This window comes from Serratia sp. SA088, assembly GCF_049065515.1.
Classification (GTDB): domain Bacteria; phylum Pseudomonadota; class Gammaproteobacteria; order Enterobacterales; family Enterobacteriaceae; genus Serratia; species Serratia nematodiphila.
In genome coordinates this window covers 1-114,602 of sequence record NZ_JBAKGW010000010.1, presented here as the reverse complement: position 1 = coordinate 114,602, position 114,602 = coordinate 1, and the positions used below count along the sequence as shown (strand labels likewise).

General features: G+C 60.2%; 104 protein-coding genes and 2 pseudogenes (1 of these 106 running past the window's edge). 65 read left to right on the top strand and 41 right to left on the bottom strand.

Annotated elements, in window-relative coordinates:
- The 4 genes in view from iolD to iolE are tightly spaced (at most 59 nt apart) and all read left to right on the top strand, a layout consistent with a single transcriptional unit that may run on beyond the window.
- Positions 1-1,290, top strand: partial view of a 3D-(3,5/4)-trihydroxycyclohexane-1,2-dione acylhydrolase (decyclizing) gene (gene iolD / locus ACOWVD_RS21825; RefSeq protein WP_015379331.1) — the 3' portion only. It extends 651 nt beyond the left edge of the window; 1,290 of the gene's 1,941 nt are visible here — the last part of the coding sequence; its start codon lies off the left edge, out of view; it ends in the stop codon at positions 1,288-1,290.
- 35 nt (positions 1,291-1,325) lie between these two features.
- The gene (locus tag ACOWVD_RS21820) at positions 1,326-2,339 is read left to right on the top strand and encodes a Gfo/Idh/MocA family protein (RefSeq protein ID WP_004930848.1); all 1,014 of its coding nucleotides are present in this window, start codon (positions 1,326-1,328) and stop codon (positions 2,337-2,339) included.
- A gap of 39 nt (positions 2,340-2,378) precedes the next feature.
- Positions 2,379-3,263: a sugar phosphate isomerase/epimerase family protein gene (locus ACOWVD_RS21815; RefSeq protein ID WP_004930845.1), complete on the top strand. Its 885-nt coding sequence runs from the start codon at positions 2,379-2,381 to the stop codon at positions 3,261-3,263.
- Positions 3,264-3,322: 59 nt separating this feature from the next.
- Complete coding sequence (gene iolE / locus ACOWVD_RS21810) at positions 3,323-4,219, top strand: myo-inosose-2 dehydratase (protein WP_004930840.1); 897 nt, start codon at positions 3,323-3,325, stop codon at positions 4,217-4,219.
- A 223-nt stretch (positions 4,220-4,442) separates the two neighbouring features.
- Here iolE and ACOWVD_RS21805 read toward each other — a convergent pair whose 3' ends face one another.
- Both ACOWVD_RS21805 and ACOWVD_RS21800 read right to left on the bottom strand, forming a co-directional pair.
- Entirely contained in the window at positions 4,443-6,362 is a 1,920-nt protein-coding gene (locus ACOWVD_RS21805; RefSeq protein WP_049240498.1) for an acyltransferase family protein, read from the bottom strand.
- A 741-nt stretch (positions 6,363-7,103) separates the two neighbouring features.
- Positions 7,104-7,613, bottom strand: coding sequence for a GNAT family N-acetyltransferase (locus ACOWVD_RS21800; protein WP_049240499.1), 510 nt, complete (start codon positions 7,611-7,613; stop codon positions 7,104-7,106).
- 390 nt (positions 7,614-8,003) lie between these two features.
- Between ACOWVD_RS21800 and ACOWVD_RS21795 the strand changes: the two genes are divergently transcribed.
- The 4 genes from ACOWVD_RS21795 (at position 8,004) to gntK (ending at position 12,273) form a co-directional block, all read left to right on the top strand.
- Positions 8,004-8,699, top strand: a complete 696-nt coding sequence (locus ACOWVD_RS21795) for a pirin family protein (protein WP_004930835.1) — start codon at positions 8,004-8,006, stop codon at positions 8,697-8,699.
- 292 nt (positions 8,700-8,991) lie between these two features.
- On the top strand, positions 8,992-9,987 hold the full coding sequence (gntR, locus tag ACOWVD_RS21790) for a gluconate operon transcriptional repressor GntR (protein ID WP_004930833.1): 996 nt from the start codon (positions 8,992-8,994) through the stop codon (positions 9,985-9,987).
- Positions 9,988-10,327: 340 nt separating this feature from the next.
- On the top strand, positions 10,328-11,644 hold the full coding sequence (gene gntT / locus ACOWVD_RS21785) for a gluconate transporter (protein WP_421105778.1): 1,317 nt from the start codon (positions 10,328-10,330) through the stop codon (positions 11,642-11,644).
- Between the two features lie 101 nt (positions 11,645-11,745).
- Complete coding sequence (gntK, locus tag ACOWVD_RS21780) at positions 11,746-12,273, top strand: gluconokinase (protein WP_015379326.1); 528 nt, start codon at positions 11,746-11,748, stop codon at positions 12,271-12,273.
- A 30-nt stretch (positions 12,274-12,303) separates the two neighbouring features.
- On the opposite strand, the gene ACOWVD_RS21775 is transcribed toward gntK, so the two are convergent.
- On the bottom strand, positions 12,304-12,897 hold the full coding sequence (locus ACOWVD_RS21775) for a YhgN family NAAT transporter (protein WP_025159894.1): 594 nt from the start codon (positions 12,895-12,897) through the stop codon (positions 12,304-12,306).
- Between the two features lie 192 nt (positions 12,898-13,089).
- Between ACOWVD_RS21775 and asd the strand changes: the two genes are divergently transcribed.
- The 6 genes from asd (at position 13,090) to glgP (ending at position 24,250) form a co-directional block, all read left to right on the top strand.
- Positions 13,090-14,193 (top strand): aspartate-semialdehyde dehydrogenase, encoded by a 1,104-nt coding sequence (asd, locus tag ACOWVD_RS21770; protein WP_004930820.1) that lies wholly within the window; start codon positions 13,090-13,092, stop codon positions 14,191-14,193.
- Positions 14,194-14,636: 443 nt separating this feature from the next.
- On the top strand, positions 14,637-16,823 hold the full coding sequence (gene glgB / locus ACOWVD_RS21765) for a 1,4-alpha-glucan branching enzyme (RefSeq protein ID WP_164095737.1): 2,187 nt from the start codon (positions 14,637-14,639) through the stop codon (positions 16,821-16,823).
- Entirely contained in the window at positions 16,820-18,802 is a 1,983-nt protein-coding gene (glgX, locus tag ACOWVD_RS21760) for a glycogen debranching protein GlgX (RefSeq protein ID WP_049240502.1), read from the top strand. The genes glgB and glgX overlap by 4 nt, the downstream gene beginning before the upstream one ends.
- A 15-nt stretch (positions 18,803-18,817) precedes the next feature.
- Complete coding sequence (gene glgC / locus ACOWVD_RS21755) at positions 18,818-20,095, top strand: glucose-1-phosphate adenylyltransferase (protein ID WP_004930810.1); 1,278 nt, start codon at positions 18,818-18,820, stop codon at positions 20,093-20,095.
- Between the two features lie 135 nt (positions 20,096-20,230).
- Entirely contained in the window at positions 20,231-21,661 is a 1,431-nt protein-coding gene (glgA, locus tag ACOWVD_RS21750) for a glycogen synthase GlgA (RefSeq protein ID WP_421105777.1), read from the top strand.
- Positions 21,662-21,802: 141 nt separating this feature from the next.
- Positions 21,803-24,250, top strand: coding sequence for a glycogen phosphorylase (glgP, locus tag ACOWVD_RS21745; protein WP_004930804.1), 2,448 nt, complete (start codon positions 21,803-21,805; stop codon positions 24,248-24,250).
- Positions 24,251-24,309: 59 nt separating this feature from the next.
- Here the strand turns inward: glgP and glpD are convergent, their stop codons facing one another.
- From glpD to malT, 5 genes are all read right to left on the bottom strand, one after another.
- Complete coding sequence (gene glpD, locus ACOWVD_RS21740; protein WP_004930801.1) at positions 24,310-25,818, bottom strand: glycerol-3-phosphate dehydrogenase; 1,509 nt, start codon at positions 25,816-25,818, stop codon at positions 24,310-24,312.
- Positions 25,819-26,065: 247 nt separating this feature from the next.
- Positions 26,066-26,824, bottom strand: a complete 759-nt coding sequence (locus ACOWVD_RS21735; protein WP_004930797.1) for a DeoR/GlpR family transcriptional regulator — start codon at positions 26,822-26,824, stop codon at positions 26,066-26,068.
- Positions 26,825-26,875: 51 nt separating this feature from the next.
- Positions 26,876-27,712 (bottom strand): rhomboid family intramembrane serine protease GlpG, encoded by an 837-nt coding sequence (gene glpG / locus ACOWVD_RS21730; RefSeq protein WP_015379321.1) that lies wholly within the window; start codon positions 27,710-27,712, stop codon positions 26,876-26,878.
- 172 nt (positions 27,713-27,884) lie between these two features.
- On the bottom strand, positions 27,885-28,211 hold the full coding sequence (glpE, locus tag ACOWVD_RS21725; protein WP_004930790.1) for a thiosulfate sulfurtransferase GlpE: 327 nt from the start codon (positions 28,209-28,211) through the stop codon (positions 27,885-27,887).
- Between the two features lie 82 nt (positions 28,212-28,293).
- Positions 28,294-31,008: an HTH-type transcriptional regulator MalT gene (gene malT, locus ACOWVD_RS21720; protein ID WP_049240504.1), complete on the bottom strand. Its 2,715-nt coding sequence runs from the start codon at positions 31,006-31,008 to the stop codon at positions 28,294-28,296.
- A 460-nt stretch (positions 31,009-31,468) separates the two neighbouring features.
- On the opposite strand from malT, the gene malP reads away from it, so the two are divergent.
- The gene (malP, locus tag ACOWVD_RS21715; protein WP_049240506.1) at positions 31,469-33,874 is read left to right on the top strand and encodes a maltodextrin phosphorylase; all 2,406 of its coding nucleotides are present in this window, start codon (positions 31,469-31,471) and stop codon (positions 33,872-33,874) included.
- A gap of 9 nt (positions 33,875-33,883) precedes the next feature.
- Positions 33,884-35,974, top strand: a complete 2,091-nt coding sequence (gene malQ / locus ACOWVD_RS21710) for a 4-alpha-glucanotransferase (protein WP_164095734.1) — start codon at positions 33,884-33,886, stop codon at positions 35,972-35,974.
- Positions 35,975-36,043: 69 nt separating this feature from the next.
- Here malQ and nfuA read toward each other — a convergent pair whose 3' ends face one another.
- Both nfuA and gntX read right to left on the bottom strand, forming a co-directional pair.
- A complete protein-coding gene (gene nfuA / locus ACOWVD_RS21705) occupies positions 36,044-36,619 on the bottom strand; it encodes a Fe-S biogenesis protein NfuA (RefSeq protein WP_004930777.1) in 576 nt (191 codons plus the stop codon).
- Between the two features lie 58 nt (positions 36,620-36,677).
- Positions 36,678-37,361 (bottom strand): DNA utilization protein GntX, encoded by a 684-nt coding sequence (gntX, locus tag ACOWVD_RS21700; protein WP_103086222.1) that lies wholly within the window; start codon positions 37,359-37,361, stop codon positions 36,678-36,680.
- A gap of 40 nt (positions 37,362-37,401) precedes the next feature.
- On the opposite strand from gntX, the gene bioH reads away from it, so the two are divergent.
- Together bioH and ACOWVD_RS21690 are read left to right on the top strand one after the other, a co-directional pair.
- Positions 37,402-38,172: a pimeloyl-ACP methyl ester esterase BioH gene (gene bioH, locus ACOWVD_RS21695; protein ID WP_004930771.1), complete on the top strand. Its 771-nt coding sequence runs from the start codon at positions 37,402-37,404 to the stop codon at positions 38,170-38,172.
- 270 nt (positions 38,173-38,442) lie between these two features.
- Positions 38,443-38,727 (top strand): YdgH/BhsA/McbA-like domain containing protein, encoded by a 285-nt coding sequence (locus ACOWVD_RS21690; protein ID WP_004930765.1) that lies wholly within the window; start codon positions 38,443-38,445, stop codon positions 38,725-38,727.
- A gap of 44 nt (positions 38,728-38,771) precedes the next feature.
- Here ACOWVD_RS21690 and ACOWVD_RS21685 read toward each other — a convergent pair whose 3' ends face one another.
- The 5 genes from ACOWVD_RS21685 to greB form a co-directional block, all read right to left on the bottom strand.
- Entirely contained in the window at positions 38,772-39,011 is a 240-nt protein-coding gene (locus tag ACOWVD_RS21685) for a FeoC-like transcriptional regulator (protein ID WP_004930758.1), read from the bottom strand.
- Complete coding sequence (gene feoB, locus ACOWVD_RS21680; protein WP_004930755.1) at positions 39,011-41,326, bottom strand: Fe(2+) transporter permease subunit FeoB; 2,316 nt, start codon at positions 41,324-41,326, stop codon at positions 39,011-39,013. Before feoB ends, ACOWVD_RS21685 begins: the two co-directional genes overlap by 1 nt.
- A 71-nt stretch (positions 41,327-41,397) precedes the next feature.
- Positions 41,398-41,622, bottom strand: a complete 225-nt coding sequence (gene feoA / locus ACOWVD_RS21675) for a ferrous iron transporter A (protein WP_004930752.1) — start codon at positions 41,620-41,622, stop codon at positions 41,398-41,400.
- Positions 41,623-42,229: 607 nt separating this feature from the next.
- Positions 42,230-44,563, bottom strand: a complete 2,334-nt coding sequence (locus ACOWVD_RS21670; RefSeq protein ID WP_049240509.1) for a Tex family protein — start codon at positions 44,561-44,563, stop codon at positions 42,230-42,232.
- Positions 44,564-44,720: 157 nt separating this feature from the next.
- The gene (greB, locus tag ACOWVD_RS21665; RefSeq protein ID WP_004930745.1) at positions 44,721-45,194 is read right to left on the bottom strand and encodes a transcription elongation factor GreB; all 474 of its coding nucleotides are present in this window, start codon (positions 45,192-45,194) and stop codon (positions 44,721-44,723) included.
- 229 nt (positions 45,195-45,423) lie between these two features.
- Here greB and cbpA point away from each other — a divergent pair, with 229 nt between their 5' ends.
- From cbpA to envZ, 4 genes are all read left to right on the top strand, one after another.
- Positions 45,424-46,386: a curved DNA-binding protein gene (gene cbpA, locus ACOWVD_RS21660; protein WP_015379312.1), complete on the top strand. Its 963-nt coding sequence runs from the start codon at positions 45,424-45,426 to the stop codon at positions 46,384-46,386.
- A 5-nt stretch (positions 46,387-46,391) separates the two neighbouring features.
- Positions 46,392-46,697, top strand: coding sequence for a chaperone modulator CbpM (locus tag ACOWVD_RS21655; RefSeq protein ID WP_004930739.1), 306 nt, complete (start codon positions 46,392-46,394; stop codon positions 46,695-46,697).
- 256 nt (positions 46,698-46,953) lie between these two features.
- Positions 46,954-47,673, top strand: coding sequence for a two-component system response regulator OmpR (gene ompR / locus ACOWVD_RS21650; protein WP_004709363.1), 720 nt, complete (start codon positions 46,954-46,956; stop codon positions 47,671-47,673).
- A complete protein-coding gene (envZ, locus tag ACOWVD_RS21645) occupies positions 47,670-49,040 on the top strand; it encodes a two-component system sensor histidine kinase EnvZ (protein ID WP_015379311.1) in 1,371 nt (456 codons plus the stop codon). Before ompR ends, envZ begins: the two co-directional genes overlap by 4 nt.
- A 32-nt stretch (positions 49,041-49,072) precedes the next feature.
- Here envZ and ACOWVD_RS21640 read toward each other — a convergent pair whose 3' ends face one another.
- The 7 genes from ACOWVD_RS21640 to ACOWVD_RS21610 all read right to left on the bottom strand — a co-directional run bounded on the left by ACOWVD_RS21640 (position 49,073) and on the right by ACOWVD_RS21610 (position 55,975).
- Positions 49,073-49,552, bottom strand: coding sequence for a type II toxin-antitoxin system VapC family toxin (locus ACOWVD_RS21640; RefSeq protein ID WP_004930733.1), 480 nt, complete (start codon positions 49,550-49,552; stop codon positions 49,073-49,075).
- On the bottom strand, positions 49,549-49,812 hold the full coding sequence (locus ACOWVD_RS21635; RefSeq protein ID WP_004930730.1) for a FitA-like ribbon-helix-helix domain-containing protein: 264 nt from the start codon (positions 49,810-49,812) through the stop codon (positions 49,549-49,551). The genes ACOWVD_RS21640 and ACOWVD_RS21635 overlap by 4 nt, the downstream gene beginning before the upstream one ends.
- 126 nt (positions 49,813-49,938) lie before the next feature.
- On the bottom strand, positions 49,939-51,558 hold the full coding sequence (pckA, locus tag ACOWVD_RS21630; RefSeq protein ID WP_015379308.1) for a phosphoenolpyruvate carboxykinase (ATP): 1,620 nt from the start codon (positions 51,556-51,558) through the stop codon (positions 49,939-49,941).
- 194 nt (positions 51,559-51,752) lie between these two features.
- Positions 51,753-52,631: an Hsp33 family molecular chaperone HslO gene (gene hslO / locus ACOWVD_RS21625; RefSeq protein ID WP_015379307.1), complete on the bottom strand. Its 879-nt coding sequence runs from the start codon at positions 52,629-52,631 to the stop codon at positions 51,753-51,755.
- 25 nt (positions 52,632-52,656) lie between these two features.
- Positions 52,657-53,064 (bottom strand): ribosome-associated heat shock protein Hsp15, encoded by a 408-nt coding sequence (gene hslR / locus ACOWVD_RS21620; protein ID WP_015379306.1) that lies wholly within the window; start codon positions 53,062-53,064, stop codon positions 52,657-52,659.
- Entirely contained in the window at positions 53,061-53,741 is a 681-nt protein-coding gene (gene yrfG / locus ACOWVD_RS21615) for a GMP/IMP nucleotidase (protein WP_004930298.1), read from the bottom strand. The genes hslR and yrfG overlap by 4 nt, the downstream gene beginning before the upstream one ends.
- 98 nt (positions 53,742-53,839) lie before the next feature.
- On the bottom strand, positions 53,840-55,975 hold the full coding sequence (locus ACOWVD_RS21610) for an intracellular growth attenuator family protein (RefSeq protein WP_421105776.1): 2,136 nt from the start codon (positions 55,973-55,975) through the stop codon (positions 53,840-53,842).
- Between the two features lie 445 nt (positions 55,976-56,420).
- On the opposite strand from ACOWVD_RS21610, the gene nudE reads away from it, so the two are divergent.
- On the top strand, positions 56,421-56,975 hold the full coding sequence (gene nudE, locus ACOWVD_RS21605; RefSeq protein ID WP_015379304.1) for an ADP compounds hydrolase NudE: 555 nt from the start codon (positions 56,421-56,423) through the stop codon (positions 56,973-56,975).
- A gap of 50 nt (positions 56,976-57,025) precedes the next feature.
- Here the strand turns inward: nudE and mrcA are convergent, their stop codons facing one another.
- Positions 57,026-59,584 (bottom strand): peptidoglycan glycosyltransferase/peptidoglycan DD-transpeptidase MrcA, encoded by a 2,559-nt coding sequence (mrcA, locus tag ACOWVD_RS21600; protein ID WP_031300057.1) that lies wholly within the window; start codon positions 59,582-59,584, stop codon positions 57,026-57,028.
- 121 nt (positions 59,585-59,705) lie between these two features.
- Here mrcA and pilM point away from each other — a divergent pair, with 121 nt between their 5' ends.
- The 12 genes from pilM (at position 59,706) to trpS (ending at position 69,730) form a co-directional block, all read left to right on the top strand.
- Positions 59,706-60,539: a pilus assembly protein PilM gene (gene pilM, locus ACOWVD_RS21595; protein ID WP_033631912.1), complete on the top strand. Its 834-nt coding sequence runs from the start codon at positions 59,706-59,708 to the stop codon at positions 60,537-60,539.
- On the top strand, positions 60,539-61,078 hold the full coding sequence (locus ACOWVD_RS21590) for a PilN domain-containing protein (protein ID WP_033631913.1): 540 nt from the start codon (positions 60,539-60,541) through the stop codon (positions 61,076-61,078). The genes pilM and ACOWVD_RS21590 overlap by 1 nt, the downstream gene beginning before the upstream one ends.
- A complete protein-coding gene (locus ACOWVD_RS21585) occupies positions 61,071-61,562 on the top strand; it encodes a hypothetical protein (protein ID WP_421105775.1) in 492 nt (163 codons plus the stop codon). The genes ACOWVD_RS21590 and ACOWVD_RS21585 overlap by 8 nt, the downstream gene beginning before the upstream one ends.
- Positions 61,555-61,914, top strand: coding sequence for a HofP DNA utilization family protein (locus tag ACOWVD_RS21580; RefSeq protein ID WP_033645613.1), 360 nt, complete (start codon positions 61,555-61,557; stop codon positions 61,912-61,914). The genes ACOWVD_RS21585 and ACOWVD_RS21580 overlap by 8 nt, the downstream gene beginning before the upstream one ends.
- Positions 61,911-63,155 (top strand): DNA uptake porin HofQ, encoded by a 1,245-nt coding sequence (hofQ, locus tag ACOWVD_RS21575; RefSeq protein ID WP_075201882.1) that lies wholly within the window; start codon positions 61,911-61,913, stop codon positions 63,153-63,155. Before ACOWVD_RS21580 ends, hofQ begins: the two co-directional genes overlap by 4 nt.
- Positions 63,156-63,504: 349 nt before the next feature.
- Entirely contained in the window at positions 63,505-64,026 is a 522-nt protein-coding gene (aroK, locus tag ACOWVD_RS21570) for a shikimate kinase AroK (RefSeq protein ID WP_004391482.1), read from the top strand.
- A gap of 106 nt (positions 64,027-64,132) precedes the next feature.
- A complete protein-coding gene (gene aroB / locus ACOWVD_RS21565) occupies positions 64,133-65,233 on the top strand; it encodes a 3-dehydroquinate synthase (RefSeq protein WP_048326338.1) in 1,101 nt (366 codons plus the stop codon).
- 156 nt (positions 65,234-65,389) lie between these two features.
- On the top strand, positions 65,390-66,403 hold the full coding sequence (locus tag ACOWVD_RS21560; protein ID WP_021504768.1) for an SPOR domain-containing protein: 1,014 nt from the start codon (positions 65,390-65,392) through the stop codon (positions 66,401-66,403).
- Between the two features lie 84 nt (positions 66,404-66,487).
- The gene (gene dam, locus ACOWVD_RS21555; protein WP_004930319.1) at positions 66,488-67,300 is read left to right on the top strand and encodes an adenine-specific DNA-methyltransferase; all 813 of its coding nucleotides are present in this window, start codon (positions 66,488-66,490) and stop codon (positions 67,298-67,300) included.
- 51 nt (positions 67,301-67,351) lie between these two features.
- Positions 67,352-68,029, top strand: coding sequence for a ribulose-phosphate 3-epimerase (gene rpe / locus ACOWVD_RS21550; RefSeq protein ID WP_004930320.1), 678 nt, complete (start codon positions 67,352-67,354; stop codon positions 68,027-68,029).
- A complete protein-coding gene (locus ACOWVD_RS21545; protein WP_021504769.1) occupies positions 68,022-68,720 on the top strand; it encodes a phosphoglycolate phosphatase in 699 nt (232 codons plus the stop codon). Before rpe ends, ACOWVD_RS21545 begins: the two co-directional genes overlap by 8 nt.
- Positions 68,721-68,722: 2 nt before the next feature.
- On the top strand, positions 68,723-69,730 hold the full coding sequence (trpS, locus tag ACOWVD_RS21540) for a tryptophan--tRNA ligase (RefSeq protein ID WP_004930324.1): 1,008 nt from the start codon (positions 68,723-68,725) through the stop codon (positions 69,728-69,730).
- 51 nt (positions 69,731-69,781) lie between these two features.
- On the opposite strand, the gene cysG is transcribed toward trpS, so the two are convergent.
- Genes cysG through nirB form a run of 4 tightly spaced genes read right to left on the bottom strand, consistent with a single transcriptional unit; the run spans position 69,782 to position 74,925 of the window.
- The gene (cysG, locus tag ACOWVD_RS21535; protein WP_085058887.1) at positions 69,782-71,185 is read right to left on the bottom strand and encodes a siroheme synthase CysG; all 1,404 of its coding nucleotides are present in this window, start codon (positions 71,183-71,185) and stop codon (positions 69,782-69,784) included.
- Positions 71,186-71,235: 50 nt separating this feature from the next.
- Complete coding sequence (gene nirC, locus ACOWVD_RS21530) at positions 71,236-72,036, bottom strand: nitrite transporter NirC (protein WP_049240518.1); 801 nt, start codon at positions 72,034-72,036, stop codon at positions 71,236-71,238.
- 16 nt (positions 72,037-72,052) lie between these two features.
- Positions 72,053-72,379 (bottom strand): nitrite reductase small subunit NirD, encoded by a 327-nt coding sequence (gene nirD / locus ACOWVD_RS21525; protein ID WP_015379293.1) that lies wholly within the window; start codon positions 72,377-72,379, stop codon positions 72,053-72,055.
- Positions 72,376-74,925, bottom strand: coding sequence for a nitrite reductase large subunit NirB (gene nirB, locus ACOWVD_RS21520; protein WP_015379292.1), 2,550 nt, complete (start codon positions 74,923-74,925; stop codon positions 72,376-72,378). Before nirB ends, nirD begins: the two co-directional genes overlap by 4 nt.
- A gap of 303 nt (positions 74,926-75,228) precedes the next feature.
- On the opposite strand from nirB, the gene ACOWVD_RS21515 reads away from it, so the two are divergent.
- A complete protein-coding gene (locus tag ACOWVD_RS21515) occupies positions 75,229-76,497 on the top strand; it encodes a cytosine deaminase (protein WP_033631922.1) in 1,269 nt (422 codons plus the stop codon).
- A 54-nt stretch (positions 76,498-76,551) separates the two neighbouring features.
- Here the strand turns inward: ACOWVD_RS21515 and tsgA are convergent, their stop codons facing one another.
- From tsgA to ACOWVD_RS21490, 5 genes are all read right to left on the bottom strand, one after another.
- On the bottom strand, positions 76,552-77,736 hold the full coding sequence (gene tsgA, locus ACOWVD_RS21510) for an MFS transporter TsgA (RefSeq protein ID WP_004930336.1): 1,185 nt from the start codon (positions 77,734-77,736) through the stop codon (positions 76,552-76,554).
- 191 nt (positions 77,737-77,927) lie between these two features.
- A complete protein-coding gene (locus ACOWVD_RS21505; protein WP_076741268.1) occupies positions 77,928-78,908 on the bottom strand; it encodes a LacI family DNA-binding transcriptional regulator in 981 nt (326 codons plus the stop codon).
- A gap of 72 nt (positions 78,909-78,980) precedes the next feature.
- Positions 78,981-80,288: a 6-phospho-beta-glucosidase gene (locus ACOWVD_RS21500; protein ID WP_197800650.1), complete on the bottom strand. Its 1,308-nt coding sequence runs from the start codon at positions 80,286-80,288 to the stop codon at positions 78,981-78,983.
- Positions 80,285-80,623 (bottom strand): PTS lactose/cellobiose transporter subunit IIA, encoded by a 339-nt coding sequence (locus tag ACOWVD_RS21495; RefSeq protein ID WP_197800667.1) that lies wholly within the window; start codon positions 80,621-80,623, stop codon positions 80,285-80,287. The genes ACOWVD_RS21500 and ACOWVD_RS21495 overlap by 4 nt, the downstream gene beginning before the upstream one ends.
- Before the next feature lie 13 nt (positions 80,624-80,636).
- Positions 80,637-80,834, bottom strand: coding sequence for a hypothetical protein (locus ACOWVD_RS21490; protein ID WP_197800652.1), 198 nt, complete (start codon positions 80,832-80,834; stop codon positions 80,637-80,639).
- 142 nt (positions 80,835-80,976) lie between these two features.
- On the opposite strand from ACOWVD_RS21490, the gene ppiA reads away from it, so the two are divergent.
- From ppiA to btsR, 3 genes are all read left to right on the top strand, one after another.
- Positions 80,977-81,546, top strand: a complete 570-nt coding sequence (ppiA, locus tag ACOWVD_RS21485) for a peptidylprolyl isomerase A (protein ID WP_015379288.1) — start codon at positions 80,977-80,979, stop codon at positions 81,544-81,546.
- A 155-nt stretch (positions 81,547-81,701) separates the two neighbouring features.
- A complete protein-coding gene (locus ACOWVD_RS21480; RefSeq protein WP_004930349.1) occupies positions 81,702-83,387 on the top strand; it encodes a sensor histidine kinase in 1,686 nt (561 codons plus the stop codon).
- A complete protein-coding gene (gene btsR / locus ACOWVD_RS21475; RefSeq protein WP_004930351.1) occupies positions 83,387-84,112 on the top strand; it encodes a two-component system response regulator BtsR in 726 nt (241 codons plus the stop codon). Before ACOWVD_RS21480 ends, btsR begins: the two co-directional genes overlap by 1 nt.
- Here btsR and ACOWVD_RS21470 read toward each other — a convergent pair whose 3' ends face one another.
- Together ACOWVD_RS21470 and ACOWVD_RS21465 are read right to left on the bottom strand one after the other, a co-directional pair.
- A complete protein-coding gene (locus ACOWVD_RS21470; protein WP_021504776.1) occupies positions 84,113-84,391 on the bottom strand; it encodes a type II toxin-antitoxin system RelE/ParE family toxin in 279 nt (92 codons plus the stop codon).
- Positions 84,392-84,408: 17 nt separating this feature from the next.
- Entirely contained in the window at positions 84,409-84,678 is a 270-nt protein-coding gene (locus tag ACOWVD_RS21465) for a hypothetical protein (protein WP_004930356.1), read from the bottom strand.
- A 210-nt stretch (positions 84,679-84,888) separates the two neighbouring features.
- Between ACOWVD_RS21465 and ACOWVD_RS21460 the strand changes: the two genes are divergently transcribed.
- From ACOWVD_RS21460 to argD, 3 genes are all read left to right on the top strand, one after another.
- Positions 84,889-86,415, top strand: a complete 1,527-nt coding sequence (locus ACOWVD_RS21460; protein WP_004930359.1) for a helicase HerA-like domain-containing protein — start codon at positions 84,889-84,891, stop codon at positions 86,413-86,415.
- Between the two features lie 72 nt (positions 86,416-86,487).
- Positions 86,488-87,063 carry an aminodeoxychorismate synthase component II gene (locus ACOWVD_RS21455; RefSeq protein WP_015379285.1) on the top strand — a complete coding sequence of 192 codons (576 nt, stop codon included), beginning with the start codon at positions 86,488-86,490 and terminating at the stop codon, positions 87,061-87,063.
- Positions 87,064-87,196: 133 nt separating this feature from the next.
- On the top strand, positions 87,197-88,414 hold the full coding sequence (gene argD / locus ACOWVD_RS21450; protein WP_031300065.1) for a bifunctional acetylornithine/succinyldiaminopimelate transaminase: 1,218 nt from the start codon (positions 87,197-87,199) through the stop codon (positions 88,412-88,414).
- Positions 88,415-88,454: 40 nt separating this feature from the next.
- Here argD and ACOWVD_RS21445 read toward each other — a convergent pair whose 3' ends face one another.
- Complete coding sequence (locus tag ACOWVD_RS21445) at positions 88,455-90,533, bottom strand: YccS/YhfK family putative transporter (protein ID WP_021504779.1); 2,079 nt, start codon at positions 90,531-90,533, stop codon at positions 88,455-88,457.
- Between the two features lie 50 nt (positions 90,534-90,583).
- On the bottom strand, positions 90,584-91,216 hold the full coding sequence (gene crp / locus ACOWVD_RS21440) for a cAMP-activated global transcriptional regulator CRP (protein ID WP_004090925.1): 633 nt from the start codon (positions 91,214-91,216) through the stop codon (positions 90,584-90,586).
- A gap of 382 nt (positions 91,217-91,598) precedes the next feature.
- Between crp and ACOWVD_RS21435 the strand changes: the two genes are divergently transcribed.
- A complete protein-coding gene (locus ACOWVD_RS21435; RefSeq protein WP_004930372.1) occupies positions 91,599-92,006 on the top strand; it encodes an OsmC family protein in 408 nt (135 codons plus the stop codon).
- Positions 92,007-92,043: 37 nt separating this feature from the next.
- On the opposite strand, the gene ACOWVD_RS21430 is transcribed toward ACOWVD_RS21435, so the two are convergent.
- The 3 genes from ACOWVD_RS21430 to ACOWVD_RS21420 all read right to left on the bottom strand — a co-directional run bounded on the left by ACOWVD_RS21430 (position 92,044) and on the right by ACOWVD_RS21420 (position 94,274).
- Positions 92,044-92,913 (bottom strand): phosphoribulokinase, encoded by an 870-nt coding sequence (locus ACOWVD_RS21430; RefSeq protein WP_004930374.1) that lies wholly within the window; start codon positions 92,911-92,913, stop codon positions 92,044-92,046.
- Between the two features lie 150 nt (positions 92,914-93,063).
- On the bottom strand, positions 93,064-93,297 hold the full coding sequence (locus tag ACOWVD_RS21425; protein WP_004930376.1) for a YheU family protein: 234 nt from the start codon (positions 93,295-93,297) through the stop codon (positions 93,064-93,066).
- Entirely contained in the window at positions 93,294-94,274 is a 981-nt protein-coding gene (locus ACOWVD_RS21420; protein WP_015379282.1) for a hydrolase, read from the bottom strand. The genes ACOWVD_RS21425 and ACOWVD_RS21420 overlap by 4 nt, the downstream gene beginning before the upstream one ends.
- 118 nt (positions 94,275-94,392) lie before the next feature.
- On the opposite strand from ACOWVD_RS21420, the gene ACOWVD_RS21415 reads away from it, so the two are divergent.
- The 6 genes from ACOWVD_RS21415 (at position 94,393) to tauD (ending at position 99,354) form a co-directional block, all read left to right on the top strand.
- Positions 94,393-94,995 carry a LysE family translocator gene (locus ACOWVD_RS21415; RefSeq protein WP_015379281.1) on the top strand — a complete coding sequence of 201 codons (603 nt, stop codon included), beginning with the start codon at positions 94,393-94,395 and terminating at the stop codon, positions 94,993-94,995.
- Positions 94,996-95,006: 11 nt separating this feature from the next.
- The gene (locus ACOWVD_RS21410; protein WP_049240525.1) at positions 95,007-95,789 is read left to right on the top strand and encodes a PhzF family phenazine biosynthesis protein; all 783 of its coding nucleotides are present in this window, start codon (positions 95,007-95,009) and stop codon (positions 95,787-95,789) included.
- Positions 95,790-95,903: 114 nt separating this feature from the next.
- Positions 95,904-96,899 (top strand): taurine ABC transporter substrate-binding protein, encoded by a 996-nt coding sequence (gene tauA, locus ACOWVD_RS21405; protein WP_421105774.1) that lies wholly within the window; start codon positions 95,904-95,906, stop codon positions 96,897-96,899.
- A 9-nt stretch (positions 96,900-96,908) separates the two neighbouring features.
- Positions 96,909-97,676 carry a taurine ABC transporter ATP-binding subunit gene (gene tauB, locus ACOWVD_RS21400; protein ID WP_004930385.1) on the top strand — a complete coding sequence of 256 codons (768 nt, stop codon included), beginning with the start codon at positions 96,909-96,911 and terminating at the stop codon, positions 97,674-97,676.
- Entirely contained in the window at positions 97,673-98,509 is an 837-nt protein-coding gene (gene tauC, locus ACOWVD_RS21395; protein ID WP_033631937.1) for a taurine ABC transporter permease TauC, read from the top strand. Before tauB ends, tauC begins: the two co-directional genes overlap by 4 nt.
- Positions 98,506-99,354, top strand: coding sequence for a taurine dioxygenase (gene tauD / locus ACOWVD_RS21390; RefSeq protein WP_004930389.1), 849 nt, complete (start codon positions 98,506-98,508; stop codon positions 99,352-99,354). The genes tauC and tauD overlap by 4 nt, the downstream gene beginning before the upstream one ends.
- 3 nt (positions 99,355-99,357) lie before the next feature.
- Here tauD and ACOWVD_RS21385 read toward each other — a convergent pair whose 3' ends face one another.
- Positions 99,358-101,271, bottom strand: a complete 1,914-nt coding sequence (locus ACOWVD_RS21385; protein ID WP_015379276.1) for an ABC transporter ATP-binding protein — start codon at positions 101,269-101,271, stop codon at positions 99,358-99,360.
- A 129-nt stretch (positions 101,272-101,400) separates the two neighbouring features.
- Between ACOWVD_RS21385 and kefG the strand changes: the two genes are divergently transcribed.
- The 7 genes and pseudogenes from kefG to ACOWVD_RS21350 all read left to right on the top strand — a co-directional run bounded on the left by kefG (position 101,401) and on the right by ACOWVD_RS21350 (position 107,398).
- Positions 101,401-101,952: a glutathione-regulated potassium-efflux system ancillary protein KefG gene (kefG, locus tag ACOWVD_RS21380; protein ID WP_004930395.1), complete on the top strand. Its 552-nt coding sequence runs from the start codon at positions 101,401-101,403 to the stop codon at positions 101,950-101,952.
- Between the two features lie 2 nt (positions 101,953-101,954).
- Entirely contained in the window at positions 101,955-103,763 is a 1,809-nt protein-coding gene (gene kefB, locus ACOWVD_RS21375; protein ID WP_015379275.1) for a glutathione-regulated potassium-efflux system protein KefB, read from the top strand.
- Between the two features lie 14 nt (positions 103,764-103,777).
- Positions 103,778-103,981 (top strand): YheV family putative zinc ribbon protein, encoded by a 204-nt coding sequence (locus tag ACOWVD_RS21370; protein ID WP_015379274.1) that lies wholly within the window; start codon positions 103,778-103,780, stop codon positions 103,979-103,981.
- A gap of 112 nt (positions 103,982-104,093) precedes the next feature.
- Positions 104,094-104,681, top strand: a complete 588-nt coding sequence (gene slyD, locus ACOWVD_RS21365) for a peptidylprolyl isomerase (protein WP_004930407.1) — start codon at positions 104,094-104,096, stop codon at positions 104,679-104,681.
- A 92-nt stretch (positions 104,682-104,773) separates the two neighbouring features.
- A pseudogene (locus ACOWVD_RS21360) lies at positions 104,774-104,905 on the top strand (LacI family DNA-binding transcriptional regulator); the annotation flags it as partial.
- Positions 104,906-104,917: 12 nt separating this feature from the next.
- Positions 104,918-106,219 (top strand): annotated as a pseudogene (nhaC, locus tag ACOWVD_RS21355) (Na+/H+ antiporter NhaC); the annotation flags it as partial.
- Positions 106,220-106,225: 6 nt separating this feature from the next.
- A complete protein-coding gene (locus ACOWVD_RS21350; protein WP_197843149.1) occupies positions 106,226-107,398 on the top strand; it encodes a MalY/PatB family protein in 1,173 nt (390 codons plus the stop codon).
- A 15-nt stretch (positions 107,399-107,413) separates the two neighbouring features.
- On the opposite strand, the gene ACOWVD_RS21345 is transcribed toward ACOWVD_RS21350, so the two are convergent.
- The gene (locus ACOWVD_RS21345; protein WP_004930414.1) at positions 107,414-107,641 is read right to left on the bottom strand and encodes a SlyX family protein; all 228 of its coding nucleotides are present in this window, start codon (positions 107,639-107,641) and stop codon (positions 107,414-107,416) included.
- A gap of 356 nt (positions 107,642-107,997) precedes the next feature.
- On the opposite strand from ACOWVD_RS21345, the gene fkpA reads away from it, so the two are divergent.
- From fkpA to ACOWVD_RS21300, 9 genes are all read left to right on the top strand, one after another.
- The gene (gene fkpA, locus ACOWVD_RS21340; RefSeq protein WP_015379270.1) at positions 107,998-108,837 is read left to right on the top strand and encodes an FKBP-type peptidyl-prolyl cis-trans isomerase; all 840 of its coding nucleotides are present in this window, start codon (positions 107,998-108,000) and stop codon (positions 108,835-108,837) included.
- 372 nt (positions 108,838-109,209) lie between these two features.
- On the top strand, positions 109,210-109,932 hold the full coding sequence (locus ACOWVD_RS21335; RefSeq protein ID WP_004930418.1) for a helix-turn-helix transcriptional regulator: 723 nt from the start codon (positions 109,210-109,212) through the stop codon (positions 109,930-109,932).
- The gene (gene tusD, locus ACOWVD_RS21330) at positions 109,932-110,321 is read left to right on the top strand and encodes a sulfurtransferase complex subunit TusD (RefSeq protein ID WP_049240533.1); all 390 of its coding nucleotides are present in this window, start codon (positions 109,932-109,934) and stop codon (positions 110,319-110,321) included. The genes ACOWVD_RS21335 and tusD overlap by 1 nt, the downstream gene beginning before the upstream one ends.
- Before the next feature lie 7 nt (positions 110,322-110,328).
- Positions 110,329-110,688 (top strand): sulfurtransferase complex subunit TusC, encoded by a 360-nt coding sequence (gene tusC / locus ACOWVD_RS21325; protein ID WP_044029960.1) that lies wholly within the window; start codon positions 110,329-110,331, stop codon positions 110,686-110,688.
- A 9-nt stretch (positions 110,689-110,697) separates the two neighbouring features.
- Positions 110,698-110,985: a sulfurtransferase complex subunit TusB gene (tusB, locus tag ACOWVD_RS21320; RefSeq protein WP_164095720.1), complete on the top strand. Its 288-nt coding sequence runs from the start codon at positions 110,698-110,700 to the stop codon at positions 110,983-110,985.
- A 143-nt stretch (positions 110,986-111,128) separates the two neighbouring features.
- Positions 111,129-111,503 (top strand): 30S ribosomal protein S12, encoded by a 375-nt coding sequence (rpsL, locus tag ACOWVD_RS21315; protein WP_004930426.1) that lies wholly within the window; start codon positions 111,129-111,131, stop codon positions 111,501-111,503.
- A gap of 96 nt (positions 111,504-111,599) precedes the next feature.
- Positions 111,600-112,070 carry a 30S ribosomal protein S7 gene (gene rpsG / locus ACOWVD_RS21310; protein WP_004956203.1) on the top strand — a complete coding sequence of 157 codons (471 nt, stop codon included), beginning with the start codon at positions 111,600-111,602 and terminating at the stop codon, positions 112,068-112,070.
- A 93-nt stretch (positions 112,071-112,163) separates the two neighbouring features.
- Positions 112,164-114,278: an elongation factor G gene (gene fusA / locus ACOWVD_RS21305; RefSeq protein WP_004930429.1), complete on the top strand. Its 2,115-nt coding sequence runs from the start codon at positions 112,164-112,166 to the stop codon at positions 114,276-114,278.
- Between the two features lie 70 nt (positions 114,279-114,348).
- The coding region (locus ACOWVD_RS21300; RefSeq protein WP_032983140.1) for a GTP-binding protein at positions 114,349-114,602 on the top strand (254 nt) is incomplete at its 3' end.

Here is a 114,602-nt window from a genome sequence, read left to right as displayed (position 1 = left end):
ATGTTGGCGGACGCCTTGGCGCTGCTGACGGCCAAACGCAAACCGCTGCTGGTGTGCGGTGGCGGCGTGAAGTACTCGCAGGCCGGGCGAGCGCTGCGCGAATTCGCCGAGCGCTTCGGCATTCCGTTCGCCGAGACCCAGGCTGGTAAAGGCACGGTATCGAGTGACCATGAATTCAACCTCGGCGGCATCGGCGAAACCGGCTGCCTGGCGGCCAACACGCTGGCCCGGCAGGCCGATCTGGTGATTGGCGTCGGCACCCGTTACACCGATTTCACCACCTCGTCCAAATGGCTGTTCCAACACCCGGACGTCAGCTTCCTCAATATCAACGTCAGCGCCTTCGACGCCGGCAAGCTCGACGGCGTGCAGGTGCTGGCGGACGCCCGCGAGGCCCTGAACGCACTGGGCGCGCTGCTGGCGCAGGCCGATTATCGCGCCGGCTGGGGCGACGCCATCGCCGCGGCGCGCGGTGCCCAGCGTGAAGAGACCGAGCGTGTTTACTCGGTGGAATACAGCGGCGCAGACTTTGTGCCGGAGATAGACGATCACCTCGACCGCGAGCAGGTGTTCGACGAATTTATCGCCCAGACCGGCTCGGCGATGACGCAAAGCCGGGTGCTGGGGGTGCTGAACCGCGAGCTGCCGCCGGACAGCGTGATCGTCGCCGCCGCCGGCAGCCTGCCGGGCGATCTGCAGCGGGTGTGGCACAACCGCGGCGAGCACGGTTACCACGTGGAATACGGCTACTCCTGCATGGGGTACGAGGTGAACGCCGCGCTGGGGGTCAAGCTGGCCGAGCCCCAGCGCGAGGTGTACGCGATGGTGGGCGACGGCGCCTTCATGATGCTGCATTCCGAACTGGTCACCTCGATTCAGGAAGGCTGCAAGATCAACGTGGTGCTGTTCGACAACATGACCAACGGCTGCATCAACAACCTGCAGATGGAACACGGCATGGACAGCTACACCACCGAATTCCGCTTCCGCAATCCACAGGGCGGCAAGCTCGACGGCAAACTGGTGCCGGTCGATTTCGCCATGCTGGCGGCGGCTTACGGCTGTAAAACCTATCGCGTCACCACCGAGCAGCAGCTGCTCGACGCGCTGGCCGACGCTCGCAGGCAAACCGTGTCCACGCTGCTGGACATCAAGGTGCTGCCGAAGACCATGGTGCACAAGTATCTCAGTTGGTGGCGCGTGGGCGGCGCTCAGGTGGCCGACAGCGAAAAAATCGTCGCAGTGGCGCGCAAGCTGCAGGAAAACATCGATAAGGCGCGCGATTACTGATTCGTTTTCATACATTAATCTCGAGGGTAGCGAAAATGACATTGAACATTGGGGTTATCGGCACCGGCGCCATCGGCCGCGATCATATCCGTCGCTGCAGCAAAGTGTTGCAGGGCGCCCGCGTGGTGGCGGTCAACGACATCAACCGCGACAACGCCGCCAAGGTGGTGAGCGATCTGCAGCTGGATGCGCGGGTGTATGACAACGGCCACGATCTGATCAAGGCCGCCGACGTGCAGGCGGTGTTGGTCACCTCCTGGGGACCGAGTCATGAAGAGTTCGTGCTGGCGGCCATCGCCGCCGGCAAACCGGTATTCTGCGAGAAGCCGCTGGCGGTGACCGCGCAGGGTTGCAAAAACATTGTCGACGCCGAAGCGAAGCACGGCAAACGGCTGGTGCAGGTCGGCTTCATGCGCCCCTATGATCAGGGCTATCGCGCGCTGAAACAGGTACTGACCAGCGGCCAGATCGGCGAGCCGCTGATGCTGCACTGCGCGCACCGCAACCCGACGGTCGGCGAGGCCTACACCACCGATATGGCGATCACCGACACCCTGATCCACGAAATCGACGTGCTGCGCTGGCTGCTCGACGACGACTATGTGTCGGTGCAGGTGGTGTTCCCACGCAAGAGCCCGAAGGCGTTCCCGCACCTGAAAGATCCGCAAATTGTGCTGTTTGAAACCGCCAAAGGGACGCGCATCGACGTCGAAATCTTCGTCAACTGCCAGTACGGCTACGACATTCAGTGCGAAGTGGTGGGGGAAACCGGCATCGCCAAACTGCCGGAACCGTCCTCGGTGCAGATGCGCAGCGGCGCCCGCCTGTCGACCGAAATCCTGACCGACTGGAAGGATCGCTTTATCGATGCCTATGACGTCGAGCTGCAGGGCTTCATCAACGACGTAGCCGCGGGCAAGTTGACCGGGCCTTCCGCCTGGGACGGCTACGCCGCCGCGGTAACCGCCGACGCCTGCGTGGCGGCCCAGCTCAGCGGCGAGATCGTGCCGGTGACCCTGCCGGCGCGCCCGGCGTTTTACGGTAAATAACCGCTCGCAGCGCGTAACCACGATTGCAGAGGAGTGACCATGAAGATCGCTTTTGATGTCGACGTTATCCGGGATTTGGGCGTCACCAAAATGGTTCAGCAGGTGGCGGACTGGGGCTACAAATACATCGAGCAGTCGCCGCACCCGCAGATCAACCCGTTTTACAAGCATCCGAAAGCCAGCCGCGAAATCATGGCGGAGTATAAAAACGCCCTAAAAGCGACCGGCGTGGAGATCTCCTCATTTATCGTGGTGTATCGCTGGTCCGGTCCGGGGGAAGATCGCCGCCAGGCGGCGGTCAAAAACTGGCGGCGGATGATCGAAATTGCGGTGGAAATGGGCGTGCAGGTGATCAACACCGAACTGGCCGGCAATCCCAACGAACCGGAGATCTGCGAGGAGCTGTGGTATCGCTCGATGGAGGAGCTGCTGCCGATCGTTGAGCGCGAGGGTATTCGTATGGAGATCCAGTCGCACCCGTGGGACTTCTGCGAGCTGAGCAACGAAACCGCCGATCTGGTGAAGTCGCTGCGCAGCGACCACGTCAAATATCTCTACAGCGTGCCGCACACCTTCTACTACGACAAGGGGCAGGGTGACGTAGCCGGCATGCTGCAGTACGCCGGAGACGATCTGTCCCACGTGCTGATCGCCGACACCATGAATCACACCAAGCATTGCCGTTATATCGTCAACCCGCCGGGCGTTGACGCCGCGGTGCACCAGCACGTCGGCATCGGCGAAGGCGAGGTGAATTTCGACGCCCTGTTCCAGACGCTGCGCGATATGGAATTTGCCAACCGCAGCTTCAAGGTCGGCGGCGAATCGATCATCTGCACCTCGCTGTTCGGCTACCCGGAAAAGATGCCGAGCCAGGCGGTGGCGACCAGAGAACGCATCGAAAGAGAGCTGTTGGGCAAATAATCTGATTCGGCTCGCCGGCGGCGTTTGTACCGGCGGCCCTGCAAGGACCGAGGCAAACCATGAATAAAGACAACGTGAAATTGGCCATTGCGCCGATCGGCTGGACCAACGACGACATGCCCGATCTGGGCAAGGAAAACACCTTCCAGCAGTGCGTTAGTGAAATGGCGCTGGCCGGTTTCACCGGCAGCGAAGTGGGCAGCAAATACCCGCGCGATCCGGCGGTGCTGAAACCGATGCTGGATATTCGCGGCATCCAGATCTGCAACGCCTGGTTCAGCACCTTTTTCGCCGACGGCCAGAAAGACAAAACCATTGATGAATTTATCAACCACATGAATTTCCTGCATGCCATGGGCGCCAGGGTGATTGGCTGCTCCGAGCAGAGCAAGAGCATTCAGGGCACCACCAAAGGCGTGTTCGAAGAGAAGCCGTACTTCAGCGATGAAGAGTGGCAGCGCGTGGCCGACGGTTACAACGAGCTGGCGAAGATCGCCGCCGGCAATGGCATGCAGGTATGTCTGCACCACCACATGGGCACCGGCATTCAGACCACGGCCGAAATCGATCGCTACATGAGCATGGTCAACGACGACGTCTACCTGCTGTTCGATACCGGCCATGCCTACTATTCGGAAGGCAGTCAGCAGGCGATGATGGCGATCCTGGAGAAGTATCTGCCGCGCATCAACCATGTCCACCTGAAGGACGTGCGCGATGAGGTGGTGGCGGAAGTGAAGGCCAACAAGCTGAGCTTCCTCGACGGCGTGAAGAAGGGCACCTTCACCGTGCCGGGTGATGGCGTGATCGACTTCAGACCAGTGTTCAAGCTGCTGGACGAGCGCGGTTACAAAGGGTGGATGGTGGTGGAGGCCGAGCAGGATCCGGCGCTGGCCAACCCGTTCGAGTATGCGGTGAAGGCGCGCCGTTATATTCGGGAAACCGCCGGCATTTGACGTAATTTATCTTTTGGGAGGATGGTAGCCACTTTCGGTTTTCATCTTCCCAATTTTAAATAAATTTAATCTATTAAATACTACCAACTCATCTAAAAAAATTACATGGTGCATTCGGACATTATACTTCTGAGCTCCGTTGTAGGGGGCGTCTGAGCGTTAATAAAAATTGCCTAAGGCAAAAAAAAGCCACCAGGATGGTGGCTTTTCGTAGCATGAAAGCTTAGGACTTAAGTATTCCCAGTTTCGATACTATTTCATTTGAGAAGAGAACTGCTCCACTTTTCGTAAAGTGCGTTTCGTCACCATATGTTATATGATTCTTATCATCGACTATTCGACAGAGTTTTTTTCCCGGGCAAACGACATTCATTAGATCTAAAAATTCAACACGTTTAGGCAAGGATGATGCGATACTCTCATTTATTTTCAATATATCATCGCTGATATATTTTGCAGCAAAGGAATCTACATCTTCACTCTGGTTGCTCTTATTGAAGATAAAAATCCCATTTGCCTTCAAGCTCTTTCTTCCAATAACAACAACCTGAGCGTTAGATTGTGTCTCTTTTATTTTATCCAACGTCTCATTGATGTATTTAACGTTGAAATCCTTCCAGTTCATGGCAATCAAGATGAAATCAGCGGCTTTCATGTTTCTTTGGTTGAATTCATTAAATGTATCGAGAATGTTTCGTTTACACATCTCCTGAAGACCGTTTGATGATATAACCGCAAGGTTAACAGTTTTAAGATAGTTCTCTATTTCTGTCGGGTTAATATAAGGAATGCCACATTTGACGTCTACTTGTATAGACGCTATATCAAGCTTATTATTATACTTAGACTCCATAAGCGTATTGATAACATCAGCTGCCTGTGAGTCACCTATTACGACTATTTTTATCTTTTCAGAATGGGTTATATCTTTCCTTTGAAAACCATTGCTGTTAGCCCACACATATCTATCTGATGCTTTTTTATCAAATGCATAGTTTGTCTTTTGCAAATCCGCAGGTAATCGCCATATCCACCCGCTGAAAACCGCGGTAGCGGAGATAACAACCGTTAATGCAAGAGTAAATACATATTTTACGACTAGCTTGTTCTTGCTTTCATTTTTCCATGCGGTTCGATAGCGCTGCTCTACGTAGTAGTACATAAGCAGAGCGATGAAATAGCTAATAGGAATGGATATTAACCCACCAATTAAGTTTTTTTCTCCTAAAACAAAGGTCACCATAACAATAGTTGGCCAGTGAGTTAAATATAAAGAATAGCTTATCTCACCTATATGGATGATCGGTTTTCGCTCTAACCATGTTGCTATATTAGAGTTTTCACCAAAAATTAGCATTAAACCGGTACACACCGTTGGTATTAATGCATAATAACCAGGGAATACTATTTTCTCATCCAAATGTACTATGAAAAAGATGATGGCGGCTAAGCTCAATGCGTAAATAATGTTGCTTAATGCCTTGCTATCTTTTATTTTTTTTAGTTTAATTACATAAAATAAGCCGCCAATTGATAACTCCCAAAGACGAAATGGAGTCAACAGGTATGCTGCGGTTAGGTTCCTGTTTACTGCATACAGGGAAGACAAGAAGAAAATAATGGTAAATAAAGTTATGGTAATTTTAGCCGGGATTTTTCTGGACATGGTTACCATAAGTACCAATGGCCATATAAAATAAAACTGACTTTCTACAGATAAAGACCATGTGTGCAATAACGGCTTGGTAATTGGAAATGCATCAAAATAGCCGCCAGTTAAATAAAAATATAGGTTGGATATGAAAAATAACGATGATATGGATGCTCTGGCGTTATTCTTAAACTCTATAGGCTGAAGAATAAAATACCCTGCAATAAAGGTCAGTATAACTATTGCCAGAAGTGCAGGTAGTAATCTAAATGCTCTTTTTACCAAAAAGTCAAAAAGACTAAGTTTATTCTTTTCTATGTCTCTAATTAAAATGCCACTTATCAAATAACCACTGATAACAAAAAAGATATCAACGCCTATAAATCCGCCACTAAATCCTGGGATTCCGAAGTGAAAACCTAAAACAGAAATAACGGCTATCGCTCTAAGAGCTGTTATGTCATCTCTCATTTTGACAGGGTTTAGTGCCATTTTGACTCCATGTTTATCCGCATCATAATAGTAAAACTTATTTATATAGACTAAAGTAGGTGTTAAGTCTCTTTCATTTACATCGTCATTTCATTTATCAAAATTTCAGTTGGATTAAAATAGATAAAAATACTTTGCCAAGTATAACATAATGGTTGAGCTAACGACTATAAGCTTACTCTCAAAATGCATGCTCATAAACGACGACGGCTGGCGTGTCGCCAGGTATCCGCATAGGATGGGAGAGGCTTCTTTATCTCTAACACATTGATTATGCAGCTATGGTGTGGCGGGGGCTTTATACCAGCATCAAAAAGCCGTTATAACACCATTAACAGTACGCCTTCTTTATCTAAATGCTAGGAAATTTCTTAAATCCATTAAAGGAAGAGGTTTGCAGAACATATCGATATCGTTGAAAGTAGAACGTGCGATACAAATACTAATAGTACCTATCATGAGAGTAACGGCGCGCCTCCGTACAACGAAGATGCTTGGGTTGTAGTTTGTAAGGGATAACGGAGACCATCAGGTATTAGGAGAAGCCGAGGTAACAAGTGAATGTATTTCAGCTGTTGCCCTTATTACTGGCAAAGACTGCTTACTGGGCTGCTGGATTTCATGGTATGCGGCCTGGCGAACCCGATTACAACGGGAAATTTAAATAGACTATAAGCGCCTTAATTTTAAAAATTGGCGGACAGCTGCCCGCCAGATCAAGAAGTTACAAATCACTATCCTTTATATCTCTATCTGTGCACGGCGAAAACGCGCCATATGGTAGGCATCGACCAGCACGCCGTCGCGAATGGCGAAAGCGCGGCTGGTGCCTTCAATCTCAAAACCGAACTTGCGATACAGCGCGATGGCCGCCGGGTTGTCGGTAAACACCGTCAGTTCGATGCGCTCGATGGCCGCCCAGTTGTCGCACAGGTCGATCATCGCTTGCATCAGGCGGCTGCCGACGCCTTTACCGTGGTAGCGCGGATCGACGCCGATGCCGAAGGTGGCCACGTGGCGGCGGCGAACGCGCTGATTCAGCATCACGGCTAACTGACCGACAAGCTGCCCGTCAACGAAGGCCGCCAGGTTATGCGTGCCCGGTTCGGGGTTGGCGAGACGTTTCTGCCAGGACTCGACGGACGGTAGCGGGAGCTGCAGCGTATCGCGGTAGACGGGCGTCTGAGAATAAAGATGATGCAGAGCCTGCGCATCCGATGTTTCCACGTGGCGTATCACGATCTCGCTCATCTCGCTGATCCTTTTGCTTACCGGTTGAATAACCTCTGAATTTATCCGTTTACTGCCTTGAGTCAATATTATTTCAACGGGTCAAAAAAAACGCTTTACAGGTGCGAATGATAATGATTATTATTGCGATGCGTTCCGGGGAGGGCATCAATCCTTGATACTCTCGCTGCGAAGGCACGACATTGCTCACATTGCTTCCAGTGTTTACTTAGCCAGCTCGGGTGCTGGCTTTTTTTTTTGCCCTTTTTCAGCCGGTTCCGCTTTCAACAAATCCGCTGCCCATCCGCTGTTTCATTCCATCGAAATTTTTGAACAGAGGCATGAGTTTTTTACGCTTTCTTATTCTGCTGGCAGGACTAGACTGTAAAAAAACATTGAGGAGAGTTGAAAATGATTTATGTACGTAAAGCGGAAGACCGCGGCCACGCCAATCATGGCTGGCTGGATAGCTGGCACACCTTCTCATTTGCCGATTACTACGATCCGAACTTTATGGGGTTCTCGGCGCTGCGAGTGATCAACGAAGATGTGATCGACGCAGGGCAGGGTTTCGGTACTCACCCGCATAAAGACATGGAAATCCTGACCTACGTGCTGAGTGGCACGGTGGAACACCAGGACAGCATGGGCAACAAGGAGCAGATCCAGGCCGGCGAATTCCAGATCATGAGCGCGGGCACCGGGGTGCGTCATTCTGAGTACAACGCTAATCAGGATCGCCCGTTGCACCTGTACCAGATTTGGATCATCCCGGATCAGGTCGGGCTGGAGCCACGCTATGAGCAGCGCATGTTCGACGCGCCGCAGGGCCGTCAGCTGGTGCTGTCGCCGGATGCGCGTGACGGCTCGCTGAAGGTGTTCCAGGATATGACGCTGTCGCGTTGGGCGCTGAATAAGGGCGAGCAGGGGGAATGCCCGATTGCCGCCGGCCGTCGCGTTTGGATCCAGGTGGTGCGCGGCAAGGTCTCGGTCAACGGCCAGACCGCCGGTATCAGCGACGCGTTCGCGGTGTGGGATGAATCGGCGCTGACGATCCAGGCCGACGAAGAGAGCGAAATCCTGCTGTTCGATCTGCCGCCGGTGTGATTAAGCGGTAAATTTCAAGGGCTCACGATGTGAGCCCTTGAGGTTAATGACACGTCTGACGATGTTGCCTGACTTGACGCCGCCAGCATATAAAAACAAGGAAAATCAATTTATTGATTTTCGGCTAATCATCACAAAGGGGGAAAAACCACGCTTTTTCCCCCTTTGTCAGCGTATGAAGGGCTCACGGTGTGAGCCCTTTTTGCGTTGGCCGTCGCATAACCGACAATATCGGCCCGCCGTTTTTTTTGCTAAAATGACTGCCCATTCACGGTTAGTCAGTTCATTGATAATGAAGAAAAAACGGCCGGTACTCCAGGATGTGGCAGACAAGGTGGGCGTGACCAAGATGACGGTGAGCCGTTATCTGCGCAATCCCGACCAGGTTTCCGCCGCCCTGCAGCAAAAAATCGCCGTCGCGCTGGATGAGCTGGGCTACATCCCCAACCGCGCGCCGGATATCCTCTCCAACGCCACCAGCCGGGCGATTGGCGTGCTGTTGCCGTCGCTGACCAACCAGGTGTTCGCCGAAGTGCTGCGCGGCATCGAAAGCGTGACCGACGCGCACAACTACCAGACCATGCTGGCGCACTATGGCTACCTGCCGGAACGTGAAGAAGAGCGTCTGACCTCGCTGCTGTCTTACAATATCGACGGCCTGATCCTGTCCGAGCGCCACCATACGCCGCGTACCCTGAAGATGATCGAGGTGGCGGGCATTCCGGTGGTGGAGCTGATGGACTGCGTCTCGCCGTGCATCGATCTGGCGGTGGGCTTCAACAACTTCGAGGCGGCGCGCCAGATGACCCAGCAGATCATCGCGCACGGCCATCGTCACGTGGTCTATTTCGGCGCTCGTCAGGATGAGCGTACCATCATCAAGCAGCAGGGGTATGAGCAGGCGATGCGTGAATCCGGCCTGGAGCCGTACAGCATCATGACCGCGCGTTCTTCCTCTTATTCCGCCGGCGGCGAGCTGTTGCGCCAGGCGCAGCGTGACTACCCGCAGATCGACAGTATCTTCTGCACCAACGATGACCTGGCGATCGGCGCGGCCTTCGAATGCCAGCGGCAAGGGCTGTCGATCCCGCAGGACATGGCGATCGCCGGTTTCCACGGCCATGACATCGGCCAGGTGATGGTGCCGAAGCTGGCCAGCGTGCTGACGCCGCGCGAACGCATGGGCCAGATCGGCGCCGAGCGCTTGCTGGCCCGGCTGCGCGGCGAAACGGTGTGCCCGCGCATGGTGGACGTCGGTTTCACCGTGATCCCCGGCGGCAGCATCTGAGCCATTTTAACGTTCTGTTTTAACACTCTTTCTTTTTACAGCGCGCCCTGAGGCGCGCTGGTTACCCCGCCTGTAAGCCCGCCGCTCGTTGCCGGCATAAGTTTGATCTCTGTCCCAGAACGCGAATTTTAGCCGGTTACCCGGTTCCGGCGCTCATGTTGTTACCGGTATCATGATACCGGTAACAACGAGTGCGCGGTCATCTTGCTGCAAGACTGAACCTCTGACTCAACAACACCTACAGCTCTTCTTAAACACCGGGAAAGAGCCTAAAAATAAAACAACCGCACGCTTTACGCCTATTGTAAAGAGAGTCGCGATAAAAGGTTGGAGAAAAACTATGCCATTAGTGATTGTTGCAGGCGGCGTAGCGCTGCTGCTGCTGCTGATGATCCGCTTCAAGCTGAACGGCTTTATCTCTCTGGTTCTGGTTGCTTTGGCGGTCGGGATCGCGCAGGGTATGCCAGTCGATAAGGTCATCGGCTCCATCAAGGCCGGCGTGGGCGGCACGTTGGGCAGCCTGGCGCTGATCATGGGCTTCGGCGCCATGCTCGGCAAACTGCTGGCGGACTGCGGCGGCGCACAGCGCATCGCCACCACGCTGATCGACAAGTTCGGCAGAAAACACATTCAATGGGCGGTGGTGCTGACCGGCTTCACCGTCGGCTTCGCGCTGTTCTACGAAGTGGGCTTCGTGCTGCTGCTGCCGCTGGTGTTCACCATCGCCGCCTCCGCGCGTATCCCGCTGCTGTACGTCGGCGTGCCGATGGCCGCCGCGCTGTCGGTGACCCACGGCTTCCTGCCGCCGCACCCAGGCCCGACCGCCATCGCCACCATCTTCCATGCCGACATGGGTAAAACCCTGCTGTACGGCACGCTGCTGGCGATCCCGACGGTGATCCTAGCCGGCCCGGTCTACGCCCGCTTCCTGAAAGGCATTGACAAGCCGGTGCCGGAAGGCCTGTACAACCCGAAAACCTTTACCGACGCGGAGATGCCAAGCTTTGGCGTCAGCGTCGCCACGTCGCTGGTGCCGGTGATCCTGATGGCGCTGCGCGCGGTCGCTGAAATGGTGCTGCCGAAGGGCCACAGCCTGCTGCGCTTCGCCGAGTTCTTCGGTGACCCGGTGATGGCCACCATGATCGCCGTGCTGATCGCCATCTTCACCTTCGGCCTGAACCGTGGCCGTACCATGGATGAAGTGATGGGCACCATCACCGACTCGATTAAAATCATCGCCATGATGCTGTTGATCATTGGCGGCGGCGGCGCCTTCAAGCAGGTGCTGGTGGACAGCGGCGTTGAGAAGTACATCGCCGGCCTGATGGAAGGCAGCAACGTTTCGCCGATCCTGATGGCCTGGTCGATCGCCGCTGCGCTGCGTCTGGCGCTGGGTTCCGCCACCGTGGCGGCGATCACCGCCGGCGGCATCGTGGCGCCGCTGATCGCCACCACCGGCGTCAGCCCTGAGCTGATGGTGATTGCGGTCGGTTCCGGCAGCGTCATCTTCTCGCACGTCAACGATCCGGGCTTCTGGCTGTTCAAGGAGTACTTCAACCTGAGCATCATGGAAACCATCAAATCCTGGTCGGTGTTGGAAACCATTATCTCGGTGTGCGGCCTGGTGGGCTGTCTGCTGCTGGCGACGGTCGTATAATCTTTATCCGGCGCCCTGCGGGGCGTCGGCGTTCCAGAGTATCTTTATCAGTTGGGACGCATTTGGCGCGCTCGCGCCAGTTCCCATAAGGGCATGACACAATGAGTAATCCGCAGAATCACGTATTTGTTTTGATGGGCGTTTCCGGCAGCGGCAAATCCGCCGTGGCCAGCGCTGTCGCTCACCAGGCCAACGCCGCCATGCTGGATGGTGACTACCTGCACCCGCGCGCCAACATCATCAAAATGTCCTCCGGGCATGCGTTGGACGACAACGATCGCGCGCCGTGGCTGGCGGCTCTGAACGACGCCATCTTCGCCATGCAGCGCACCAACGACGTGTCGCTGCTGGTGTGCTCGGCGCTGAAGAAAAGCTATCGCGATCGCCTGCGCGACGGCAATCTCAACCTGCATTTCCTGTATCTGAAAGGCGACCAGTCGGTGATCGAGGAGCGTCTGAAGCAACGCAAGGGCCACTTCTTCAAGCCGCAGATGTTGATTTCCCAGTTCGCCACGCTGGAAGAGCCGGGCGAGCAGGAGCCGGATGTGCAAGCGATCGACATCAACCAGCCGCTGGACGGCGTGGTCGCCGATACGCTCGCCTATATTCGCCGCGTTACCGCCCGCTAAGCGCGGACCGTTGTCGGCGCCGCCAGGCGCCTACAGCTTCATGTAAGCCCGCACGCCGTCCAGGAACATCTGGGTCGACAGCATCACCAGAATCAGCCCCATCAATCGCTCCAGCGCGCTGACGCCTTTGCTGCCCAGCAGGCGCAGGAACAGGTTCGACATCAGCAAAATGGCCGCAGAGAGGCCCCAGGCGATCAGCAGCGCCGCCACCAGATGGGGCAGCTGATGCGGATACTGGTGCGACAGCAGCATCAATGCAGCCAAAATCGACGGCCCGGCCACCAGCGGGATCGCCAGCGGCACCAGGAACGGCTCCTCGCCGGCGGACAGCCCGGAGCTGTTTCCTTCCTGAGAGGGGAAAATCATCTTGATGGCGATCAGAAACAGGATGATGCCGCCGGAAATGGAGACGGTTTCGGTGCGCAGGTTGAGGAACGCCAGAATTTTCTCGCCGGCGAACAGGAAGATCAGCATCAGCAGCAGGGCGATCAGCAGCTCGCGGATCAGCACCACCCGGCGGCGGCGCGGCTCCAGATGCTTGAGCACCGACATGAAAATCGGCAGATTGCCCAGCGGATCCATAATTAAAAACAGCAATACCGTAGCGGAAATCATCTCTGTCATGGTGACCTCGTGATCGGGAAAACGCCTCGGCCTTTACGGCCGCGTCCTTGCCTATAAGAAGGATTGCTGAGAAATCCCCAGCCATCGAATAAATTCACTTTGCGCCCGCGCCGACATTTTGTAAGGTGAGGAGATATTGCACACAACTCGTTATCACCTAATAAGCCCTTATCCGGGCGGGACACAGATATTATGAAAAACGTTGGTTTCATCGGTTGGCGCGGAATGGTCGGCTCGGTTCTCATGCAACGCATGACGGAAGAGCGCGATTTCGACGCCATTCGCCCGGTCTTTTTCTCCACCTCGCAGCACGGTTCCGCCGCGCCGGCCTTTGGCGGCCAGCAGGGCACGCTGCAGGATGCGTATGACATCGACGCGCTGAGCGCGCTCGATATCATTATTACCTGTCAGGGCGGCGATTATACCAATGAAGTCTATCCTAAGCTGCGCGCCAGCGGTTGGCAGGGTTACTGGATCGACGCGGCCTCGTCGCTGCGCATGCAGGACGACGCCATCATCATCCTGGATCCGGTCAACCACGCGGTGATCCAGCAGGGCCTGGACAAAGGCATCAAAACCTTCGTCGGCGGCAACTGCACCGTCAGCCTGATGCTGATGTCGCTCGGCGGCCTGTTCGCCAACGATCTGGTGGAGTGGGCGTCGGTCGCCACCTACCAGGCGGCCTCCGGCGGCGGCGCGCGCCACATGCGCGAACTGCTGACCCAAATGGGCATGCTGCACGCCGACGTGGCGAAAGAGCTGCAGAACCCGGCCTCCGCCATTCTGGATATCGAACGCAAGGTGACCGAGGCCACTCGCAGCGGCAAACTGCCGACCGATAACTTCGGCGTGCCGCTGGCCGGCAGCCTGATCCCGTGGATCGACAAGCAGCTCGACAACGGCCAGAGCCGCGAAGAGTGGAAAGGCCAGGCGGAAACCAACAAGATCCTGAACACCGCCAGCGTGATCCCGGTCGACGGTCTGTGCGTGCGCGTCGGCGCGCTGCGCTGCCACAGCCAGGCGTTCACGCTGAAGCTGAAAAAAGACGTGTCGCTGCCGGAAATCGAGCAGATGCTGGCGACGCACAACGACTGGGTGCGCGTGATCCCGAACGACCGCGAACTGACCATGCGCGAACTGACGCCGGCGGCGGTGACCGGTACGCTGAATACGCCGGTCGGCCGTCTGCGCAAGCTGAATATGGGGCCGGAGTACCTGTCGGCGTTCACCGTGGGCGACCAACTGCTGTGGGGCGCGGCCGAGCCGCTGCGCCGCATGCTGCGCATCCTGCTGTAAACCCGCACTTCCAGGGGGCTGGCTGCTTTCAGCCCCCTAATGCCTTATTTTCCGCTTTTTTGTTCGCCGCGCACCGCGTCGGGCAGCGTCATCGCCAGCCTCGTTTCAATGGGCGGGATCCCGCCTATCTCCTCGTCAGCCGCCGCATGCAAACGCCGCCAGGCTGGCAGTTTTCTTAATGAAGAATTTTCCTGAGCAATGCTGAGCAGTTTTTAACAGACATTGGCTATGCTTAATGCATGGGTGGACAATTTTTCACCATGACTGAAATATTTCAAAAAATAAGCATAAAGAGCGAAATTCAGGTCGGCAGAGTAAAGATTGGTCAATAACCGACCGCAATCACGCTTTAGAGTCCGAATGCATTGCATGATGACCAAAACGGCCAAGGAATAATCAACAAGCCGTGCTTAGATCATGCTGTTAATCTAAGGAAGAAGACTATGCCTGTACTTCCCGATCGTGACGTGATTGATCAGATCATCTCCGGCCATTACGCCGATCCCTTCGCTCTGCTTGGCATGCATGCGACCGATAACGGTCTGCAGGTGCGCGCGCTGCTGCCGGACGCCGGCGCAGTCTGGTTGGTGGAACAGCAAACCGGCCGGCGGCTGGTGCAGCTGAACTGCGACGATCCGCGCGGTTTCTTCAGCGCGGTGGTGCCGCGGCGCAAAAATCCTTTCCGCTATCAGCTGCAGGTCAGCTGGCGCGATCATCAACAGATCGTCGACGATCCTTATCGGTTCGGCCCGCTGCTGCAGGATATCGACAGTTGGCTATTGGCTGAGGGTACGCATTTGCGCCCCTACGAACGGCTGGGCGCCCACCTCGTCACGCTGGATGGCATCGACGGCGTCAGCTTTGCGGTCTGGGCGCCCAACGCCCAGCGTGTTTCGGTGGTGGGGGAATTCAACTTCTGGGACGGCCGCCGCCACCCGATGCGTCTGCGGCGTGAAAACGGCATCTGGGAGCTGTTCTTGCCCGGCGTGCAGGCCGGCCAGCTGTACAAGTATGAAATCGTCGATTGCTACGGCAATACTCAGTTGAAAGCCGATCCTTACGCCTTCGAGGCGCAGATGCGCCCGGATACCGCCTCGCTGGTGGCGCCGCTGCCGGAGGTGGTGCCGTCGACGCCGGCGCGCCGCCGCGCCAACGATTTTGACCAGCCGATCGCCATCTACGAGGTGCATCTCGGCTCATGGCGCCGCCACACTGACAACCACTTCTGGCTCAGCTACGGCGAGCTGGCAGTGCAACTGATCGATTATGTGAAGGACATGGGATTCACCCATATCGAGCTGCTGCCGATCAACGAGCACCCGTTCGACGGCAGCTGGGGCTATCAGCCGCTGGGGCTGTATGCGCCGACCCGACGCTTCGGCACGCCGGCCGACTTCAGGGCGTTTGTGGCGGCGGCGCATGAAGCGGGCATCAACGTGATCCTCGACTGGGTGCCGGGGCATTTCCCCAGTGACGCCTACGGCCTGGCGAATTTCGATGGCACTGCACTTTACGAGTACGCCGATCCGCGCGAGGGCTACCATCAGGACTGGAATACGCTGATTTACAACTACGGCCGCCACGAGGTGCGCAACTACCTGGCGGGCAACGCGCTGTATTGGTTGGAGCGCTTCGGCATCGACGCGCTGCGGGTGGATGCGGTGGCGTCGATGATCTATCGCGATTACAGCCGCGCCGACGGCGAGTGGGTGCCGAATTACTACGGCGGCAACGAGAATCTGGAGGCCATCGCCTTCCTGCGTTATACCAACCAGACTATCGGCCAGGCGCAGCCGGGCGCGGTGACGCTGGCGGAGGAGTCCACCGACTATCCCGGCGTCACCCTGCCGCCGGATGCCAACGGCCTGGGATTCCACTACAAATGGAACCTCGGCTGGATGCACGACACGCTCAATTACATGAAGTGCGATCCGGTGCACCGCAAGTATCACCACAACCAGATGACCTTCGGCATGCTGTACGCCTATACCGAGAACTTCGTGTTGCCTATCTCGCACGATGAAGTGGTGCACGGCAAAAAATCGATCCTCGACCGTATGCCGGGCGACGCCTGGCAGAAGTTCGCCAACCTGCGCGCCTATTACGGTTTTATGTGGGCGCATCCGGGTAAAAAGCTGCTGTTTATGGGCTGCGAATTTGCGCAGGGGCGCGAGTGGAATTTCGATACCAGCCTCGACTGGCATTTATTGGAAGGGCTGGATAACTGGCATAACGGCGTGCAACGGCTGGTGCGCGATCTGAACCATTGCTACCGGCAGCAGGCGCCGCTGTATGAGCGCGACTACTTCCCGGACGGCTTCGAGTGGCTGGTGGTCGACGATCACGACAACTCGGTGTTTGCCTTCGCACGCTACGATTCGCAGGGCAATGAGCTGATCGCCATCAGCAACTTTACCCCGGTGCCGCGCTATCGCTACCGCATCGGCATTTCCCGCGCCGGTGACTATCGCGAGATCCTCAATACCGATTCGCACCACTATCACGGCAGCAACGCCGGTAATCAGGGGCGGGTCTCTTCCGAAGCGGTCGGCAGCCATGGCCGCGATTTCTCTATCAGCGTGACGTTGCCGCCATTGTCGACCATTTACCTGCTGCGGGAGGCGCCATGACCGAGCTGACGGCCGGCCTCGCCGCGCCGCTGGGCGCGCAGTATGACGGCGAAGGCATCAACTTTACCCTGTACTCGGCGCACGCCGAACGGGTGGAGCTGTGCCTGTTCGACGGCCAGCAGCGCGAAGTGCGCCTGCCGCTGCCGGCGCGCAGCGGCGATATCTGGCATGGCTACTTGCCGGGCGGCAGGCCGGGGCAACGTTACGGTTACCGGGTCTACGGCCCGTTTGACCCGGCGAACGGGCAGCGCTTCAACCCCAACAAGCTGGCGCTCGATCCGGCCGCGCGCGCGGTGGAAGGGCCGGTGGCGGACCACCCGCACCTGCACGGCGGTTACGAGCAGCCGGACCCGCACGACAGCGCCGAGCTGATGCCGAAGTGCGTGGTGGTGGACGAACAGTATGACTGGCAGGACGATCGCCCGCCCGCCACGCCCTGGGGACAGACGGTGATTTACGAAGCGCACGTGCGCGGCCTGACGCTGCTGCACCCGCAGATCCCTCCGGCGCTGCGCGGCAGTTTCGCCGCGCTGGGGCACCCGGCGATGATCGCCCACTTCAAACGCCTCGGCATCACCGCGCTGGAACTGCTGCCGGTGCAGCAACATACCTCCGAACCGCGCCTGCAGCGGCTGGGGCTGATCAACTACTGGGGCTATAACGTGCTGGCGCCCTATGCGCCGGACAACCGCTACGCCAGCCTGAGCACCGATGCCACGCCGCTGAACGAATTCCGCGATGCGGTTAAGGCGCTGCACCAAGCCGGCATTGAGGTGATCCTCGACGTGGTGTTCAACCACAGCGCCGAGCTGGACAGGGATGGGCCGATGCTGTCGCTGAGCGGCATCGATAATCTGAGTTACTACTGGCTGACGCCCGAAGGGGACTATGTCAACGACACCGGCTGCGGCAACACGCTGCGGCTCGATCAGCCGCAGGGCGTAGCCTGGGTGATGGATTGCCTGCATTTTTGGGTGCGGGAGTGCCACGTCGACGGCTTCCGCTTCGATCTGGGCAGCGTGCTGGGCCGCACGCCGGGGTTCGATCGCGATGCGCCGCTGTTCCAGGCGATGCTGGCGGACGATCTGCTGTCGCGCTGCAAGCTGATCGCCGAACCCTGGGACGTTGGCCCCGGCGGCTATCAGGTGGGGGCATTTCCCGGCCGCTTCGCCGAATGGAACGATCATTACCGCGACGACATGCGCCGTTTCTGGCTGCAGAGCGGCGTGTCGCTCGGCCAGTTCGCCCGGCGTTTTGCCGCTTCCAGCGATCTGTACAACCAGCGCGGGCGGGCGCCTTACGCCACCGTCAACATGCTGACCGCGCATGACGGCTTTACCCTGCAAGACGTGGTCAGCTTCAACGAGAAACACAATCAGCCGAACGGTGAGGGCAACCGCGACGGCAGCGATCGCAATTTCAGCAACAACCACGGCGTGGAAGGCCTGGTCGCCGACGACGCCATTGTGCAACGCCGCAGGGCCAGCCAGCGGGCGATGCTCGCCACGCTATTGCTGTCCCAGGGCACGCCGATGCTGCTGGCCGGCGATGAACAGGGACACAGCCAGCAGGGGAACAACAATGCCTATTGTCAGGACAACGCCACCACCTGGCTCGATTGGGCCACGGCGGATGACGCGCTGACCGATTACGTCGCGGCGCTGATCGCGCTGCGCCGCCAGATCCCCGCGCTGCAGCAGGACCGCTGGTGGCAGCAGGACGACGGCAGCGTGCAGTGGCTGAACGCGCAAGGCCAGCCGCTCGACGCGCAGCAGTGGGAGCGGGGCGAGCTGCTCATGCAGATCCTGCTGTCGCAGCGCTGGCTGTTGCTGGTCAACGCCACGCCGCAAACGACGGAGATGAGATTGCCGGAAGGCGATTGGCAGGTTGTCGCCCCGTTCACTCAGGAAGACTCACGGGCGGTATTGCCCGCCTGGCACCAGGCCGCGCGCTCGCTTTGCGTTCTGGTACGGAAATAATAAAAGGAGTCCGCTATGGTTAGGTTTGAAAATAAAGACCCCCTGATGTTGGCGCGCCAGTTGCCGATTAAATCCGTAGCGCTGATCCTGGCCGGCGGCCGCGGCTCACGTTTGAAAGATTTGACCTCCACCCGCGCCAAGCCCGCTGTCCACTTTGGCGGCAAATTCCGCATCATCGATTTCGCCTTGTCGAACTGCCTGAACTCCGGCATCCGCCGCATCGGCGTGATCACCCAATACCAGTCGCACACGCTGGTGCAGCACATTCAGCGCGGCTGGTCGTTCCTCAACGAGGAGATGAACGAGTTCGTCGATCTGCTGCCGGCCCAGCAGCGCCTCAGCACCGAGCATTGGTACAAGGGCACCGCCGACGCGGTGTACCAGAACCTGGATATCATCCGCCGCTACGAGGCCGAATACGTGGTGATCCTGGCGGGCGATCACATCTACAAGATGGATTACTCACGCATGCTGATCGATCACGTCGAGAAAGGCGCTCAGTGCACCGTGGCCTGCCTGCCGGTGCCGCGCAGCGAAGCCGGCGAATTCGGCGTGATGAAGGTGGATGAAAGCGACCGTATCATCGAGTTTCTGGAAAAGCCCGCCGATCCGCCGGCGATGCCGGGCAACCCGGATATGTCGCTGGCCAGCATGGGCATCTATATTTTTAATGCCGCTTATCTGTTCCAACTGCTGGAAGAGGATATGTCGACCCCTGGCTCCAGCCACGATTTCGGCAAGGATCTGATCCCGAAAATCACCGCGCAGCAGGCGGCGTGGGCGCATCCGTTTACCTTGTCCTGCGTGACGTCCAACCCCGATCTGCCGCCGTACTGGCGCGACGTGGGCACGCTGGACGCCTATTGGCGCGCCAATCTCGATCTGGCGTCGGTGACGCCGGAGCTGGACATGTACGACCGCGCCTGGCCGATCCGCACCCACATGGAACCGCTGCCGCCGGCCAAGTTTGTGCAGGATCGCTCCGGCAGCCACGGCATGACCATGAACTCGCTGGTGTCCGGCGGTTGCATCGTGTCCGGATCGGTGGTGGTGCATTCGGTGCTGTTCCCGCGCGTGCGAGTGAACTCGTTCTGCACCATCGACTCTACCGTATTGTTGCCGGACGTGAACGTCGGCCGTTCCTGCCGCCTGCGGCGCTGCATCATCGACCGCGCCTGCCACATTCCTGAGGGCATGGTGATCGGGGAAAACGCCGATGAGGACAGCAAGCGTTTCTATCGCTCGGAAGGCGGCATCGTGCTGGTGACGCGCGAAATGTTGTCAAAATTGTGAGTTAACGTGGGGGGCAGAACGATAGCCTGCCGCCCGATGAACGGTTCGATGGCTTGCGCAACGCGGCACACATAACAGCGGCAAGCCTGCTTTATTTCTTATCCAGAGGCCTTCGGCCGACTTTCAGGAGTGATAATGCAGGTCTTACACGTATGTTCTGAAATGTTCCCCCTGCTGAAAACGGGCGGACTCGCAGACGTGGTTGGCGCGCTGCCGGCGGCGCAAATCGCCGAAGGCGCCGATGTTCGGGTGCTATTGCCCGCTTTTCCTGACGTACGCAACGGCATACCCGACACCGTGCTGGTGGCGGAAATCGACTCGTTCGCCGGTCGGGTTGGCCTGCGTTACGGCACCTACCATGGTGTGGGCATCTATCTCATCGATGCGCCCTGGCTGTATGACCGGTCGGGCAGCCCGTACCACGATCAGTCCATGTATGCCTACCCCGACAACCACCGCCGCTTTGCGCTGCTGGGCTGGATGGCCTGCGAGCTGGCCAAGGGGCTGGATCGCTACTGGCGTCCGCAACTGGTGCACGCCCACGACTGGCATGCCGGCCTGAGCTGCGCCTATCTGGCTGCCAACGGCCATCCGGCGCGTTCGGTGTTCACGGTGCATAACCTGGCCTATCAAGGGCTGTTCTCCGCCCATCACGTGACCGAGCTGTGGCTGCCGGCGTCGTTTTACGATGTCTATGGCCTGGAATTCTACGGCCAGATGTCGTTCCTCAAGGCCGGGCTGTTTTATGCCGACCACGTGACCGCCGTCAGCCCGACCTATGCGCGCGAGATCACCCGGCCGGAGTTCGGCTACGGCATGGAGGGGCTGCTGCAGGAGCGGCAGCGGCAAGGCAGGTTGAGCGGCATCCTCAACGGCGTGGACGACAAGATTTGGGATCCGGCCCACGACCCGCGGCTGAGCGCCCGCTATGACGCCGACGATCTGAAAAGCAAGGTCAAAAACAAGCTGCATCTGCAAAAGGCCATGGGGCTGAAGGTGGACGAATCGCTGCCGGTGTTCGCGGTGGTGAGCCGATTGACCAGCCAGAAAGGCCTCGATCTGGTGCTGCAGGCGTTGCCCGAATTGCTGGCGCAGGGCGGGCAGCTGGCGCTGCTGGGCGCCGGCGACGCGGTGCTGCAGCAGGCATTTCTGGCCGCCGCCGCCGACTATCCTGAGCAGGTCGGCGTGCAGATCGGTTATCACGAATCCTTCTCCCACCGCATCATCGGCGGCGCCGACGTCATTCTGGTGCCGAGCCGCTTCGAGCCCTGCGGCCTGACGCAGCTCTACGGCCTGAAATACGGCACGCTGCCGCTGGTGCGCCGCACCGGCGGACTGGCGGACACGGTCGTGGACTGCGCGCTGGAGAACCTGGCCGACGGCACCGCCAGCGGATTCGTGTTCGACGATTGCGACGCCGTCGCGCTGGGCAACGCCATCCGCCGCGCCATGGTGCTGTGGAGCCGGCCGAAACATTGGCGCCACGTTCAGCGTCACGCCATGAGCGTGGACTTCGGCTGGCCGGTGGCGGCGAAAGAGTATCTGTCGCTTTATCAACGCTTGTAGCCCGCGTTTCGCGTCGCGAGTTGACGCGCGGCGGGCAGCCGTAAGGGTAGATTGTCGGGGCGCGGCGTGCCGCGTCCATGTTCAGCGGAGCCCGCTATTCCGCGGCGAATGGCGGGGCTCCCTACAAGGGATTAAAAAGCCATGACTTCACCGTTTAGTTACACCTCACCTACGGTCAGTGTGGAAGCGCTGAAACACTCCATCGCCTATAAGCTGATGTTTATCGTCGGCAAGGATCCGGCCATCGCCAACCGGCACGATTGGCTGAACGCCGTGCTGTTCGCGGTACGCGATCGCATGGTGGAGCGCTGGCTGCGTTCCAACCGCGCCCAGCTGTCTCAAGACGTGCGGCAGGTGTATTACCTGTCGATGGAGTTTCTGATCGGCCGCACCCTGTCAAACGCGCTGCTGTCGATGGGCATCTATCAGGATATCGACAACGCGCTGAACGAGATGGGGCTGAACCTGGCGGAGCTGCTGGAGGAAGAAAACGACCCCGGGCTCGGTAACGGCGGCCTGGGCCGGCTGGCGGCCTGCTTCCTTGACTCGCTGGCGACGCTGGCGCTGCCGGGGCGCGGCTACGGCATTCGTTATGAATACGGCATGTTCAAGCAGAACATCGTCAATGGCCAACAGATGGAGTCGCCGGACTACTGGCTGGAGTACGGCAATCCGTGGGAGTTTCCGCGCCATAACACCCGCTACAAGGTGCGCTTCGGCGGCCGCGTGCAGCAGGAGGGGGCCAAGGCGCGCTGGCTGGAGACTGAAGAGGTCGTGGCCATCGCCTACGATCAGGTGATCCCCGGTTTTGACACCGACGCCACCAACACGCTGCGGTTGTGGGGCGCGCAGGCCAGTAATGAGATCAACCTCGGCAAGTTCAACCAGGGCGATTACTTCGCGGCGGTGGAAGACAAAAATCACTCGGAGAACGTGTCGCGCGTGCTCTATCCGGACGATTCGACCTCGTCCGGGCGCGAGCTGCGGCTGCGGCAGGAGTATTTCCTGGTGTCGGCCACGGTGCAGGATATCCTCAACCGCCATTGGCTGATGCACAAAACCTTCGACAACCTGGCGGACAAGATCGCCATTCACCTCAACGACACCCACCCGGTATTGTCGATTCCGGAGCTGATGCACCGGCTGATCGACGAGCATAAATTCAAGTGGCTCGACGCCTGGGAAGTGGTGGAGCAGGTGTTCTCTTACACCAACCACACGCTGATGAGCGAGGCGCTGGAGACCTGGCCGCTGGATATGATTGGCCGCATCTTGCCGCGCCATCTGCAGCTGATTTTCGAAATCAACGATCACTTCCTCAAGATGGTGCAGGAAGTGGCGCCGGACGACAACGATCTGCTGGCGCGGGTCTCGATCATCGACGAAACCAACGGCCGCCGGGTGCGCATGGCGTGGCTGGCGGTGGTGGCCAGCCACAAGGTCAACGGCGTTTCCGCCCTGCATTCCGAACTGATGGTGCAGTCGCTGTTCGCCGACTTCGCCCGGCTATTCCCGACCCGTTTCTGCAACAAAACCAACGGGGTGACGCCGCGCCGTTGGCTGGCGCTGGCCAATCCGCCGCTGGCGGCGGTGCTGGACGACTGCATCGGTCAAACCTGGCGCACCGATCTCAGCCAACTGAGCGAGATCAAGGCCAACGTCGATTACCCGAGCTTCCTGCAGGCGGTGCAGCGCGCCAAACGGCAGAACAAGGAGCGGCTGGCGCTGTACATTGCCAAAACGCTCAACGTGGTGGTCAACCCGGATGCGTTGTTCGATGTGCAAATCAAGCGCATCCACGAGTACAAACGGCAGCTGCTCAACGTGCTGCACGTCATCACGCTGTATAACCGTTTGCTGGCTGACCCTGACATCGAGCGCGTGCCGCGGGTGGTGATCTTCGCCGGCAAGGCGGCCTCAGCCTACTATGCCGCCAAGCAGATCATCCGTCTGATCAACGACGTGGCCAAAGTGATCAACAACGATCCGCGCGTGCATACCCAACTGAAGGTGGTGTTCATTCCGAACTACGGCGTCAGCCTGGCGCAGATCATTATCCCGGCGGCGGATCTGTCGGAACAGATCTCGCTGGCGGGCACCGAGGCCTCGGGCACCAGCAACATGAAGTTCGCGCTGAACGGCGCGCTGACCATCGGCACGCTGGACGGCGCCAACGTCGAGATGCGTGAGCACGTGGGGGAGGAGAATATCTTTATCTTCGGCAATACCGCCGAGCAGGTTGAGGAACTGCGCCGCAACGGTTACAACCCGCGCCAGTACTATGAGCAGGACCCGGAGCTGCATCAGGCGCTGACGCAGATCGCCACCGGGGTGTTCAGCCCGGAAGAGCCGAAACGCTATGGCAATTTGTTCGACTCGCTGGTCAACCTCGGCGATCACTATCAGCTGTTGGCGGATTACCGCAGCTATGTGGACACGCAGGACAAGGTGGACGAGGTCTATCTCAATCAGGACGAGTGGACGCGGCGCGCGGTGCTGAATATCGCCAATATGGGCTACTTCTCATCCGATCGCACCATTCAGGAATACGCGGATGAAATTTGGCACATTAAGCCGGTGAAGCTGTAAAGCGAGAGAGGAAAAAAGCAAAGGGCCGGATAACCGGCCCTTTTTCGTTACGCTGCGGCTCAGGAAGCCAGAGACAGCGCTTTCGTTTTCGCGTGTTCCGCCAGCCAGGCTTTCACTCGCGCCTGCTGCGCTTCGTCCAGCCACATGCCCAGCTTGGTGCGGCGCCAGATAGCGTCGTCCAGCTCCACGACCCACTCTTTCTCGGTCAGGTAGCGCAGTTCGGCTTCATACAGACCGTGGCCGAAATCTTCGCCCAGATCGGCGAGGCCGTTGGCGCCGGCCAGGATCAGCTCGCTCTGGCTGCCGTAGGTGCGGGCATAGCGGCGCGCCAGGGCTTCCGGCAGCCAGCCGTGCGCTCGGCGCAGTTTGGCCGCGTAGCCGTCGCGATCGCCGTCGATGTCACCGCCCGGCAGCGTGGCGTTTTTGGTCCACGCCGGGCCGCAGCCTGGGTAGTAGTGGGCCAGTTTTTCCATCGCATGTTCGGCCAGCTTGCGGTAGGTGGTCAGCTTGCCGCCGAAGACCGACAGCAGCGGCGCCTTGCCTTGCTCGTCGTGCACGTCCAGCGTGTAATCGCGGGTGATCGCCTGCGGTGAATCGGATTCGTCGTCGCACAGCGGACGCACGCCGGAGTAAGTCCAGACGATGTCGTCGCGGCCCAGCTGCTTCTTGAAGTGATCGTTGTACACTTTCAGCAGATAAGCGATTTCGTTCTCGTCGATCTTCACGTCTTTCGGATCGCCTTTGTACTCCACGTCGGTGGTGCCGATGATGGAGAATTCGTCATTCCACGGGATCACGAACACGATGCGGTGGTCTTCGTTCTGCAGAATGTAAGACTGCGGCTGATCGTGCACGCGCGGCACCACGATGTGGCTGCCTTTGATCAGGCGGATGCCGTAAGGCGATTTCAGCTTCAGGCCGTCGTCGAAGAAGTTTTTCACCCACGGGCCGGTGGCGTTCACCAGGCCTTTGGCGCGCCAGGTGAAGGTTTTGCCGCTGTCGATATCGACCGCTTCCACCATCCACAGGCCGTTTTCACGCCATGCGCGGGTCACTTTGGTGCGGGTGCGCACTTCGCCGCCGCGTTTTTCCACTTCCTGCGCGTTCAGCACCACCAGGCGAGCATCGTCGACCCAGCAGTCGGAATATTCGAAACCGCGCTTCAGTTCAGGCTTCAGCACCGACTCTGGTCCAAAGCGCAAACCCTTGCTGCCCGGCAGGCTGGTGCGTTTGCCCAGGTGATCGTACAGGAACAGGCCGATGCGGATCATCCAGGCCGGACGCAGGTGCGGCTGGTGCGGCAGGCGGAAACGCATCGGGAACGCGATGTGTGGCGCCAGTTTCAGCAGCACTTCACGTTCGGCCAGCGCTTCGCTCACCAGACGGAATTCGTAGTGTTCCAGGTAGCGCAGGCCACCGTGGATCAGTTTGGAACTGGCGGAAGACGTAGCACAGGCCAAGTCTTGCGCTTCCAGTAGCAGTACCGACAGCCCGCGCCCGGCAGCATCCGCCGCGATGCCGGCACCGTTGATGCCGCCACCGATAACGATCAAGTCTTTGGTTTCCACGTCATCTTCCTCCAGATGTTCGAAATAGCTCTTTCATGTTCGTTTTCGCTCATGATTGTAATCAAAAACCAACAAGCAAGCCAAGAGTTAACCAAACAAAAACATTTAGGCGTGATAGAGGTAACAGTTTGGTGATGATAGTCACATAAATAGGGTGGATATGGCGCGGGCGCGCAAACGGCTGTCGGTGAGGGGAGTCTGAAGGGATGAAACGGGGCGGCGGCGCGCCCCGCAGGTTAAGGCCGGATCAGCACAGCTCCAGCTGCACGTCGTACTGTTCGATGATTTTCATCACGCTCGGCGGCGGCAGTTGGTCGGTAAACAGGTAGTCGATCAGGTTCATGTTGCCCAGGTTGACCATGGCGTTGCGGCCGAATTTGGAATGGTCGGTCACCAGCATCACGCAGCGGGAATTTTCGATAATCGCGCGTTTGGTGCGCACTTCGTGATAGTCGAATTCGAGCAGCGAGCCGTCCATATCGATGCCGCTGATGCCGAGAATGCCGTAATCGAGACGGAATTGGGAGATGAAGTCCAGCGTGGCTTCGCCCATGATGCCGCCGTCGCGGGTGCGCACTTCGCCGCCGGCCAGGATCAGGCGGAAGTCTTCCTTGGCGGTCAGCAGGGTGGCGACGTTAAGGTTGTTGGTGACCACGCGCAGGTTCTTGTGGTTCATCAGCGCATGAGCCACCGCCTCCGGCGTGGTGCCGATATCGATGAACAGCGTGGCGCCGTCCGGGATCTGGCTGGCGACGCGCTGCGCGATGCGGGCCTTCTCTTCCGACCACATCACCTTGCGATCGTTATAGGCAGCGTTGACCGAGCTGGAAGGCAGCGCCGCACCGCCGTGGTGACGCTGGATCTTGTTCTGGTCTGCCAGGTCATTCAAATCGCGGCGAATCGTTTGCGGGCTGACGTCAAAATGTTCGACCAGCTCTTCCGTGCTGACGTAACCCTGCAGGCGCACCAGCTCGATAATTGCGTCATGACGCTGTGTTTGCTTCACGATAATCCCCTAAAACGCCCGCTATGCCCATTGGGGCATAGCTCCCGGCTGTTATTGTTCGTTGTGTGCGCGATGACGCGTATCCCAAAATGCCATCAATAACCCTAACACTAAACCGGCTATGTGTGCCGCGTTGGCGATCGACATTCCTAAAATATCGAAATATCCGGCCACCAGCCACAGCACCGAGAACACCATCAGGCCGCGCGGCAGCATCAGGCCGCGCTCCGGCGCCCGTTCGCCCGACAGCCACACATAGCCCATCAGCGCATAAACCACGCCCGACAGCCCGCCGAACAGCGCGCCGCTGAACAACGATTGCGCCCAGCCGCTGAAGAAGGCCGACACCACCGCCAGCACGAACAGCTTGCCGGCGCCGAGGCGTTTTTCCATCTGGCCGCCGAGATACCACCACCACATCAGGTTAAACAGGATATGCAGCAGGGAGAAATGCAGGAACGCATGGCTGACCCAGCGCCACAGCTGGGTGTATTGGCTGCTGTCCTGCGGCCAGGAGAGCCAGTACATCACGGTATCGTCGCCCAGCGCCTGCATCAGAATATAGACCGCGATGCACAGCACCATCACGCCGAGCGTCAGCGGCCCGGCCTTGCTGCGCAGGGTGTGCAGGTAGGATTCGCTCTGATAATGCAGGCCGGCGTCGGTATGGCCGGTCTGCCAGCTGGCGGCCTGATAACGGCGGTTGAGCGGATCGGCCAGAAACTGCTGCAGCTCGTGTTGCACCTGCTCGAGGTGACCGTCGTCGGCCAGCCAGATTTCCGCCGCCTCGCCGCTGTTGCGCAGCTCAAGCCGGATGCCCTGGGTCGCCATATAGTCGACAAAGGCCAGCGCCAGGCGCGGGTTGGATATGGCGATTACTCTAACCATTGCTCTTCCGTCGTAAGTGAATGATTTTGGCCGCGGCTTGCTCGCAGGCGACCCTGACGGCCGATTATAACGTCGAAATCCTGAGCGCTGGCAAACGGATCTGCGAAAAACCCGCGAAAACGCGCACAAAAAACCAAGGGGAAGCCCGCCGACGCACGGCGGGCGGCGGGGATCAGGCAGAGGTTTCCACGTCTTGCGGATACTGACGGGCCCAGGCCTCGAAGCCGCCGTCGATGCTGTAGACCGCGTCGAACCCCTGGTGCAGCAGGTACTGCGCCGCGCTGCGGCTGCTGTTGCCGTGGTAGCACATCACCATCACCGGCCGCTCGAAGTCGTTTTGTTGCATAAAGGCCGACAGGGTGGCGTTGGTGAGGTGAAAGGCGCCCGGCGTATGCCCGGCTTCAAAACTTTGCGGATCGCGGATGTCGACCAGGGCGGCGCTGCCCTCTTTCCAGCGGGTGTACGCCTGCTCAACGTTGATCGCTTCGAACTGTTCCATACTGCTGACTGCCTCGTAATAGGGGGACGCCGCTATTGTAACCAACTCTGCGACGTTTAAGACCAGAGGGATATCAGGGTTTTTACGCGCCGTACCCCATCATTTTCAGCAGTTGCTGCGCCTGCTGCACCGCCTCCTGGCGATGAGCCACGCCCAGTTTCTGATACAGGTTGCGGATGTGCGTCTTGATGGTGGTGGCCGCCACATCCAGCTCACCGGCGATCTGGTCGTTGCTGTAACCGGAATAGATCAGCCCCAGCACCTGCCATTCGCGTTGGGTCAGCGGGCTGGTGCGGATCAGTTCCGGCACCTGCGGGTGGGTCAGCAGCTTATCGACGAAGTTCTCGTCAAAATGCGCGAACTTGTGCCGATGATGCTGGTTGATGTCGCGCAAGATGCGCTGGGCGCGATGCTGTTCCAGCTCCGGCAGCGTGTTGAGCTGGATCAGCTGGCGCAGCTGCTGCGCCATCGCTTCGCCCTCGATGACGAAGTGGCTGATAAAACCGGTGCGATTGGCCAGCGACAGCGCTTCGATCAGCGCCTGCTGCGCTTCGCCCTTGCGCTCTTGCAGCCAATAGAGCTGGTTGCTGAGCAGCAGGTTGCGGTTGAGATCGCTCACCAGTCGCAAGCGGCGGGCGTTTTCGTTCAGTTCATCCAGCACCACGCCGGCCTCTTCATACTGGCCGAGCAGGAGCTGCACCCGCGCGATGTTGCGCCATTGGCCCTGCGTGAAGTGGTTGTCCGCCATGCCGGGTTTTTCGGTGTGGCGCAGCCACTGGGCGGCGGCGGCGGTGTCGCCGGTCATCTGCCAGTGGATCACCCGCGATTTGTCGGTGTTGGTCAGCCAGTCGCGATGATAGTGCGCGCCGTGCAGCAGGGTTTCGCAGCGCTGCAGGTGGGTGTTGGCGTTGTCCAGATCGCCGCGCGCCAGCGAGCATTTGGCCAGCATGGCGATACACTGCAACTGCTGCTGCGGTTGGTAGTTAGCCAGGATTTTCAGCCCGGCGCGCGCCGCGTCTTCCGCTTCGTCCAGCCGCGACCATGACCACAGGATCTGGGCGCGGATGCGCAGCAGGAACTCGTGCATCGGCAGCTGTTCCAGGTGCTGCTCGCGGATCAGTTCGAACGCCTTGTCCTGGGTTTCGTAAGCGGCCTGCAGGAAGCCTTGGGCGATAAGGATTTCGCTCTGCTGCAGCAGCGCCCAGAGCGCGTAATGGTTGGCCTGATGACGACGCGCCATCTGCTCGGTCTGCTGCATCATCGGCAGCGCGCGCGCCAGTTCGCCCTTGCAGTGGTGCACTTCGCCGGTCACCGAGGTGGCGACGATGCGACTGTAATAGCTCGACAGCGGCAGGAATTTCAACGCTTCGCTCGCCAGCCGCTCGGCTTCTTCCGGTTTGCCGGCGTTGATCGCCACCTGGGCGCGCAAGGCGTCAAACTCGGCGTGCAGCGTTTGGTCTATCTCGATTTTCTGCTCGCGCATGGTGCGCTCGGCGCGCTCCAGCAGGGTGTTGACCTCACTGTAGCGGTGCTGGCTCTGCGCCAGCCAGGCCTGCAGCAACGCCAGCTTGGGGTTTTGGATCAGGCGCTCATAAGGCAGCGCGTTGAGGCACTCCTCCAGCAAGGCCAGTTCGCTGTGGTGGAACAGCGACCAGGCGTGTTGCAGCAGGATATCGCGTAGCATGCTGACGTCGCTGGCCGCCAGCGCGTGGTGAATGGCCTCCGCCGGATACCCCAGCGCCAGCCAGCCCTCGGCGGCGGCGCGGTGCAATCCCGGCAGCTCCAGCGCCAGTTCCCACTGGCAGCGCTGGCGCAGGAAAGAGGCGAACAGCGGATGGAAGTTGAACCATTCGCCGGTGTCGTCCATGCGGTGGATAAACAGCCCCTGGCGCTCCAGCTCCTCCAGCCGTTGCTGGCCGTTGTCTTCGCCGGTCAGCCGCACGATCAGCGCGTCGTTCATCGAGCGCAACACCGAACAGCGCAGCAGGAAGGCGCGCGCATCGGCATCGACGTGATCCAGCACTTCGTCCACCAGATAGTCGGACAGGTGACTGGCGTTCAGCCCCGCCAGCCGCTTGGCCGACAGCTGAGCCGAGGAGGCGGATTGGCGAGCCGACAGCGCGATCAGCTGCAGCGCGGTGGCCCAGCCTTCGACTTCGTCGCACAGGCGGCTGCTGTCCTGCTGTTCCATCGGCGCCGCCAGGCGGCAATCGAAGAACTGTTTGGCTTCCTGATGGGTGAACGCCAGCTGCTGCGTACCCATTTCCAGCAGCTGATCGCGCACCCGCAGGTTGGCGATGCCGAGCGGCGGCAGAGTGCGCGAGAGCAGGATCAGCGTCAGGTTTTCCGGCTGATGGCGCAGGAAAAAGCGCATGGCTTCATGGATGGCGTCGTTGGTGATCAGGTGGTAGTCGTCGATCACCAGGTACAGCGGCTGATGCCAGTCGGCCAGCTCGATAAACAGTTGGGCGAACAGCGCCGACAGGCTGGCGTACTGGTGTTTCTGGCTCAGCGCCTCGCTCTTGACGCAGCGGCCGCCGCTGGCCTGCTGCAGGGCGGCGATCAGGTAGCTGGCGAAGCGCTCCGGCTGGTTGTCGCTCTCATCCAGGGAATACCAGCCCAGATCGGCCTTGCCGGCCGCCCATTGGGCGATCAGCGTGGTTTTCCCGTATCCCGCCGGGCAATTGACCAGTGTCAGACGATAGTTGCCCGCGCTGGCCAGTTTGGCCAGCAGGCGATCGCGGATCACGGTATTTTGCAGCCGTACCGGGCGGCTCAGTTTTGATGGGATCAGCATAGTATTCCAGGGTATAAATCGCGGTTCCCGCCGGGATTGGAGTGGCGCTAATTATTTTATGGTTCGTAATTAATAGCTCCCCCTAACTTCTGCCAACCCTAAACGTATTGCAACAAGCTTCCGCATCGGCTTGGAGTTAAGTTGCTATCGATCACACTTTTTTACGTTTGGCGCCGGCGTGCGGCGATGCGGTGGCGGATCGCATTTCCGGCCATGGACAAAACTTCAGCAGCGCGAATACTTGTGCTAACGTCAGGGTTAACGTTCTCAGTGCTCGCCGCACGCGTTGGCGGGCTTTTTTGCATCGTTGCAAGGGAGTCAAACAGTGCCTGAGATCACAATTCCAGCTACGCCCCAATCCTCCTCCCCAGCTAATCCCCAGGCGGGATGATGCCGTCAGGCTTTCTCACCGGCACGATAGCGGCAATTTGACCCACTTACTGGATAGAGAGTTTTCCTTATGTCACAGCCTACGCTTAAGAAGGATGCTTTTCTGGCGGCGCTCGCCCGTCAATGGCAACGGTTCGGCCTCAGTTCCGCACAGCAGATGACGCAACATCAATGGTGGGAAGCCGTCAGTGCGGCGCTGGCCGAGCAGTTGGCCGCGCAGCCGGCGCCGCGCAAAAGCGCCAAACCGCTGCGCCACGTAAACTACATCTCGATGGAGTTTCTGATCGGCCGGCTGACGGCGAACAACCTGATCAACCTGGGCTGGTACGACACCGTCGAGCAGGCGCTGGCCGAGCAAAACGTCAAGCTGGCGGATCTGCTGGAGCAGGAAACCGATCCGGCGCTGGGCAACGGCGGGTTGGGGCGGCTGGCGGCCTGTTTCCTCGACTCGATGGCGACGGTGGAACAACCGGCCACCGGCTATGGGCTGAACTACCAGTACGGGCTGTTCCGTCAGTCGTTCCGCGATGGGCAACAGCAAGAGGCGCCGGATAACTGGCAACGCGAGAGCTATCCGTGGTTCCGTCACAACGCCGCGCTGGCGGTGGACGTGGGCATCGGCGGCAAGCTGGAAAAGCAGGCCGACGGCCGAGAACTGTGGCGCCCCGCCTTCACCCTGCGCGGCGAAGCCTGGGATTTGCCGGTGCTGGGGTATCGCAACGGCGTGGCGCAGCCGCTGCGCCTGTGGCAGGCGACCCATCAGCATCCGTTCAACCTGAGCGATTTCAACGACGGCAAGTTCCTGCAGGCGGAGAAGCAGGGCGTAGAAGCCGACAAGCTGACCAAGGTGCTCTACCCGAACGACAACCATCAAGCCGGCAAACGCCTGCGCCTGATGCAGCAGTATTTCCAGTGCGCCTGCTCGGTGGCGGACATTTTGCGCAAGCACCATCAGGCCGGCCGCAAGATTGAAGAGCTGCCGAAGTATGAAGTGATCCAGCTGAACGACACTCACCCGACCATCGCCATTCCGGAAATGCTGCGCATTCTGCTGGACGAGCACCAGTTGGAGTGGGAGGCGGCCTGGGCAATCACCAGCAACACCTTCGCCTATACCAACCACACCCTGATGCCGGAAGCGCTGGAGTGCTGGGATGAGAAATTGGTGCGCAACCTGCTGCCGCGCCATTTCTCCATCATCAAACAGATCAACGCCAGGTTCAAAAAGCTGGTGGATAAGCACTGGCCGGGCGACGAGGCGGTGTGGGCCAAACTGGCTGTACACCATGACAAGCAGGTGCGTATGGCCAACCTGTGCGTGGTCAGCGGCTTTGCGGTCAACGGTGTGGCGCAGCTGCATTCGGATCTGGTGGTGAAAGATCTGTTCCCGGAATACCACCAGCTGTGGCCGAATAAATTCCATAACGTCACCAACGGCATCACGCCGCGCCGCTGGCTGAAACAGTGCAACCCGGCGCTGTCGGGCCTGATCGATGAGACGCTGAAGGTGGAGTGGGCGAACGATCTCGACGCGCTGCGCGGGCTGGAAAAATTCGCTGACGACGCGGCGTTCCGCCAGCGTTATCAGCAGATCAAACGCGACAACAAGGTGGCGCTGGCCCAGTACGTGCACGGCGTGATGGGGTTGACGCTCGACCCGGACGCGATCTTCGACGTGCAGATCAAACGCCTGCACGAGTACAAACGCCAGCACCTGAACCTGCTGCATATCCTGTCGCTGTATCGCCAGCTGCGCGACAACCCGAACCTGGACATCGTGCCGCGCGTGTTCCTGTTCGGCGCCAAGGCGGCGCCGGGTTACTACCTGGCGAAGAACATCATCTACGCCATTAACCAGGCGGCCGAGAAGATCAACAACGATCCGCTGGTGAAGGATCGCCTGAAAGTGGCGTTCATCCCTGACTACCGTGTGTCGGTAGCCGAATTGATGATCCCGGCGGCGGATATCTCCGAACAGATCTCCACCGCCGGCAAAGAGGCCTCCGGCACCGGCAACATGAAGCTGGCGTTGAACGGCGCGCTGACGGTCGGCACGCTGGACGGCGCCAACGTCGAAATCGCCGAGCAGGTGGGCGAAGACAATATCTTTATCTTCGGCAATACCGTGGAGCAGGTGAAGGCGATAGTGGCGAAGGGTTACGATCCGCTCAGCTACCGCAAGAAAGACAAGCACCTGAAGGCGATTCTGGACGAGCTGGCGAGCGGCGCTTTCAGCCACGGCGACAAGCACGCGTTCGACATGATGCTGCACAGCCTGCTGGAAGGCGGCGATCCCTACCTGGTGCTGGCGGACTTTGCCTCGTACTGCCAGGCGCAGCGCCGGGTCGACGAGCTGTATCGCGATCGGGACGAATGGACGCGGCGGACTATCCTTAACACCGCGCGCGTCGGCATGTTCAGCTCGGATCGCTCGATCCGCGATTATCAGCAGCGTATCTGGCAAGCCAAACGTTAAGGAGAGCGAATGGATCGCAAGCGTATCGATCAGGCGGCAGCGCAGGCGGGGATCGCTGCCGATTTTATCAATGCCCACGGCAAGCGGCAGGCGATTGAACCGGAGACCAAGCGCAAGCTGTTGGCGGCCATGAATCGGGCCGATGGCGCGCAGGAAGGCGCGGCATCACCGTTACCGGCGGTCAAGGTGTTCTATCAGGGCGCGCCGCTGGCGTTGACCCCGGCGGGTGAAGGCGAGTACCTGTGGGCGCTGCAGCGTGAAGACGGCGAATGCCTGCAGGGGCGCGTCGGCGCGCGCAAGACCCTGACGCTGCCCGGCGATCTGCCGATGGGGTACCACCAATTGACGCTGAGCCAGGGCGAGCAGCAGTGGCCATGCCGAGTGATCGTCGCGCCGAGACGCTGCTTCGAGCCGGACGCCTTGCTGACCGGCAAGAAACTGTGGGGCGCCTGCGTTCAGCTGTATACGCTGCGTTCCGATCGCAACTGGGGCATCGGCGATTTCGGCGATCTGCGCCTGATGGTGGAGCAGGTGGGGGAACGCGGCGGTGCCTTCGTCGGCCTCAATCCGATCCATGCGCTGTATCCGGCCAACCCGGAGAGCGCCAGCCCCTACAGCCCCTCATCGCGCCGCTGGCTGAATCTGGCGTATATCGACGTCAATGCGGTAGAGGATTTCCAGCGCAGCGACGCGGCGCAGCGCTGGTGGCAGAAGCCGGCGACGCAGAAGCAGCTGGCCAAGGCGCGCGCCGCGGAGTGGGTGGACTACACCGCCGTGATGCAGCTGAAGCTGGCGGCGCTGAAGCTGGCGTTCCCGCTGTTTCAGGCGCGCCAGCCGAACGACGCGCAGCGTCAGGCGTTCGAGCAGTTCGTGGCTGAGGGGGGCGACAGCCTGTATCAGCAGGCGGCGTTTGATGCGCTGCATGCCCATCTGGCGGCCAAAGACGCCAGCCAGTGGGGCTGGCCGGCCTGGCCCGAGCGCTATCGGCAGGGGCAGAGCGACGCGGTGCGGCAGTTCTGCGCCGAACATCAGGACGCGGTCCGCTTTTACCTGTGGCTGCAATGGCTGGCGGCCACCCAGTTCGCGCAGTGTTTTGACCAGAGCAGGCAGCAGCAGATGCCGATTGGCCTGTATCGCGATCTGGCGGTCGGGGTGGCGGAAGGCGGGGCGGAAACCTGGTGTGACCGTGAGCTGTACTGCCTGAAAGCGTCGGTCGGGGCGCCGCCGGATATTCTGGGGCCGCTGGGGCAAAACTGGGGCCTGCCGCCGATGGATCCGCACGTGATGGCGGCGCGCGGGTATCAGCCGTTCATCGATCTTTTGCGCGCCAACATGACCAGCTGCGGCGCGCTGCGCATCGATCACGTCATGGCGCTGCTGCGGCTGTGGTGGATCCCGTATGGCGAAACCGCCGATCGCGGCGCCTATGTCAAATACCCGGTGGACGATCTGCTGGCGGTGCTGGCGCTGGAAAGCCAGCGCCACCGTTGCATGGTGATCGGCGAGGATCTCGGCACGGTGCCGGTGGAGATCGTCGGCAAGCTGCGCGACAGCGGCGTCTACTCCTACAAAGTGCTCTATTTCGAAAGCGACGGCGAGCACCATTTCCGCGCGCCGCAGGCCTATCCGGTGCAGGCGATGGCGACCATCACCACCCACGATCTGCCGACGCTGCGCGGCTATTGGCAAAGCGACGATCTGACGCTCGGCAATCGGCTGGGCCTTTACCCGGATGCGGAGATCCTGCAGGCGCTGTTCGCCGATCGGGAACGCGCCAAACAGGGGTTGCTGGACGGATTGCATCGCTATGGCTGCGTGCCGCAGAAGGTGGGCAAGAAGGCGGCGCTGCTCGGCATGAGCCCGCTGCTCAACCGCGGCCTGCAGCGCTATGTCGCCGACAGCGCCAGCGCCTTGCTCGGCCTGCAGCCGGAAGACTGGCTGGATATGGCGGATCCGGTCAACATTCCCGGCACCAGCGATCAGTACCCTAACTGGCGGCGCAAGCTGACCCAGACGCTGGAGGAGATGTTCGCCGACCCGCACATAAACCGGCTGCTGAAGGATTTGGACAAGCGGCGCCGCAAGGTGTCGGTGGGGTGAAAACGACAATGCCGGAACGGGTTCCCCCTTCCGGCATTGTGTTATCTACCGTGGCGCGAACGCCGGGTATCAGTAGTAAGAGTGCTCGCCGCGCTGGTGCTCGGTCAAATCACGCACGCCTTTCAGCTCCGGGAATTTCTGCAGCAGCTCTTTCTCAATGCCTTCTTTCAGCGTGACGTCCACCATCGAACAGCCGTTGCAACCGCCGCCGAACTGCAGAATAGCCATGTTGTCGTCGGTGATCTCCATCAGCGTTACGCGGCCGCCGTGGCCCGCCAGCTGCGGGTTGATCTGCGACTGCAGCACGTATTCCACGCGCTCCATCAGCGGTGCGTCGTCATCGACCTTGCGCATCTTGGCGTTCGGCGCCTTCAGCGTCAGCTGAGAACCCAGCTGGTCGGTCACGAAGTCGATTTCGGCGTCTTCCAGATACGGCGCGCTCAGCTCATCAACATAGGCGGACAGTTTGTCGAACTTCAGTTCGGTATCCGTCGCTTCTACCGCGTCCGGCGGGCAATAAGAGACACCGCATTCGGCCGTCGGCGTGCCCGGGTTGATCACGAATACGCGGATTTGGGTGCCTTCTTCTTGATTTGCCAGCAGTTTGGCAAAGTGTTCCTGTGCAGCATCTGTTATACGGATCATAGCATTAGCTCAATAGTTGACTTCTATAGTCGGTTATAATACGCCCATTGCCGTGGCACTACAACGTGCGGCAAACGCACCATATCTGCACCGAAGCGGCGCCTTGCCGCCGCAGCAGCGCCGCGATCGCCGCGACGGTGCTGCCGGTGGTCACCACGTCATCCACCAGGGCGATATGCCGGCCGGCGACCGGCACGGTACAGGCGAACGCGCGCTGCAGATTGCGTCTGCGGGCAGGGGCGCTCAGCCGCTGTTGCAGGGCGGTTTTGCGCACCCGGCGCAAGGCGGCGGGCCGATAGGCGCAGCCCAGCCAGCGCGCCAGCGGCCGGGCCAGCAGATCGCTCTGATTATAGCCACGGCGCCAGCAGCGTGATGCATGCAAGGGTACCGCTAAAATCAGGTCGGGTCTGTTCAGATACTGCTCTCTTCGCGCCTGCTGCCACCGCAGCAGCATCAGGCGCGCCAGCGTCGGCGCCAGCTCGGGCGCGCGGTGGAACTTGAACCTTTTTACCAGTTGGCTGAGCGGCGCAACGTAGTCGCCGACGAACACCAGCCGCTGCCAGGGCGGCGGCCGTTGCAGGCAGCGGCCGCAGGGCATTTGCGTCTCGCCGGCGGGCAATCCGCAGCGCGGGCAACACGGAGGGTTGACCGGCAGATGGCGCAGGCAGCAACTGCAGATGCCATGGCGCACCAGGCTCAACGGCTGTCGGCATAGCCAACAGCGGCTGCGGATTGATAGCATAGGGCCTCCGACACGGATAAGCATGAAAGGACAGTAACCAATGACAGCGCTGTACTGGCAAACAATAGGCGAAGGCGAACGCGATCTTGTGCTGCTGCACGGCTGGGGATTGAACGCCGAAGTGTGGAGTTGCATCCAGGCGCGACTGACGCCGCATTTTCGCCTGCATCTGGTCGATCTGCCGGGATACGGCCGCAGCCAGGGGTTCGGCGCCCTGTCGCTGGAGCAGATGACGGATATCGTGCTGGCGGCCGCCCCGCCGCAGGCCTGGTGGCTTGGCTGGTCGCTCGGCGGGCTGGTGGCCAGCCAGGCGGCGCTGATGCAGCCCGGGCGGGTCAAGGGGCTTATCACCGTGGCCTCCTCGCCGTGTTTTGCCGCTCGCGATGCGTGGCCGGGGATCCGCCCGGACGTGCTGAGCGGTTTCCAGCATCAGCTGAGCCTGGATTTCCAGCGCACCGTCGAGCGTTTTCTGGCGCTGCAAACGCTGGGCACCGAGAGCGCGCGTCAGGATGCGCGCCAGCTGAAAGCGGTGGTGCTTAACCAGCCGACGCCGAGCGTCGAGGTGTTGAACGGCGGGCTGGAGATCCTGCGCACCGCCGATCTGCGCGCGCCGCTGGCGGAGTTGAATCTGCCGCTGCTGCGGATTTACGGCTATCTGGACGGGTTAGTGCCGCGCAAGGTCGCCGAGCTGCTCGATGCCGCCTGGCCGAACTCCACGTCGCAGATCGTGGCCAAAGCCGCCCATGCGCCGTTTATCTCTCATCCCGATGAATTTGTGACGATGATCGAAGCGTTTATTGCAGCACATTGAATGCAGCGGGAAAACGCACGATAGAGCGCGAAAAAAAACGCCGCCGGGTGGATAAAAGACAAAGCTGTTCGATACTTAGTGAGTCAATGCGTTGGCTGCAAAATGAAAAGACCGCGTGCGGCGCTTTTCATTTTGGCGTTTCGTCTCTGGGAAACGGGCCCCGTCAGGGAAAGCAACGAGGCCTGAGGATGTCGCGGCAGCCTGCGGTACTACGCATGGATTTTTGACGGCTTTCATAACAGATAAATTATCCATTGAGAGGTTAGTGTCATGAAATCATTGAAGATGATTATTGCAGCGGCAGTGCTGGGTTCGGTGTCTTTCGGCTCCATGGCGGCAACCCTGCTGACCAAGGAAGATCTGGATAAGAACCCGGGTAAATACGAGAAGATCGGCACCGTCACCACGACGGCGGAAACCACGTCACCGATGGACGCCAAGGAAGAGCTGTCCAAACTGGCTGACGAAAAGGGCGGTCAATACTACGTGATCCTGGCAGGCCGCGAACACGGTAAATTCAGCGCCATCGCCGAAGTTTACAAAGACAAACAATAAGCCTTGAACGGTAATGGGGCGCCCGTCATTGGCGCCCCTTATCTTCAGGCTTTCAGTCGATAGAACACCGTGCTGCACCCCTGGCCCTGCGGGCAGCTTTTGCAGCCGCCGCTCAAACAGGCGCCGTCATCCTGTTCGATGCGCTCCACTTTCCCCATCGCCGTCAAACGATCCAGCATCGCCTGCACCAGCGGCAGCGGCGTCGCCAGCGATTGGCTGAGCTGCTGCGCCTGGGCGCTGCCGCGCAGCGCCAGCGCATCGCGCACCTGCAGCAGCCCGGCCATCAGTGACAGCTCCCTTTGGCGCCCTGACAACAGGCCGCCGGCGTGGCGTTGCCCAGGCGCACCGTGACGCGGCTGCGCGCCCGGCGCAGGCCGAACAGCACCAGCAGATTCACCAGCAGCACCGCCAGGATCGCCGTCAGGCTGTACTGCGGATGTTGGTTGAAGGTCGCCGCTTGGTAGAACAGCGTCGCCAGCGAGTAGGCCACGTTCAGCCCCCACAGGATGGAGAATGTCATCCAGCCGCGGCTCGATTCGCGGGCGATGGCGCCCATCACCGAGACGCAGGGCACATACAGCAGCACGAAGATCAGATAGCTGTAGGCGGAGATGCCGGAGCCGAATTTGCTGCTCATCACGCCCATCGAGCCGACGCCCATCTCGCCGTCGCCCTTGCTGGCTTCGATCGGGTTGGACAGCACGCTCAGGCTGAAGGTGTTTTTCAGGCCGTCCCAGGTTTCCTGCAGCGCGCCGCCCAGCTCATCGAGCAGGTTGAAGTTGGCGGCGTCGAACGCCTCTTTGTTGATGTGCTCGGCGGTATACAGCGTATTCAGCGTGCCGACCACCACTTCTTTCGCCATCGCGCCGGTCACCAGGCCGACGGTGGCCTGCCAGTTATCGCGGTGGACGCCCATCGGCTGCAGCAACGGCGTCAGCACCTTGGAAACCGTGGCCAGCGCGGAGTCGTTGATGTTGTCGACCGTTTTGCCGCTGAACGAGAAGCTGTTAAGGCCGCCGATGAATATGCTGGCCACCACGATCACCTTACCGGCGCGCAACACGAAGCCTTTCAACCGCTGCCAGGTTTGCAGCAGCAGGCTTTTCAGGTGCGGCACGTGGTAAACCGGCAGCTCCATCACGAACGGCGAGGCTTCGCCGCGCATGAGGGTGTATTTGAGTACCAGGCCGGTGAGGATCGCCACCGCGATGCCGAGCATGTACAGCGAGAACACCACCCCTGCGCCGTCCTGGCCAAAGAAGGCGGCGGCGAATACCGCGAAGATCGCCAGCCGGGCGCCGCAGGACATGAACGGCGCCATCATGATGGTGATCAGGCGCTCGCGTTGGGCGTCCAGCGTGCGGGCGCCCATGATGGACGGCACGTTGCAGCCGAAACCGACGATCAGCGGCACAAAGGATTTGCCCGGCAGCCCGAGCGCCTGCATCAGGCGATCCATCACGAACGCCGCACGCGCCATGTAGCCGGAGTCTTCCAGGAACGACAGGAACAGGTACATCATGCCGATCTGCGGCACCAGCGGCAGCACGGTGTTGATGCCGCCGCCGACGCCCTGCGCCAGGAAAACGGTCAGCCAGTCGGGGAAGTGCAGGGTGTAGCCGAGCCACTGAATGCCCTGAATGAAGATCGCCGCCGAGCCGATATCGAAGATCGGCTGCAGCGCGCCGCCGATGTTGATCGCCAGCAGGAACATCAGGTACATCACCAACAGGAAGATCGGTACGCCCAGCCAGCGGTTGAGGATCACTTTATCCAGCATGTCGGTCAGGCGGTTGGGCATCGCCTGCTGCGAGTTGCTGACCGCGTCGCTCAGGGTGGCGATAGACTGGTAGCGCGCGTCGGCGATCACCAGCGCCGGGTCTTCTTGCTGCTGCTGTTGCAACGCCTGAATGGCCGCAGGCAGCAGCGCGACGGCGGGACCGGCCAGCCGGTGGCTGTAGATGTCGCCTTCCAGCATCTGCAATGCCAGCCAGCGGCGTTGCACCGCCGGCAGCGTTTGCGGCATGGCATCGCTCAGCGTGGCGACCGCTTTCAGCAGCAACGGCGGATAGTTCACCAGCGCCTGCTGTTCGTTGAGGCGATGATTGTCGATCATCTGTTTCAGCACGCCGATGCCGTCGGCGCGGGTGGAGATCATCGGCACTACCGGGCAGCCGAGGCGCGCCGACAGCGCGGCGACGTCGATATCGATATGCTGGCTTTTGGCGATGTCGAGCATGTTCAGCGCCACGATGCAGGGAATGCCCAGCTCCAGCAGCTGTAGCGTCAGGTAGAGATTGCGCTCCAGGTTGGAGGCATCGACCACGTTGATCAGCAGATCGGCGTCGCCGCTCAAAATGTAGTGGCAGGCGATCTGCTCATCGAGCGAGGTTTGCTCTGAAATGGTGGTCAGGGAGTAGGTGCCGGGCAAATCGACCAGCCGCACGTCGGACTGCGGGGTAGTGAAATGGCCTTCTTTGCGTTCGACCGTCACGCCCGCCCAGTTGCCGACCCGTTGGCGTGCGCCGGTCAGCTGGTTGAACAGCGTGGTTTTGCCGGAGTTCGGGTTACCGATTAAGCCGATGGTGAGTTTTTTCATAGTTCTGCGTGTCGTCTTCAAGGAGAGCCGCGCCGGCGCAAGGGCGCGTCGGCAAATGGAGGCGCGCCGGTTCAGGACTGGCCGTCGAGCTGCAGCAGCGCCAGATCCTTCCTGCGCAGCACCAGGCTGACGCGGCGGGTTTTAATTTCTATCGGATCGCCCAGCGGCGCGACGCGCACCACGTCGAACGAAGAGCCGGGCAGCATGCCGAGCGATAACAGTTTCTGGCGGTAGGCCGGCGCAATTTCACCGGAAAAGCCGACAATCTTATATGTGTGTTTAGGTTGAAGCTGCATGTGATTAACCTTCCGGGTGCCGATGAACATCGGGCTGATGATAATTGGACGTTGCCGGCGAAAATGCCACGCCGTCGGCGGTATTCATCCATAAGGTCATGCAATAAAGTGAGCGCAAATAATAGTAATTATCATTATCGCATTCAACACAAAAGATAGGGGTATTGTAACCAATTATTATGGCGTCGACAGTTTTTGGTTGTGTCGTCTTGATAAGCCCCGTTTTACCACTGCTTTTACTCGGCGACAAATGAGAATGGTGAGTTAAATCAGTTGCGTATTTGTAGCCGAGTTTTCTCGTTTGCAAATATTGATGGCGTTTTTCCCTTATTTATTTCTGATGAAAGGCAATTCAATAACATTATTCCGCCGTAATGCGAGCGGTAACCATTTGTGTTTCGCTCACAATTCGCAAAATGAAAAATGCGTGTTAACGACGTTGTTAATAAACGGCTGCAGAAGGGATGTTTGCCGCTTTAACAATGGGAGGGCGGTCACGCAGCAACGGGAAATAAAAAGATGAAGGTTTATTGAGATGGGTCAAAAAAATGCCGCAAGTTTTCTTTCTCGGAAAGGGCGGAGCAGGCTCCGCCCTGTCGGTTCCGACTTAGCGTTTCTTGCCGAATGCCGCCGCCAGCGCGTCGCCCATGGCGCTGTTGCCGGCCGGCGCCGCGTTGCGCGGTTTGGCCTTGTTGCCGCCTGCCGAACGGTTGGCGTTGTCGCGCGTCTGGGCAGGCGCGTTGCCGCCGCGACGCGGTGAACCCTCGCCCGGTTGCTCATCCAGGCGCATGCTCAGCGCAATGCGTTTACGCTGCAGATCGACTTCCATCACCTTCACTTTGACGATGTCGCCGGCCTTCACCACGGTGTGCGGATCTTCGACGAATTTGTCCGCCAGCGAGGAGATGTGCACCAGGCCGTCCTGATGCACGCCGATATCCACGAAGGCGCCGAAGTTGGTGACGTTGGTCACCGAGCCTTCCAGGATCATGCCCGGCTGCAGATCGTTGAGGGTTTCCACGCCTTCGGCGAAGGTGGCGGTTTTGAACTCCGGACGCGGATCGCGGCCCGGCTTCTCCAGCTCTTTCAGAATGTCGGTGACCGTCGGCACGCCGAACTTGTCGTCGGTGAAATCGACCGCTTTCAAGCTGCGCACCGCGGAGGCGTTGCCCATCAGGTCCTGCAGCGCCTGCTCGGTGGCGGCCAGGATGCGTTGCACCACCGGATAGGCTTCCGGGTGAACGGTGGAAGCATCCAGCGGGTTGTCGCCGTGGTTGATGCGCAGGAAGCCGGCGCACTGTTCGAAGGCCTTCGGCCCCAGACGGCTGACCTTCAGCAGCTGTTCACGGTTGCTGAAGCGGCCGTTCTCGTCGCGCCAATTGACGATGTTCTGCGCCATCATGCGCGTCAGGCCGGCCACGCGGGTCAGCAACGGCACCGACGCGGTGTTCAGATCGACGCCGACGGCGTTTACGCAGTCTTCCACCACCGAGTCCAACTTTTTCGCCAGCTGGCTCTGGCTGACGTCGTGCTGATACTGGCCGACGCCGATGGATTTCGGGTCGATCTTCACCAGCTCCGCCAGCGGATCCTGCAGGCGGCGAGCGATGGACACCGCGCCGCGCAGCGATACGTCGAGATCCGGGAATTCCTGCGCCGCCAATTCAGACGCGGAATACACCGACGCGCCCGCTTCGCTGACGATCACTTTCTGCGCCCGGACTTCGCTGAACTGCTTTTGCAGGTCGAGATAGAAGCGCTCGGTTTCACGTGAAGCGGTGCCGTTGCCGATGGCCACCAGCTCCACGTTGTGTTTGATGCACAGCGCCGCGACGATGGCGGCGGCTTTCGCCGCTTGCCCGGTGTGCGGGTAGACGGTGTCGGTGGCGACCAGCTTGCCGGTCGCGTCGACCACGGCGACTTTCACCCCGGTGCGCAGGCCCGGATCGAGGCCCATGGTGGCGCGCATGCCGGCCGGCGCGGCCATCAGCAGATCATGCATGTTGCGGGCGAAAACGTTGATTGCTTCATCTTCCGCGCGCTCACGCACCGTGCCCATCAGCTCGGTTTCCAGGTGCAGCAACACCTTGATGCGCCAGGTCCAGTTGACCACCGCCTTGCGCCAGGCGTCGGCCGGGGCGTTGTTCAGGCGCAGGTTGAGGTGATTGATGATGATCAGCTCCGCCTGGCTTTCGCGCGGTGCTTCCTCAAACTGCGGATCGGCGTTCAGCGCCAGCTGCAGCACGCCTTCGTTGCGGCCGCGGAACATCGCCAGCGCGCGGTGTGAAGGCACCTGAGAAATCGGTTCGTGGTGATCAAAATAGTCGCGGAACTTGGCGCCTTCTTCTTCCTTGCCTTCGACCACTTTGGACACCAGATGGGCGTTTTTCCACAGGTAGTCGCGCACCTTGGCCAGCAGCGCGGCGTCTTCGGCGAAGCGCTCCATCAGGATATAGCGCGCGCCGTCGAGGGCGGCTTTCACGTCCGCCACGCCCTTGTCGGCGTCGACGTAGCGTTCAGCCAGTTGTTCCGGCTGCTGTTGCGGATCCTGCCACAGCGTATCCGCCAGCGGTTCCAGGCCGGCTTCGATGGCGATCTGGCCACGGGTGCGGCGCTTCGGTTTGTACGGCAGGTAGAGGTCTTCGAGTTCGGTCTTGCTCAGCGTGGCGTTGATCGCCCCCGCCAATTGTTCAGTCAGTTTGCCCTGTTCATCGATCGACTTCAGGATGGTCTGGCGACGATCTTCCAGTTCACGCAGATAACCCAGACGGGTTTCCAGCTGGCGCAGTTGGGTGTCGTCCAGGCCCCCGGTGACTTCCTTACGATAGCGTGCAATAAAGGGCACGGTATTACCTTCATCCAGCAGACGGATGGCGGAGTCGACTTGCTCCGGCCGGGCCTGCAGTTCTGTTGCAATAATGCGGCTCAGTGGGTCATTCATAGGTCTGGTATCTGTATTGATAACGGTGAATAAACAGGGGACAGTTATACGGATTGATCGCGGAAAATGCCAGCGAAGCGGGCCGCCGCCGCGCGGCCGCGGCATGGAGAACAGCGCAGACGGCGGCGTTGGCGGCGGTTAGGAAAAAGCTGAAAGCTTACTTCGGGTAGTTTATCTCGTTAACGTACCACTGCGCCTCGCCCAGCGGGGTATTGACGGTGGCGACGTCCCCGACCTCTTTTTTCAGCAGGGCGCGCGCCATCGGCGCATCAATGGAGATGTAATCCTTGCGGCCGAAAATCTCGTCGTAACCGACGATGCGAAAGCGTTTGGTTTCGCCGTCTTCGTTCTCCACCTCTACCCAGGCGCCGAAGAACACTTTGCCTTCCTGCTGCGGTGAATAATCGACGATCTTCAACTGCTCCAGGCATTTGGTCAGATAGCGGACGCGGCGATCGATCTCACGCAGCCGCTTCTTGTTGTACTGGTAATCGGCATTTTCGCTTCTGTCGCCCAGGCTGGCGGCCCAGGTCACTTTCTTGGTCACCTCGGGGCGTTCTTCGCGCCAGAGGTAATCCAGCTCTTGTTTGAGCTTGTCATACCCTTCACGGGTTATCAGTTGAGTTCTCATCGTGATTTATCTTTATGGGGCCACCGCCACAGTGTACGTGAATGCGGGGGGCTTTAGAAATGGCGCGCGGGCCTGTGCCTTGTCGCACGGTTTTTATTCAGTTTGCGCAGCTTTTAACGATCGGGAGTATGCTTAGCGTAGCGGAAAAGGAATGTGACGAAAGGAGGATATCTGGCGAGAGAGACAAGGAATTTTGGCGCACAACCCAACACATTGAAGGTATTACCGCATGGAATTTAAAGATTACTACGCCACGATGGGCGTTGAGCCCAACGCCGATCTGAAAACCATCAAAACGGCCTACCGTCGGCTGGCGCGTAAATATCACCCTGACGTGAGCACTGAAGACGATGCCGAAAGCAAGTTCAAGGAAGTGGCCGAAGCCTATGAGGTGCTGAAGGACGAGGAGCGCCGCGCCGAGTACGATCAGATCCGGCTGCACCGCAACGATCCGAACTTTGGCCGCCAGGCGCGCGGCGATCGCGGCGGCTATCAGCAGAGCGCTTCATGGCACGGCGGCGGCGCCGACGCGCAAGACTTCTCCGATTTCTTCGAAAGCATGTTCGGCGGGCGGGCGGCGGGCGGGCATCGCTCTGCTTCGCACTCGCACGGCGGGCATGGCTTCCGCGGCCAGGATCTGGAGATGGAGGTGCCGCTGTTCCTCGAGGAAACGCTGCATGGTCAAAGCCGCGAGATTTCCTACACGCTGCCGGTGTACGACGAACTGGGGCGGCAGGTAAGCGAAGCCAGCAAGACGCTGAACGTGAAAATTCCGGCCGGCGTGGGCGACGGCGAGCGCATTCGCCTCAAGGGGCAGGGCGTTGCCGGCGTGGGCGGCGGCCAGAACGGCGACCTGTATCTGGTCATCCGCCTTGCGCCGCATCCACTGTTCGAGATCGACGGCCACAACCTGAGCATCGTGGCGCCGCTCGCCCCATGGGAAGCGGCGCTGGGGGCCAGCATCGAGGTGCCGACGCTGACCGGCAAAATCGCGTTGACCGTGCCGGCCGGCAGCCAGAGCGGCAAGCGGCTGCGGGTCAAGGGCAAAGGGCTGGCGGGCAAGAAAGAGCCCGGCGATCTGTATGTCATTCTCAAGGTGGTGATGCCGCCGAAGCCGAACGAGAAGGCCAGCGCCCTGTGGCGAGAGCTGGCTGAACAGGCGGCGTTCAACCCGCGCGCGGAATGGGAGTAAAGCAGATGATGAAAAAAGAGATCACATTCACCGTGGTGGAACTGTGCCAGCGGGTGGAGATTTCAGAGGACGAGCTGGTCGAGATCGTCGGCCTGGGCGTTATCGTGCCGCTGGAGCCGGCGCAGCCGCGCTGGGAGTTCGATTATCCGGCGCTGAGCCACCTGCAGCGCGCGCGCAGGCTGCGGGCCGAGCTGGATCTGGATTGGCCGGGGATCGCCATGGCGCTAACGCTGCTCGACCGGGTTGACGCCCTACAGCAAGAGAACCGGCAGTTGCGCCGGCAGCTGGCGCGTTTCCTGCAGACTTCCTGATCCGACAGCTAAACGCCACCGGGCGCTTCCCGGTGGCGAAATTGTGCAAAATTGGGCCGTCACCCCACATTGCGCCGATAAAGGGCGAAATTTTAACGAACCCCCGTCGACATTCACTGAAAATTGTTGATAAATGGGGAAAAGAATAAGCTTTGTAACAATTTCGTCTAGAATACATACCATTAAACGCTGTCTCAAATGGCAAGGTTTTCTAACAATATTCGAGTCAGGCAATAAAGCCTTTGGGAGTAATACCATGCAAGAGAATCATAAGATCCTGGTTGTCGATGATGACATGCGCCTGCGCGCGCTTTTAGAACGTTATTTAACCGAGCAGGGCTTCCAGGTTCGCAGCGTTGCCAACGCTGAGCAAATGGATCGCTTGCTGACTCGTGAATCCTTCCATTTGATGGTGCTCGATCTGATGTTGCCGGGCGAAGACGGCCTGTCCATCTGCCGCCGCCTGCGCAGCCAGAGCAACCCGATGCCAATCATTATGGTCACCGCCAAAGGCGAAGAGGTCGATCGCATCGTGGGGCTGGAAATCGGCGCCGACGACTACATTCCTAAACCGTTCAACCCGCGTGAGCTGTTGGCTCGTATCCGCGCGGTGCTGCGCCGTCAGGCGAACGAACTGCCGGGCGCGCCTTCGCAGGAAGAGGCGGTGATCGCGTTCGGCAAATTCAAACTGAACCTCGGCACCCGCGAGATGTTCCGCGAAGACGAGCCGATGCCGTTGACCAGCGGCGAGTTCGCGGTACTGAAGGCGCTGGTCAGCCACCCGCGTGAACCGCTGTCGCGCGATAAGCTGATGAACCTGGCGCGTGGCCGCGAATACAGCGCCATGGAACGCTCCATCGACGTGCAGATCTCTCGTCTGCGCCGTATGGTTGAAGAAGATCCGGCGCATCCGCGTTATATCCAGACCGTGTGGGGTCTCGGCTACGTCTTCGTCCCGGACGGCAGTAAGGCATGAGGCGATTGCGCTTTTCACCGCGTAGCTCGTTTGCCCGAACTCTGTTGTTGATCGTCACCTTGCTGTTTGTCAGCCTGGTGACGACCTATCTGGTGGTGCTGAACTTCGCCATCCTGCCCAGCCTGCAGCAGTTCAACAAGGTATTGGCCTACGAAGTGCGTATGCTGATGACCGATCGGCTGCAGCTGGAGGACGGCACGCTGCTGGAGGTGCCGCCGGCGTTCCGCCGTGAGATCTACCGCGAACTGGGCATCTCTCTCTACACCAACTCGGCGGCGGAGGAGAGCGGCCTGCGCTGGGCGCAGCACTACCAGTTCCTCAGCCAGCAGATGGCGCAGCAGCTCGGCGGGCCAACCGATGTGCGGGTGGAGGTAAACAAGAACTCCCCGGTGGTGTGGCTGAAAACCTGGCTGCAGCCCGATATCTGGGTGCGCGTGCCGCTGACGGAAATCCACCAGGGCGACTTCTCGCCGCTGTTCCGCTATACGCTGGCGATCATGCTGCTGGCGATCGGCGGCGCCTGGCTGTTTATTCGTATTCAAAACCGCCCGCTGGTGGAGCTGGAACATGCGGCGCTGCAGGTGGGCAAGGGCATTATTCCGCCGCCGCTGCGCGAGTATGGCGCTTCCGAAGTGCGGTCGGTGACTCGCGCATTCAATCAGATGGCGTCGGGCGTCAAACAGCTGGCGGATGACCGCACGTTGCTGATGGCCGGGGTCAGCCACGACCTGCGCACGCCGTTGACGCGCATCCGGCTGGCGACGGAGATGATGAGCGCCGAAGACGGCTATCTGGCCGAGTCGATCAATAAAGACATCGAAGAGTGCAACGCCATCATCGAGCAGTTCATCGATTATCTGCGCACCGGGCAGGAAATGCCGACCGAAAGCAGCGATCTGAACGCCATTTTAGGCGAAGTGGTCGCGGCCGAGAGCGGCTATGAGCGGGTGATTGAAACCGCGCTGTCGCCGGGCGAGCTGATGATGAATGTGCATCCGCTGTCGATTAAGCGGGCGGCGGTGAATATGGTGGTGAACGCGGCGCGTTACGGCAACGGCTGGATCAAGGTCAGCAGCGGCCGTGAGCTGCAGCGCGGTTGGTTCCAGGTGGAAGATGACGGGCCGGGCATCAAGCCGGAAGAGTTGAAGCACCTGTTGCAGCCGTTCGTACGCGGTGACAGCGCGCGCAGCACCAGCGGCACCGGTCTGGGGCTGGCGATCGTGCAGCGCATTATCGACGCGCATGACGGCGAACTGGATATCGGCACCAGCGAGCGCGGCGGGCTGTTGATCCGCGCGTATATTCCGTTGCCGATGGAGAAAAAAGAGTCGACCAACGGCCATCAAACGGCCAGGGAAAACGCCTGACCTCTGGTGTGGGCCGCGCCGCTGCGGCCCCGTCAGGACTTTCTGCTCATCACGTAGTATTCCGCCGCATCTTCATGCAACCGACGGCCGGTCGGCGCCTGCCACGGATCGATTAACTCGATGCCGCAGTGGAGGAAGTCTTTGGTATTGCGGGTGGCCAGGGCGGCGCCGTAATGCAGGCAGGTGGCGGCGATTTGGGTATCGGGCATGCTCATCGCTTTACCCAGCAGCCGATTCCTTGCCGTCAATTCCGCGTATTGCATCGCGCACAGCCCATCAAACGGCAATATCTGCCCCTCGAACTTCAATTCAATGGCGTCCGCTAATTTCAGTTTGAGATCCCGCTGGCGCTTGCCGTCAGGCATGCAGGCCACGCCGCTGAACAGTTCGGCGAGGACAATGGCGCTGAGATAGAGCTCGTCATTGTCCTTTTCATTTAACCAGTTAATGACGTTGTAGTACGGGCTGGGACGCAGCGTTTCTGAAATGACGTTGGTGTCGATAATGATCATGCGTTGTCATCTTCATCATCAAAGGTGACGATGCGTGGCGGCACGGCGTCACGCGGTGGGATCTCCAGCTCAACGCCGCCGAATTCGGCGAAGTGCTGATGCATCCAGGTACCCAATCCATAGCGCGGCGGCTTTTTCACCAGCGCCTGTTTCAGGATCATGCGCGCTTCCTCTTCCATGGAATGACCGTTTTTCGCCGCTGAGATACGCAGCAGCTCTTTGATTTCGTCGTCCAGATTTCTGACGGTGATAGTCGCCATTTAAACCTCCTTTGCTATCAATGATTGCATTGACTTATTTTCTCGTCTTGCCGATTAAAAAGCAATCAATTGAAATAAAAAAAGGCGCGGGATCCGCGCCTTAGCTGAAGAGGTAATGCTACCGAATTACAGCTTAGGGCCGGCGCTGACCAGCGCGGCGCCCGCAGGCGTGTCGGTGTATTTGTCGAAGTTGGTGATGAAGCGCTCGGCCAGATCCTGCGCTTTTTCCTGCCACTGCTCGAGGCTGGCGTAGGTATTGCGCGGATCGAGGATCTCCGGATTCACGCCCGGCAGCGCGGTCGGCATCGCCAGATCGAAGATCGGCAGAGTGACGGTTTCCGCCTTGTCGATCTCACCGCTCAGGATGGCGTCGATGATGCCGCGCGTATCTTTGATCGAGATGCGTTTGCCGGTGCCGTTCCAGCCGGTGTTGACCAGGTAAGCCTGGGCGCCGGCGGCCTGCATGCGTTTCACCAGCACTTCGGCGTACTGCGTCGGGTGCAGCGACAGGAACGCGGCGCCGAAGCAGGCGGAGAAGGTTGGCGTCGGTTCGGTTACGCCGCGCTCGGTGCCGGCCAGTTTGGCGGTGAAGCCGGACAGGAAGTGGTACTGAGTCTGGTTGGCGGTCAGACGCGATACCGGCGGCAGCACGCCGAAGGCGTCGGCGGTCAGGAAGATCACCTTGGTGGCGTGACCCGCCTTGGACACCGGCTTGACGATGTTCTGGATATGGTAGATCGGGTAAGAAACGCGGGTATTCTCGGTTTTCGAACCGTCGTTGAAGTCGATGCTGCCGTCGGCCAGCACGGTAACGTTTTCCAGCAGCGCATCGCGTTTGATGGCGTGGTAGATGTCCGGCTCGGCTTCTTCAGACAGCTTGATGGTCTTGGCGTAGCAGCCGCCTTCGAAGTTGAACACGCCGTCGTCGTCCCAGCCGTGCTCGTCATCGCCGATCAACTGACGCTTAGGATCGGTGGAGAGGGTGGTCTTGCCGGTGCCGGACAGGCCGAAGAACACCGCCACGTCGCCTTTCTCGCCCACGTTGGCCGAGCAGTGCATCGAGGCGATGCCTTTCAGCGGCAGCAGGTAGTTCATCATCGAGAACATGCCTTTCTTCATTTCGCCGCCGTACCAGGTGCCGCCGATCAGCTGCATGCGCTCGGTCAGGTTGAAGGCGACGAAGTTCTCCGAGTTCAGGCCTTGCTGCTGCCAGTTCGGGTTGGTGCATTTGGCGCCGTTCATCACCACGAAGTCCGGTTCGAAGTCAGCCAGCTCTTCGTCGCTCGGGCGGATAAACATGTTTTTCACAAAGTGCGCCTGCCAGGCCACCTCGGTGATGAAGCGCACTTTCAGGCGCGAGTCGGCGTTGGCGCCGCAGAAGGTATCCACCACGAACAGGCGCTTGCCGGACAGTTGCTCGGTGACCAGGTGTTTCAGATCGGCCCACACTTCCGGGCTGAGGGGTTTGTTGTCGTTCTTGCCTTTGCCCTGATCGGCCCACCACACGGTATCGCGGGTGATGTCGTCGCGGACGATGTATTTGTCTTTCGGCGAACGGCCGGTGAAGATGCCGGTATCGACGGAGACGGCACCCAGCTTGGTGACTACCCCACGCTCAAAACCTTCCAGAGATGGGTCTGTTTCTTCCTTAAACAGCAGTTCATAGCTCGGGTTGTGAACGATTTCGCTAACGTCGTGAATGCCGTAAGCGGCCAGATCCTGAGGGGTTATACCTTTAACGCGCATGTTACTACTCCTTGGTCACAGAATTTCTGGCGGCAATTGTAGGGATCTAACGGTGCGTAACCGCGATGGGTATCAAATATTTAACGTTTTAGGCGGTATTTCGTTACGATCTGAGAGATAGCACACGGAAAAAAGCAAACGTGCAAACGGCGGGCGTTGGCGGGCGCCGGGCGCACCCGCCGAAAGGGTGTAACTTAGTGCAACTGGTCGCTTTCGCCGGTGTTACCCGCATACAGCGCGGCAACATCAACCGGGTCAAAGACATAGTGGCTGCCACAGTAGTCGCAGTGCATGTCGATATTGCCGTCCTGCTCCAGCATGTCCGCCACTTCGTCGGTCGGCAGGGTCAGCAGCGCGTCGGCGCAACGCTGGCGAGAACAGGTGCAGCGGAACTGCACGTCCTGCGGTTCGTACAAGGTGACCTCTTCCTGATGGTACAGGCGGTACAGCACTTCGTTGGCCGGCAGGCCGAACAGCTCTTCGCTTTTGACCGTGTTGGTCAGTTGCACCAGATGATCGAAATCATCGAGGTTGCCGTCCTGCGCCGGCAGCACCTGCAGCAGCATGCCGGCCGCCGCGGCGTTGCCTTCCGCTTCGCCGGTGCGGATAAACAGGCGGGTTGGCAGCTGTTCGGACTGGCGGAAGTAGGCTTCCAGGCATTCGGCCAGGGTTTCACCTTCCAGGCCGACGACGCCCTGATAGCGCTCGCCTTCCGTCGGGGAAATGGTGATGACCATGACGCCGTTGCCGATCATCTGATGCAAGGTGCTGTCGTCGGCGATAGGCGCCTGGGTGCGCGCAACGCCGCGCATCTCCTGGCGGTTGTTGCCGTTGATCACCGCCAGCTTCAGCGGGCCGTCGCCTTGCAGCTGAACGGTGATGTCGCCGTCGAACTTCAGGGTCGCGGTCAGCAGACTGGTGGCGACCAGCAGCTCGCCCAGCAGTTTTTGCACCGGCGCCGGGTAGTCGTGGTTATTCAGGATCTGCTGATAGGTTTCGCTGACGGTAACCAGCTCGCCGCGCACCGCGTAGTTTTCAAACAGGTAACGGTGCAATTGGTCATGGTTGGACATAATCTTCTCTCATTGCGGTGAGGGGTTATTCCGGCTCACCAAATTTAAATTTCATCAGGTCGCGCCGCTCCTTTTTGTCCGGACGACGGTCCGGATGCGGCATGGTCAACGCGTTCATCTTGCGCGCCAGCGCCATTTTTTCGCGGTTGGCGATGCTGGCTTCGGTTTCCTGATACATTTGCTGCGCCTCGCCGGCGCCGCGGCGTTGGCTGGTCAGCGCCAGCACGATCACCGTACGTTCTTCGTTGCCCTGCCGCAGCTTGAGCTCGGCGTTAAGTTCGACAATCTTGCTCGGCTTGCCACGCTGGCCGTTGTAATGCACCTTGCCACCGTCGATCATTTCGCGCGCCAGCGCGCGGGTCTTGTAGAAGCGTGCGGCCCACAGCCACTTATCCAGCCGGACCGCGTCGTCGCGCGTCGCTTTTTCCTTCATGCTTCCCCCTTGGCCAGCGCCGGTATCAGCAGGCGATAGTCGCGCATCGACGGATGGCGCTGGAAGCTTTTCTCCGCCGTGCTGGAGTCCGGGTTTTGCACGCCCAGGCAGTAACGAATGCCGAAAGTGCGCGCCGCGTCGAGGATCGGCTCGCCGTCGTCGACAAACAGCGTGCGCTGCGGGTTGAATCCGGTGTGCTGTTGCACCGCCTGCCACAGCCGCTGATCTTCTTTCGGATAACCAAATGTGTGGGTGGAAAACAATAAATCAAGGTGCCGATCCAGACCGGTATGCTCGATTTTCACCGCCAGGCTGTGCGGATGGGCGTTGGTCAGCAAAATGGTTTGCAGGCCGGCGCCGCGCAGCGCCCGCAAAAATGGCTCGGTGTCCTCGCGCAGCCGGGCGCGGCTGCCCACTTCGCTGGTCATGCGGTAGATATCCAGATCCAACCGCTCGCTCCAGTAATCGAAGCAATACCAATTCATGGTGTGCTGCACCGCCTGATATTCCCGCTCAATAATATTGCGGGCTTCGTCAAACGGAATGGCGCGCCTTTCGCTCAGCGCTTGCGGCACCAGGCTGAGCCAAAAGTGGCTGTCGAATTCCAGATCCAGCAAGGTGCCGTCCATATCCAGCAGCACGGTATCGATCTGCGGCCAATCAAACTCGGGAACCATAAAAACTCCACGGGCGAACCGACGGGCGGTCCGCAGATGAGAATAATAGCGTTAGCGTAGCATAAGCAGATGACAGGGCGGAGGCCCCGGCGTCAGGTTCAGGGCATCGGCCGCATCGACATCGGATTGAGCTGCGGGTTGAAGCAGCTGTCGTAGTAACGCTGGATATCGGCGACGCGGTGTTGATTGATGCGCCGACGCTGCACCAGCCGCCAGGCGTTATAGCCCAGGCTGACGACCACCGCCAGCAACAGCAGGCTGGTGCCGAGGTAGCGCCACAGGGTGATCATGTCCGGTTCGCTGTGCAGCGCCACGTGGCGGGTGCCGTTGGCATCGACGCTGAGGCTGGTGATCACCCCCTGGGCCTGGAACGGGGTATGCAACAGCAGAGTGGAAAGGCGCTGCAGCTCATTCCACTGGTCGAGGGCGTTGTATTCGCTTTGCGGCACCGAGGATTGCGGGTGGCTGACCAGTTGGCGGCCTTCGTCGCTGCGGATCAGGAAACCGCCCGGTGGCGGGCTGTTGAGCGCCGCGGCGGCCAGGCGCGTTTCATTGAAGATGAACGATGACGTGGCCACTTTGGTCAGGCTTTCCAGCGACTCGGCGCTCACCGGGCGCAGCAGAACGTTGACGCCTTGCAGCGCGCCGGACCTGGCGCGTTTCATCAGGCCGCTCCAGTTTTTGGCGTTGCCCAGGTTGACCAAGGCGTTTTTTAACCGCACGCAGTCGTTTTCTGCCTGACATAAATCCTGAGTTTTCAAAACGATATCAGAGAAGTCATCCAACAGGATCATGCCGGATTTCTCGATGGCGCTGGCCAGCTGCGGGTTGACCTTCTGATCGGCGCCGCTCGGATGCAGCTGGCTGTTGACCGTGGCCAGCAGGGCCGTCGCTTTGTCTATGACTTCCGATTCCGGCTGCGGCAGCGGGGCGGCGTTGTTCCAATAGATGCCGGAGCAGTCGAACGGCGCAAAATTGACGGTGCCGCCACCGTTGGCCGGCGGCGGCACATAGCACATGCCGCTGCCGCGCACTTTCAGCGTGTCGCCGATGCGCAGCGGCGTGGCTTCCAGGGCCTGCACGCTGGTCACTTCCACTTTTTGCGCACCCTGCAGCCAGGCCATGCTGAGGGTCAGCGGCAGGTTGAGCGGGATATAGATCAACAGCAACAGCAGTACCAGCGCCGAGCTGGCGACCAGCACCGCGTTGCGGCCCCACTGCTGCAGCGGGAAATTCTTCACTTCGTCATGCAGCGAGAGGAAGCGCCCCTGGCGCACTACCTGCCGATTGAGGTAGACGTCCACATCGGTGGTTTTGCCCAGATCCTGAGTCAGGTACGGCTGCCAATGCGGTGGGTAGATAAGATCGATGATGCCGAGCGAAATGTTGCTGATCTGCCCCTGATCGGACTCGCCGAACAGGCCCCAGCGCTTCGGCGTGCCGCGCAGGCAGTGGATCTCTTTCAGCTCACGCGACGCCGGACGGCGGAACAGGTTCCAGCATCCCCAAGCGATCATCAGCACCGCCACAAAAATCATCCAGGGGATAACCAGCACCGGGCTTATCAGGCTGAAGAACAGCAGCAGCAGTGCGGCGGAGATGATGACGGCTTCGCGGATGCCGTTCGGCCGGTTCAGCGCATGCTCTTCCGGCGTTTCCTTGCGAATATTGACCAGCTCGACATGCTCGCTATCTTCCTTGCGGATGGACGCGTTTTTGGTCGGCGTGGCGGCCACCACCGGCGGCTGCGGCCGGTCGTGAATGTGATCTTTCAGCGAGTGCCCGTTGAGCGAAATCACCAGCGGCAGCGTCTGGGTTCTGATCACTTCCACATGGTTGTCGGCGGTGATATAGGGTTCCCAAAACGGCGGCAGATGCACCTCTTCCGCGTCGAGGTAATAGCGCCATTTATTGGGATCGTCGTTGGCCAGCCCGTAGCGGGTGATGGCGTGCGTGACCGGATATACGTTATCGCTTTGCGGGGTGAGCGCCAGCTTGGCCGCGGGCAGCGTAGCGCCGCCGCCGGGCAACAGTTTGTTGCTCAGTTTGTTTTGCTGACTGAGATAGAACTCGACCGCGGCGCGCTCTTCGTCGGTCAGCTTGCGGTGGGCAGGCTTGATAAACGGCAATGCGTGCGCCAGCGCCGACGGGTTGCGGGCCTTGAACCACAGGTACAGGCCGGCGGCAATCAGGCAGACAAGCACTAAGGCCAATATCAACACTATTGTGCTCATGCAATCCCCATCTCACACCCGTGAATTTCGCCAACCTGATGAAAAGCTGAATATTATACGGAGTAAACCGCCAGGAGGCACCCAGAACTAATGAGGGAACAAACAGATTCTCGCTCTGGATCTCATTCCTTCATGACGCAAGGCCATTTTATCACTGATTCTTGCCTGCGTGATACTAGCAACCGGCCTCTGTCGTCGATATCGGTATTATCCTATTTTCTTGCGCGCTGTTTGCTGAATCAGTACGGAAAATCGCCGGCCGCTGGCTACGCTTGTTAAAAGAAAGTAAATTACTGTTCATGCGCGTTGCGGCGGAGCTTGCCCTTAACGCACAATGTGATCAGGATCGAATTTGGTCAGCGTTTGAGCGCCAACGAGCCGTGCGTTACGCCAATCATTTTTTCGGTTGCCCCGTCCGCGCCTGGGTAACCTCTTTGAGGCAATCATGGATAAACACCTGCAAAAACCTAAAATTCTGAAAGTGGAAACGGTCGCGCGTTCGCGTTTGTTTAACGTCGAGTCGGTCGATTTGGAATTCAGCAACGGTGTTCGGCGGGTGTATGAGCGCATGCGGCCTTCGGATCGCGAAGCGGTGATGATCGTGCCGGTGATTGGCGATGACCTGCTGCTGATCCGCGAATATGCGGTCGGCACCGAATCCTATGAGCTGGGGTTCCCGAAAGGGCTGATCGATCCCGGTGAAGGGGTGCTGGAGGCGGCCAACCGCGAGCTGATGGAAGAGGTGGGGTACGGCGCGAAACGCTTTGATTTTCTCAGTAAGCTGACGATGGCGCCGTCCTACTTTTCCAGCAAAATGAATATCGTGCTGGCGCACGATCTCTATCCGCAGAGCCTGGAAGGGGATGAGCCGGAGCCCTTGCCGCAGGTGCGCTGGCCGATCGCCAACATGATGGCGCTGCTGGCGGAACCGGATTTCCGCGAGGCGCGCAACGTCAGCGCGCTGTTCCTTTCCGAGGCATTTTTGCGCGCGTCGCGCTGATACGCTTCACACCGAATAAAAAAGGGCCAGATTTCTCTGGCCCTTTTCGATCAGAACAGCTCGTGGCTTTCGCCGCCCGGATCGGTCAACGTGGTGCCGGTATCGCGCGATGGGTAGTCCGTCGGCTGCGTTCCTTCGATGAAGTACTCGGAACGGCTGCCGCCGCCACCGCCTGAGAGCTTGCCGCTGCTCTTGTCGATGGTGACGCTGATGATGCCCGGCGGCGGCGTGACTTTCTGCTCAGGGATGCCTTCCAGCGCGGTTTTCATAAAGTCGTCCCACGCCGGCTGGGCGCTCTTGGCACCGCCTTCACCGCCGGAAATCTGATCCGGGATAGCGCCGGATACCGTCGAACGGCCCAGGTCGCGGCGGTGATCGTCGAAACCGATCCACACCGAGGTCACGGTATCCGGGCCATAGCCGGAGAACCAGGCGTCCTTGGAACTGTTGGTGGTACCGGTTTTGCCGCCGATATCATGACGTTTCAGATCGCGGCCGGCTCGCCAGGCGGTACCCATCCAACCCGGTTCGCCGAAGATGTTGCTGTTCAGCGCGTCGTGGATCAGGAAGGCCAGCTGTGTGCTGATGACGTGCGGCGCATACTGTTGGTCGCCGTCCTGCTGTACCTGAGCCGGGGTGACTTGCTCCAGCTGAGGCATCGGCACCGTGCTGTTGTTGCCTTCCTGCGAGGTGGCGACGTTTTCGATGTTGTCGTCGGACAGCACCGCCGAACGGTGGGTATCGCCGTAGATCACCGGCAGGTTACAGCTGCCGCACACCACTTTCGGTTTGGCTTCGAACACCGTATTGCCGTTATCGTCTTCAATTTTGGTGATGAAGTACGGATCGACCAGGTAACCGCCGTTCGCCAGCACCGCGTAGCCGCGCACCAGCTGCATCGGGGTGAAGGAGGCGGACCCCAGCGCCAGCGATTCGGTATGCACGATGTTCTGCGCCGGGAAGCCGAAGCGCTGCAGATATTCCGCCGCGTAGTCGACGCCCATCGCGCGCATCGCGCGCACCATCACCACGTTCTTCGATTGCCCCAACCCCTGTCGCAGGCGAATCGGGCCGTCGTAGGTCGGCGGCGAGTTCTTCGGCCGCCAGTCGGTGCCGGCGCCGGCATCCCAACGGGTAATCGGCAAGTCATTCAGAATGGTGGCCAGCGTCAGGCCTTTATCCATCGCGGCGGTGTACAGGAACGGTTTGATGTTCGAGCCCACCTGACGCAGGGCCTGGGTGACGCGGTTGAATTTGCTCTGATTAAAGTCGAAGCCGCCAACCAGCGCTTTCACCGCGCCGTCGTTCGGGTTGATAGAGACCAGCGCCGAGTTGACGTCCGGCACCTGCGACAGCCACCAGGCTTCGTTCACTTTACGCACCCACACTTGCTGGCCGGCCTGCACTACGTCGGTGACGCGTTTCGGCGTTGGGCCCTGCTGAGTGTCCGAACGGTATGGGCGTGCCCAGCGCATGGTCGCCATCGGCAGGGCAATACTGCTGCCGTCGGCCAGCATCGCCGTCGCTTCCTGCGGGTTGGCGGCGGTGATCACCGCCGGCGCCAGCGGGCCGTAGTTCGGCAGGTTTTTCAGCGAATCGACAATCTGTTTGCGATCCCAGGCCGCTTCGCCGACTTTCCACAATACGTTGGATGGGCCGCGGTAACCGTGGCGCATGTCATAGGCCAGCACGTTGTTGCGTACCGACTCCTGCGCCGCCAGCTGCAGCCGTTTGGTGACGGTGGTGTAAACCTTGTAACCATCGGTATAGGCGTTTTCACCGTAACGCTTGATCATCTCCTGACGCACCATCTCGGAGAGATACGGCGCGGAGAAGCTGATTTCCGGCGCATGGTAATTGGCGACCAGGTCTTCGGAGCGCGCCTGATCGTACTGCGCCTGCGTGATGTAGTGTTCGTCCAGCATGCGCGACAGCACCACGTTGCGACGGGCAACGGCGCGATCGTGCGAATAGAGCGGGTTGAAGGTGGATGGCGCTTTCGGCAGGCCGGCGATGGTCGCCATTTCGCTCAGGGTCAGCTGGCTGACGTCTTTGCCGAAATAGACCTGCGCGGCGGCGCCCACGCCGTAGGCGCGGTAACCCAGATAGATCTTGTTCAGATACAGCTCAAGGATTTCATCCTTGGTGAGCATCTGCTCGATGCGCACCGCCAGGAAGGCTTCCTTGATTTTACGCATCAGGGTGCGTTCCGGGCTTAAGAAGAAGTTACGCGCCAGCTGTTGGGTAATGGTACTGGCCCCCTGCGAAGCGTGGCCGGAGACCAACGCGATGGAGGCGGCGCGGAAGATGCCGACCGGATCGACGCCATGGTGATCATAGAAGCGGCTGTCTTCGGTGGCGATGAATGCGTGCACCATCACCGGCGGAATTTGATCCAGTTTCAGCGGAATGCGGCGTTTCTCGCCGTATTGGGCGATCAGTTCGCCATCGGCGCTGTAGACCTGCATCGGTATCTGCAGCCGCACATCTTTCAGCGTTGCGACGTCGGGCAGCTGCGGCTCGACATATTTGTACAAGCCGAAAATCGAGGCTGCTCCCAGCACGATGCAACATACTGCAAGGATTAGTAAATACTTTACGAACTTCACCTGAGATTTCCCATTTCTAAGTCATTTGGGCAGTTTATAAACAACCGCGCGGTAGTATAAAGGCAAGCCTGCGACATGGATATGTTCTTTTATCATCTGATGTTATGGAGGCTTGCGAAACATGTTCCCTCAAGCATGGCAGGTGGGGCTGGATATACAAATCGACTGCGTGCGGGCGGTGGCGGCCCAACGGCGCCGCAACGGCTGGCAGTTGCGCCACTGGTGGCAGCAGGCGCTGCCGCAGGCGGTTTTACGCGATGGCTGTCTGGAACCTTCCGAATTTCTTATCCGGGCGCTGCGGCAATGGCGCGTCCAACTGCCGCGACATATTTCCTTACGCATTGCCCTGCCGGCGCAGCGCGTGTTGCAGCAACGCATGGCGCAGCCGGACGCGCGGTTGCGCGAGCCGGAACGCAGCGACTATATCGGCGGCCACGGTGTGAAGCAGTTTCCGCTCGACGGCCAGACGCTGGCGCTCGACTATCGCACCGCGCCGGCGGATGAGGCGGCGCTGTTGCTGACCGCCGCGCGGCGGCAGGAGCTGCAGCAGTGGCTGCATTGTCTGCGTCAGGCTGGCCTGCATCCGCAAGCGGTCGATATCACCCCCTGCGCGCTGCGGATGATGGCGACGGCGGCAGGCGTGCCGCCCGCTGCGGGGCTGATGCACCGTCTCGAACGAGAATGGCTGTGGGTGGCGCCGGCCGACGGCGCGTTCGCCTTTGGTCTGGCGCCGGGCGACGATGACGCGCAGGCGCTGCGGGCGCTGCAAGCCCAGATGCCGGCGGGCGACGATCGGCCGATCTATGCCGGCAGCGTGCTGGCGGGTGCCTTGCCCGCCGGTTGCCTTGCCTGGTCGCCGCTCAGCGCCTTCACGCAGCTGCGTCCGCCGTTGCCTGCGCATCCTTCGGCGTTCGCGTTGGCCGGTGGCCTGGCGCTGCGCGAGGAGGATCGCTGATGTATCAGGTCAACTTTCTGCCCTGGCGACAACGCCGCGAGCGGCGACGCGGCTATTTCTGGTTGGGCGTGCTGCTGTTGCAGCTAACGGCACTGCTGCTGGCGCTGTTCCTGGTCGCCGGCCAGTTGCGTCACCAACAGGCGCAGCGGCAGGCGCGGCTGGCGATGCTGGGTGAAGAGCTGGCGGCACTGACGTTGCTCGCCCGTCAGCAACAGCAAGAGCGGGCGCAGCGGGCGCTGCAGCGCGCCCGCGCCGAACGGCAGGCGAGCAACGCCCAACATAACCGGCGTTATTTTCAGCTGCTGCAGCAATTGTCCTCCAGCATTCCTCCACCGCTGTGGCTCACAGCGATGGAGAGTGATGCGGTGAACGGCCTGCGGCTGCGTGGATTGAGCCGCTCTCCTGCGGCCATCACGCAGTTCGAACGGCGGCTGGCGGGGATGCCTGCGTTGCCGCGGTTGCGTTTGGCTGAGGTGGCGCAACGCGACGACGGCCTGTACACCTTTCATCTGGCGGCGCAGTGGGGGCGTGATGGATAACCGTTTGTCATCCGGGCTGCGCCTCTGGCTGAGCTTGCCGGGCTGGCTATTACTGCTGTCGCAAGGGTTGGGTATCGGCACGTTGGCGCTGTTGGGCGGCGGCTGGATGCTGCAAGACGAATGGCGTCAGCGGGAAAGCGCGGCGGAGCGGCAACAGCGCCTGCTGCAACAGATCGCCATGGTGCAACGCCAACTGGACGAGGTACCGGAAACCGCTATCTCGGCGGCGCTACCTCCGTCCACCACCGGCGATCTGGCGAGCGTGCTGCAACGGGCGGGAGGCGCGTTGTTGCGCTGGCAGCGGCAGGAAAAACCGCCGCGGCAAACGCTGAGCTTGCGCATTGACTACGCCGGTTTGCTGGCGCTGCTGGAGACGCTGCCCACCGATTTACGCCTTGAGCAACTGAGCGTGGAGACGCCGTCCCTTGGCATGACGGCGCGGTTGGTTTTGCAGGATGCCACCGAGGATCAGCCCAATGAGTAAAAGGCCCGGCCGTTGGTGGTGGTTGCTATGGCCATGGGCATTGTGCGCTGAGCCGCGCGACCCGTTTGCGCCGCTGCCGATGCCTGCTTGTGCCCAAACGGAGGCGTCGCCGGCGGGCTGGCGACTGAAAGGCGTCATCGGGCAACCGACGCTGCGCTATGGCTGGGTGGTGACGCCGGCGGGGCAATGGTTGCGCCTGCGGCCACAGCAACGGGTGCTGGCCGAACGCTGGCAGGTGACGCAGGTGCAGGCGCGTAGCCTGACGTTAACGGCGCTGACGGCCGAACCAGATTGCCCGGCGAGCCAGGGCGACGTCTCGCTCATGATGGACAACAAGGATGGCAAACCATGAAAGGATGTGCTGGATTGAGCTTGGCGCTGTGGTGCCTGGCGCTCGGCACCGCGCAGGCGCAGGATAAGCAGCGGGTTTCCCTGGAGTTTCAGGATGCGCCGGTCACGGTCATCCTGCAGGCGTTGGCGGATTATCGGCAGATGAACCTGATCGCCGCGCCCGGCGTGAGCGGCAACCTGACGCTGCGGCTGGAGAATGTGCCCTGGCCGCAGGCGCTGGCGTTGACCCTGCGCATGGGAAAACTGGCGATGACGCGGGAAGGCAACGTGATACTGATCTCGCCGGAGCCGGACGCACAGGAAAAAAGGCAGCAGCGAGAGGCGTTGGCGCAGCGGCAACCGCTGCATAGCCTGACCTTGACGTTACAGAACGGCGATGCGGCGGAAATTGCCGAAAGCCTCAACGCCCAACGTGGCGCGTTGCTGAGCGAGCGTGGCAGCGTGTTGGCGGATAAACGCACCAATACGCTGCTGCTGCGCGACACCGCGCCAATCCTGACGCAGTTGAAAAAGCGGATAACGGAAATGGACGCGCCGCTGGCGCAGGTGCAACTGGCGGCGCATATCGTGACCATCAACCGCGAAAGCCTGCGTGAGCTTGGCGTGCGTTGGGGGTTGGCGCCCGACGACAGGCCGGCGCGGCCGTTGCGGCCGGGCAATGTCGGTGTCAACCTGCCGCTGGAGCGCAGCGCGGTGAACGCCGGTTTCCATCTGGCGCGCATCAGCGGGCGTTTGCTGAGCCTGGAGCTGACGGCGCTGGAGCAGGAGAATCAGGTGGAGATCATCGCCAGTCCACGCCTGCTGACGGCGCACCTGCAAACCGCCAGTATCAAGCAGGGAACCGAGATCCCTTACGAAGTGTCAAGCGGCGCCAGCGGTGCGACTGCCATCGAGTTCAAAGAGGCGGTGCTGGGCATGGAGGTGACACCGAAAGTGTTGCCGGACGGGCGCATCACGCTGACGCTGCACATCAGCCAAAATATGCCGGGGCGCGCCATCAGCCGCGGGGCGGGTGAGGCACTGACCATCGATAAACAGGAGATTAAGACGCAGATCACGGTGAAAAACGGTGAAACCCTGGTGCTCGGCGGTATTTTTCAACGGCATAGCGGCAAGACGGCGGACAAGGTGCCGGGGTTGGGGGATGTGCCGTTATTGGGAGGCTTGTTCCGACAAAGCGGCGCACAACAGAAAAAACGCGAGCTGGTGATCTTCATTACGCCGACTCTGATTAAGGGATAAGCGGCTGCCTGTCGGCCGGGCGGCAAATCTCCTAAAGTTGATGAGCAGATACACTTTTTTATCTCCTTGGGGGGATCTGCGTTTGACGCTGCGGCCGATTTAGCTTACAAGGGTTACCGAATTGAGCACCGAGGTTTTTTGTTAGCGTCAAGACGCCGTTAAAAACATATGGTTTCCCTCCCGCGGCGTGGATTGCGATTTATTCGGTTGCCAAACTACCAAGAGTGTTGAGATAATTTTTCGTCTGATCTCGCACTATCGCTCATGAGGTTTCAGTTTAGGTCCCGCCGCTGATTTGATTGGCGGGGCGGGTTAACATTAACGAATTGTCTTAGTAATACCGAAAAACATGGCAGAGAAACGCAATATCTTTCTGGTTGGGCCTATGGGTGCCGGCAAAAGCACTATTGGCCGTCAGTTAGCTCAGCAACTCAATATGGAGTTCTTCGACTCCGATCAAGAAATTGAGCGACGTACCGGAGCTGACGTGGGCTGGGTATTCGACGTGGAAGGGGAAGAAGGTTTCCGCGATCGTGAAGAAAAAGTCATTAATGAACTGACGGAAAAACAAGGGATTGTGTTGGCGACCGGCGGCGGTTCGGTGAAGTCGCGTGAAACGCGCAACCGTCTGTCCGCGCGCGGTGTGGTGGTCTATCTGGAAACCACGATCGAGAAGCAGCTTGCTCGTACCCAGCGTGATAAAAAACGCCCGCTGCTGCAGGTCGATTCTCCGCCGCGTGAAGTGCTGGAAGCCTTGGCGAAAGAGCGCAATCCGTTGTATGAAGAGATTGCCGATGTCACCATCCGCACCGACGATCAGAGCGCTAAAGTGGTTGCCAACCAGATCATCAACATGCTGGAAAGCAACTGATTGCCGCTTTCCGCGTTCGCCGTCGGCCAATGCGGAAAACTGATTTGTGTTCCCCGCCGCAGCGGGGATCAACCACCGCCGCACCATACAGAGAACTGAGCGCGACATGGAGAGAATTACTGTAACGCTTGGGGAGCGCAGCTACCCGATTACCATCGCCGCCGGATTGTTTAACGATCCGGCTTCTTTTATGCCGTTGAAGGCGGGTGAGCAAGCGATGTTGGTCACCAACCAGACCCTGGCGCCGCTTTATCTTGAGCGTGTCCGGCAGGTGCTGGAGCAGGGCGGCGTCGTGGTGGATCAGGTGATCCTTCCCGATGGTGAGCAGTACAAATCTCTGGCGGTGTTGGAGCAGGTGTTTTCGGCGCTGCTGGAAAAACCGCACGGGCGCGATACCACGCTGATCGCCCTCGGCGGCGGCGTTGTCGGCGATCTGACCGGCTTTGCCGCCGCGTGCTACCAACGCGGCGTGCGCTTCATTCAGGTTCCCACCACGCTGTTGTCGCAGGTGGACTCTTCCGTGGGCGGCAAGACCGCCGTCAACCACCCGCTCGGCAAAAACATGATTGGCGCTTTCTATCAACCCGCTTCGGTGGTGGTTGATCTGGATTGCCTGAAAACCTTGCCGACGCGTGAACTCTCTTCCGGCCTGGCAGAAGTCATCAAATACGGGATCATCCTCGATCGCGAGTTCTTCGTCTGGTTGGAAAACAACATCGATGCGCTGATGGCGCTGGATATGCAGGCGTTGGCCTACTGTATCCGCCGCTGCTGTGAGCTCAAGGCCGAGGTGGTGGCCGCCGACGAACGCGAAAGCGGCCTGCGCGCCTTGCTGAATCTGGGCCATACTTACGGCCACGCCATCGAAGCCGAAATGGGCTACGGCGTATGGCTGCACGGCGAAGCGGTGGCTGCGGGCATGGTGATGGCGGCGGAAACCGCGCACCGCCTCGGCCAGTTCTCCGTTGAAGATATCGAACGCATCAAAACGCTGCTGCTGCGCGCCGGCTTGCCGGTCTGCGGGCCGCAGGAAATGACGCCGGGATCCTATCTGCCGCACATGCTGCGCGACAAGAAAGTGCTGGCGGGTGAACTGCGCCTGGTGCTGCCGACCGCGATCGGTGCGGCGGAAGTGCGCGGCGGCGTAGGGCATGAGCTGGTGTTGGCGTCGATCGCCGCCTGCCTGCCTGAGCAGACGCGTAATTAAATCGGACTAAGTAACAGTGGCTTAGCCGCCATTTGCATCTATATTAATACAGTGAGCAGAGCACGACGGGTGTCGCTTTGCCATCATCGGGTTAATCTGCCCGTGCCACGGTAGGTCTACGGTGGTGGGCTTTTGCCTCTAGTTGGAGGGTTTCAGATGGACGAGTTTAAACCGGAAGACGATCTCAGACCTGATAGCAGCGATCGTCGCCCTACGCGCTCGCGCAAGCCGGCCGCCGCGCCGCGCTTCGCCGTTTCGCGCCAACATTTGATGATTGGCATCGGCATTTTGGTGCTGCTGCTGCTGATTATCGGCATCGGTTCCGCCCTGAAGGCGCCGACCAAACATGAAGCGGCTCAGGAGAACGGCGCGCAAAACGGCGGAGCCCGCGATATCAACCTGTCCGGTTCTTCGTCGCTGACTACCGCCAACAACGGCGTGCCGGGCGGTACCACGGATACCCACGATAACAACGGCGTGAGCGCGACTCAGCCGCAGCAACCGCAGAACGTCAGCGTTCCGCCGATCTCCGGCACGCCGACCGAAGCGCAAACGCAGCCTCAGCAGGGCGGTGCGCAGCAGCGCGTCGATTTGCCGGGCAACATGGCGGATGCGTTGTCGCAGCAGCAGGGGCAGGTGGATGCGGCGACCCAAGGCATGACCGGCGCAGCGTCGACGTTGCCGACCGCACCGGCGACGGTGATGAGCGGCGCCGCAGCGCGCGAAGCGACGCGTCCTGTGCAGGGAACCGCGCCGCAACAGCATAAAACGCCGGCGAAAACTGCCGCCGCCAAACCGACCGCAACGCAGCATAAATCACCGACCACGGTGTATACGCCGCCGGCCAAGCCGTCTTCCACCGCGAAAGCGGGAGCGGTCGCCAGCAGCGGCAGCTCTGTGCAGTCTGCGCCGGGCAGCCACTATACCTTGCAGCTGAGCAGCGCTTCGCGTTCCGATACGCTGAACGCCTACGCCAAACAGCAGAAGCTGCAGAATTACCTGGTGTACGCCACCAAGCGTGACGGCAAGCCGTGGTACGTGCTGGTGAGCGGCAACTATGCTTCTTCTGCAGAAGCGAAGCGCGCCATTGCTTCGTTGCCGGCGGATGTGCAGGCGAAAAAACCATGGGTCCGACCTGTACACCAAGTGCAGCAAGATCTTAAAAAATAAATCATTTAAATTTGTGCGCTGATGTGCTGTCTGAAACAGAGTACAATCCGCCGCTCTGAATTGTATAAGTAGCTAATTGACGGCATGAAGAAAAACCGCGCTTTTTTAAAATGGGCTGGTGGAAAATACCCGCTGGTAGATGAGATTCGTCGCCATCTGCCGGCGGGAGACTGCTTAATCGAGCCCTTCGTGGGTGCGGGATCCGTCTTTCTGAATACGGATTACGACGCCTACATTCTCGCCGACATCAATAGCGATCTTATCAACCTGTATAACATCGTTAAGCTGCGCACGGATGACTTCGTGCGCGATGCCCGCACGCTTTTCGCCGATGAATTCAATAACTCGGATCAGTTTTACCTGCTGCGAGAAGAGTTCAATACTAGCACCGAGCCTTACCGCCGGGCGCTGCTGTTCCTGTATCTGAACCGTCACTGCTATAACGGCCTGTGCCGCTATAACCTGCGCGGCGAGTTCAATGTGCCGTTTGGCCGCTACAAGAAACCGTACTTCCCGGAAGAAGAGCTCTACTGGTTTGCCGAAAAATCGCGCAATGCCACTTTTGTCTGCGAGCATTACCGCGATACCATGGCGAAGGCCGTGGCCGGTGCCGTGGTGTATTGCGATCCGCCTTACGCGCCGCTGTCGGCGACGGCGAATTTCACCGCTTACCACACCAACAGCTTCAGCATTGCCGATCAGCAGAGTTTGGCGCATCTGGCGCACCAGCTCTCGGTAGAGAGCCAGGTACCGGTATTGATCTCCAATCACGATACCGAGCTGACGCGCGACTGGTACCAGCATGCTGCGCTGTATGTGGTGAAAGCGCGCCGCACGATCAGCCGCAATATTCTCGGCCGCAGCAAAGTGAACGAGCTTTTGGCGCTGTATCGCTAAGCCGGGGGCACCCCGGCGCATAACAACTCGACCCTACGTTTGGAGAAGCGGATGAAAAAGTTTTTGATTGCCCCGTCCATTCTGTCGGCAGATTTTGCCCGGTTAGGTGAAGATACCGCTAACGTGCTGGCCGCAGGCGGCGACGTGGTGCACTTCGACGTCATGGACAACCACTACGTGCCCAATCTGACCATCGGTCCGATGGTGTGCGAAGCGCTGCGCAACTACGGCATTACCGCGCCGATTGACGTGCATCTGATGGTCAAGCCGGTAGATCGCATCGTGCCAGATTTCGCCAAGGCCGGCGCGTCTTATATCTCTTTCCACCCCGAAGCTTCCGAACATGTCGATCGCACCATTCAGCTGATCAAAGAGCACGGTTGTAAGGCCGGCCTGGTATTCAACCCGGCGACGCCGCTAAGCTACCTCGATTACGTGATGGATAAAATTGACGTGATCCTGCTGATGTCGGTCAACCCGGGCTTCGGCGGCCAGTCGTTTATCCACGGCACTCTGGACAAGCTGCGCCAGGTACGCAAACTGATCGACGACAGCGGTCGCGATATCCGCCTGGAAGTCGACGGCGGGGTGAAAGTGGATAACATCGCCGAAATCGCCGCCGCAGGCGCCGATATGTTCGTCGCCGGTTCCGCCATCTTTGGCCAGCCGGACTACCGCAAGGTGATTGACGAAATGCGCAGCGAGCTGGCGAAGGTTACCCATGGCTGATTTCGGCGCGATCCGCGCATTGGCCTTCGATCTGGACGGCACGCTGGTCGACAGCGCGCCGGGTCTGGCGGCCGCCATCGATATGGCGCTGGAAGAGATGGGCCTGCCGCAAGCGGGTGAGGAGCGGGTTGGCACCTGGATCGGCAACGGCGCCGACGTGCTGGTGCAGCGCGCGCTGCGTTGGGCGGAGGCGGAAGGCACGCCGGAGCAGTGCAGCCGGCTGCGTGAACGCTTCGACCATTTCTACGCGCAGACCGTCGACAGCGGCAGCCGTCTGTTCCCACAGGTGCAAGAGACGCTGGCCCGCCTGGCCGCGCACGGTTACCCGATGGCGCTGGTGACCAACAAGCCGACGCCGTTCGTGGCGCCGCTGCTGGCATCGTTGGGCATTGGCGACTATTTCTCGCTGGTGATCGGCGGCGACGACGTGACGGAAAAGAAACCGCACCCGGCGCCGTTGTACCTGGTGCTCGGCAAGCTTGGCCTGCGCGCGCATGAACTGCTGTTCGTCGGCGACTCACGCAACGATATTCAAGCCGCCCAGGGCGCCGGTTGCCCGAGCGTCGGCTTTACCTACGGTTATAACTACGGTGAATCGATCGCCCTGAGCCACCCCGATCGGGTGTTGGAGCGCTTCGCCGATTTGTTGCCCGCTCTTGGGCTGTCATCTTTAGAGAATCAGGAAATTTAAACATGAGTAAGCCCATCGTATTTAGCGGCGCGCAGCCGTCCGGCGAACTGACCATCGGCAACTACATGGGTGCGCTGCGTCAGTGGGTGCAGATGCAGGACGACTACGACTGCATCTACTGCATCGTCGATCTGCATGCCATCACCGTGCGCCAGGACGCCGAGAAGCTGCGCAAGGCCACGCTGGATACGCTGGCGCTGTACCTGGCCTGCGGCATCGATCCGGAAAAAAGCACCATCTTCGTGCAGTCGCACGTGCCTGAGCACACGCAGCTGAGCTGGGTGCTGAACTGCTACACCTATTTCGGCGAACTGAGCCGCATGACGCAGTTCAAGGACAAATCCGCGCGCTACGCGGAGAACATCAACGCCGGGCTGTTCAGCTATCCGGTGCTGATGGCGGCGGATATCCTGCTGTATCAAACCAACCAGGTGCCGGTGGGCGAAGATCAGAAACAGCACCTGGAGCTGAGCCGCGACGTGGGCCAGCGTTTCAACGCGCTGTACGGCGACGTGTTCAAAGTGCCGGAGCCGTTTATTCCTAAATCCGGCGCGCGCGTGATGTCGCTGCAGGAGCCGACCAAGAAGATGTCCAAGTCGGACGACAACCGCAACAACGTGATCGGCCTGCTGGAAGATCCGAAAGCGGTGACCAAGAAGATCAAACGCGCAATGACCGACTCGGAAGAGCCGCCTGTCGTGCGTTACGACGTGGTCAACAAGGCGGGCGTCTCCAACCTGCTGGATATCCTCGCCGGCGTGACCGGCAAGAGCATTGCGCAGTTGGAAGCCGAGTTTGAAGGCCAGATGTACGGCCACCTGAAAGGCGCGGTGGCGGAAGCCGTCTCCGGCATGCTGGCTGAGCTGCAGGAGCGCTACCACCGCTTCCGCAACGACGAAGCCTATCTGCAGCAGGTCATGCGCGACGGCGCCGCCAAGGCCCGTGCACGCGCGCAGGAAACCCTGGCGAAGGTCTACCAGGCCGTCGGTTTCGTACCGCCGCAGGCGTAACGCCGGCGCAAATAAAAAAAGCGGCCTAAGGCCGCTTTTTTTACGTCGGTATTACGCCATTTGCGCCAGGCTGGCGGGCGATTCCTCGCAGGCGAACCAATTGAGCTTGCTGCGCAGGCTGACCACGCTGCCGACGATGATCAGGCTGGGGCTGGCGGCCTGCAGGGACAAGGCGCCCAGTTGGTGGAGCTCGCCTTCGATCACCCGCTGGCGGCAAGAGGTGCCGTTTTCCACCAGCGCCACCGGCGTGGCGGCCGGCAGTCCGTTCGCGATCAGACGGCGCTGGATTTCCGCCGCTTGCGACAGCCCCATATAGAACACCAGCGTCTGTTGCCCGGCGGCCAGCGTCGCCCAGTCCAATCCACCGTCGGCCTTGGCGTGGCCGGTCACCAGGCGGACGCTCTGCGCATGGTCGCGGTGGGTGAGCGGGATGCCGCTGTAGGCGGAACAGCCGGAGGCGGCGGTAATGCCCGGCACCACCGAGAACGGCACGTTGGCGTCCGCCAGCGTCTCCAGCTCTTCGCCGCCGCGGCCGAAGATAAAGGGATCGCCGCCCTTCAGCCGTACCACGCGTTTGCCTTGCAGCGCCTGCTGCAGCAGAATTTGGTTGATCTGTTCCTGCGGCACGCAGTGGTGCCCGGCGCGTTTGCCGACGAAGATGCGCTCGGCGTCGCGGCGCGCCAGCGCCATGATCTCTTCGGAGACCAGCCGGTCGTAAACCACCACGTCGGCCTGCTGGATCTGTTGCAGCCCTTTCAGCGTCAGCAAACCGGCATCGCCCGGCCCGGCGCCCACCAGCACCACTTCACCGCGATCTGCCGGCTGTTCGCTGAACAGCTGTTCGAGCTGGCGTTCGGCCAGCGCGGCGTCGCCGTTGGCCAGCGATTGCGCCAGCCGATCGTGAGCGAACAACCGTTCCCAGAAGCGACGGCGTGCGCCGAGGCCGCTGAAGCGTTGTTTTACCCGCTGCCGCAGCGAGCCGCCCAGCTGGGCCAGCTTGCCGAGGTGCTGCGGCAGCATCGCTTCCAGCTTCTCGCGCAGCAGCCGCGCCAACACCGGCGCTTTGCCGCCGGAGGACACCGCCACCATGATCGGCGAACGGTCGATAATCGACGGCATGATAAAGCTGGCGCGTTTCGGGTCGTCGACCACGTTGCAGAATACCCGCTGCTGGTTGGCGCATTGGTACACCCGCGCGTTGACCTCCAGCCGGTCAGTGGCGGCGATCACCAGCCATTTTTCCGCCAACAGGCTCGGGCTGAATTCGCCCTCGGCCAGCGTCACCAGGCCTTCTTCCGCCCATTGGCGGAACTGCGGGGTGAAGTCCAGGGCGTTGACGGTCAGCGCCGCGCCGGCGTCCAGCAGCAGGCGCGCTTTGCGTTCGGCGATTTCGCCGCCGCCGACCAGCAGGCAGGCTTTGTGTTGCAGTTGGCAGAAAATCGGCAGGTAATCCATCGGCACTCCTCGGGGTCATCAGGGTGGGGGCGAAAGGCGCCCCCGAAAACTCAGGCGGTCTGACGTGCGGCGGCTTTCGTCGCCTGCGGGCGTTCGGCGCGCGGCGTGGCGTACCAATACCCCAGGCCCATCAGCACCGAGCCGGACAGGATGTTGCCCAGCGTCACCCACAGCAGGTTGTGGCCGATGCCGGCGAGGGTGTAGGCCTCGCTGTGGTTGCCGAACCAGGAGAGGGCGAACAGCGTCATGTTGGCGACGGAGTGTTCGTAACCCGAGGCGATAAAGGCCAGCAGGCACCACCAAATGGCGATGAACCTGGCGGCGCCTTCAACGCGGATCGCCATCCAAATCGCCAGACAAACCAGCCAGTTGCACAGCACCCCCTTGAAGAACAGCACTTCGGCCGGCGCGGTGGTTTTCGCCAGCGCGGCGCTGTGCACCAGGCTGGTATCCACCGGCAGCAGGCTGCCGCCGCCGTAGTAATACATCAGCGCCACCAGCACCGAGCCGAGCAGGTTGCCGAGCCAGGTTTGCGGCAGCACCGCCCACATCTGGCTCTGGCGGATGGTGCCGGCTTTGACGCCGAGCGTCAGGAACATCGTATGGCCGGTGAACAGCTCGGAACCGGCGATGATCACCAGCGTCAGCGCGATGCCGAAGGTGGCGCCCATCACCAGCGGCCGTATGCTTGGGTCGACCAGGTTGCCGAGGGTGAAGATCAGGATGATGCCGAGGCCGACGTAGGCGCCCGCCATCGCCGAACTGATCCAAAAGCCGAGCGGGCTCTCCTTCGCCAGGCGGACGATGCGTGCCGCGTTGGCGGCGCATTTGTTGATCGTATCGGTAAACATGTTGCCTCCCGAAAGGTTATGCCGCGACTTGCACGATGCCGTCGACCACCCGGCTGGTGAAGCTGGCGACGGAACGGCTGTCATCTTCCAGACAGTGACCGTCGTACAGGCGGAAACGCTGTTTCTTCAGCGGGCTGGCGACCCACAATTCGCCCTGATGCTCGGCGATGAGGCCGCGCGACAGCACGCTGGCCTGGGCGAACGGGTCGATATTGCTGATGGCGAACACCTGTTCGTCGGCATAGGGGCGGAACACCGCCACCTGCCGATCGCCGATCAGGGCGCACACGCCGGTGCCGGGCAGAATGTCGGCGACGGGACAAACGGTAATCCACTGGCTCATGCGTGACTCTCCTCGGTATCGATCAGGGTGACGGGAATGCGCTCGTCCGGGCGCGCCGGGCGGTGCTGGTCGCGTTCGGCCACCACCTGCACGTTCGGATCGCGCAGCGGGCTGTTGATGAAGTGGGCGAAGCGCAGCTGCGTTTCCGGGTGCTCGACGGTCTCTTTCCATTCGCAGACCACCGCGTCGCGCAGGCGGGCGATCTCGGCTTCCAACTGCGCGTTGATGCCGAGCTTGTCGTCGACGATCACTTTGCGCAGGTAATCGATGCCGCCTTCCAGGCTCTCCAGCCACACCGAGGTGCGCTGCAGCTTATCGGCGGTGCGGATATAGAACATCATGAAGCGGTCTAGGTAACGCACCAGGGTCTCGCGATCGAGATCGGCGGCCAGCAGATCGGCGTGGCGCGGTTTCATGCCGCCGTTGCCGCAGACATACAGGTTCCAGCCGTTCTCGGTGGCGATGATGCCGACGTCCTTACCCTGCGCTTCAGCGCATTCACGGGTGCAGCCCGAGACGCCGAACTTCATTTTGTGCGGGGTGCGGATGCCTTTGTAACGGTGCTCCAGCGTGACGCCGAAGCCGACGCTGTCGCCGACGCCATAGCGGCACCAGGTGCTGCCGACGCAGGTTTTCGCCATGCGCAGCGCCTTGGCGTATGCGTGGCCGGTTTCAAAGCCGGCGGCGAGCAGCTTGCTCCAGATGGCCGGCAGGTCGTCTTTCTGCGCGCCGAACATGCCGATGCGCTGCGAACCGGTCATTTTGGTGTAGAGGTTGTACTCCTTGGCGATTTGGCCGATGGCCAGCAGGCCGTCCGGGGTGATTTCGCCGCCGGCGGAGCGCGGGATCACCGAGTAGGTGCCGTCTTTCTGGATATTGCCGAGGAAGTTGTCGTTGGTATCCTGCAGCGGCGTATGCTGCGGCTTGAGGATGTACTCGTTCCAGCAAGAAGCCAGCAACGAGCCGACGGTTGGCTTACAGACTTCGCAGCCGTAGCCTTTGCCGTATTTGGTCAGCAGCGCCTCGAACGACTTGATGCCTTCGACGCGGATCAGGTGGAACAGCTCCTGGCGCGAATAGGCGAAGTGTTCGCACAGGTGATGGTTGACCTCGATGCCTTGCTTGCTCAGCTCGGCGTTCAGTACCTGGGTGAGCAGCGGGATGCAGCCGCCGCAACCGGTGCCGGCCTTGGTTTCGGCCTTCAGCGCCGCCACGGTGTGGCAGCCTTTGTTGACCGCCTGGATGATGTCGCCTTTGCTGACGTCGAAGCAGGAGCAGATCTGCGCGCTTTCCGGCAGCGAATCCACGCCGATGGCCGGTTTGCTGCCCGCATGGGCCGGCAGGATCAGGCCGTCCGGGTTTTCCGGCAGTTCGATGCCGTTCAGCGCCAGCTGCAGCAGGTTGCCATAATCGCTGGTGTCGCCCACCAGCACCGCGCCGAGCAGGGTTTTGTTGTCGGCGCTGACGATGAGGCGTTTGTAGACTTCTTTGCTTTCATCCAGATAGACGTAGCTGCGGGCGCCCTCGGTGCGGCCGTGGGCATCGCCGATGCCGCCGACGTCTACGCCCAGCAGCTTCAACTTGGCGCTCATGTCGGCGCCCTGGAAGCCGTTTTCGCGGCCCAGCAGGTGATCGGCGGCCACCTGCGCCATTTTGTAACCCGGCGCCACCAGGCCGAAGGTGCGATCGCGCCAGGCGGCGCACTCCCCGATGGCGTACACGTCCGGATCAGACGTCTGGCAGCTGTCGTTGATGGCGATGCCGCCGCGGCGGCCAATCTCCAGCCCGCATTGGCGCGCCAGCTTGTCCTGGGCGCGGATGCCGGTGGAGAACACGATGAAATCCACCTCCAGCAGGCTGCCGTCGGCGAAATGCAGGGTTTTGCGCGCCGTGCCGCCGCCGTTGACGATCTCCTGGGTGTTTTTGCCGGTGTGCACCTTGACGCCCATGCGCTCGATCTTGCGGCGCAGCTGGTCACCGCCCATCGGGTCGAGCTGTTCGGCCATCAGCACCGGAGCGAACTCGATCACGTGCGTTTCCACCCCCAGGCTTTTCAGCGCGCCGGCGGCTTCCAGCCCCAGCAGCCCGCCGCCGACTACCGCGCCGCGCTTGCTGCGGCGCGCGCAGGCTTCGATGGCGTTCAGGTCTTCGATGGTGCGGTAAACGAAGCAGTCCTGGCTATCCGAGCCTTTAATCGGCGGGATCCACGGGTAAGAGCCGGTGGCCATGATCAGCTTGTCGTAATAAACGGTGCGGCCGGTGTTGGAGTGGATGACCTTCTCGTCGCGATTGATGGTGATAGCGCGCTCGCCGATCAGCACCTTCACGCCGTGTTTTTCGTAAAAGCCTTCGCGCACCAGCGACAGCTCTTCGGCGGTGTGGTGCGAGAAGTAGGAGGAAAGGTGCACGCGATCGTAAGCGATGCGCGGCTCTTCGCAAAATACGGTGATGTCGAATTGGTCTTTGTCTGCTTTATCCAACAGATCTTCGATGAACCGGTGGCCGACCATGCCATTGCCGACGACGGCAAGTTTGACTCTGCTCATTATTGCCTCAAAATTCGGGTTTCCTAGGCTTACCTTATCTCTCCCGAGGGGCAATTTATTGATGCAAATCAATCACACTCTCATATACCTCTAACGTGGTATATAGATGATTTTTCACGTTTTTTGATAAGTTGCGGATTTTATTCACCTTTAGCTGAAGCGAGTCAGTTTGCATGCAAATTACCCCGCAGGGAGTAAACGCAGGGGGTAGGCATGAAACGGTGACTTTGTCAGCGCGATCCGCTGCCAGTATGATGAAGAAAACCAGCGCAACGGCAGAGGTGAAGGGTGGCGAAACGTCCATTGAAGTTTATCGATAACCTGCGTTTAAGCGGGCATGAAGGGTTGTGGCAACTGGCGATCGAGCAGGGGCGCATCGCGCATCTGGTGCCGCAACCGGAAGGGCTGGAGTGGCGCAGCGACGTGTTGGATGCGCAGGGCGGGCTGGCGCTGCCGGCGTTCGTCGAACCGCATATCCACCTGGATACCACGCAAACCGCCGGTCAGCCGGCCTGGAACCAGTCCGGCACGCTGTTCGAGGGCATTGAGCGCTGGGCCGAACGCAAGGCGCTGTTGACTCATGAAGACGTCAAGCAGCGCGCCTGGCAAACGCTCAAGTGGCAGATCGCCAACGGCGTGCAGTATGTGCGCACCCACGTCGACGTTTCCGATCCCACGCTGACCGCGCTGCGCGCCATGCTGGAGGTGAAACGGGAGGTGGCGCCCTGGGTAACGCTGCAGATCGTCGCCTTCCCGCAGGAGGGGATCCTCTCTTATCCCAACGGCGAAGCGCTGCTGGAAGAAGCGCTGCGGCTGGGGGCCGACGTGGTGGGCGCCATTCCGCACTTCGAATTCACCCGCGAATACGGCGTGGAGTCGCTGCACAAGGCGTTCGCGCTGGCGCAAAAATACGATCGGCTGGTGGACGTGCACTGCGATGAGATCGACGACGAGCAATCGCGCTTCGTCGAGACCGTGGCGGCGCTGGCGCTGAAGCTGGAGATGGGGGCGAAAGTCACCGCCAGCCACACCACGGCGATGCACTCTTACAACGGCGCTTACGCCTCGCGGCTGTTCCGCCTGCTGAAAATGTCTGGCATCAACTTTGTCGCCAACCCGCTGGTGAACATTCACCTGCAGGGGCGTTTCGACAGCTATCCGAAACGGCGCGGCGTGACGCGGGTGAAGGAGATGCTGGAGGCGGAGATCAACGTCTGCTTCGGCCACGACGACGTGTTCGATCCCTGGTATCCGCTCGGCACCGCCAACATGCTGCAGGTGCTGCATATGGGGCTGCACGTGTGCCAGCTGATGGGCTATGGCCAAATCGACGACGGGCTGAAGCTGATCACCAGCCACAGTGCGCGCACCCTTAACCTCAGCGACTATGGCCTGGCGGCCGGCAACAGCGCCAACCTGGTGATCCTGCCGGCGGAAAGCGGTTTCGACGCGGTGCGCCGCCAGACGCCGGTGCGTTATTCGATTCGCCAGGGGGCGGTGATCGCCGAAACGCGGCCGGCGGAAACCACGCTGCATTTGCAGCAGGATGAGACGGTGGATTTTCGGCGCTAAGGCGCAAAAAAAGGGCGCCTTGCGGGCGCCCTTGATGAATTTGATGCGAAGAAATCAGTGCGTCACGTGACCGTGGCTGCGGTGCTTGGTCACGAAGCCCAGCAGCAGACACATCACGAATACCGCCAGGTACAGGCCGTTGGCGGTGGTCAGCGCCGCGTGCGCGCCGCCTTTCGCCACGATCGGGCCGGTGACCACGAAGGTCAGCATGGTGCCGATGGTGCCGCAGGTCAGGATAAAGTTGACCAGCTTCGGCGAGGAGACCTTGGTCTGCAGCGAGCCGAGGGTGATCAACGTGGTATAGATGGCGCTGGAAACGAAGCCCAGAGCCATGATGTAGTAGCCCAGGTGTTCCGGATTGTCGGTGCTGACGAACAGGTACATCGCGCCGGTAGCCAGCGCGGCCAGTACGGTAACGATGCGCTGCAGATCGAAGAAGCGCAGGATGAAGCTGAACACCCACATGCCGACCATGTAAGAGGTCCAGAAGTCGCTCACCAGCTTACCGGCCTGGCCGATGTCCATGTTGAACGACTTGGTGGCGTACTCAGGCACCCACTGAATGAAGCCCAGCTGGCCGAGGATGTAGCACAGCGCGGCGATCGACAGGAACAGCACGCCGATGCCCCATTTTTCTTTCTCGACCGGTTGACCGGCATCGGCGCCTTTCTTGCCCAGCACCGGGAATTCGGAGCACAGGGTCAGCACGAAGATCGCCACGTACAGCAGACCGATGCAGGCGTAAACCCAGTACCAGCCGATATGGCGAGCCAGCAGCATCGCGGCGACGATCGGGAAGATCATCCCGGCCATGCTGAAGAAGGAATCGGTGAACAACAGGCGCGAACCGCGCTGGCGACCGGCATACATGTGGGTGATCAGGAAGGTGCCGATCGACATGGTGATACCGCTAACCACGCCAAGGATAAACATGCACAGCGAGAACATGGTCAGGCTCTTGCCGAGCATCAGCCCTGCAACCGCCAGCACCATCAGGACAAAGCCGAAGATCAGCTGACGCTTCAGCGGGATGATTTCCATCAGCCAGGCATTGAGGAAGATCGAAATCAAAATACCGGCGTTGAGGAAAGTAAAGGTGTTACTCATGCTGGAAACCGGCAGATTAAAGTACTCTGCAATGTTTCCCATCACCATCCCTGTGACGATCACTAAAGCACCGGTCAGCGCGTACGAAAAGAAGCTGATCCAGGTAAGCCGTATGCGGTTACTGTCATTCATTGTATAGGCCTGAATATGTCTGTTAGAGGTTTTAACGCTGGCATAAGGCCGCTGGCTTTTCCTGGCAAACGCAGAAAAAAGTCCCGATCAGGCCACCAGGGGGCGGATCCTAGCACAGACAACGGGATTTTTTGTGATGGTTGTCGATTTTTTGATGCAACCTATGAAGGGAGGGTACGCATTATTGTGATCTATTTGCGTACCGTCACAATGGAATCACGGTTGACGATCGTCGGCTCAAATGGGTGCGCCGGGGTGGTGGGGTCGATCAGCCTGCGCGCCGCGTATTGGGCCATCTCGCTGATGGGAAAATGTACGCTGCTCAACGCCGGGCGTACAAAAGGCGCGCGTTCGCCGCTGTCGTAACAGATCAAGGAGATATCCTGCGGCACCCGCAGGCGGTGCTCGTTGATCGCCAGCAGCGCGCCGATCGCCATCTCTTCGTTGCAGCAGTAGATGGCGCTGGGCCGTGCGGCTTGCTGCAGCAGGCGATCGGCGCAGCGGTAACCGCTTTCCAGATCGTAAACGCCCTCCAGACAGGCCACCGGCTCGATATTCGCCGCCTGCATCGCCTCTTCAAACCCTTGCAACCGCAGGCGGCTCGACGGGCGCTCGCGCGGCCCGCTGATGCAGGCGATGCGCCGGTGCCCGGCATCGAGCAGTTGCTGGGTCGCCATGCGGCTGGCGAGCGGGTGATCGAAGGTGACGCAGCGGTCTTCCAGCCCCGGCACCAGCCGATCGAGCAACACGAAATGACGTTGCTCCGCCGCCAGCTGGCGCAGCCGATCGTCGCTGAGAAAACGCACGTGCAGGATCACGCCGTCGCAGCGCAGGCTGAACAGCCGCTGCACCGCCTGCCATTCGTTTTCGGCGCTGTTGCGGCCCTGGGTCACCAGCAGCTGCTTGCCGTGGGATTCGGCCTCGGTTTGCACGAAGTCCATCAGCGCGCCGAAGAAGCCGCCGCGATACGACGTGGTCACCAGCCCGAGGGTATTGCTGTGGCTGGAGGCGAGCGCGCGGGCCGCCGGATTGGGGGTGTAACCGAGCTGGGCGACGGCGCGTTCAACCTTCTCGCGGGTCGGCGCCTTGACGTTGCTGTCGCCGTTCACTACCCGCGATACGGTGGCGCGCGATACGCCCGCCAGCGCCGCGACATCTTCCAGTGTCACCATCGTCCAACTCCTGATTACGGCTAAAAAAATGGGTTCGGCGCGCCGAACCCCTGTCATACCGCGCGCAGGCGCTTACCTGAACTGCGGCAAATACGGCGCGTTTATCGTCAACACCTCGTCCAGCAACGGCTGCGCCAGATTGGCGTTGCCCACCAGCGGGTTGGCGATCAGCGCCAGCAAGCCGCTGCGGCGATCGCCGTGCACCGCGGCCTCGATGGTCAGGCGTTCGTAGGCTTTCACCTGCTGCGTCAGCGCCTGCATCGGCTCCGACAGCGGCCCGAACGTCAGCGGATGCGCGCCTTGGGCATCGACGATACAGTTGATTTCTATCACAGCATCGTCCGGCAGGCCATGGATTGCGCCGCGGTTTGCGGTGTTGACCACTAATTGCGTGCCGAGATTATTATGGATAGCACGAATCAGCTCCAGCGCAACCTCGGAATAGAAAGAACCGCCGCGGAAGCTGAGCTGTTCCGGCTTACTGTTCAACTGCGGATCGGCATACAGCTCGAACAGCTCTTTCTCCACCTGCATCACCTGCTCGGCGCGGGTGCCGCGCTCGCCGGCGGCGGCCATCTCTTCCGCCAGCATCTCACGGGTCTGGTAAAAATAGCGGTGGTACGGGCAGGGGATCGCGCCGAGCGCGCGCAGGAAGTCCGGCTGCCAGGGCTCTTCCTTGATGTTGTTCATGGTCAGCGCCGCGCCGTCGCACAGCATGTCGATCACCTTGGCGGTGACGTCGCGCCCCTGCTGCGTGACCTGATGCACCCAGACCATGTGGTTCAGGCCGGCGAACCGCAGCTGCACGTCGGCGTAAGGCGCCTGCAGCATGTTGGCGATCATGTGATGCATGCTGATCGGCACGTTGCACAGGCCGATGATCTTCGCTTTGGTAAAGCGAGACACCGCCTCGGTGACGATACCGGCCGGGTTGGTGAAGTTGATGATCCAGGCGTCCGGTGCCAGCTTTTCCACCCGGCGGGCAATATCCAGCATCACCGGAATGGTGCGCAGCGCCTTGGCGAAGCCGCCGACGCCGGTGGTCTCCTGGCCGAGCAGCTGGTATTTGAGGCCCAGCCGTTCGTCGGCGGCGCGCGCCGGCAGTTGCCCGACGCGGAACTGGGTCAGCACGAAAGCGGCGCCGCGAATCGCTTCGTCCAGCGTGAAGTGCACGCTGACCTTCACCTGTTCCAGCCCATGACGCGCCAGCATGCGGCGCGTCAGGGCGGCGATGGTTTCCACTTTTTGCCGGCCTGGCTCGACGTCCACCAGCGCCAGTTCGTTGACCGGCAGCTCCTCGATGCGCTGGATCAGCCCATCGACCATCTCGGGAGTGTAGCTGCTGCCGCCGCCGATCACGGCGATTTTGAGCGTGCTCATGGGCGGCCCTCCGTCAGCGACTGACGGCGATAGAGCTCGATCATGTCGTCGGCCAGATCCTGGATCACCATGGCGTTCATCAGATGATCCTGCGCATGCACGGTGATCAGATTGATCGCCAGCTTGCCGCAGCCTTCGTCCAGGCCGATCAGCTCGGTCTGGATCAGGTGCGCTTTCTTCACCCACTCTTTGGATTCGGCCATGTGTTTGGCCGCGGCGGCGAAGTCGCCGGCGCGCGCTTGTCGCAACGCCATCAACGCATTGCTGCGCGCGCTGCCGGAGAACACCAGCAGTTCCATGATGGTGCTTTCAAACTCGGGGCTGATTTCAGTCATCAATTCACTCACGTCATTTCTCCAGGGGTTGCGCGGCGATGCCGCCGTGGGATGCTTCAATATCCGTTCTTTTTGTAATGAGAGCGCTCTCATTTATATAGAGTAACGACAATGCGTGTGCAAACTGGGAGGCAGATCGCAAAAACCGCCCCAGGGCGGCACGGGGCAAAAAATGCGTGATGCGGTTGGCAAAAAAGCCTTCTGCGCCCATACTTTCCGCAGCAAAATTCAGGGCCGCCTAGGATATGTCCCGTAATTGGGTAAATATAGGTAAATGGCTGGCACTTGCCGATACAGCTCTTTAGAATCAAAGCGCTTTTCCGTTGTTTGTCTCTCAGAGAAAGGACCCGTTAATGTTCAAACGTACTTTAGTGACCTTCGTCGCGCTGTGTTCCCTGTCCGCAGTGGCACCAGCCGCACTCGCCGCCGGTGAGACCCATGTCATGCTGACGACCTCGGCGGGGAATATCGAATTGGCGCTCGACAGCCAGAAGGCACCGGTTTCCACCCAGAACTTCGTCGATTACGTGAACAGCGGGTACTACAACAACACCATTTTCCACCGCGTGATCCCGGGCTTCATGATCCAGGGCGGCGGTTTCACCGCTGACATGCAGCAAAAATCCACCAAGGCGCCGATCAAGAACGAAGCCGACAACGGCCTGCGCAACCTGCGCGGCACCATCTCGATGGCGCGCACCGCCGACAAGGACAGCGCCACCAGCCAGTTCTTCCTGAACGTGGCGGATAACGCCTTCCTGGATCACGGCCAGCGCGACTTCGGCTACGCGGTGTTCGGCAAAGTGGTGAAAGGCATGGATGTGGTGGACAAGATCGCTCAGGTGCCGACCGGCAACGTCGGCCCTTACCAGAATGTGCCGACCAAGCCGGTGGTGATTCTGTCGGCCAAGGTGCTGCCGTAAATTTTTTGGCCGATCCCGCCGGGATCGGCCGTCCTTCCTCCCGAAGCCTTGCTTTCATCACTGTTTTCTCCCGCGCCCCATGCTCTAATCGGCAGACAATAACCAGACCGGAAATCCGGCGTTCGCCCTTTGTTGTCTCTGGATGAGTTGCTGCCATGTATGAATTTAACCAGGTGCTGTTGCTGTTGCAGCAGATGTGCGTCTATCTCGTTATCGCCTATCTGCTGAGCAAAACCCCGCTGTTCATTCCGCTGATGCAGGTGACCATTCGCTTGCCGCACAAGCTGCTGTGCTACGTGATCTTCTCGGTGTTCTGCATCATGGGCACCTACTTCGGGCTGCATATTCAGGATTCGATCGCCAACACCCGTGCGATAGGCGCGGTTCTGGGCGGGCTGCTGGGCGGGCCGTCGGTGGGCTTTCTGGTCGGGCTGACCGGCGGCCTGCACCGGTATACGCTCGGTGGCATGACCGACGTGGCCTGCGCGATCTCCACCGTGTCCGAAGGGCTGGTCGGCGGCATCGTACACAGCATCGCCATGCGCCGGGGGCGCATCGAGCTGCTGTTCAATCCGCTGTTCGTCGGCGGCGTGGCGCTGGTGGCGGAAGTGCTGCAGATGGCGATCATTCTGGCGGTGGCGCGCCCTTATAACGAGGCGTTGCAGCTGGTGGAACACATCGCGCTGCCGATGATGATCGCCAATACCGTCGGCGCGGCGATGTTTATGCAAATCCTGCTGGACAGGCGCGCGATGTTCGAGAAATACACCAGCGCTTTCTCTTCCAAGGCGCTGAAGATCGCCGAGCGCACCGAGGGCATCCTGCGGCAGGGGTTCGATCAGGAAAACAGCATGAAGGTCGCCCGGGTGATTTATCAGGAACTGGGCATCGGCGCGGTGGCGATCACCGATCGCGACAAGCTGCTGGCGTTTATCGGCATCGGTGACGATCACCACCTGCCGGGCACGCCGATCGCCTCGGTGCATTCGCATCGCGCCATCGACAACAACGAGGTGGTGTACGCCGACGGCAATCAACTCTCTTACTGCTGCTCGATCAATCCGGCCTGCAAGCTGGGATCGACGCTGGTGATCCCGCTGCGCGGCGAAAACCAGCGGGTCATCGGCACCATCAAGCTGTATGAACCGAAAAGCCAGCTGTTCAGCACCATCAACCGTACGCTGGGCGAAGGCATCGCCAGCCTGCTGTCGGCGCAGATCATGGCCGGACAGTACGAGCGCCACAAGCAGCTGCTGGCGCAGTCGGAGATCAAGCTGCTGCATGCGCAGGTCAATCCGCATTTCTTGTTCAATGCCTTGAATACCCTGGTGGCGGTGATCCGCCGCGATGGCGAGCGCGCCTGCGATCTGGTGCAGTCCCTCTCGACCTTCTTTCGTAAAAACCTCAAGCGCTCGGATGACGAAGTCAGCCTGGCGGACGAAATTGAACATGTGAACGCCTACCTGCAGATAGAGAAAGCGCGCTTCGCCGATCGGCTGGAGATTGCGGTATCGCTGCCGGAGGCGCTGCTGGCGGCGCGGCTGCCGGCGTTTTCGCTGCAGCCGATCGTCGAGAATGCCATCAAGCATGGCACCTCGCATCTGTTGGGCGTGGGCCGCATCGAAATCGGCGCCTGCTGCGAAGGCGAGCATCTGCTGCTGCAGGTGACGGACAACGCCGGGCTGTTCCAGCCGAAACCGAACTGCAGCGGGCTGGGGATGAACCTGGTGGATAAACGCATTCGCGTGCGCTACGGCGAAGGCTATGGCGTGCAGGTGGATTGCCGGCCGGACGCCTACACCCGCATTACGCTTAATGTCCCTATGGAGAGGGCAGCCTGATGTTAAACGCACTGATTGTTGACGATGAACCTTCCGCGCGCGACAACCTGCGCCACCTGCTGGAAGCTGAAGCGGGGATCTCGATTATCGGCGAGTGCGCCAACGCCATCGAAGCCATCAGCCAGATCCATCGGCTGCAGCCGGACGTGGTGTTTCTCGATATTCAAATGCCGCGTATCAGCGGGCTGGAAATGGTCGGCATGCTGGATCCCAATCGGATGCCGCACATCGTGTTTCTGACCGCCTACGACGAATACGCGGTGCAGGCGTTCGAGGAGCACGCCTTCGACTATCTGCTGAAGCCGGCGGAGCCGACGCGGTTGAGCAAGACGCTGCAACGCCTGCGGCAGCGCAGTGCGCCGCAGGATGTGACGGCGCTGGATGAGAGCGCCGGTTACCTGAAATACATTCCCTGCACCGGCCACAGCCGCATCTATCTGCTGCGGTTCGATGAAGTGCTGGCGATCCGTTCCAAGCTGAGCGGGGTATTCGTGGTGCGCAGCGACGGCATGGAGTGTTTCACCGAATTGACGCTGCGCACGCTGGAAAGCCGTACGCCGCTGGTGCGCTGTCATCGGCAGTATCTGGTCAACCTGGAGCAGGTGCGCGAGATCCGCTTCGAAGAGGGCGGTGCGGCAGAGATGATCATGTCGGCCGGCGATCCGGTGCCGGTCAGCCGGCGCTATTTGAAGGCGCTGAAGGAGCAACTGGGGCTGCGAGGGTGACTATGCCGGCGGCCACCGGCGGCGAGTATGCACGATGGCCAATATGATGACGCGTTGAGCCGCCAATTCATAGACCAACAGATAGGACGGGGAGATGACCAGCTCGCGCGTGCCGGCTATCCGACCCGTTTTCCCGCTGGTGGGATGATGCACGAGGCGTGCCGCCGCGTCAGCGATTTTTGCATCATTTTCTGCGGCGGCGGCCGAATTTTTAAGTTCCAACCATTCATAAATCGCCAGACGATCGGCGAGGGCGGGTACCGTCCATGTCAGTTTCACAAAAGTCCTTTTGTGTTTTATTGCGTTGATTTAGCTCTGCGTTCGGCGAAATAAGCAGCCACCTCTTCATCGTCGGCGAACTTGCCTTCACGCAACGCCTTGCGGCTCACCTCGACCTTTTCCTTTAACCACTGGTCGTACTCTTCCTGCTGCGCCTGGCGGCTGACAAACTCGCGCATGAAATCGCGCAGCAGTTGCGAAGCCGTGCGATCGGCGGCCTTTGCCGCGCTGGCGAAAGCGGTTTTTAACTCGTCATCCACGCGGATTACCACGGTAGATTCAGACATGGTATTTACCTCGTATATACAGCGTAATGCTCACTATAACACTGGTGCTTTATTGTTCAAGCAAAGACGCTCTGACGCTAAGCGCAATCTGAATTCATCAGGCCCCGACGGCGCCCATTTTGTTTGTCCTTGACGGGGTTACGCGGCGCTTATAGCTTTATTGCATCAACAGGCGCGTTTCGCGCCGCGTCAGCGTCAAAGGAACAGAAAATGAGTGAACCACGGATTATCGCCAAAGCGATGAAAGACGGAAAACCGGAACAGGATCTGGTGATTTTGCCGGCGTTGGCCAACCGCCACGGCTTGATCACCGGGGCAACCGGCACCGGCAAAACGGTGACGCTGCAGAAAATGGCCGAACAGTTCTCACGCATCGGCGTGCCGGTGTTCCTGTCGGACGTGAAGGGCGATCTGTCCGGCATCGGCGCCGAGGGCGTGCCTTCCGAGAAACTGCAGGCGCGTCTGGCGGCGATCGGCGTTACCGACTGGCAACCGCAGGCCTGCACCATTATCCCGTGGGATATTTACGGTGAAAAAGGCCACCCGATCCGCGCCACCATTTCCGATCTCGGGCCGTTGCTGCTGGGGCGCCTGTTGGATTTGAACGAGGTGCAAAGCGGCGTGCTGCAGCTGGTGTTCAAAATCGCCGATGACAATGCGCTGCTGCTGCTGGACATGAAAGACCTGCGCGCCATGGTGCAGTTCGTCGGCGACAACGCCAAACAATTCCAAACCCAGTACGGCAATATCTCTGCCGCCTCTATCGGCGCCATTCAGCGCGGGTTGTTGACGCTGGAAGAGCAGGGGGCCAATCAGTTCTTCGGCGAGCCGATGCTGGACATCAACGATCTGATGAAAACCGACGCCAACGGCCACGGCGTGATCAATCTGCTGGCGGCGGACAAGCTGATCAATCAGCCGAAGCTGTATTCGGTGTTCCTGCTGTGGCTGCTGGCCGAGCTGTTTGAGCACCTGCCGGAAGTGGGCGACCCTGAACAGCCGAAGCTGGTGTTCTTCTTCGATGAAGCGCACCTGCTGTTCAACGATGCACCGGCGGCGCTGCTGACCAAGATTGAACAGGTGGTGCGTCTGATCCGCTCCAAAGGCGTCGGCATTTACTTCGTCACCCAGAACCCGCTGGACATCCCGGACAGCGTGCTGGGCCAGTTGGGCAACCGCGTGCAGCATGCGCTGCGCGCCTTTACCCCGCGCGATCAGAAGGCGGTGAAGACGGCGGCGCAAACCCTGCGCGCCAACCCGGCCTTCGATGCCGAAACGGCGATCACCGAGCTGGGCGTGGGCGAAGCGCTGGTGTCGTTCCTCGACGAGAAGGGCCGGCCGAACGTGGTGGAGCGGGCGATGGTCATCGCGCCGGAATCCAAAATGGGCATGCTTGGCGCGGAAGGGCTGAACAGCGCGATCAACAAGTCGCCGCTGTATGGCCGCTATGAAGACATGATTGACCGCGAGTCCGCCTACGAGAAGCTGTCGTCGGGCGGTTTCGCCACCATCGGCACCCCGCAGCAGGGGCAACAACCGCAGACGCAACAGCAACAACAGCAGGCGGGCGGCGGCCTGATGGATGGTTTGAACGAGCTGTTGTTCGGTTCCACCGGCCCGCGCGGCGGCAAACGCGACGGCATCGTCCAGACCGCCGCCAAGAGCATGGCGCGCGATCTCGGCCGCCAGATCCTGCGCGGCGTGCTGGGCTCGATCACCGGCGGCCGTAAAAAGTAAGCGGAAATTATCGTCGGCAGCGGCGGGTTAAATCAGTAAACTATGGCGGCGTTTTTCTCTGCCGGACCTGACATGCTGCTGCTGATCGATAACTACGACTCCTTTACCTATAACCTTTACCAGTACTTCTGCGAGTTGGGCGCCGAGGTGGTGGTGAAGCGCAACGATGAGCTGCAGCTGGCCGATATCGAGCGGCTGGCGCCGCAGCATCTGGTGATTTCCCCCGGCCCCTGCACCCCGAACGAAGCGGGTATCTCGCTGGCCGCCATTCGTCATTTCGCCGGCAAACTGCCGATCCTTGGCGTGTGCCTGGGGCACCAGGCGCTGGGGCAGGCGTTCGGCGCCGAGGTGGTGCGCGCCCGCGCGGTGATGCACGGCAAAACGTCGGCCATTCGCCATCTGGGCGTCGGCGTGTTCCGTGGCCTGAGCGATCCGCTGACCGTGACACGTTACCACTCGCTGGTGCTGAAAGCCGATACGCTACCGGACTGCTTTGAAGTGACCGCCTGGAGCGAACGCGACGGCGTGCGCGACGAGATCATGGGCATCCGCCACCGCGCTTTGGCGTTGGAAGGCGTGCAGTTCCATCCGGAAAGCGTGCTCAGCGAGCAGGGCCATCAGCTGCTGGATAACTTCCTCAACCGTTAATCCCGATGCGTTTTTTTCGCTCGTCGGGCGTTTTGCGTTTGCGCTTGATTGGTTTTTTATGCATATTTCGTGATTATGTTTTCAATCTAACATTACGATAGCGCTGAAAAACCTTCAGGGTGGAGCCGAAAAAATGACTGGAAAATCCGCAGTGAGCCGCAGCACCTTTGACCAGGTTATCCTGCCTGTTTATGCACCCGCCCAGTTTGTGCCGGTGCGCGGCCAAGGCAGCCGGGTCTGGGATCAGCAGGGAAAAGAGTACATCGATTTTTCCGGCGGCATCGCGGTAACGGCGCTGGGGCACTGCCATCCGGCGCTGGTCGAGGCGCTCAAACGTCAGGGTGAGACTCTGTGGCATACCAGCAACGTCTTTACCAATGAACCGGCGCTGCGCCTGGCGAGCAAACTGATCGACGCCACCTTCGCCGATCGGGTGTTCTTCGCCAACTCCGGCGCAGAGGCCAACGAAGCGGCGTTCAAACTGGCGCGTCATTACGCCATCACCCGCCACAGCCCCTATAAAACCAAAATCATCGCTTTCTATAACGCGTTCCACGGCCGCACGCTGTTCACCGTGTCGGTGGGCGGGCAGGCCAAATACTCCGACGGGTTCGGGCCAAAGCCGGCCGACATCGTGCACGTGCCGTTCAACGATCTGGCGGCGGTGAAAGCGGTGATGGACGACCACACCTGCGCGGTGGTGATGGAGCCGATTCAGGGCGAGGGCGGCATTACGCCGGTCGACGCCGGCTTCCTCAAAGGCGTGCGCGAGCTGTGCGACCAACATCAGGCGCTGCTGGTGTTCGACGAAGTGCAAAGCGGCATGGGGCGCAGCGGCAAGCTGTTCGCCTATATGCATTATGGCGTGACGCCGGACATTCTCACCACCGCCAAGGCGCTGGGCGGCGGTTTCCCGGTGAGCGCCATGCTGACCACCGAAGAGATTGCGTCGGTGATGCAGGTGGGCACCCACGGCACCACCTACGGCGGCAACCCGCTGGCTTGCGCGGTGGCGGAGGCGGCGTTGGATGTGATCAATACGCCGGAAGTGCTGAGCGGCATCGAACAGCGCCACGCGCTGTATGTGCAGGCTTTGCAGAATATCGGCGATAAATACGGTATTTTCACCGCCATTCGCGGCATGGGGTTACTGATCGGCGCCGAACTGACGCCGCATTATCACGGCAGAGCGCGCGATTTCCTCACCGCCGCCGCCGCGCGTGGGCTGATGATCCTCAATGCCGGGCCGAACGTGATCCGTTTCGCGCCGTCGCTGGTGGTGGAGCTGCAGGACATCGAGGCCGGCATGGCGCTGTTCGAGCTGGCGGTGCAGGATGTGATCAACGCCTGAAGCCCGTGCGGCGAATAACGGGGCGCGGCATGCCGCGCCCTTATTGATCGCGCAGTTTGCGCTTGAGCCAGATGCCGTGGTGCGGGCGCTGGCGCCAGGCCAGCGACGAAATGGTATGCATCACGCTCAGGTGCGACAAAATGCGCCGCAAATGACGTTCCATCTCGGTGACGGGCATGTCCGGATGCAGATCCGGCGGCTGCATGATGCCGCTGTTGTCACTGCTCGGGCCGTCGTATTCCAACCGCTGCTGGCAGCTTTGCAGCGCAATTTCACAGGTTTGCAGATAGGCTTCCGCCAGTTTCGGCGTCAGCATGTAGTGCTCGCGCGCCAGAATGGTCATGGCGTTCAGGTGTTCGACGATGAACTGGCTGTGCGTGACCCACAGCCGCATGTCCGCCAGATAATTCGACGCGAACCCCGGCTCCTGCATCGCCTGATTGAGCGAGGTGAACAGCGCATTGTGCGCCTGGTTGACCTGCATGCGGGTATAGGCCAACGCGGTGGCATCCGGTTCCGGCTGCTTCAGCATCAGCCGCAGCGCGGCTTGATCGTTCTCCAGCGCCTGATGGGCATTCTTGCGCAGCAGCCCGCTTTGCCACTGCGGCCACAGCCAAATGGTGCCGCCGAACGCCAGCACGCAGCCTATCAGCGTATCGATCAGACGCGGCACCAGAAAATGCGAGCCGTTCAGCGCCAGCAGCTGCAGGGTGTAAACCGCCGTGACCGTAAAGCCAATCACCGACAGCCCGTAGTTCTTGCGCGAAACCAGGTAGGCCAGCAGCGTGATCACCAGCATGATGCTCAGCGTTTCTCCTTCCGGCAGCTGCAGCTGCAACAGCCCGGCCGCCAGCAATAGCCCGGCAATCGTGCCCAGCGCACGGTGCTGAATACGCACCCGGGTGGCGTTATACCCGTTTTGGCTCACCAGCATGATGGTGAGCAGGATCCAGTAAGGCTTCGGCAGGTTGAAAACCGCACCCAGGCTGCTGCCGACCGCCAGCGTCACCCCCAGCCGCGCGGCGTTGCGCAGGGCGGTGGATTTGAACGACAGGTAGCTGGCCAGCGCCGGCCAAAACGGCAGGCGGTGCTGGCCGGGCATCAGGTCGCGGCGGTACAGCGGATGCTGGGTGCGCAGCAGGCGAGCGATGCGGCTGAAGTGGTAATAACAAAACTGGCCGACCGGGTTATCGGGATGCTGCGCCGCCATTTTTTCCAGCGCCGCCAGTTCGTGGCTCATGGAGAAGCGCTTCGAATGTTGATGGTAGAGAATATCGTGCGCCACCACGCGCAGCCGGCCGGCGATCACCTGAGCGTTGCGGCGAATGATCGCTTCGGCCTGGCTCTGCTCCACCAGTTTTTGCACCTCCTCCGGCAGATGCAGGCTGACGGTGATGTGCTCCTGCAGATCCATCGCCACCTGAAAGGCGCGCTGCAGGCGCTTTTGTTCGAGGTTGTTGGCGTGCGGCAGGAAATTGAGCTGTTGGTATAAAAGGCTGATCAGATCCATCACCTTTTGTTGGCGCACCAGCAGCGGCGGCAGCGCGGTTTGCGGATCGGTGTGCTGGGTCAGCAACGAGTATTTGGCTTCGAAATAGTCAGCCAGCTCCAGATAGAGCTGGCTGAGCGTCTCGCGCATTGGCTGTTCTTTCCACAGCTTGAACCAGAACCAGGTGAATAAGCCGTACCAGACGGTGCCGATCGCGTACAGCAGCGGCGCCTGCCAGAGGGGTACCGTGCCGGCCGTGCTGAGGGCGAAAATGGCGGCCACCAGCGCCGCCGGCAACAGCCGGGCGTGCAGCGGGCTGATTTCGCCGGTGACGCCGAGCAGCAGCGCCAGGCCCAGCATCAGCGCCGGCAGCGGCACGTGCCACAGCAGTGCCTGTTGCAGCAGCACGCTGCTGAAGGCGAACAGCGAGCCGCCGACGATCAGCCGTTTAAAGAAGCGCTTATGCGGCGTGTCCAGACCGGCGATATTGCAGCAGGCGGGCACCAGAGAGAACATCAGGCCGAGCTGCAGCTGGCCTATTAACAAGCCGAACAGCACCGGCAGGCACAACACCAGCGTTTGTCGCAGTGCGTAGTTGATTTCCGGGTGGTAGATCAGGCGGCGCCACATGGCAGAGAGCAGATAAAAAAACGGCGCAGGCTGCGCCGTTTCTTCGGGGATTAACGGGTGCCGTAGACGACAATGGTTTTGCCGTGGGCGGAAATCAGGTTTTGATCTTCCAGCATTTTCAGAATACGGCCAACGGTTTCACGCGAGCAGCCGACGATCTGGCCGATCTCCTGACGGGTGATCTTGATCTGCATGCCGTCCGGGTGAGTCATGGCGTCAGGTTGCTTCGCCAGATTCAGCAGGGTTTGCGCGATGCGGCCGGTCACGTCCAGGAAGGCGAGGTTGCCCACTTTTTCGGAGGTGACCTGCAGGCGGCTCGCCATTTGGGCGGACAGACGCATCAGGATGTCCGGGTTCACCTGGATCAGCTGGCGGAATTTCTTGTAGGAAATTTCGGCCACTTCACAGGCGGTTTTCGCGCGAACCCAGGCGCTGCGCTCCTGGCCTTCTTCGAACAATCCGAGCTCGCCGATGAAATCCCCCTGGTTGAGGTAGGACAGGATCATCTCTTTACCTTCTTCATCCTTGATCAGCACCGCGACGGAGCCTTTCACGATGTAGTAAAGCGTTTCGGCCTTTTCACCTTGGTGAATCAGCGTACTCTTCGATGGATATTTGTGGATATGGCAATGAGACAGGAACCATTCGAGAGTAGGGTCTGTTTGCGGTTTGCCGAGAACCATTCGCTGTTATCCTCTGTTGTTATCGCTGCCTTGTGTCACAGGGGTCAGAGTTCCCTGTAAAACCCGCCTGTAGCCGCAGTTATGAGCGAGGGCTACCGGCAAGTTTTGAGGCGTGTCATAAAAATACGCTGTCGCTCTAGCATATTAACTTGCCGTAAGCGCTGCAAGCTACATTCTGTTAACATACCGGTAAAGGAGCCTTTCTCTGGGCGTTTCCCTGAAATGCAGTGTCCCGGAAAGATTTATTGCGGCTCTGTTTGTAGCACAGAGTAAGGCGGGTGTCTCGTGTTGTCTCGCTTCAGCATGATTAGCATCAGGTTACGTTGCCTGTTTCTATGCGAAAGCGTACTCTGATTTTAAGAAATCAACCGGAGTGACCAGAATGCAGGCAAGAGTTAAATGGGTGGAAGGGTTAACGTTTTTGGGTGAATCGGCCTCCGGCCACCAGGTGCTGATGGACGGCAACGCCGGTGATAAAGCGCCCAGCCCGATGGAGATGGTGCTGATGTCGGTGGGCGGCTGCAGCGCGATCGACGTGGTATCCATCCTGCAAAAGGGGCGCAACGACGTGCGCGACTGCGAGGTGAAGCTGACCTCCGAGCGCCGCGAAGAAGCCCCGCGGTTGTTCACCCATATCAACCTGCACTTCATCGTGACCGGCCAGGATCTGACCGACAAGATCGTCGAACGTGCGGTGAACCTGTCGGCGGAGAAATACTGCTCGGTGGCGCTGATGCTCAACAAGGCCGCCACGGTAACCCACAGCTTCGAGATCCGCCAACCGGCGTAATCGAGGCGGAGCGCGGCCGGCGCCGCGCTCAACGCATTTATTCGATCTTCTTGCCTTCCAGCAACCGTTGCACCAGCGGCGCCATGATCAGCTCCATCGCCAGCCCCATTTTGCCGCCCGGCACCACTAACGTATTGATGTGCGAGATAAACGATCCCTGCAGCATCGCCAGCAAGTAGGGGAAGTCGATCTGGTCCAGGCCGCGGAAGTGGATCACCACGAAGCTTTCATCCAGTGAGGGAATGGCCTTGGCGGCGAACGGGTTGGAGGTGTCCACCGTCGGCACGCGCTGGAAGTTGATGTGGGTGCGCGAGAACTGCGGCGTAATGTAGTTGATGTAGTCTTCCATCGAGCGCACCACCGAATCCATCACCGCTTCGCGGGAGTGGCCGCGTTCGCCGGTATCGCGGATCAGCTTCTGGATCCACTCCAGGTTGACGATCGGCACCACGCCGACCAGCAGATCGACGTGTTTGGCCACGTCATGGTGCTCGGTGACAACGCCGCCGTGCAACCCCTCGTAGAACAGCACGTCGGTCGGCGCCGGCAGCGGCTCCCACGGGGTGAAGGTGCCCGGTACCTGATTGTAGGGCACTGCTTCGTCGTAGGTGTGCAGGTACTTGCGCGAACGACCGGTGCCGTTTTTGCCGTAGTCGATAAAGCTCTGCTGCAGCAGGCCGAAGTCGTTGGCCTCGGGGCCGAAATAGCTGATGTGTCTGCCCAGATCGCGCGCCTTGCGGATCGCCGCGTCCATTTCCGGCCGGGTATAGCGGTGGAAGCTGTCGCCCTCCAGTTCGGCGGCGCGGATATTGAGCTGCTGGAAGATTTTACGGAACGCCACGCTGGTGGTGGTGGTGCCGGCGCCGCTGGAACCGGTCACCGCGATAACGGGATGTTTGGCAGACATGATGGTTGTCACTCCGTGTTGAATGCGCCGGCGTCAGGGGATTATTGTGGCTCTTGTTGACGCTCTCTATGTCAGGAAAAATGGCGCGCGCTGGTTTGCAATGCCCCATTGTTACCTGATTTTTTCCGTCAGTCATAGAACCGGGCGCCACTAAATTTCTTCCTGCCCGGCGCGGAATTGGCCGCGCGGCATGATGTTGACGCTCTCATGCAGTTCCGACCACACCAGCACCACTTCGCCGTTTTTCAGCTGGCGGCGCACGTCCTCCACCTTCTGCTCCAGCGAGCGTTCGTGTTCGCCGTAATCGGTGCCTTCGCGCAGCACAAAGGATTCGATCAGGCTGTTCAGGGTGTCGGTTGCCAGTTCTTGCCAGGGAATAATCACGTCGGAATGTCCAGATAAGGGGAAAGCCAGGCCGGAATGCGATGCTCCAGCCACATGTGCGGTTTTTTCAGCGTGCCGCCGACGAAGCCGACGTGGCCGCCGAACTCAGTCAGCTGATATTCGATATTGCGCGGCAGGCCGGCGACGTCGGGGATCACCTCAGGGGTCATGAAAGGGTCGTCCTTCGCATGGATGATCAGCAGCGGCGTCTGGATAGACGGCAACAGCGGCAGGGCGCTGCAGCGGCGATAATAGTCGGTGGCGTCGCTGAAGCCGTGAATGCGCGAGGTGATGGCGTCGTCGAATTCGCGGATGCGTCGCAACCCGTTCAGCTGTGACAGTTTGAGCGGCAGAGTGTCCGGGTAGTGCAACAGCTTGCGGGTGGCGTTTTGTTTCAGCTGCCCCAGCAGGTAGCGCTGATAAACGCGGGAGAAGCCTTGCTCCATGCGGTAGGCGCAGGGTTCCAGCATCAGCGGCGCCGAGACCACCACCGCCGCCTGCAGCAGGCTGTCGGCGCCTTGTTGCGCCAGATAGCAGGCCAGCATGTTGCCGCCGAGCGAAACGCCTACCGCCGCGGTCGGCACCTCGCCGTAGCTATCGCGCAGCCAGCGCAGAAAGAAGCGCGCGTCTTCGGTTTCACCGGAGTGGTAGATGCGCTGCTTGCGGTTGGGCACGCCGCTGCAGCCGCGAAAGTGCATCACCACCCCGAGCCAGCCGCGCTCGCGCCAGGCGTTGAGCAGGCCGTGCGCGTAGGGGCTGTAGAAGCTGCCTTCCAGGCCATGAAACAGCACTGCACGCGGTTTGTCGCGCGCCTGCGCCGGATCCTCGCTCCAGGCGAGATCGACGAAATCGCCGTCGGGCAATTCCAGCCGTTGCCAATGCGGTTTCAATAACACGCGGCGGCGCACCAGCCGCGGCAACAGCGTTTGCAGGTGCGGGTTACTGGCCCCGGTCAGAGGGCGAAAGGTGTTAGGCATAGGCTGAGTAAAATGTTGTGGGCGGCTATTGTGAGATCTCTAGCGCACTGTTAGCTTCAATACCAAGAATTATCAATGATACTGCAAAAAAGCGCCTTGGGTGAGGAGCACCCGTGCCATGGAACCGAGTTTATTCCTTTCGATGCTGGGCTTCCTGTGGGTCGCCGCCATCACGCCTGGCCCCAATAATCTGCTGCTGACCACCTCCGGCGCTAACTTCGGCTTTATGCGATCGCTGTGGCTGATGGTCGGCATCATGCTCGGCATGCAAAGCATCTTGCTGCTGGTGGCGTTCGGCGTCGGCAGCCTGATCCTGGTCTACCCGTCGCTGCACCTGATCCTGAAAATCCTCGGCAGCCTGTACCTGCTGTGGCTGGCGTGGAAAGTCGCCACCGCCGCCTATGAAAAGCTGGAAACCGACGTGGCGCCACCGCAGCCGGTGCGGCTGTATCAGGGCTGGCTGCTGCAGTTCCTCAACCCGAAAGCCTGGCTGATGGCGCTGGGGGCGGTGGCGAGCTTCAGCCTGGCGGGCGATAAGTACAACGGTTCCATTGCGGCGATCGCGCTGGGCATTGTGGTGGTGAACATCGTCGCCGGCATTATCTGGCTGGCGTTCGGCACCCTGATTGGCCGCCTGCTGCGCAGTAAAAAGGCCTGGGTTATCTTCAACGTTTCCATGGGGCTGCTGACTGCAGCCTGTGTATTACTGATTTGGCATTAAGGAGCGGAACGATGGCGGAAAACTATTATCACGTGGTCGCCTTTACCGGTGAGGGGCTGCGCGGCAACCCGGCCGGGGTCTGCCTGCTGACGCAGACACTGCCGACGGAGCGGCTGCAGGCAATCGCCAACGAGATCGGCCTGCCGGAGACCAGCTTTGTCTGGGATGACGGCGACATGACCGCCATCCGCTGGTTTACCCCGGAGCGTGAGGTCGATCTTTGCGGCCACGGCACGCTGGCGGCGGCGCATGTGATGTTCAGCGCGGTTAACCCGGCGCTGAAGGATATTCGCTTCCGTTCGGCCAGCGGCGAGCTGTTCGTCAAGCGCGATGAGCGGGACGGGGAGCGGCTGGTGCTTGATTTCCCCGCCAGGCCGCCGCAGAAAGTCGCCGAACCGGCGGGCCTCGCGGCGCTGCTGGGCGTGCAGCCGCAGGAAGTGTGGCAGGCGAAAGCGCTGCTGGTGGTGGTGGAAAATGAGGCGCAGGTGCGCGCGCTGCGGCCGGACATCCCGGCGCTGATCGCATTGGCCGGCCGCGCGGTGATCGTCACCGCGCCGGGTGACACCGTGGACTTCGTTTCGCGCTATTTCACACTCGACGGCGGCGAGGATCCGGTGACCGGATCCGCGCATTGCACGTTGATGCCTTACTGGACGGCGCGTCTCGGCCGCCATCGGCTGCACGCCCGGCAGATTTCGGCGCGCGGCGGCGAGCTGTTCTGCGAACTGCAAGGGGACCGCACGCTGCTAGGGGGCTACGCTCACGTGTTCCTGCGTGGGACGATCGTGCTGTGATTCGCTTTAATATTACCTAAGGTAATAAAGAAGACTTTTTTATTCTTTTATCGCCCGTCATCGCTCAGATAAAACTGTCAGCAACTGAACAGATTGTTATCAACGGAGCGGAACATGGCGGGCAAACTCTTTTCTTTACGCAACGCGGCGCTGCTGGCGTTGTCGCTCAGCGCGGCCAGCGCCTACGCGGTGGACGTGACCGTGGCGTACCAGACGTCGGCGGAGCCGGCCAAGGTGGCGCAGGCGGAAAACAGCTTCGCCAAACAGTCCGGCGCGACCGTCGACTGGCGTAAGTTCGACAGCGGTTCCAGCGTGCTGCGTGCGCTGGCCTCCGGCGATGCGCAGATCGGCAATATCGGCTCCAGCCCACTGGCGGTGGCCGCCAGCCAGAAACTCCCCATCGAAGTGTTCCTCATCGCCTCGCAGCTCGGCAGTTCCGAAGCGCTGGTGGTGAAAAATGACATCAAAAGCCCGCAGGATCTGATCGGCAAGCGCATCGCGGTGCCGTTTATTTCCACCACCCATTACAGCCTGCTGGCTTCACTCAAACATTGGGGCATCAAGCCTGAACAGGTGAAGATCCTCAATCTGCAGCCGCCGGCCATCGCCGCCGCCTGGCAGCGCGGCGACATCGACGGCGCTTACGTCTGGGCGCCGGTGGTCAACGAACTGGCCAAACAGGGCAAGGTGCTGACCGACTCCGCGCAGGTGGGCGAATGGGGCTCGCCGACGCTGGACGTGTGGGTGGTGCGCAAAGACTTCGCAGAGAAACATCCCGACGTAGTAACCGCCTTTGCCGCCAGCGCCCTGCAGGCGCAAAAGGCCTACCTGGCGGCGCCGGAACAGTGGCTGAAAGATCCGAGCCATCTCAGCACGCTGGCGCGCCTGAGCGGCGTGCCGGAAGCGCAGGTGCCGGAACTGGTGAAGGGGAACCGATATCTGCCGGTGGCCGATCAGGTTGCCCAACTCGGCCAGCCGGTGGACAAGGCAATCCGCGATACCGCCGAATTCCTCAAGCAGCAGGGCAAGATCCCGCAGGTCGACAGCGACTACAGCGCTTACGTCACCGACCGTTTTGTGAAACAGGTGCAGGCTGCGCCGCAGTCGTAAGGAAGCAGGATGCTAAACGTCAATCATCTTTCAGCAGAGTATCAGGGGCGGCCCGCGCTGCGTGACGTGTCGTTCCAGATCGCCGCCGGGCAACTGGTGGTGGTGCTCGGCCCATCGGGCTGCGGCAAGACCACGCTGCTGAATTTGATCGCCGGGTTTATCGAGCCTTCAGCTGGCAGCATCACGCTGGATGGAACGCCCGTTCACGGCCCGGGCGCCGAACGGGGCGTGGTGTTCCAGCATGAGGGCTTACTGCCGTGGCGTAACGTGGTGGACAACGTTGAGTTCGGCCTGCAGCTGGCCGGCATCGGCAAGGCGCAGCGCCGCCAGGTGGCGGAGCAGATGCTGCAGCGCGTGGGGCTGGCAGGCTATGAACAGCACTTCATCTGGCAGCTTTCCGGCGGCATGCGCCAACGCGTCGGCATTGCCCGCGCCCTGGCCGCCGATCCGCGTCTGCTGTTGCTGGATGAGCCGTTCGGCGCGCTGGACGCGTTCACGCGCGAGCAGATGCAGGAGCTGCTGCTAACCATCTGGCGAGATACCGGCAAACAGGTGCTGCTGATCACCCACGATATCGAAGAGGCGGTGTTCCTCGCCAGTGAACTGTTACTGCTGTCGCCGGGGCCGGGGCAGGTGGTGGAGCGGCTGTCGCTGAACTTCGGCCAGCGCTATGCCGACGGCGAAGCCTGCCGCGCCATCAAGTCCGATCCTGAATTTATCGCTCAGCGCGAATATGTGCTGGGCAAAGTTTTCCAACAGCGCGAGGCCTTGCTATGAGCCTGCATTCCACTCTGAAGGCTGCAGCCCAGCCGCAGGGCAAAGCGGCGCGCCGTTTCAGCGTGCCGCGCAACGTTTGGTTGAGCGGCGCCACGCTGTTGACGGTGTTGATCGTCTGGTGGGGCGTGACGGCGCTGCAGCTGATCAGCCCGCTGTTTTTGCCGGCGCCGCAGCAGGTGCTGCACCAGTTGATCACCATCGCCAGCCCGCAAGGCTTTATGGACGCCACGCTATGGCAGCATCTGGCGGCCAGCCTGGGGCGCATTTTGGTGGCGCTGCTGGCGGCGGTGATCGTCGGTATTCCGGTGGGCATCGCCATGGGGCTGAACGACACGGTGCGCGGCATCCTCGATCCGCTGATTGAGATCTATCGTCCGGTGCCGCCTCTGGCCTATCTGCCGCTGATGGTGATTTGGTTCGGCATCGGCGAGACCTCGAAAATCTTGCTGATTTATCTGGCGATCTTCGCGCCGGTGACGCTCTCCGCCGTGGCCGGCGTGCGCAGCGTGGCGCAGGTACGAGTGCGCGCCGCCCGCGCGTTGGGCGCCACGCGTTGGCAGGTGCTGCGTTTCGTGGTGCTGCCGAGCGCGCTGCCGGAGATCCTGACCGGCATTCGCATCGGGCTGGGCGTCGGCTGGTCGACGCTGGTGGCCGCCGAACTGATCGCCGCCACGCGCGGCCTGGGATTTATGGTGCAATCCGCCGGCGAGTTTTTGGCGACCGACGTGGTGTTGGCCGGCATCGGCGTGATTGCGGTGATTGCATTTGGGTTGGAGCTGGGGCTGCGCGCCCTGCAGCGCCGATTGACCCCGTGGCATGGAGTACAGCAATGAACGAACGTCTGAATATCACCCCGCTGGGGCCTTACATCGGGGCGCTGGTGGAAAACGTCGAATTGGCCCGGCCGTTGGGCGACGGCCAGTTTGAACAGCTTTATCATGCGTTGCTCAAGCATCAGGTGCTGTTCTTCCGCAACCAGCCGATCACGCCGTTGCAGCAGCGCGATCTGGCCGGGCGCTTCGGCGATCTGCATATCCATCCGGTCTATCCGCACGCCACCGACGTGGAAGAGATCATCGTGCTCGATACTCACGACGACAATCCGCCGGACAACGACAACTGGCACACCGACGTGACCTTTATCGAGAACCCGCCGCTGGGCGCGATCCTGGCGGCCAAGACCTTGCCTGCCACCGGCGGCGATACGCTGTGGGCCAGCGGCATCGCGGCCTACGAAGCGCTGTCGGCGCCGTTCAGAACGCTGCTCGCGGGGTTGCGCGCAGAGCATGACTTCACCAAGTCGTTCCCGGAGCACAAGCATCGCGGTAGCGAAGAAGAACACCAGCGTTGGCAACTGGCGGTGCAGAAAAACCCGCCGCTGCTGCATCCGGTGGTGCGCACTCACCCAGTCAGCGGCCGACAGGCGCTGTTCGTCAATGAAGGGTTCACCACGCGGATCGTGGATGTGGCGCCGAAGGAGAGCGATGCTTTACTGAATTTCCTGTTCGCTCACATCACTAAGCCGGAGTTTCAGGTGCGCTGGCGCTGGCAGGAAAATGACGTGGCGATCTGGGATAACCGCGTGACGCAGCACTACGCCAACGCGGATTATCTGCCGCAGCGGCGCATCATGCACCGCGCGACCATTCTGGGGGATAAACCTTTTTACAAGGCCTGAGGCTTAGGCTTCGAACGCCTGCGTTAACTGCTCCAGCTGTTCCTGCGCATCCAGCCAGGTCATTTCCGTCTCTTCCAGCGCGGATTTGGCTTGGCTTTGCTTTTGCAGGCAGTCGGTCAACTCGGCCTTGCGGCTGATGTCGTACAGCGCGGGATCCGCCAGCTGTTCCTCCACCGCCGCCAGTTCGGCGCCCAGTTTTTCCATCTGCTGTTCCAGCTTGGCGATCTGCTTGCGCAGCGGTTGGGTTTGCGTACGGAACTCCGCCTCGCGGCGTTTTTGATCCTTGCGCGCCTGCGCGCTGTTGCCGCCGCTCTCTTTTTCCGGCGCGTCCTGCTGGCTTTCCTGGCGCTGCAGGTCGACAAGCCACTGCTGATAATCGTCGAGATCGCCCTCGAAAGGCTCGACCTGGCCATCGTGCACCAGGTACAGATCGTCGGTGGTGGAGCGCAGCAGGTGACGGTCGTGCGATACCACCACCAACGCGCCTTCGAAATCGATCAGCGCCTCGGTCAGCGCCTGACGCATGTCGAGATCCAGGTGGTTGGTCGGTTCATCGAGCAGCAGCAGGTTCGGGCGCTGCCAGACGATCAGCGCCAGCACCAGCCGCGCCTTCTCGCCGCCGGAGAAACGCTCGGTCATTTCGCTGACCTTGTCGCCCTGGAAGCCGAAACCGCCCAGATAGTCGCGCAGCTGCTGCTCCAGCACCCTTGGGGCGATGCGGCTCAGGTGCTGCAGCGGCGATTCGTCGGCGCGCAAAAATTCCAGCTGATGCTGGGCGAAGTAACCCAGCTTGATGCCTTTCGCCAGGCCGATCTCGCCGCTCAGCGGCTCCAGGGTGCCGGCCAGCAGTTTGATCAGCGTCGATTTCCCGGCGCCGTTGCGGCCGAGCAGGCCAATGCGCGAGCCGGGCACCAGGTTCAGCTTGATTGACTTCAGGATCACTTTATCGCCATACCCGGCGCTGACTTTTTCCATGCGCAGCAGCGGGTTCGGCAGGCTTTCCGGCGGGCGGAAGCTGAAGGTGAACGGGTTGTCGACGTGCGCCGGGGCTATCAGCTCCATGCGCTCCAGCATCTTGATGCGGCTCTGCGCCTGTTTGGCCTTGGTGGCCTGCGCGCGGAAACGGTCGATATAGCTTTGCAGGTGCGCCACTTTCTCTTGCTGGTGCTGATACAGCGACTGCTGCTGCGCCAGCTTGGTAGCGCGCTGGCGTTCGAACGACGAGTAGTTGCCGGTGTACTCGTTCATCGTCTGCTGTTCGATATGCAGGATCTTGTCGACGATCGGATCGAGGAAGTCGCGGTCGTGCGAGATCAGCACCAGCGTGCCGGGATAGCTTTTCAGCCAGCGTTCCAGCCAGATCACCGCATCGAGATCCAGGTGGTTGGTCGGTTCGTCGAGCAGCAGCAGATCGGAACGGCACACCAGCGCCTGCGCCAGGTTGAGGCGCATGCGCCAGCCGCCGGAAAAGTCGCGCACCGGGCTTTGCAGCTGTTCGTTGGAGAAGCCGAGGCCGTGCAGCAGGCTGGCGGCGCGGGAACGGATGGTCCAGGCGTCGATGGCGTCCAGCTTGCCGTGCAGGGTGGCGATGGCGTGGCCGTCGTTGCGATCGTTGGCCGCCTGCAACTCGGCTTCAAGCTGGCGAAACTCGCGGTCGCCGTCGATAACATACTCGATCGCCGGCACGTCCAGCGCCGGCGTCTCCTGGTTGACCCAGGCCAGCGCCCAGTTGCCGGGGAAGGTGAAGCTGCCGCCGTCCGCCGCGATCTCGCCCTTCAGCAGCGACAACAGCGTGGATTTGCCGCAGCCGTTTTTGCCCACCAGGCCGACCTTCTGACCTGGATTAACCGTCGCCGTGGCGTTGTCCAGCAGGACGCGGATGCCGCGTCGGATTTGTAGCGAGGAGAATACAATCATAAAGCGCCGTATGTTCAGAGTATGTTAAATTATCATTAAGGTAACAGAACGCGCACCGCGCGCTGTTTTTGTCTTTGCGATGCATGGTAACGGAAAACCGCTACCCTGACGACGCTTTGGAGGGGAATGATGTCGCAGCCGCCCAAGGTCTTGCTGCTGTATGCCCATCCGGAATCTCATGACTCGGTGGCGAACCGGGTTTTGCTTCGACCGGCGCAGCAGTTGGAACATGTCACCGTGCACGATCTCTACGCGCACTATCCTGATTTTTTTATCGATATCCATCACGAACAACAGCTGCTGCGTGAGCACCAGGTCATCGTGTTTCAGCATCCTCTTTATACCTACAGCTGCCCGGCGCTGCTGAAGGAGTGGCTGGATCGCGTGCTGGCGCGCGGCTTCGCCAGCGGCGTGGGCGGCAATGCGCTGGCGGGCAAGTACTGGCGCTCGGTGATCACCACCGGCGAGCCGGAAGGCGCCTACCGTACCGGCGGTTATAACCACTATCCGATGGAAGATATCCTGCGGCCGTTCGAGCTGACCGCCGGGATGTGCCATATGCATTGGTTGACGCCGTTCGTGGTGTATTGGGCGCGGCGGCAAAAGCCGGAGGTGCTGCGCAGCCATGCGGACGCCTACGGGGACTGGCTGAGCCACCCGCTGCCGCACGGAGGACGATGATCATGGAAGGATCGACCTTACTGACCGCCATTTTGCTGTTCCTGTTCGCCGCGGTGGTGACGGTGCCGATCGCCCGCCGTCTGGGGATCGGCGCGGTGCTGGGCTATCTGATCGCCGGTATCGCCATCGGCCCGTGGGGATTGGGCTTCATTCGCGACGTTGACGAGATCCTGCACTTCTCCGAGTTGGGCGTGGTGTTCCTGATGTTCATCATCGGCCTGGAGCTGAACCCCAGCAAGCTGTGGGAGCTGCGGCGCTCGATCTTCGGCGCCGGCGCCGGCCAGGTGTTGATCACCGCGGCGGTGCTGGGCGCGTTGCTGTACCTGACGCACTTCGCCTGGCAGGCGGCGGTGATCGGCGGTATCGGCCTGGCGATGTCTTCCACCGCCATGGCGCTGCAGCTGATGCGCGAAAAGGGCATGAATCGCAACGAAGGCGGGCAGCTGGGTTTCTCGGTGCTGCTGTTCCAGGATATGGCGGTGATCCCGGCGCTGGCGTTGATCCCCATCCTGGCCGGCGCCGGCGGCACCAGCGACGACTGGGCGAAGATCGCGCTCAAGGTGGCGGCGTTCGGCGGCATGCTGATCGGCGGCCGCTTCCTGCTGCGGCCGCTGTTCCGCTATATCGCCGCTTCCGGCGTGCGCGAGATCTTCACTGCCGCGGCGCTGTTGCTGGTGCTCGGCTCGGCGCTGTTTATGGAGACGCTTGGCCTGTCGATGGCGCTCGGCACCTTCATTGCCGGCGTGCTGCTGGCGGAGAGCGAATACCGCCACGAACTGGAGATCTCCATCGAGCCGTTTAAAGGGCTGCTGCTGGGACTGTTCTTTATCTCGGTGGGCATGGTGTTGAATATCGGCGTGCTCTACACCCATCTGGCCGAGGTGTTGATCGGCGTACTGGCGCTGGTGGCGGTGAAATCCGGCGTGCTCTACGGCGTGTCGCGCCTGTTCGGCCTGCGTAGTTCGGTGCGCCTGCAGTTTGCCGGCGTGCTCAGCCAGGGCGGTGAGTTTGCCTTCGTGCTGTTTTCTGCGGCGGGCGCGCAAAAGGTGCTGCAGCCGGATCAACTCTCTTTGCTGTTGGTGGTAGTGACGCTGTCGATGATGACCACACCGTTACTCATGCAGGCCATCGACCGCATTTTGGCGCGCCGCTATAACGCCAAAGGCGAAGACGAGGAGACGCCGTACGTAGAGGACGACGATCCTCAGGTGATCATCGTTGGCTTCGGGCGTTTCGGCCAGGTGATCGGCCGCCTGTTGATGGCCAACAAAATGCGCATTACCGTACTGGAACGCGACGTCAGCGCCGTCGGGGTGCTGCGGCGTTACGGATATCAGGTTTATTACGGCGACGCCACCGAGTTGGAGCTGTTGCGCGCGGCGGGCGCCGAAAAGGCCAAGTCGATCGTGATTACCTGCAATGAGCCGGAAGACACCATGGAGATCGTGCGGCTGTGCCAGCAGCACTTCCCGAATCTGAGTATTCTGGCGCGGGCACGCGGCCGCGTGGAGGCGCATGAGTTGCTGCAGGCGGGCGTAAAACAGTTCAGCCGCGAAACCTTCTCCAGCGCGCTGGAACTGGGGCGCAAGGCGTTGATGGAGTTGGGCATGCACCCCCATCAGGCCTTCCGCGCCCAGCAGCATTTCCGCCGCCTGGATATGCGCATGCTGCGTGAACTGATGCCGCCGCATCAGGGCGACGTGGCGCAAATTTCCCGCGTGAAAGAGGCGCGGCGCGAGCTGGAAGAGCTGTTCCATCGCGAAATGCAAAAAGAAAGTCGCCAGTTTGACGGCTGGGATGAATACGAATAAGCGGGAGCATAACGATGTCTGCAACACGTAAGAGATTTATCGCCGGGGCGGTGTGCCCAAGCTGTAGCGCCATGGATACGCTGGCGGTGTGGCGGGAGGATCAGGTGGAAGTGGTGGAGTGCGTCAAGTGCGGCCATCACCAGCGCCAGACCGAACAACAGGTGGAAAAACACGTTCGACCGCAAGAGCAGGTGATCGGCATTTTTCAGCCGAAGTAGCGTTTTTTTATCCCGAAGGGTACAGCGAGGCAGATTTCCGTTACAATCTGTCCGGAAAAGGCGCGCATCCCGATAACGGTGTGCGTCCTAGTAGCCAACGGTAGGAGATATCATGAAAGTAGCAAAAGACTTGGTAGTCAGCCTGGCTTACCAAGTACGTACAGAAGACGGTGTTTTGGTTGATGAGTCTCCGGTGAGCGCACCGCTGGACTATCTGCACGGGCATGGTTCTCTGATCGCAGGTCTGGAAAAAGCGCTCGAAGGCCACGACGTTGGCGATCGTTTTGACGTTCACGTCGGCGCGAACGACGCGTACGGCAACTACGACGAAAACCTGGTGCAGCGCGTACCGAAAGACGTCTTCATGGGCGTTGACGAACTGCAGGTCGGCATGCGTTTCCTGGCTGACACCGATCAGGGCCCGGTACCGGTTGAAATCACCGAAGTTGACGGCGACCACGTGGTGGTTGACGGCAACCACATGCTGGCCGGCCAAAACCTGAACTTCAACGTGGAAGTTGTCGCGATCCGCGAAGCGACCGCAGAAGAACTGGCGCACGGTCACGTACACGGCGAGCACGACCATCACCACGAACACGGTGAAGGCTGCTGCGGCGGTCACGGCCACAGCCACGATCACGACCATGGTCACGACCACGGTAAAGGCGGTTGCGGTAACGGCGGTTGCGGCTGCCACTAAGCAGAACGCGATCACGAGACAAGAGGGCGGCCATCGGCTGCCCTTTTTTATGCGCGGCGCACCGGGCGCCGAACGGCACAACAGGACATGCCATGGCCACCATGAAAGACGTTGCGCGGCGCGCCGGCGTTTCCACGGCCACCGTCAGCCGGGTGATCAATAATACCGCCTACGTTGAGCCGGTGACCCGCGAACGCGTCGAGAAGGCGATGCGCGAGTTTAACTACCACCGCAACGCCGCCGCGTTGGCCTGGTGGCAAGGCTACCGCTGGGATGACATCATCGGGGCCATCGTGGCCAAGCTGGCTAAGGCGATGCCGGTGATCATGATCCTGATCTGCGTGGGCGGGCTGATCGGCACCTGGATGATCAGCGGCACAATCCCTTACATGGTGTATTGGGGGCTGAAGCTGATTAGCCCGCAATACATTCTGATCGCCGCGTTCTTCATCACCAGCGTGATCTCGGTGTGCACCGGTACCTCGTGGGGGGCGGCCGGCACCGTGGGCGTGGCGCTGATGGGCGTGGCCGCCGGTCTGGACGTGCCGCTGGCCGCCGCGGCCGGGGCGGTGGTGTCCGGCGCCTACTTCGGCGACAAAATTTCCCCGTTGTCCGATTCGACGAACTTCGCGGCTATCGTCGCGGATACCGATCTCTACAGCCATATCCAGCATCTGATGTACACGACGCTGCCGAGCTTCATCCTGGCCGCCGTGGTGTACCTGATCGCCGGCCACACCGGCGCGGTGGGCAGCGTGGCAACGCCGGAAAAAGTGACCGAAATCGTCAGCGCGCTTGAGGGGTTGTACCATTTCAATCTGCTGTTGATCCTGCCGCCGGTGCTGGTGCTGTGGGGCGCGGTGACCAAACGGCCGGTGATCCCCGTCATGCTGGCCGCCTGCGCGCTGGCGATCGCCATCGGCGTCGCGCTGCAGGGTTTTAGCCTGCAACAGGGGCTGAATGCGTTGATGGACGGTTTCCATCTGTCGATGTTCGCCAGCCAGGGCCATAACGTTGAAGGGATCGTCGCCGATGTGCCGCGCCTGCTGAACCGTGGCGGCATGTTCTCGATGATGAGTACGATCCTGCTGGTGTTCTGCGCCTTTTCCTTCGCCGGCGCCTTGACGCTGACCGGCGCGTTGACGGTGATCATCAGCCGGCTGCTGAAAGTGGTGCACACCACCGGTCAACTGATCGCCGCTACCGTTGCCACCACCATCCTGGTGACCGGCGCGACCAGCGACGGCAAGCTGGCGCTGCTGATCCCGGCGGAGCTGTTCAAAGGGGCCTATCGACGCATGGGGCTGGACAACAAAAACCTGTCGCGCACCGTCGAAGATGCGGGCACCGTCATCGAGCCGCTGATCCCGTGGACGGCCGCCGGTATTTACATGGCGACCACGCTGGGAGTGAGCACGCTCGATCTGCTGCCGTGGGCGATCCAATGTTATGTCGCAGTGGTGTTCGCCCTGATTTATGGCTTCACCGGCTTCGGTATCGCCAAACTCCAACCTCAGAACGACTTGCAGCGTAGGAAGCCTGACATGACGAGTCATTTCAACGCCATCATCGATCGCCACAATACCGGCTCCGTGAAGTGGGACTTCATCGACCGCTATCTGCAACTGGACGGCAGCGAATTGTTGCCGATGTGGGTGTCCGATTTCGACTTTCCATGCCCGCCGGAGGTGCAACAGGCGCTGCATCAGCGGGTGGACCACGGCGTCTTTGGCTACAGCGAACGCGACGACGCCTACTACCAGGCGGCGATCGACTGGTTTGCCAAGCGGCACGACTTGCCGCTGCGGCGCGAGTGGTTCACGTCGATTGAAGGGGTGGTGCCGGGGTTGGCGATGCTGATCCAACTGCTCAGCAAGCCGGGGGACGGCGTGGTGGTGCAGGGGCCGTACTATGGCTCGTTCGCCAAGATAGTCACCATGAACGGCAGAGAGGTGATTGAAAATCCGCTGCTGGAAACCCCGCAGGGATACCGGATCGATTTCGACCAGCTGGCCGCCTGCCTGGCGCAGCGCAAACCGCCGCTGTTGTTGCTGTGCAATCCGCACAATCCGACCGGCCGTTGCTGGCGCCGCGAGGAACTGGAGCGGCTCATGGCGCTCTGCCACGCCCACGATGTCACGGTGATCTCCGATGAAATTTGGGCCGATCTGCTGCTGCCCGGCGAGACGTTTACATCGGTGTTGCATCTGGACGAGGAATATCGCGAGCGGGTGATTGCGGCGACGTCCGCCAGCAAAACCTTCGGACTCTCTTCGCTGCGCATTTCGAATTTTCTGATCCCCAATGCCCGGCTGCGGCAGGCGTTTGTCGATCGGCTGAACGCCCACGGGCTGGATGTATTCAACGCGCTGTCGATGACGGCGGCGACCGCGGCCTATCAACGGGGCGTTGCCTGGCTTGATGAGCTGCTCGACTACCTGGCGGAGAATCGGCGCTGGTTTGAGCAGGCGCTGGCGGCCGCCGCGCCCTGGTGCACGATGACCCAGGCTGAAGGGACTTATCTCGCCTGGCTGGATTGCCGTGCACTGGGTTTGAACGATGCTGACTTACAGCAGGCGCTGGTGGCGGTGGCGAAGCTGGCGCCGTCGATGGGCAGCGGTTTCGGCCCGCAGGGGAGCGGTTTTATCCGCATCAACCTGGGGTGCCCGCGCCGCTATCTCGAGCGTGCCGTCGACGGGCTGGCACGCCTGAAATAACCGCGCAGCGGGCCCTCAATAGTGCGGCGGAGGGGTTTCTTCCGATTGCGAGGCGATCATTGAGGTTTGGGTCGAGCGCAGCTTGTCGGTCAACATGCGCAGGTGTTCGCGCATCTTCAGCATTTCCATTTGATGCTGGATGACGGTCTGGTTGAGCTCTTCGATGGTGAGCTCTTGGAAGGCCTGGCGGCTCTCCAGTTCTTCAAGCCGCTGTAGCAGGCGTTGAATGTCGGCGTTGTGCATGAGGCTACCTCTGACGCGATAAAATCCTGATTCGGCGCTATGGTAACAGCTGACGCCGGGTTTGCTCGCGCTATTTCTCCAGGCGGCGCGCAACGTTGCGATCGGCAGTGTAAAGTGCTGAAAAGTTGCACGCCCGATACGCCGTTTTTTGCTAACCTCGCCGAATATTCTGCAAGAAAAATCTGATTTATCATGCGAGTAGCACACAGGGGGAAACTTCTTGGCAAAGCGGGAGTCACACTTTGACTCGATTGGTTACCTGTGCGACTGTTTTGTTTTGTTTCAGGCAGCTATAGTAGCCCGGTTATCTTACCTAATGATTGTTTGGGGCATTGCTTCAGACACTGGAGAAATGGATGAAATCTTTGTTTAAAGTCACGCTTCTGGCAACCACCATGGCTTTTGCTCTGAATGCGACCCAGGTCATGGCAGCCGATGCCGCCAAACCGGCAGAAGCCGCTAAACCAGCGGACGCGGCGGCAGCTCCGAGCACCGGCAAGTTCAAAAACGACGACGAGCAAGCCGCTTACGCACTGGGCGCCTCTCTCGGCCGTTACATGGACAACTCTCTGAAAGAGCAAGAGAAGCTGGGCATCAAACTGGACAAAGATCAGCTGATCGCCGGCGTTCAGGACGCGTTCGCCAACAAGAGCAAGCTGAACGACGCCGACATCGAGAAGACCCTTCAGGGCTTCGAAGCGCGCGTGAAGGCTTCCGCTCAGGCGAAGATGGAACAGGACGCCAAGGACAACGAAACCAAAGGCGCCAAGTACCGCGACAGCTTCGCGAAAGAAAAAGGCGTGAAGAAAACCGAATCCGGCCTGCTGTACCAGGTAGAGAAACCGGGCGCGGGTGAAGCGCCGAAAGACAGCGACACCGTGGTAGTAAACTACAAAGGCACCCTGACCGACGGTACTGAGTTCGATAACTCCTACACCCGCGGCGAGCCGCTGTCGTTCCGTCTGGATGGCGTGATCCCGGGCTGGACCGAAGGCCTGAAGCACATCAAGAAAGGCGGCAAAATCAAGCTGGTGATCCCGCCGGCATTGGCCTACGGCAAAACCGGCGTTCCGGGCATCCCGGCTAACTCCACGCTGGTGTTCGACGTTGAGCTGCTGGACGTGAAAGCGGCGCCGAAAGCCGACGCTAAAGCCGAAAAATCGGCTGACGCGAAAGCAGACGCTAAAGCGAAATAATCTCGTCGCTCTGTTTGCCACCGCCGCGGATGCCCTCCGCGGCGGTTTTCATTTCGACCGCCGCCGCTTCTCTCTCCATTGAACGCTTGACGCCTGCCGGGCATCGGGCTTAACGTCAATACCACGCGCAAACGCAAGGACTTTGCTCCGGTCGCTTTGCTAGACTAATAATTCTGACTTATCAGTCATGCGTCTGCCCCTTAGGGCGTGTACCTAAAATTGTTCCCGGCCGCCTCGCCCGCGGATGTCATCGTGCCGTTTATGCTGCTCTCAGCCAGCCGCGCTGCGGCGTGCCGACGACGGCAGCGATCCGGTCCGAGCGGTTTTAGCTGCGCCCCCTGGCACAGGCGATCTATGAGGGTGGTATCTTCGATGTCGAATTCGCTTTTATCCAGCGAAGCCAGCGAACTTGATTTGCTGAATGAACGTCCGTTTACTCAAACGGATCATGAAATCCTGAAATCCTATGAAGCGGTGGTCGATGGGCTGGCGATGTTGATCGGCGGCCACTGCGAGATCGTATTGCACGCGCTGGAAGACCTGAACAGTTCGGCGGTGCGCATCGCCAACGGGGAACATACCGGGCGTAAAATCGGTTCGCCGATCACTGACCTGGCGCTGCGCATGCTGCACGACATGGCCGGCGACGACAGCAGCGTGTCGAAAGCCTACTTCACCCGCGCCAAGAGCGGCGTGCTGATGAAGTCGGTGACCATCGCCATTCGCAATCGCGAACAGCGGGTAATCGGCCTGCTGTGCATCAACATGAACCTCGATGTGCCGTTCTCGCAGATCATGCAGACCTTTATGCCGCCGGCCACGCAGGACGTGCCGTCGTCGGTGAATTTCGCCTCTTCCGTCGACGATCTGGTGGCGCAGACGCTGGAGTTCACCATCGAAGAGGTGAATGCCGATCGCTCGGTATCCAATAACGCCAAGAACCGCCAGGTAGTGCTAAACCTCTATGAGAAAGGCATCTTCGACATCAAGGATGCGATCAATCAGGTGGCGGATCGCCTGAATATCTCCAAACACACCGTGTATTTGTACATCCGCCAGTTCAAGAGCGGCGATCTGTTGGGAAGCGACCGTTGATGCTCGATTATTGTCTGTTGGTCACCGGTCCGGCTTACGGCACGCAGCAGGCCAGCAGCGCCTATCAGTTCGCTCAGGCCCTGCTGGCGAAAGGACACCGGCTTTCCAGCGTCTTTTTCTACCGTGAAGGGGTATTGAACGCCAACCAGCTGACCGCGCCCGCCAGCGATGAGTTCGACCTGGTGCGCGGTTGGGCGCAGCTGGCTCAGCAACACGGCGTGGCGCTCAACGTCTGCGTGGCCGCCGCGTTGCGCCGCGGCGTCACCGATGAGCGGGAGGCGGCGCAGCAGGGGCTGGCAAGCGCCAACCTGCAGCCCGGTTTTACCCTGAGCGGGTTGGGTTCCCTGGCCGAAGCGTCGCTAAGTTGCGACCGTCTGGTGCAGTTCTGAGGATAGGATGAAACGAGTCGCTTTTGTTTTCACCCATGGGCCGCACGGCGGCGCCAGCGGCAGGGAAGGGCTGGATGCGCTGCTCGCCACGTCGGCGCTCAGTGAAGATGTGGGGGTGTTTTTTGTCGGCGATGGCGTATTGCAGCTGTTGCCGGGCCAACAGCCGGAAAAGATTTTGGCGCGCAATTACATTGCCACCTTTGGCGTGCTGCCGCTGTATGACGTGGAGCGGTGCTATCTGTGCCAGGCTTCACTGCAGGAACGCGGACTGAGCCAGGTGACCGATTGGGTGCTGGACGCCGAGGTGCTGGCGCCGGACGAGCTGCGCCGCGAACTGGACGGCTACGACGCCGTGATGACGTTTTAGGATCCTCTGATGCTGTATACCCTGAGCCATTCGCCAAACCAATGTGACCTGCCTGCGCTGCTGCGCCTGACGGCGCAGGGCGACGCGCTGTTGCTGCTGCAGGACGGCGTGCTGGCAGGCCTTGCCGGCAGCGCTCATCTTGAATTGCTGCTCGCCGCCCCCATATCCCTTTATGCGCTGCAGGACGACCTGGAAGCCCGGGGATTGGTTGGTCATTTTTCGCACGAAATCACTGTCGTCGGCTATAATCACTTCGTTGAATTAACCGAACAACACCGCAGCCAAATGGCCTGGTGATAAGAGTGATGTTGTATATTTCTTGACACCCATACTGGTCAGCCCTAAAATTCTGCGTCCTCGTACTTTGCCAGTAGTGCATACGAGGGGATTTATCACATGTTTACGAAGCTAGTACGAAGCAAAAACCAGGAGCTTTTTTAATGGCAACAATTAACCAGCTGGTTCGCAAACCACGCTCTGTGAAGGCTGCTAAAAGCAACGTTCCAGCGCTGGAAGCCTGCCCGCAGAAACGTGGCGTATGCACCCGCGTATATACCACTACCCCGAAAAAACCAAACTCCGCACTGCGTAAAGTTTGCCGTGTGCGTTTGACCAACGGTTTCGAAGTGACTTCCTACATCGGTGGCGAAGGCCACAACCTGCAGGAACACTCCGTAATCCTGATCCGTGGCGGTCGTGTAAAAGACTTGCCAGGTGTGCGTTACCACACCGTCCGTGGTGCACTTGACTGCTCCGGTGTTAAAGACCGTAAGCAAGCTCGTTCCAAGTACGGCGTGAAGAAGCCAAAGGCTTAATGGTTCTCCGTTAAGTAAGGCCAAACGTTTTAACTTTAATGTCAAAATAAACTCGTAGAGTTTTGGACAATCCTGAATTAACAACGGAGTATTTCCATGCCACGTCGTCGCGTAATCGGCCAACGTAAAATCCTGCCAGATCCTAAGTTCGGATCTGAGCTGCTGGCCAAATTTGTAAATATCCTGATGGTAGACGGTAAAAAATCTACTGCAGAAGCAATCGTCTATACCGCGCTGGAGACCCTGGCTCAGCGTTCTGGTAAAGATCACCTGGAAGCTTTCGAAGTCGCTCTCGACAACGTTCGCCCGACTGTAGAAGTTAAGTCGCGTCGCGTTGGCGGTTCTACTTATCAGGTACCAGTTGAAGTCCGCCCGGTTCGTCGTAATGCTCTGGCAATGCGTTGGATCGTTGATGCTGCACGTAAACGCGGTGATAAATCCATGGCTCTGCGCCTGGCGAACGAGCTGTCTGACGCAGCAGAGAACAAAGGTTCTGCTGTTAAGAAGCGTGAAGACGTTCACCGTATGGCCGAAGCCAACAAGGCGTTCGCCCACTACCGCTGGTAATCATCCGGCTGTAGTCATGCTAACCAAGCGGGCGCGTCAAATCGGCCCGCTTGGGTTAACTGAACTTGAACGCCCTAGGAATAGAGGAATCAAATGGCTCGTACAACACCCATTGCACGCTACCGTAACATCGGTATCAGTGCTCACATCGACGCCGGTAAAACCACCACTACCGAACGTATTCTGTTCTACACCGGTGTAAACCACAAAATCGGTGAAGTTCATGACGGCGCTGCCACCATGGACTGGATGGAACAGGAGCAGGAGCGTGGTATTACCATCACTTCTGCAGCGACTACTGCCTTCTGGTCTGGTATGGCCAAGCAGTTCGAACCGCATCGCGTAAACATCATCGACACCCCAGGGCACGTTGACTTCACCATCGAAGTAGAACGTTCCATGCGTGTGCTGGATGGCGCGGTAATGGTTTACTGTGCTGTTGGTGGTGTTCAGCCACAGTCTGAAACCGTATGGCGTCAGGCTAACAAATACAAAGTGCCACGTATCGCGTTCGTTAACAAAATGGACCGTATGGGCGCTAACTTCCTGAAAGTTGTAGGCCAGATCAAAACTCGTCTGGGCGCCAACCCTGTTCCTCTGCAGCTGGCTATCGGCGCAGAAGACAAATTCACCGGCGTTATCGACCTGGTGAAGATGAAGGCGATCAACTGGAACGAAGAAGACGCAGGCGTAACCTTCGAATACGAAGACGTGCCGGCTGACATGATGGATCTGGCTGAAGAATGGCGCCAGAACCTGATCGAGTCCGCTGCGGAAGCTTCCGAAGAGCTGATGGAAAAATACCTGGGCGGCGAAGAGCTGACCGAGGAAGAAATCAAATCCGCTCTGCGTCAGCGCGTGCTGAACAACGAAATCATCCTGGTTACCTGTGGTTCTGCGTTCAAGAACAAAGGCGTACAGGCGATGCTGGATGCGGTAATCGAATACCTGCCGGCACCAACTGACGTTCCTGCGATCAACGGTATCCTGGACGATGGCAAAGACACTCCGGCTGAGCGTCACGCAAGTGATGACGAGCCGTTCTCTGCGCTGGCGTTCAAAATCGCTACCGACCCGTTCGTGGGTAACCTGACCTTCTTCCGCGTGTACTCCGGCGTTGTTAACTCCGGCGACACCGTGCTGAACTCCGTTAAGGCTGCGCGCGAGCGTTTCGGCCGTATCGTTCAGATGCACGCCAACAAGCGTGAAGAGATCAAAGAAGTTCGCGCAGGCGACATCGCCGCTGCGATCGGTCTGAAAGACGTGACCACCGGGGACACCCTGTGTGATCCAGACTCTCCAATCATCCTGGAGCGTATGGAATTCCCTGAGCCGGTAATCTCTATCGCCGTTGAACCAAAAACCAAAGCTGACCAAGAAAAAATGGGTCTGGCTCTGGGCCGTCTGGCTAAAGAAGACCCGTCATTCCGCGTATGGACTGACGAAGAGTCTAACCAGACCATCATCGCCGGTATGGGTGAACTGCACCTCGACATCATCGTTGACCGCATGAAGCGTGAATTCAACGTTGAAGCTAACGTGGGCAAACCTCAGGTAGCTTACCGCGAAGCGATTCGCGCGAAGATTACCGATGTTGAAGGTAAGCACGCCAAGCAGTCTGGTGGTCGCGGTCAGTACGGTCACGTTGTGATCGACATGTACCCACTGGAGCCGGGCTCTAACCCGAAAGGTTACGAGTTCATCAACGACATCAAAGGTGGTGTAATTCCTGGCGAATACATCCCTGCCGTTGATAAAGGCATCCAGGAGCAGCTGAAGTCTGGTCCGTTGGCTGGTTACCCGGTAGTAGACATGGGTATTCGTCTGCACTTCGGTTCTTACCACGACGTTGACTCCTCTGAACTGGCGTTTAAACTGGCCGCGTCTATCGCCTTTAAAGAAGGCTTTAAGAAAGCGAAACCAGTTCTGCTTGAGCCTATCATGAAGGTTGAAGTTGAGACTCCAGAAGAGAACACCGGTGACGTTATCGGTGACTTGAGCCGTCGTCGCGGCATGCTGCGCGGTCAGGAATCTGAAGTGACTGGCGTTAAGATCCACGCTGAAGTACCGTTGTCCGAAATGTTCGGCTACGCAACTCAGCTGCGTTCTCTGACTAAAGGTCGCGCATCATACACCATGGAATTCCTGAAGTATGATGATGCACCGAACAACGTCGCTCAGGCCGTAATCGAAGCCCGTGGCAAATAAGCCGCAGGGTTAAAACCAAAGTCCCGTGCTCTCTCCAGAAGGGGAGAGCGCTATAGTAAGGAATATAGCCGTGTCTAAAGAAAAATTTGAACGTACAAAACCGCACGTTAACGTTGGTACTATCGGCCACGTTGACCACGGTAAAACTACCCTGACTGCAGCGATCACCACCGTTCTGGCTAAAACCTACGGCGGTTCTGCACGTGCTTTCGACCAGATCGATAACGCGCCAGAAGAAAAAGCTCGTGGTATCACCATCAACACCTCCCACGTTGAGTATGACACCCCGACTCGTCACTACGCGCACGTTGACTGCCCAGGGCA

Excerpts from the sequence above, each read along its gene's own strand:
- tusB (WP_164095720.1), top strand. The coding sequence starts at position 110,698 with ATGCTGTATACCCTGAGCCATTCGCCAAACCAATGTGACCTGCCTGCG.
- iolE (WP_004930840.1), top strand. The coding sequence starts at position 3,323 with ATGAATAAAGACAACGTGAAATTGGCCATTGCGCCGATCGGCTGGACC.
- tauC (WP_033631937.1), top strand. The coding sequence starts at position 97,673 with ATGAGCCTGCATTCCACTCTGAAGGCTGCAGCCCAGCCGCAGGGCAAA.
- ACOWVD_RS21465 (WP_004930356.1), bottom strand. The coding sequence starts at position 84,678 with ATGTCTGAATCTACCGTGGTAATCCGCGTGGATGACGAGTTAAAAACC.
- glgX (WP_049240502.1), top strand. The coding sequence starts at position 16,820 with ATGACCGAGCTGACGGCCGGCCTCGCCGCGCCGCTGGGCGCGCAGTAT.
- nudE (WP_015379304.1), top strand. The coding sequence starts at position 56,421 with ATGGATAAACACCTGCAAAAACCTAAAATTCTGAAAGTGGAAACGGTC.
- ACOWVD_RS21420 (WP_015379282.1), bottom strand. The coding sequence starts at position 94,274 with ATGCCTAACACCTTTCGCCCTCTGACCGGGGCCAGTAACCCGCACCTG.
- ACOWVD_RS21640 (WP_004930733.1), bottom strand. The coding sequence starts at position 49,552 with ATGATCATTATCGACACCAACGTCATTTCAGAAACGCTGCGTCCCAGC.
- pilM (WP_033631912.1), top strand. The coding sequence starts at position 59,706 with ATGTTCCCTCAAGCATGGCAGGTGGGGCTGGATATACAAATCGACTGC.
- envZ (WP_015379311.1), top strand. The coding sequence starts at position 47,670 with ATGAGGCGATTGCGCTTTTCACCGCGTAGCTCGTTTGCCCGAACTCTG.
- ACOWVD_RS21560 (WP_021504768.1), top strand. The coding sequence starts at position 65,390 with ATGGACGAGTTTAAACCGGAAGACGATCTCAGACCTGATAGCAGCGAT.
- ACOWVD_RS21385 (WP_015379276.1), bottom strand. The coding sequence starts at position 101,271 with ATGATTGTATTCTCCTCGCTACAAATCCGACGCGGCATCCGCGTCCTG.
- ACOWVD_RS21410 (WP_049240525.1), top strand. The coding sequence starts at position 95,007 with ATGGCGGAAAACTATTATCACGTGGTCGCCTTTACCGGTGAGGGGCTG.
- bioH (WP_004930771.1), top strand. The coding sequence starts at position 37,402 with ATGACAGCGCTGTACTGGCAAACAATAGGCGAAGGCGAACGCGATCTT.
- ACOWVD_RS21590 (WP_033631913.1), top strand. The coding sequence starts at position 60,539 with ATGTATCAGGTCAACTTTCTGCCCTGGCGACAACGCCGCGAGCGGCGA.
- gntT (WP_421105778.1), top strand. The coding sequence starts at position 10,328 with ATGCCATTAGTGATTGTTGCAGGCGGCGTAGCGCTGCTGCTGCTGCTG.
- fusA (WP_004930429.1), top strand. The coding sequence starts at position 112,164 with ATGGCTCGTACAACACCCATTGCACGCTACCGTAACATCGGTATCAGT.
- ACOWVD_RS21670 (WP_049240509.1), bottom strand. The coding sequence starts at position 44,563 with ATGAATGACCCACTGAGCCGCATTATTGCAACAGAACTGCAGGCCCGG.
- nirD (WP_015379293.1), bottom strand. The coding sequence starts at position 72,379 with ATGAGCCAGTGGATTACCGTTTGTCCCGTCGCCGACATTCTGCCCGGC.
- ACOWVD_RS21445 (WP_021504779.1), bottom strand. The coding sequence starts at position 90,533 with ATGTGGCGCCGCCTGATCTACCACCCGGAAATCAACTACGCACTGCGA.
- ACOWVD_RS21435 (WP_004930372.1), top strand. The coding sequence starts at position 91,599 with ATGCAGGCAAGAGTTAAATGGGTGGAAGGGTTAACGTTTTTGGGTGAA.
- ACOWVD_RS21490 (WP_197800652.1), bottom strand. The coding sequence starts at position 80,834 with ATGGGCGCAGAAGGCTTTTTTGCCAACCGCATCACGCATTTTTTGCCC.
- fkpA (WP_015379270.1), top strand. The coding sequence starts at position 107,998 with ATGAAATCTTTGTTTAAAGTCACGCTTCTGGCAACCACCATGGCTTTT.
- yrfG (WP_004930298.1), bottom strand. The coding sequence starts at position 53,741 with ATGGTTCCCGAGTTTGATTGGCCGCAGATCGATACCGTGCTGCTGGAT.
- ACOWVD_RS21460 (WP_004930359.1), top strand. The coding sequence starts at position 84,889 with ATGAGTGAACCACGGATTATCGCCAAAGCGATGAAAGACGGAAAACCG.
- malP (WP_049240506.1), top strand. The coding sequence starts at position 31,469 with ATGTCACAGCCTACGCTTAAGAAGGATGCTTTTCTGGCGGCGCTCGCC.
- ompR (WP_004709363.1), top strand. The coding sequence starts at position 46,954 with ATGCAAGAGAATCATAAGATCCTGGTTGTCGATGATGACATGCGCCTG.
- asd (WP_004930820.1), top strand. The coding sequence starts at position 13,090 with ATGAAAAACGTTGGTTTCATCGGTTGGCGCGGAATGGTCGGCTCGGTT.
- ACOWVD_RS21580 (WP_033645613.1), top strand. The coding sequence starts at position 61,555 with ATGAGTAAAAGGCCCGGCCGTTGGTGGTGGTTGCTATGGCCATGGGCA.
- ACOWVD_RS21815 (WP_004930845.1), top strand. The coding sequence starts at position 2,379 with ATGAAGATCGCTTTTGATGTCGACGTTATCCGGGATTTGGGCGTCACC.
- ACOWVD_RS21480 (WP_004930349.1), top strand. The coding sequence starts at position 81,702 with ATGTATGAATTTAACCAGGTGCTGTTGCTGTTGCAGCAGATGTGCGTC.
- tsgA (WP_004930336.1), bottom strand. The coding sequence starts at position 77,736 with ATGAATGACAGTAACCGCATACGGCTTACCTGGATCAGCTTCTTTTCG.
- ACOWVD_RS21690 (WP_004930765.1), top strand. The coding sequence starts at position 38,443 with ATGAAATCATTGAAGATGATTATTGCAGCGGCAGTGCTGGGTTCGGTG.
- trpS (WP_004930324.1), top strand. The coding sequence starts at position 68,723 with ATGAGTAAGCCCATCGTATTTAGCGGCGCGCAGCCGTCCGGCGAACTG.
- ACOWVD_RS21795 (WP_004930835.1), top strand. The coding sequence starts at position 8,004 with ATGATTTATGTACGTAAAGCGGAAGACCGCGGCCACGCCAATCATGGC.
- hslO (WP_015379307.1), bottom strand. The coding sequence starts at position 52,631 with ATGTCCAACCATGACCAATTGCACCGTTACCTGTTTGAAAACTACGCG.
- nfuA (WP_004930777.1), bottom strand. The coding sequence starts at position 36,619 with ATGATCCGTATAACAGATGCTGCACAGGAACACTTTGCCAAACTGCTG.
- greB (WP_004930745.1), bottom strand. The coding sequence starts at position 45,194 with ATGAGAACTCAACTGATAACCCGTGAAGGGTATGACAAGCTCAAACAA.
- argD (WP_031300065.1), top strand. The coding sequence starts at position 87,197 with ATGACTGGAAAATCCGCAGTGAGCCGCAGCACCTTTGACCAGGTTATC.
- rpsL (WP_004930426.1), top strand. The coding sequence starts at position 111,129 with ATGGCAACAATTAACCAGCTGGTTCGCAAACCACGCTCTGTGAAGGCT.
- kefB (WP_015379275.1), top strand. The coding sequence starts at position 101,955 with ATGGAAGGATCGACCTTACTGACCGCCATTTTGCTGTTCCTGTTCGCC.
- gntX (WP_103086222.1), bottom strand. The coding sequence starts at position 37,361 with ATGCTATCAATCCGCAGCCGCTGTTGGCTATGCCGACAGCCGTTGAGC.
- hslR (WP_015379306.1), bottom strand. The coding sequence starts at position 53,064 with ATGAAGGAAAAAGCGACGCGCGACGACGCGGTCCGGCTGGATAAGTGG.
- nirB (WP_015379292.1), bottom strand. The coding sequence starts at position 74,925 with ATGAGCAGAGTCAAACTTGCCGTCGTCGGCAATGGCATGGTCGGCCAC.
- ACOWVD_RS21685 (WP_004930758.1), bottom strand. The coding sequence starts at position 39,011 with ATGGCCGGGCTGCTGCAGGTGCGCGATGCGCTGGCGCTGCGCGGCAGC.
- ACOWVD_RS21545 (WP_021504769.1), top strand. The coding sequence starts at position 68,022 with ATGGCTGATTTCGGCGCGATCCGCGCATTGGCCTTCGATCTGGACGGC.
- feoB (WP_004930755.1), bottom strand. The coding sequence starts at position 41,326 with ATGAAAAAACTCACCATCGGCTTAATCGGTAACCCGAACTCCGGCAAA.
- glpE (WP_004930790.1), bottom strand. The coding sequence starts at position 28,211 with ATGGAACAGTTCGAAGCGATCAACGTTGAGCAGGCGTACACCCGCTGG.
- cysG (WP_085058887.1), bottom strand. The coding sequence starts at position 71,185 with ATGGATTACCTGCCGATTTTCTGCCAACTGCAACACAAAGCCTGCCTG.
- ACOWVD_RS21335 (WP_004930418.1), top strand. The coding sequence starts at position 109,210 with ATGTCGAATTCGCTTTTATCCAGCGAAGCCAGCGAACTTGATTTGCTG.
- tusD (WP_049240533.1), top strand. The coding sequence starts at position 109,932 with ATGCTCGATTATTGTCTGTTGGTCACCGGTCCGGCTTACGGCACGCAG.
- ACOWVD_RS21655 (WP_004930739.1), top strand. The coding sequence starts at position 46,392 with ATGATGAAAAAAGAGATCACATTCACCGTGGTGGAACTGTGCCAGCGG.
- tauA (WP_421105774.1), top strand. The coding sequence starts at position 95,904 with ATGGCGGGCAAACTCTTTTCTTTACGCAACGCGGCGCTGCTGGCGTTG.
- glgP (WP_004930804.1), top strand. The coding sequence starts at position 21,803 with ATGACTTCACCGTTTAGTTACACCTCACCTACGGTCAGTGTGGAAGCG.
- cbpA (WP_015379312.1), top strand. The coding sequence starts at position 45,424 with ATGGAATTTAAAGATTACTACGCCACGATGGGCGTTGAGCCCAACGCC.
- ACOWVD_RS21585 (WP_421105775.1), top strand. The coding sequence starts at position 61,071 with ATGGATAACCGTTTGTCATCCGGGCTGCGCCTCTGGCTGAGCTTGCCG.
- ACOWVD_RS21495 (WP_197800667.1), bottom strand. The coding sequence starts at position 80,623 with ATGACTGAAATCAGCCCCGAGTTTGAAAGCACCATCATGGAACTGCTG.
- ACOWVD_RS21820 (WP_004930848.1), top strand. The coding sequence starts at position 1,326 with ATGACATTGAACATTGGGGTTATCGGCACCGGCGCCATCGGCCGCGAT.
- ACOWVD_RS21800 (WP_049240499.1), bottom strand. The coding sequence starts at position 7,613 with ATGAGCGAGATCGTGATACGCCACGTGGAAACATCGGATGCGCAGGCT.
- ACOWVD_RS21775 (WP_025159894.1), bottom strand. The coding sequence starts at position 12,897 with ATGACAGAGATGATTTCCGCTACGGTATTGCTGTTTTTAATTATGGAT.
- gntK (WP_015379326.1), top strand. The coding sequence starts at position 11,746 with ATGAGTAATCCGCAGAATCACGTATTTGTTTTGATGGGCGTTTCCGGC.
- dam (WP_004930319.1), top strand. The coding sequence starts at position 66,488 with ATGAAGAAAAACCGCGCTTTTTTAAAATGGGCTGGTGGAAAATACCCG.
- nirC (WP_049240518.1), bottom strand. The coding sequence starts at position 72,036 with ATGTTTACCGATACGATCAACAAATGCGCCGCCAACGCGGCACGCATC.
- btsR (WP_004930351.1), top strand. The coding sequence starts at position 83,387 with ATGTTAAACGCACTGATTGTTGACGATGAACCTTCCGCGCGCGACAAC.
- tauD (WP_004930389.1), top strand. The coding sequence starts at position 98,506 with ATGAACGAACGTCTGAATATCACCCCGCTGGGGCCTTACATCGGGGCG.
- ACOWVD_RS21610 (WP_421105776.1), bottom strand. The coding sequence starts at position 55,975 with ATGAGCACAATAGTGTTGATATTGGCCTTAGTGCTTGTCTGCCTGATT.
- tauB (WP_004930385.1), top strand. The coding sequence starts at position 96,909 with ATGCTAAACGTCAATCATCTTTCAGCAGAGTATCAGGGGCGGCCCGCG.
- slyD (WP_004930407.1), top strand. The coding sequence starts at position 104,094 with ATGAAAGTAGCAAAAGACTTGGTAGTCAGCCTGGCTTACCAAGTACGT.
- ACOWVD_RS21635 (WP_004930730.1), bottom strand. The coding sequence starts at position 49,812 with ATGGCGACTATCACCGTCAGAAATCTGGACGACGAAATCAAAGAGCTG.
- pckA (WP_015379308.1), bottom strand. The coding sequence starts at position 51,558 with ATGCGCGTTAAAGGTATAACCCCTCAGGATCTGGCCGCTTACGGCATT.
- crp (WP_004090925.1), bottom strand. The coding sequence starts at position 91,216 with ATGGTTCTCGGCAAACCGCAAACAGACCCTACTCTCGAATGGTTCCTG.
- rpe (WP_004930320.1), top strand. The coding sequence starts at position 67,352 with ATGAAAAAGTTTTTGATTGCCCCGTCCATTCTGTCGGCAGATTTTGCC.
- ACOWVD_RS21350 (WP_197843149.1), top strand. The coding sequence starts at position 106,226 with ATGACGAGTCATTTCAACGCCATCATCGATCGCCACAATACCGGCTCC.
- hofQ (WP_075201882.1), top strand. The coding sequence starts at position 61,911 with ATGAAAGGATGTGCTGGATTGAGCTTGGCGCTGTGGTGCCTGGCGCTC.
- gntR (WP_004930833.1), top strand. The coding sequence starts at position 8,992 with ATGAAGAAAAAACGGCCGGTACTCCAGGATGTGGCAGACAAGGTGGGC.
- ACOWVD_RS21345 (WP_004930414.1), bottom strand. The coding sequence starts at position 107,641 with ATGCACAACGCCGACATTCAACGCCTGCTACAGCGGCTTGAAGAACTG.
- ppiA (WP_015379288.1), top strand. The coding sequence starts at position 80,977 with ATGTTCAAACGTACTTTAGTGACCTTCGTCGCGCTGTGTTCCCTGTCC.
- ACOWVD_RS21805 (WP_049240498.1), bottom strand. The coding sequence starts at position 6,362 with ATGGCACTAAACCCTGTCAAAATGAGAGATGACATAACAGCTCTTAGA.
- ACOWVD_RS21455 (WP_015379285.1), top strand. The coding sequence starts at position 86,488 with ATGCTGCTGCTGATCGATAACTACGACTCCTTTACCTATAACCTTTAC.
- kefG (WP_004930395.1), top strand. The coding sequence starts at position 101,401 with ATGTCGCAGCCGCCCAAGGTCTTGCTGCTGTATGCCCATCCGGAATCT.
- tusC (WP_044029960.1), top strand. The coding sequence starts at position 110,329 with ATGAAACGAGTCGCTTTTGTTTTCACCCATGGGCCGCACGGCGGCGCC.
- feoA (WP_004930752.1), bottom strand. The coding sequence starts at position 41,622 with ATGCAGCTTCAACCTAAACACACATATAAGATTGTCGGCTTTTCCGGT.
- malQ (WP_164095734.1), top strand. The coding sequence starts at position 33,884 with ATGGATCGCAAGCGTATCGATCAGGCGGCAGCGCAGGCGGGGATCGCT.
- ACOWVD_RS21505 (WP_076741268.1), bottom strand. The coding sequence starts at position 78,908 with ATGGTGACACTGGAAGATGTCGCGGCGCTGGCGGGCGTATCGCGCGCC.
- rpsG (WP_004956203.1), top strand. The coding sequence starts at position 111,600 with ATGCCACGTCGTCGCGTAATCGGCCAACGTAAAATCCTGCCAGATCCT.
- malT (WP_049240504.1), bottom strand. The coding sequence starts at position 31,008 with ATGCTGATCCCATCAAAACTGAGCCGCCCGGTACGGCTGCAAAATACC.
- glgB (WP_164095737.1), top strand. The coding sequence starts at position 14,637 with ATGCCTGTACTTCCCGATCGTGACGTGATTGATCAGATCATCTCCGGC.
- glpG (WP_015379321.1), bottom strand. The coding sequence starts at position 27,712 with ATGGTTAGAGTAATCGCCATATCCAACCCGCGCCTGGCGCTGGCCTTT.
- ACOWVD_RS21430 (WP_004930374.1), bottom strand. The coding sequence starts at position 92,913 with ATGTCTGCCAAACATCCCGTTATCGCGGTGACCGGTTCCAGCGGCGCC.
- glgA (WP_421105777.1), top strand. The coding sequence starts at position 20,231 with ATGCAGGTCTTACACGTATGTTCTGAAATGTTCCCCCTGCTGAAAACG.
- aroB (WP_048326338.1), top strand. The coding sequence starts at position 64,133 with ATGGAGAGAATTACTGTAACGCTTGGGGAGCGCAGCTACCCGATTACC.
- ACOWVD_RS21370 (WP_015379274.1), top strand. The coding sequence starts at position 103,778 with ATGTCTGCAACACGTAAGAGATTTATCGCCGGGGCGGTGTGCCCAAGC.
- glgC (WP_004930810.1), top strand. The coding sequence starts at position 18,818 with ATGGTTAGGTTTGAAAATAAAGACCCCCTGATGTTGGCGCGCCAGTTG.
- aroK (WP_004391482.1), top strand. The coding sequence starts at position 63,505 with ATGGCAGAGAAACGCAATATCTTTCTGGTTGGGCCTATGGGTGCCGGC.
- ACOWVD_RS21415 (WP_015379281.1), top strand. The coding sequence starts at position 94,393 with ATGGAACCGAGTTTATTCCTTTCGATGCTGGGCTTCCTGTGGGTCGCC.
- ACOWVD_RS21500 (WP_197800650.1), bottom strand. The coding sequence starts at position 80,288 with ATGAGCACGCTCAAAATCGCCGTGATCGGCGGCGGCAGCAGCTACACT.